At 71.8% G+C, this 115,343-nt stretch carries 87 protein-coding genes and 5 pseudogenes (1 of these 92 only partly in view); 45 read left to right on the forward strand and 47 right to left on the reverse strand.

Annotation, left to right across the window (positions count from 1 at the left end):
* Positions 1-502, reverse strand: the 5' portion of a protein-coding gene (locus tag A6A25_RS37750; protein WP_073898662.1) for a glyoxalase. 128 nt of this gene lie to the left of the window's left edge; only the first 502 of its 630 coding nucleotides appear in the window; its start codon is at positions 500-502; its stop codon lies off the left edge, out of view.
* Between the two features lie 76 nt (positions 503-578).
* On the opposite strand from A6A25_RS37750, the gene A6A25_RS37755 reads away from it, so the two are divergent.
* The 3 genes from A6A25_RS37755 (at position 579) to A6A25_RS37765 (ending at position 6,993) form a co-directional block, all read left to right on the forward strand.
* Positions 579-1,814, forward strand: a complete 1,236-nt coding sequence (locus A6A25_RS37755; RefSeq protein ID WP_158073897.1) for an MFS transporter — start codon at positions 579-581, stop codon at positions 1,812-1,814.
* A 183-nt stretch (positions 1,815-1,997) separates the two neighbouring features.
* Positions 1,998-3,440, forward strand: a complete 1,443-nt coding sequence (locus tag A6A25_RS37760; RefSeq protein WP_073898666.1) for an RICIN domain-containing protein — start codon at positions 1,998-2,000, stop codon at positions 3,438-3,440.
* A gap of 109 nt (positions 3,441-3,549) precedes the next feature.
* Positions 3,550-6,993 (forward strand): hypothetical protein, encoded by a 3,444-nt coding sequence (locus A6A25_RS37765; protein ID WP_143193678.1) that lies wholly within the window; start codon positions 3,550-3,552, stop codon positions 6,991-6,993.
* Between the two features lie 30 nt (positions 6,994-7,023).
* Here A6A25_RS37765 and A6A25_RS37770 read toward each other — a convergent pair whose 3' ends face one another.
* From A6A25_RS37770 to A6A25_RS37780, 3 genes are all read right to left on the reverse strand, one after another.
* Positions 7,024-8,676 (reverse strand): glutamate--tRNA ligase, encoded by a 1,653-nt coding sequence (locus A6A25_RS37770; protein ID WP_073898896.1) that lies wholly within the window; start codon positions 8,674-8,676, stop codon positions 7,024-7,026.
* Between the two features lie 382 nt (positions 8,677-9,058).
* Entirely contained in the window at positions 9,059-9,874 is an 816-nt protein-coding gene (locus A6A25_RS37775) for a hypothetical protein (protein ID WP_073898670.1), read from the reverse strand.
* A complete protein-coding gene (locus tag A6A25_RS37780) occupies positions 9,871-10,263 on the reverse strand; it encodes a hypothetical protein (protein WP_143193679.1) in 393 nt (130 codons plus the stop codon). Before A6A25_RS37780 ends, A6A25_RS37775 begins: the two co-directional genes overlap by 4 nt.
* Before the next feature lie 75 nt (positions 10,264-10,338).
* Here A6A25_RS37780 and A6A25_RS37785 point away from each other — a divergent pair, with 75 nt between their 5' ends.
* Positions 10,339-16,050 (forward strand): CHAT domain-containing protein, encoded by a 5,712-nt coding sequence (locus A6A25_RS37785; protein ID WP_073898674.1) that lies wholly within the window; start codon positions 10,339-10,341, stop codon positions 16,048-16,050.
* Between the two features lie 325 nt (positions 16,051-16,375).
* Here the strand turns inward: A6A25_RS37785 and A6A25_RS37790 are convergent, their stop codons facing one another.
* The 9 genes from A6A25_RS37790 to A6A25_RS37830 all read right to left on the reverse strand — a co-directional run bounded on the left by A6A25_RS37790 (position 16,376) and on the right by A6A25_RS37830 (position 27,813).
* Entirely contained in the window at positions 16,376-16,828 is a 453-nt protein-coding gene (locus tag A6A25_RS37790) for an ATP-binding protein (protein ID WP_083668986.1), read from the reverse strand.
* Between the two features lie 83 nt (positions 16,829-16,911).
* Entirely contained in the window at positions 16,912-17,823 is a 912-nt protein-coding gene (locus A6A25_RS37795) for an endo-beta-N-acetylglucosaminidase H (RefSeq protein ID WP_241829133.1), read from the reverse strand.
* 27 nt (positions 17,824-17,850) lie between these two features.
* Positions 17,851-18,927 (reverse strand): thiopeptide maturation pyridine synthase, encoded by a 1,077-nt coding sequence (locus A6A25_RS37800; protein WP_073898678.1) that lies wholly within the window; start codon positions 18,925-18,927, stop codon positions 17,851-17,853.
* Positions 18,924-19,841 (reverse strand): lantibiotic dehydratase C-terminal domain-containing protein, encoded by a 918-nt coding sequence (locus A6A25_RS37805; RefSeq protein WP_073898680.1) that lies wholly within the window; start codon positions 19,839-19,841, stop codon positions 18,924-18,926. Before A6A25_RS37805 ends, A6A25_RS37800 begins: the two co-directional genes overlap by 4 nt.
* Positions 19,834-22,242, reverse strand: a complete 2,409-nt coding sequence (locus A6A25_RS37810) for a lantibiotic dehydratase (protein ID WP_073898682.1) — start codon at positions 22,240-22,242, stop codon at positions 19,834-19,836. The genes A6A25_RS37805 and A6A25_RS37810 overlap by 8 nt, the downstream gene beginning before the upstream one ends.
* A 98-nt stretch (positions 22,243-22,340) precedes the next feature.
* Positions 22,341-22,526 (reverse strand): hypothetical protein, encoded by a 186-nt coding sequence (locus A6A25_RS37815; protein ID WP_073898684.1) that lies wholly within the window; start codon positions 22,524-22,526, stop codon positions 22,341-22,343.
* Between the two features lie 207 nt (positions 22,527-22,733).
* On the reverse strand, positions 22,734-24,182 hold the full coding sequence (locus A6A25_RS37820; protein WP_083668988.1) for a SagB family peptide dehydrogenase: 1,449 nt from the start codon (positions 24,180-24,182) through the stop codon (positions 22,734-22,736).
* 18 nt (positions 24,183-24,200) lie between these two features.
* Positions 24,201-26,054 (reverse strand): TOMM precursor leader peptide-binding protein, encoded by a 1,854-nt coding sequence (locus tag A6A25_RS37825; RefSeq protein WP_073898688.1) that lies wholly within the window; start codon positions 26,052-26,054, stop codon positions 24,201-24,203.
* Positions 26,047-27,813, reverse strand: a complete 1,767-nt coding sequence (locus A6A25_RS37830) for a hypothetical protein (protein ID WP_143193680.1) — start codon at positions 27,811-27,813, stop codon at positions 26,047-26,049. Before A6A25_RS37830 ends, A6A25_RS37825 begins: the two co-directional genes overlap by 8 nt.
* Before the next feature lie 201 nt (positions 27,814-28,014).
* On the opposite strand from A6A25_RS37830, the gene A6A25_RS37835 reads away from it, so the two are divergent.
* Together A6A25_RS37835 and A6A25_RS37840 are read left to right on the forward strand one after the other, a co-directional pair.
* Positions 28,015-28,950 (forward strand): lysyl oxidase family protein, encoded by a 936-nt coding sequence (locus A6A25_RS37835; protein WP_073898692.1) that lies wholly within the window; start codon positions 28,015-28,017, stop codon positions 28,948-28,950.
* 1 nt (position 28,951) lies between these two features.
* The gene (locus A6A25_RS37840) at positions 28,952-30,586 is read left to right on the forward strand and encodes a PQQ-dependent sugar dehydrogenase (protein ID WP_083668990.1); all 1,635 of its coding nucleotides are present in this window, start codon (positions 28,952-28,954) and stop codon (positions 30,584-30,586) included.
* A gap of 475 nt (positions 30,587-31,061) precedes the next feature.
* Here A6A25_RS37840 and A6A25_RS37845 read toward each other — a convergent pair whose 3' ends face one another.
* From A6A25_RS37845 to A6A25_RS37865, 5 genes are all read right to left on the reverse strand, one after another.
* Entirely contained in the window at positions 31,062-31,961 is a 900-nt protein-coding gene (locus A6A25_RS37845) for a hypothetical protein (RefSeq protein WP_073898694.1), read from the reverse strand.
* Between the two features lie 13 nt (positions 31,962-31,974).
* Entirely contained in the window at positions 31,975-32,463 is a 489-nt protein-coding gene (locus A6A25_RS37850) for a SigE family RNA polymerase sigma factor (RefSeq protein WP_073898697.1), read from the reverse strand.
* A 137-nt stretch (positions 32,464-32,600) separates the two neighbouring features.
* A complete protein-coding gene (locus A6A25_RS37855) occupies positions 32,601-33,326 on the reverse strand; it encodes a hypothetical protein (RefSeq protein ID WP_073898699.1) in 726 nt (241 codons plus the stop codon).
* Positions 33,326-35,455, reverse strand: a complete 2,130-nt coding sequence (locus tag A6A25_RS37860; protein ID WP_073898701.1) for a caspase family protein — start codon at positions 35,453-35,455, stop codon at positions 33,326-33,328. The genes A6A25_RS37855 and A6A25_RS37860 overlap by 1 nt, the downstream gene beginning before the upstream one ends.
* Positions 35,456-35,491: 36 nt before the next feature.
* Positions 35,492-35,857 (reverse strand): effector-associated constant component EACC1, encoded by a 366-nt coding sequence (locus tag A6A25_RS37865; protein ID WP_143193681.1) that lies wholly within the window; start codon positions 35,855-35,857, stop codon positions 35,492-35,494.
* Between the two features lie 212 nt (positions 35,858-36,069).
* On the opposite strand from A6A25_RS37865, the gene A6A25_RS37870 reads away from it, so the two are divergent.
* Positions 36,070-38,910 carry an AfsR/SARP family transcriptional regulator gene (locus tag A6A25_RS37870; protein ID WP_338013253.1) on the forward strand — a complete coding sequence of 947 codons (2,841 nt, stop codon included), beginning with the start codon at positions 36,070-36,072 and terminating at the stop codon, positions 38,908-38,910.
* Positions 38,911-38,917: 7 nt separating this feature from the next.
* On the opposite strand, the gene A6A25_RS37875 is transcribed toward A6A25_RS37870, so the two are convergent.
* Positions 38,918-40,246 (reverse strand): vanadium-dependent haloperoxidase, encoded by a 1,329-nt coding sequence (locus A6A25_RS37875; protein WP_198932998.1) that lies wholly within the window; start codon positions 40,244-40,246, stop codon positions 38,918-38,920.
* Positions 40,247-40,410: 164 nt separating this feature from the next.
* Here A6A25_RS37875 and A6A25_RS37880 point away from each other — a divergent pair, with 164 nt between their 5' ends.
* Both A6A25_RS37880 and A6A25_RS37885 read left to right on the forward strand, forming a co-directional pair.
* Positions 40,411-43,248, forward strand: coding sequence for an AfsR/SARP family transcriptional regulator (locus A6A25_RS37880; RefSeq protein ID WP_241829134.1), 2,838 nt, complete (start codon positions 40,411-40,413; stop codon positions 43,246-43,248).
* Positions 43,220-43,591, forward strand: a pseudogene (locus A6A25_RS37885) (hypothetical protein); the annotation flags it as partial. The gene A6A25_RS37880 and the pseudogene A6A25_RS37885, both read left to right, overlap by 29 nt.
* Here the strand turns inward: A6A25_RS37885 and A6A25_RS46090 are convergent.
* Both A6A25_RS46090 and A6A25_RS37890 read right to left on the reverse strand, forming a co-directional pair.
* Positions 43,504-43,692, reverse strand: a complete 189-nt coding sequence (locus A6A25_RS46090) for a hypothetical protein (protein WP_241829144.1) — start codon at positions 43,690-43,692, stop codon at positions 43,504-43,506. The pseudogene A6A25_RS37885 and the gene A6A25_RS46090 sit on opposite strands and share 88 nt — an antisense overlap.
* A gap of 90 nt (positions 43,693-43,782) precedes the next feature.
* Positions 43,783-44,916, reverse strand: a complete 1,134-nt coding sequence (locus A6A25_RS37890) for an epoxide hydrolase family protein (protein ID WP_073898707.1) — start codon at positions 44,914-44,916, stop codon at positions 43,783-43,785.
* Positions 44,917-44,976: 60 nt separating this feature from the next.
* Here A6A25_RS37890 and A6A25_RS37895 point away from each other — a divergent pair, with 60 nt between their 5' ends.
* Complete coding sequence (locus A6A25_RS37895) at positions 44,977-45,924, forward strand: helix-turn-helix transcriptional regulator (protein WP_073898709.1); 948 nt, start codon at positions 44,977-44,979, stop codon at positions 45,922-45,924.
* 247 nt (positions 45,925-46,171) lie between these two features.
* Positions 46,172-47,710, forward strand: a complete 1,539-nt coding sequence (locus A6A25_RS37900) for an ankyrin repeat domain-containing protein (RefSeq protein WP_073898711.1) — start codon at positions 46,172-46,174, stop codon at positions 47,708-47,710.
* Positions 47,711-47,817: 107 nt separating this feature from the next.
* On the opposite strand, the gene A6A25_RS37905 is transcribed toward A6A25_RS37900, so the two are convergent.
* Both A6A25_RS37905 and A6A25_RS37910 read right to left on the reverse strand, forming a co-directional pair.
* Positions 47,818-48,882, reverse strand: a complete 1,065-nt coding sequence (locus A6A25_RS37905) for an NAD(P)H-dependent flavin oxidoreductase (RefSeq protein WP_073898713.1) — start codon at positions 48,880-48,882, stop codon at positions 47,818-47,820.
* Positions 48,879-49,475 carry a flavodoxin family protein gene (locus A6A25_RS37910; RefSeq protein WP_073898715.1) on the reverse strand — a complete coding sequence of 199 codons (597 nt, stop codon included), beginning with the start codon at positions 49,473-49,475 and terminating at the stop codon, positions 48,879-48,881. Before A6A25_RS37910 ends, A6A25_RS37905 begins: the two co-directional genes overlap by 4 nt.
* 80 nt (positions 49,476-49,555) lie before the next feature.
* On the opposite strand from A6A25_RS37910, the gene A6A25_RS37915 reads away from it, so the two are divergent.
* Positions 49,556-50,164, forward strand: a complete 609-nt coding sequence (locus tag A6A25_RS37915) for a TetR/AcrR family transcriptional regulator (protein ID WP_073898717.1) — start codon at positions 49,556-49,558, stop codon at positions 50,162-50,164.
* 147 nt (positions 50,165-50,311) lie between these two features.
* On the opposite strand, the gene A6A25_RS37920 is transcribed toward A6A25_RS37915, so the two are convergent.
* The gene (locus tag A6A25_RS37920; protein WP_083668991.1) at positions 50,312-51,859 is read right to left on the reverse strand and encodes a carboxylesterase/lipase family protein; all 1,548 of its coding nucleotides are present in this window, start codon (positions 51,857-51,859) and stop codon (positions 50,312-50,314) included.
* Between the two features lie 192 nt (positions 51,860-52,051).
* Positions 52,052-52,573, reverse strand: a complete 522-nt coding sequence (locus tag A6A25_RS37925) for a hypothetical protein (RefSeq protein WP_073898719.1) — start codon at positions 52,571-52,573, stop codon at positions 52,052-52,054.
* 183 nt (positions 52,574-52,756) lie between these two features.
* Between A6A25_RS37925 and A6A25_RS37930 the strand changes: the two genes are divergently transcribed.
* On the forward strand, positions 52,757-53,329 hold the full coding sequence (locus A6A25_RS37930) for an LppU/SCO3897 family protein (RefSeq protein WP_073898721.1): 573 nt from the start codon (positions 52,757-52,759) through the stop codon (positions 53,327-53,329).
* Between the two features lie 12 nt (positions 53,330-53,341).
* On the opposite strand, the gene A6A25_RS37935 is transcribed toward A6A25_RS37930, so the two are convergent.
* Both A6A25_RS37935 and A6A25_RS37940 read right to left on the reverse strand, forming a co-directional pair.
* Positions 53,342-54,379, reverse strand: a complete 1,038-nt coding sequence (locus A6A25_RS37935) for a family 2 encapsulin nanocompartment cargo protein polyprenyl transferase (protein ID WP_073898723.1) — start codon at positions 54,377-54,379, stop codon at positions 53,342-53,344.
* A gap of 53 nt (positions 54,380-54,432) precedes the next feature.
* Positions 54,433-55,608, reverse strand: coding sequence for an ROK family transcriptional regulator (locus A6A25_RS37940; protein WP_073898725.1), 1,176 nt, complete (start codon positions 55,606-55,608; stop codon positions 54,433-54,435).
* Positions 55,609-55,708: 100 nt separating this feature from the next.
* Here A6A25_RS37940 and A6A25_RS37945 point away from each other — a divergent pair, with 100 nt between their 5' ends.
* From A6A25_RS37945 to A6A25_RS38005, 13 genes are all read left to right on the forward strand, one after another.
* Entirely contained in the window at positions 55,709-56,842 is a 1,134-nt protein-coding gene (locus A6A25_RS37945) for a Gfo/Idh/MocA family protein (protein WP_073898727.1), read from the forward strand.
* Positions 56,839-58,341 carry a sugar ABC transporter ATP-binding protein gene (locus tag A6A25_RS37950; RefSeq protein ID WP_073898729.1) on the forward strand — a complete coding sequence of 501 codons (1,503 nt, stop codon included), beginning with the start codon at positions 56,839-56,841 and terminating at the stop codon, positions 58,339-58,341. Before A6A25_RS37945 ends, A6A25_RS37950 begins: the two co-directional genes overlap by 4 nt.
* Entirely contained in the window at positions 58,338-59,351 is a 1,014-nt protein-coding gene (locus A6A25_RS37955) for an ABC transporter permease (protein WP_073898731.1), read from the forward strand. The genes A6A25_RS37950 and A6A25_RS37955 overlap by 4 nt, the downstream gene beginning before the upstream one ends.
* Positions 59,348-60,355, forward strand: coding sequence for an ABC transporter permease (locus A6A25_RS37960; RefSeq protein ID WP_073898733.1), 1,008 nt, complete (start codon positions 59,348-59,350; stop codon positions 60,353-60,355). The genes A6A25_RS37955 and A6A25_RS37960 overlap by 4 nt, the downstream gene beginning before the upstream one ends.
* A 25-nt stretch (positions 60,356-60,380) precedes the next feature.
* Positions 60,381-61,562: a substrate-binding domain-containing protein gene (locus A6A25_RS37965; RefSeq protein WP_073898735.1), complete on the forward strand. Its 1,182-nt coding sequence runs from the start codon at positions 60,381-60,383 to the stop codon at positions 61,560-61,562.
* Positions 61,563-61,592: 30 nt separating this feature from the next.
* Complete coding sequence (locus tag A6A25_RS37970; protein ID WP_073898737.1) at positions 61,593-62,450, forward strand: sugar phosphate isomerase/epimerase family protein; 858 nt, start codon at positions 61,593-61,595, stop codon at positions 62,448-62,450.
* A gap of 85 nt (positions 62,451-62,535) precedes the next feature.
* On the forward strand, positions 62,536-67,335 hold the full coding sequence (locus A6A25_RS37975; RefSeq protein WP_073898739.1) for a ThuA domain-containing protein: 4,800 nt from the start codon (positions 62,536-62,538) through the stop codon (positions 67,333-67,335).
* 148 nt (positions 67,336-67,483) lie between these two features.
* Positions 67,484-68,641, forward strand: coding sequence for an inositol-3-phosphate synthase (locus A6A25_RS37980; RefSeq protein WP_073898741.1), 1,158 nt, complete (start codon positions 67,484-67,486; stop codon positions 68,639-68,641).
* Positions 68,638-69,492 carry an SCO3242 family prenyltransferase gene (locus A6A25_RS37985; protein WP_073898743.1) on the forward strand — a complete coding sequence of 285 codons (855 nt, stop codon included), beginning with the start codon at positions 68,638-68,640 and terminating at the stop codon, positions 69,490-69,492. Before A6A25_RS37980 ends, A6A25_RS37985 begins: the two co-directional genes overlap by 4 nt.
* The gene (locus A6A25_RS37990; protein ID WP_073898745.1) at positions 69,489-70,901 is read left to right on the forward strand and encodes an EboA domain-containing protein; all 1,413 of its coding nucleotides are present in this window, start codon (positions 69,489-69,491) and stop codon (positions 70,899-70,901) included. The genes A6A25_RS37985 and A6A25_RS37990 overlap by 4 nt, the downstream gene beginning before the upstream one ends.
* Positions 70,901-71,752: a TatD family hydrolase gene (locus A6A25_RS37995; protein WP_073898747.1), complete on the forward strand. Its 852-nt coding sequence runs from the start codon at positions 70,901-70,903 to the stop codon at positions 71,750-71,752. The genes A6A25_RS37990 and A6A25_RS37995 overlap by 1 nt, the downstream gene beginning before the upstream one ends.
* Positions 71,749-72,855 carry a metabolite traffic protein EboE gene (gene eboE, locus A6A25_RS38000; RefSeq protein WP_083668994.1) on the forward strand — a complete coding sequence of 369 codons (1,107 nt, stop codon included), beginning with the start codon at positions 71,749-71,751 and terminating at the stop codon, positions 72,853-72,855. The genes A6A25_RS37995 and eboE overlap by 4 nt, the downstream gene beginning before the upstream one ends.
* Complete coding sequence (locus A6A25_RS38005; protein WP_073898749.1) at positions 72,852-74,261, forward strand: alkaline phosphatase family protein; 1,410 nt, start codon at positions 72,852-72,854, stop codon at positions 74,259-74,261. Before eboE ends, A6A25_RS38005 begins: the two co-directional genes overlap by 4 nt.
* Before the next feature lie 22 nt (positions 74,262-74,283).
* On the opposite strand, the gene A6A25_RS38010 is transcribed toward A6A25_RS38005, so the two are convergent.
* From A6A25_RS38010 to A6A25_RS38020, 3 genes are all read right to left on the reverse strand, one after another.
* A complete protein-coding gene (locus tag A6A25_RS38010; protein ID WP_073898908.1) occupies positions 74,284-75,528 on the reverse strand; it encodes an RNA polymerase sigma factor in 1,245 nt (414 codons plus the stop codon).
* 200 nt (positions 75,529-75,728) lie between these two features.
* Positions 75,729-76,067 carry a YciI family protein gene (locus tag A6A25_RS38015; RefSeq protein ID WP_073898752.1) on the reverse strand — a complete coding sequence of 113 codons (339 nt, stop codon included), beginning with the start codon at positions 76,065-76,067 and terminating at the stop codon, positions 75,729-75,731.
* A gap of 112 nt (positions 76,068-76,179) precedes the next feature.
* The gene (locus tag A6A25_RS38020; RefSeq protein ID WP_073898910.1) at positions 76,180-77,331 is read right to left on the reverse strand and encodes an epoxide hydrolase family protein; all 1,152 of its coding nucleotides are present in this window, start codon (positions 77,329-77,331) and stop codon (positions 76,180-76,182) included.
* Between the two features lie 314 nt (positions 77,332-77,645).
* Here A6A25_RS38020 and A6A25_RS38025 point away from each other — a divergent pair, with 314 nt between their 5' ends.
* Positions 77,646-78,863, forward strand: coding sequence for a cytochrome P450 family protein (locus A6A25_RS38025; protein ID WP_143193682.1), 1,218 nt, complete (start codon positions 77,646-77,648; stop codon positions 78,861-78,863).
* 65 nt (positions 78,864-78,928) lie between these two features.
* Here A6A25_RS38025 and A6A25_RS38030 read toward each other — a convergent pair whose 3' ends face one another.
* The 3 genes from A6A25_RS38030 to A6A25_RS38040 are packed head-to-tail and all read right to left on the reverse strand — an operon-like array spanning position 78,929 to position 82,487.
* Entirely contained in the window at positions 78,929-79,921 is a 993-nt protein-coding gene (locus tag A6A25_RS38030) for an MDR family NADP-dependent oxidoreductase (RefSeq protein ID WP_198932999.1), read from the reverse strand.
* Positions 79,918-81,303: an FAD-dependent oxidoreductase gene (locus A6A25_RS38035; RefSeq protein WP_073898758.1), complete on the reverse strand. Its 1,386-nt coding sequence runs from the start codon at positions 81,301-81,303 to the stop codon at positions 79,918-79,920. The genes A6A25_RS38030 and A6A25_RS38035 overlap by 4 nt, the downstream gene beginning before the upstream one ends.
* A complete protein-coding gene (locus A6A25_RS38040; protein ID WP_073898760.1) occupies positions 81,300-82,487 on the reverse strand; it encodes an epoxide hydrolase family protein in 1,188 nt (395 codons plus the stop codon). The genes A6A25_RS38035 and A6A25_RS38040 overlap by 4 nt, the downstream gene beginning before the upstream one ends.
* Positions 82,488-82,898: 411 nt before the next feature.
* Here A6A25_RS38040 and A6A25_RS38045 point away from each other — a divergent pair, with 411 nt between their 5' ends.
* From A6A25_RS38045 to A6A25_RS38070, 6 genes are all read left to right on the forward strand, one after another.
* Positions 82,899-84,152 (forward strand): RNA polymerase sigma factor, encoded by a 1,254-nt coding sequence (locus A6A25_RS38045; protein ID WP_073898762.1) that lies wholly within the window; start codon positions 82,899-82,901, stop codon positions 84,150-84,152.
* Between the two features lie 238 nt (positions 84,153-84,390).
* Positions 84,391-85,569, forward strand: coding sequence for an acyl-CoA dehydrogenase family protein (locus tag A6A25_RS38050; RefSeq protein WP_073898764.1), 1,179 nt, complete (start codon positions 84,391-84,393; stop codon positions 85,567-85,569).
* Between the two features lie 85 nt (positions 85,570-85,654).
* Positions 85,655-87,115, forward strand: coding sequence for an MFS transporter (locus A6A25_RS38055; RefSeq protein WP_198933000.1), 1,461 nt, complete (start codon positions 85,655-85,657; stop codon positions 87,113-87,115).
* A gap of 243 nt (positions 87,116-87,358) precedes the next feature.
* Positions 87,359-88,633 carry a glycosyltransferase gene (locus A6A25_RS38060; protein WP_073898766.1) on the forward strand — a complete coding sequence of 425 codons (1,275 nt, stop codon included), beginning with the start codon at positions 87,359-87,361 and terminating at the stop codon, positions 88,631-88,633.
* On the forward strand, positions 88,630-89,862 hold the full coding sequence (locus A6A25_RS38065; RefSeq protein ID WP_073898768.1) for an MFS transporter: 1,233 nt from the start codon (positions 88,630-88,632) through the stop codon (positions 89,860-89,862). The genes A6A25_RS38060 and A6A25_RS38065 overlap by 4 nt, the downstream gene beginning before the upstream one ends.
* Before the next feature lie 760 nt (positions 89,863-90,622).
* On the forward strand, positions 90,623-90,907 hold the full coding sequence (locus A6A25_RS38070; RefSeq protein ID WP_073898770.1) for a hypothetical protein: 285 nt from the start codon (positions 90,623-90,625) through the stop codon (positions 90,905-90,907).
* Here A6A25_RS38070 and A6A25_RS47025 read toward each other — a convergent pair.
* Positions 90,850-90,996, reverse strand: a pseudogene (locus A6A25_RS47025) (right-handed parallel beta-helix repeat-containing protein); the annotation flags it as partial. The gene A6A25_RS38070 and the pseudogene A6A25_RS47025 overlap by 58 nt on opposite strands.
* 89 nt (positions 90,997-91,085) lie before the next feature.
* On the opposite strand from A6A25_RS47025, the gene A6A25_RS45085 reads away from it, so the two are divergent.
* On the forward strand, positions 91,086-91,772 hold the full coding sequence (locus A6A25_RS45085) for a pectate lyase family protein (protein WP_073898772.1): 687 nt from the start codon (positions 91,086-91,088) through the stop codon (positions 91,770-91,772).
* Positions 91,742-92,137, forward strand: coding sequence for a hypothetical protein (locus tag A6A25_RS45090; RefSeq protein WP_073898774.1), 396 nt, complete (start codon positions 91,742-91,744; stop codon positions 92,135-92,137). Before A6A25_RS45085 ends, A6A25_RS45090 begins: the two co-directional genes overlap by 31 nt.
* A gap of 546 nt (positions 92,138-92,683) precedes the next feature.
* On the opposite strand, the gene A6A25_RS38085 is transcribed toward A6A25_RS45090, so the two are convergent.
* Complete coding sequence (locus A6A25_RS38085; RefSeq protein ID WP_073898776.1) at positions 92,684-93,538, reverse strand: formate/nitrite transporter family protein; 855 nt, start codon at positions 93,536-93,538, stop codon at positions 92,684-92,686.
* Positions 93,539-93,718: 180 nt separating this feature from the next.
* On the opposite strand from A6A25_RS38085, the gene cynS reads away from it, so the two are divergent.
* Positions 93,719-94,168, forward strand: a complete 450-nt coding sequence (cynS, locus tag A6A25_RS38090; RefSeq protein ID WP_073898914.1) for a cyanase — start codon at positions 93,719-93,721, stop codon at positions 94,166-94,168.
* Between the two features lie 24 nt (positions 94,169-94,192).
* On the opposite strand, the gene A6A25_RS38095 is transcribed toward cynS, so the two are convergent.
* The 5 genes from A6A25_RS38095 to A6A25_RS38115 form a co-directional block, all read right to left on the reverse strand.
* Entirely contained in the window at positions 94,193-94,990 is a 798-nt protein-coding gene (locus A6A25_RS38095) for a hypothetical protein (RefSeq protein WP_073898778.1), read from the reverse strand.
* 106 nt (positions 94,991-95,096) lie between these two features.
* Positions 95,097-95,594 (reverse strand): (2Fe-2S)-binding protein, encoded by a 498-nt coding sequence (locus A6A25_RS38100; protein ID WP_073898780.1) that lies wholly within the window; start codon positions 95,592-95,594, stop codon positions 95,097-95,099.
* Complete coding sequence (locus A6A25_RS38105) at positions 95,591-96,436, reverse strand: FAD binding domain-containing protein (RefSeq protein WP_073898782.1); 846 nt, start codon at positions 96,434-96,436, stop codon at positions 95,591-95,593. Before A6A25_RS38105 ends, A6A25_RS38100 begins: the two co-directional genes overlap by 4 nt.
* A complete protein-coding gene (locus tag A6A25_RS38110) occupies positions 96,433-98,754 on the reverse strand; it encodes a xanthine dehydrogenase family protein molybdopterin-binding subunit (protein WP_241829136.1) in 2,322 nt (773 codons plus the stop codon). Before A6A25_RS38110 ends, A6A25_RS38105 begins: the two co-directional genes overlap by 4 nt.
* A gap of 305 nt (positions 98,755-99,059) precedes the next feature.
* On the reverse strand, positions 99,060-99,743 hold the full coding sequence (locus A6A25_RS38115) for a hypothetical protein (protein WP_073898784.1): 684 nt from the start codon (positions 99,741-99,743) through the stop codon (positions 99,060-99,062).
* Positions 99,744-100,088: 345 nt separating this feature from the next.
* On the opposite strand from A6A25_RS38115, the gene A6A25_RS43675 reads away from it, so the two are divergent.
* The 5 genes and pseudogenes from A6A25_RS43675 to A6A25_RS38135 all read left to right on the forward strand — a co-directional run bounded on the left by A6A25_RS43675 (position 100,089) and on the right by A6A25_RS38135 (position 103,674).
* Positions 100,089-100,259 carry a hypothetical protein gene (locus A6A25_RS43675; protein ID WP_241829137.1) on the forward strand — a complete coding sequence of 57 codons (171 nt, stop codon included), beginning with the start codon at positions 100,089-100,091 and terminating at the stop codon, positions 100,257-100,259.
* A gap of 39 nt (positions 100,260-100,298) precedes the next feature.
* A pseudogene (locus A6A25_RS46540) lies at positions 100,299-101,744 on the forward strand (putative bifunctional diguanylate cyclase/phosphodiesterase); the annotation flags it as partial.
* A 228-nt stretch (positions 101,745-101,972) separates the two neighbouring features.
* Complete coding sequence (locus A6A25_RS38125) at positions 101,973-102,317, forward strand: hypothetical protein (RefSeq protein WP_073898786.1); 345 nt, start codon at positions 101,973-101,975, stop codon at positions 102,315-102,317.
* Positions 102,318-102,466: 149 nt separating this feature from the next.
* Positions 102,467-102,802: a PadR family transcriptional regulator gene (locus A6A25_RS38130; protein ID WP_241829138.1), complete on the forward strand. Its 336-nt coding sequence runs from the start codon at positions 102,467-102,469 to the stop codon at positions 102,800-102,802.
* A complete protein-coding gene (locus A6A25_RS38135) occupies positions 102,799-103,674 on the forward strand; it encodes a hypothetical protein (RefSeq protein ID WP_073898788.1) in 876 nt (291 codons plus the stop codon). The genes A6A25_RS38130 and A6A25_RS38135 overlap by 4 nt, the downstream gene beginning before the upstream one ends.
* Positions 103,675-104,107: 433 nt before the next feature.
* Here the strand turns inward: A6A25_RS38135 and A6A25_RS38140 are convergent.
* Positions 104,108-104,539, reverse strand: a pseudogene (locus A6A25_RS38140) (sigma factor); the annotation flags it as partial.
* Positions 104,540-104,578: 39 nt separating this feature from the next.
* On the opposite strand from A6A25_RS38140, the gene A6A25_RS38145 reads away from it, so the two are divergent.
* Positions 104,579-104,764 (forward strand): DoxX family protein, encoded by a 186-nt coding sequence (locus A6A25_RS38145; protein WP_338013254.1) that lies wholly within the window; start codon positions 104,579-104,581, stop codon positions 104,762-104,764.
* Positions 104,765-104,900: 136 nt separating this feature from the next.
* Here A6A25_RS38145 and A6A25_RS42665 read toward each other — a convergent pair whose 3' ends face one another.
* The 5 genes and pseudogenes from A6A25_RS42665 to A6A25_RS47030 form a co-directional block, all read right to left on the reverse strand.
* A complete protein-coding gene (locus A6A25_RS42665; RefSeq protein WP_083668995.1) occupies positions 104,901-106,583 on the reverse strand; it encodes an RICIN domain-containing protein in 1,683 nt (560 codons plus the stop codon).
* A 784-nt stretch (positions 106,584-107,367) separates the two neighbouring features.
* Positions 107,368-109,134 (reverse strand): hydroxysqualene dehydroxylase, encoded by a 1,767-nt coding sequence (locus A6A25_RS38165; protein WP_073898790.1) that lies wholly within the window; start codon positions 109,132-109,134, stop codon positions 107,368-107,370.
* Positions 109,135-109,491: 357 nt separating this feature from the next.
* Positions 109,492-110,673 carry an MFS transporter gene (locus A6A25_RS38170; RefSeq protein WP_073898792.1) on the reverse strand — a complete coding sequence of 394 codons (1,182 nt, stop codon included), beginning with the start codon at positions 110,671-110,673 and terminating at the stop codon, positions 109,492-109,494.
* Complete coding sequence (locus A6A25_RS38175; protein WP_073898794.1) at positions 110,670-111,446, reverse strand: DeoR/GlpR family DNA-binding transcription regulator; 777 nt, start codon at positions 111,444-111,446, stop codon at positions 110,670-110,672. The genes A6A25_RS38170 and A6A25_RS38175 overlap by 4 nt, the downstream gene beginning before the upstream one ends.
* Before the next feature lie 106 nt (positions 111,447-111,552).
* Positions 111,553-111,657 (reverse strand): annotated as a pseudogene (locus tag A6A25_RS47030) (multicopper oxidase domain-containing protein); the annotation flags it as partial.
* Positions 111,658-111,817: 160 nt separating this feature from the next.
* On the opposite strand from A6A25_RS47030, the gene A6A25_RS46545 reads away from it, so the two are divergent.
* Positions 111,818-111,952: an excalibur calcium-binding domain-containing protein gene (locus A6A25_RS46545; protein WP_274534383.1), complete on the forward strand. Its 135-nt coding sequence runs from the start codon at positions 111,818-111,820 to the stop codon at positions 111,950-111,952.
* 3 nt (positions 111,953-111,955) lie between these two features.
* Here the strand turns inward: A6A25_RS46545 and A6A25_RS38190 are convergent, their stop codons facing one another.
* On the reverse strand, positions 111,956-113,413 hold the full coding sequence (locus tag A6A25_RS38190) for a cellulose binding domain-containing protein (RefSeq protein ID WP_241829139.1): 1,458 nt from the start codon (positions 113,411-113,413) through the stop codon (positions 111,956-111,958).
* A gap of 261 nt (positions 113,414-113,674) precedes the next feature.
* On the opposite strand from A6A25_RS38190, the gene A6A25_RS46550 reads away from it, so the two are divergent.
* Complete coding sequence (locus A6A25_RS46550; RefSeq protein ID WP_198933001.1) at positions 113,675-114,511, forward strand: aromatic amino acid ammonia-lyase; 837 nt, start codon at positions 113,675-113,677, stop codon at positions 114,509-114,511.
* A 17-nt stretch (positions 114,512-114,528) separates the two neighbouring features.
* Positions 114,529-115,320, forward strand: coding sequence for an aromatic amino acid lyase (locus tag A6A25_RS46555; RefSeq protein ID WP_198933002.1), 792 nt, complete (start codon positions 114,529-114,531; stop codon positions 115,318-115,320).
* Positions 115,321-115,343: the final 23 nt, after the last annotated feature.

Consider the following 115,343-nt stretch of genomic DNA (forward strand, 5'->3'; position numbering starts at 1 on the left):
TGGCCAGGGCGCGGCGCCGGTACAGGCCGAGCTTGACCGGACCCGTGCCGGCGTCGAACTCGACGTACATGCGGGCGAAGCTCTTGCCCACCACCAGGCCCTGCTCGACGTAGAACTTCTTGCTCGCGGCGACGTCCGCGACGCCCAGCAGGAGCACGATGCCGTCGATCTCGCGGGTGGCGGGCCCGGTGTCCTTCTTGGCCGAGGTCGCGATGGTCCAGATGGCACCGTCCGGCGCCTGCACCGCGCCGCCGTAGCCCCAGAGCGACTTGGCGGCGGGCTTGAGCACCGTGGCGCCGGCGTCGAGGGCGGAGGCGACGAAGCTGTCGACGGTGGCGGGCTGCGCCACGGTGAGCGACAACGTGTAGCCGCGGAAGCCGGTCGAGGGCGCGTCCGAGGTGCGGAAGCCGACCTGGCCGTCGAGGTCGAAGGCGGCGGTGTAGAAGCGATTGGCGGCCGCGGTGTCGGCCACGTCCAGGGTGACGGATTCGATGATTGCCATGGCCGTAACGCTAGGTGCGGGCCCACGACCGGTGCTTCTCGATTCCTGATCGGTCCGCGTGCGTATGTTGGGGTGCGTGGGGGATGCGGGTGGGCTCTTGGCGGACCGGAACTTCCGGCGGTTCTTCCTCGGTTACGCCACGTCGGTGGTCGGGTCGTCGATGGCACCGGTCGCCATGACGTTCGCGGTGCTGGACACCGGGGCGTCGGCGGGCGACCTGGGCCTGGTGCTCGCGTCGGGCGTGGTGTCGACGCTGGTGTTCCTGGTCGCGGGCGGTGTGCTGGCCGACCGGGTGCCGCGCCGGCTGGTGATGGTGGGCGCGGACCTCGGGTGCGCCGCCGCGCAGTTGGTGTTCGCGGCGCTGGTGCTCACCGGCACCGCGCAGCTGTGGTCGATGATGCTGCTGGCGGCCGTGCGGGGCGGTGCGGCGGCGTTCTACCAGCCCGCCTTGGCCGCGATGCCGGCCGAGCTGGTGCCCGAGGACCGGCTCCAGCGGGCGAACTCGGTGCTGGGGCTGGCGAAATCGATCCCGGACGTGGCCGGACCGGCGGTGGCGGGCGTGCTGGTGGCGCTGGGCGGCTCGGGGGTCGTGCTGGTGGTCGACGGCGCGAGCTACCTGCTCAGCGCGGTGTTCCTGGCCGGTGTGCGGGTGCCGCCGCGCACGGGCGTGCCGCGCACCCGGCTGCTCGCCGACCTGCGCGCGGGCTGGGCGGAGATCCGCACCCGCCGCTGGCTGTGGGCGGGCGTGCTGCAACTCGGCCTGTGGAACCTGGTGGTGATCTCGCCGTACCTGGTGCTGGCGCCGGTGGTCGCGCGCAACGACCTGGGCGGTGCGTGGGCGTGGGGGTCGATCGCCGCCGCCCAGGGCGCCGGTGCCGTCCTCGCCGGTGTGGTGCTGTTGCGGCTGCACGTCCGCCGCACGCTGGTGGTGATCGCGGTGGTCCACCTGGCCTGGGTTGGCGTGCTGGTGCTGCTGGCCGCCCGCGCGCCGCTGCCGCTGATCATGGTGGCCGCGTTCGCCGTGGGGTTCAGCCTCAGCACGTTCAACGCGCTGTGGCGCACCACCGAGCAGACCTTGGTGCCACGCGGTGCGCTGTCCCGGGTCGCCGCCTACGAGCTGCTCGGCGCGTACGCCCTCGGCCCGATCGGGCTGGCGCTGGCCGGGCCGGTGTCCGAGGCGGTCGGCATCGGCACGGTGCTCGTGGTCGCCGCCGGGTGGCAGGTGCTCAGCAGCGCGCTGATCCTGCTCCTGCCCGAAGTGCGCTCGCTGCGGTTGGAGCGTCCCGAGGTCAGTCGGTCGACGTCCTCTTGACACCCGCACGAGCCAGCTCCCACACTGGCTCGACCGCGTTGATGTTTGCGCAAACATCTCCTGCGGTCGTCGAGCCGGCCGACCGCCGCGGCCGGGTGCACCACCCGGATGTGCCAGCGCGCCGATCGGGCCCACGCCGGTCGCTGGTTCGTTCCCCGTTGTGGGCCGGACAAAGGAGTCCAGATGTCCCGCTTGTCTCCGAGGCGGTGGCGTGCGGCGGTGACCGCCGCCGTCGTCGGCCTGGCCGCCGTGCTCGTCCCCGGCGGCACGGCACAGGCCGCGCCGGTCACCGTGGACGTGGGCGTGCAGTTCACCGACACCAGCGGTAACCTCGTCCAGGCGCACGGCGGTGGCGTGATCAAGGTCGGGAGCTACTACTACTGGTTCGGCGAGAACCGGCACCCGGACAACCTGTTCCGCGCCGTGTCGGTCTACCGGTCGACCGACCTGAAGACCTGGGAGTTCCGCAACAACGTCCTCACCCAGAACAGCCACGCGGAGCTGCGGACGTCCTGGGTGGAACGCCCGAAGGTCATCTACAACGCGTCCACCGGCCAGTACGTCATGTGGATGCACTGGGAGAACGGCCAGCACTACGGCGAAGCGCGCGCGGCGGTCGCCTACTCGTCCACAGTGGACGGCAACTACACCTACCAGGGTAGTTTCCGGCCGCTCAACCACATGTCACGCGACATCACGCTGTACAAGGACGACGACGGCACCGCGTACATGATCTCCGCCGCGCGGGAGAACTACGACCTGCACATCTACCGCCTCAACGCCGACTACCGCGGCATCGCCCAGCTGGTCGGTAACCCGTGGCCGGGCGGGCACCGCGAGGCACCGGCGGTGTTCAAGCGCAACGGCGTCTACTTCGTGCTCACCTCGGGCGCCACGGGCTGGTCGCCGAACCAGGCCAAGTACGCCACCGCCACCAGCATGTCCGGCCCGTGGAGCGCGATGCGCAACGTCGGCGACTCCACCACCTACCGGTCGCAACCGGCCTACGTGCTGCCGATCCAGGGCACCCAGACGACGTCCTACCTCTACCTGGGCGACCGCTGGGCGGGTGCCTGGGGCGGGCCGGTCAACGACTCGGGCTACGTCTGGCTGCCGATCACGTTCTCCGACAACACCACCATGAACCTGCCGAACGCTGGCCGGATCGTCATCGACACGGCGACCGGCACGATCAACACCGTGGCCCTGACGTACAACCGGATCACCGTGCGGCACTCCGGCAAGTGCCTCGACGTCGCCAACGCCAGCGGTGCCGACGGCGCGGCGCTCATGCAGTACCCGTGCGGCAGCGGCAGCAACCAGCAGGTCCGCCTGCAATCCGCGGGCGGGAACTACTACCAGCTGATCGCCAGGCACTCCGGCAAGTGCCTCGACGTCAGCGACAACAGCACCGCCGACGGCGCGGCCGTGGTGCAGTGGAGCTGCAACTCCGGGCAGAACCAGCAGTGGTCGCTGGTCGACGCCGGGTCCGGCTACTCCAGGCTGGTGGCCCGGCACTCGGGCAAGTGCCTCGACCTGCCCAGCGGCTCACAGGAGAACCTGCAGTTCAAGCAGTACCCGTGCAACGGTGGGCAGAACCAGCAATTCCAACTCACCCGGGTCTGACCCGAGGGGGAACGCCGGCGCGACCGTGCCGGCGTTCCCCGCTCAATGCCGTGACAACGCGCCGAACCTGGGTGATCATGGCGGTTGCCGCTCGCTCGTGGGGGTTCGGATGCCTGAAGACGCGTTAAGGTTGCACGGCCGGGAAGAGGCCATCGCGCTGGTCCGCGAGTTCGCCACCCGGCCCGAGCCGAACGGTTACCCGGTCACCCGCCGTGCGCCGGTGCTGGTCTTCACCGGGCCCAAGGGCTGCGGGAAGACCGCGTTGCTGGACTCTTTGGAGCAGGGCCTGCGCGGCAACCTGCCGTACGCGCGCATCGACTGCGGCGAGTTGAAGGCCACCACGGCGTGGGAGGTGCTGTCGCTGCTGGCGTTCGACCTCAACCGCAACGCCGCCGGCTACCGCTCCATCCCGTTCCCGCGGTTCGTCACCGCCCAGGTCGCCATCGCCGCCCAGATCGACACACCGGGCCAGGCCGCACGACTGCGGATCCGGCAGGAGCTGGAGAACGCCCGCCGCGTCGACCAGCTCCGCACGTTCCTCGACACCCTGGCGGAGGACGTGGTCGGCGCGGTGCCGGTGGTGGGCGGTGTGCCCGGCGTGACCACGGCCGCCCGCTTCGCGCCGAACCTCCTGCTGGACGGCCTGGTGTCCCGGCGGTGGGGACGCCGCGTCGTGCTGGGTGAGGGCCTGGAGTGGTACGGCTCGGGCAACCAGGCCTACGACGAGCTGGTGCGGCTCAACCTGCTCACCCGTGACGACGCGAGCGAAGCCGACCGCAAGGAGGCCACCGAGCTGCTGTGGGCGGCGTTCCTGGCCGACCTGCGGGCCGCGTTCGCCACCGGGCGCGGAGCGCGCACGTGGTCGTTGAACTGCGTGCTGCTGCTCGACGACATCGACTCCAAGCCGGGCAGGCTGCTGTACCGGGCGCTGGCCGACGCCCGCCGCGGCGAGGACGACCCGTTGACCGTGGTCGCCACCAGCGCGGGCGGGGTGGCCCGGCAGCTCGCCGCGGACCAGGAGATCCCGTACGCCGCGGAAGCCGGCTACGACGACTACCTCGAACGGCGGCAGGGCGACTACGAGAGCGACTCCTACCCGGTGGCGTTGCGGGACCTGACGCCCGACGAGGTCAAGGACATGGTCGCCGACGTCGCGGGGCCCCGGCTCAGCGCGCGCCGTGCCGTGGCCGGCGAGGTCTACCGGTTCACCGCCGGCCACCCGGCGGCGACCGCCGTGATCGTCAAGGCCATCGGCGACAACACCGGCGCACCCACGTCGGTGCAGCGACTGCTCTCGTCGCGGTGGCGCGGCCCGGTCGACAAAGACCCCGTCACCGTCGAGGAACGCCTGCTGCGCGAGCTGCTCGGCGCACCGGACGAGGCGACCCTGGAGGCGCTGGAGGCGTGCTCCGCGGCACGGGACGTCGAGCAGGCCGACGAACTCGCGCGCAGCGGCCTGGTGCCCGCGCCGCGCGGGGGAGCGGGACTCGTGCCGGTCGTGCTGCAGGTCCGCGACCAGGAGACGGGTCGGGCCGTCATGCTGCCCGCCCTGCGGCACCTGCTGCTGCGCCGCCTGGCCGCCACGCCCGAGCGGTGGACGGCCGTGCACACGTGGTTGCGCGACCACGGCCGTGAGGCGGACCGGCACTACCACGCGCTGGCACTGCGGGACGTGGACGCGGTCGTGCGTCGACTGGAATCGCTGCTGTCCGACACGCGGGCGTGGTTCGCCGAACTGGACGCCATCACCGCCGCGCCCAACGACCTCGACACCGACGAGTCCGACCCCGGACGGGTGCTCCCCGCCATCGGCCACACCACCACCGAGGAACCGGGCCGCACGCTCGCCCGCGTCGTCGCGGCGCTGTGGCTGGCCACCGACCCGCTGTCCACCGCCGACCGCGCGGACCTCTACGCCAGCGCGGCGTGGGACCTCAAGACCCTCGCCCAGCAACCCGGCGTGGCCCGCAACGACTTCCTCCGGGCCGCCGCGAAACTGGAAGCCAGGGCAGAGGAAGGCGGCACGCCTACGCGGGGCCGTGCCGCCCGGCGGCAGGTGTTGAGCGGCCCGCCGAAACCGCGGGGCTTCGAGCCACCCACCCCGAAGCGGGCGGTGCGCCGCAAACGCCGCAGGCTGGCCGCGCTGGGTGTGGTGGTGGCGCTCGTGCTGGGCTCGGCGACCGTCGTCGGCGTCACGCTGTTCACCCGGTGCGGCGAGGGCGTGTACGAGCACGGCGGCGAGTGCGTCGGCGTCACCGACGGCTCCTACGTGTTCAACGACCAGCTCGCCGACGTGCAGCGGCGCATCCTGGACGAGAACCTGAAGGTCGAGGGACAGCCGCACGTCACGATCGCCGTGCTCACCCCGCTGCTGCCCACCGACGTGGGCAGCGTGACCTGGCAGCGCGTCCGGGCCCAGCTGGAAGGCGCCCACGTGGCCCAGCTCGCCGCGAACGAGGGCAAGCGCGAGCCGAAGGTGCGGCTGCTGCTGGCCAACCCCGGCAGCACGCAGCAGGAGTGGCGGCGGGTGGTCGACCAGCTCGTGGACCTCGCCGACGAGCAGCGGCTGGTCGGCGTGGTCGGCGTCGGTCAGAGCACCACCAACACCCAGCACACCGCCCGCGCGCTCTCGGCCGCCGACCTGCCGATGGTCGCCTCCGTCGTCACCGCCACCGACTTCCACCTCGAACAACCCGCGCGCGACGGCGAGCCCGCCCGTTACCTCAAGGGGTTCACCCGGGTCAGCTCCACGACCGGCAACCAGATCGGGGTGCTGGCGTCCTACCTGGCCGACCAGGGCGTGACCCCGGCGATGCTGGTCTACGACGTCAACGAGGACGACCTGTACACCTCGACGCTGTACGACGAGTTCACGAACGCCGCGGCGGGCGGTGCGCTGTCGATCGTGATGGAGAGCCGGTTCGACACCGAGGCGTCGCTGGCCACCCAGTTCCGGGAGATCCTGCGGGACCTGTGCGTCACCGGGGCCCCGGACACCCTGCTGTACGCGGGGCGTGCCGTGCTGCTGGACGACCTGATCACCAACCTGCGCGACCGCGGCTGCGCGCGTGACCGGAACATCACCCTGGTCACCGGTTCGGACGCCTCGATGCTGCGCACCAGGCCCGACCTGCGGCCCCGGGACGACCAGCCGAACCTGACGATCGTCTACACCCCGCACGTCGACCCCGACGCGGCCCGCGAGATGGAGATCACCGAGTTCGCCGCGTTGACCGAGGAGTTCCAGCGGCTCGGGTTCGACACCGCCGACCTGGCCGACGGGTGGGGCGTGATGATGCACGACGCCCTGCTGGCCGCGTCCGACGCCGTCAGCCGCTCCGCCAACGGGCTGCCGCCGGGCGAGCTGCCCACCCGCCAGGCCGTGCGCGCCGAGCTGGAGCGCTCCGACCGCGAGCGCAACCAGGTCCGGGGCGCGGGCGGTGCGTTCACCATCGATGCCACCACCGGCAACGCGGTCGGCCGCCGACTGCCCGTCATCGAGGTCGGGCCCAACGGGGCGTTCCAGGTGAAAGCGATCATCCCGGTCGGGTGACCACCTCGGTGATCACCCGACCGGGATGGCTCAGCCCGCGACGGCGCGCACCCTGCGCAGCACCTCGTCCACACCCAGCGTGGTGGCGACGGCGTGCAGGTCGGGGCTGCGGGTGGAGCCGGTCAGCGCCAGCCGGATGATCTGCGACGCCTCGCGGATCGACCCACCGGCGGGGTAGGCGTCCGGGTTCTGCTTGAGGTCCTTGGGCTTGGGCGCGAACCCGTGCTTGGCGGCCAGGTCGCGGATCTGGTCGAACCACTCGCCGGAGTCGGCCAGCGGCCGGTAGTCCTCCGCGAAGTCGGCCGCGAACGCGCGCACCAGCTCCGGCGCCACGCCCAGCCCGGCGAACTGCTCGCCCGTCACGGCAGGCGGCGTGAACAGCTCGGGGAAGAAGAACCCGTAGGCCTCCCGGAACCCGGACCACTTGCGCAGGTCCTTGCGCGGGTTGGGCACGTCGGCGCCCCGTTCCACGGCCAGCGCGGCCAGCGCGAGGTCACGGCGGGTGTCGAGGACCGGCACCAGCTCGGGGTCGTGGTCGACGGCCCACGCGCGCACCGCGATGAGGATCTGTTCACCGGACAGCGTGGAGATGTGGTCGGCGGAGATGTCCTCCAGCTTCACCAGGTCGACCAGCGGACCGGCGACACCGCACTCCGACAGCCGGATCGGCGCCTCCAGCGCCTCGGCCAGCGGGGTGTCGGCCAGCCGGCCGTTCGCCAGCCCGCGCAGGTAGTACAGCACCGCCTCGGCCGGGAAGCCCTGCTCGATGTAGAAGTCGACCGACGCCTCGGGGTCCTTGCGCTTGGACAGCTTCCGCTTGCCGCCGGGGATCTGCTTCATCAGCGGCGCGATGTGGGCGTAACGGGGTGCGGTGAAGCCGAGCGCGGCGAACAGCTGCAGGTGCAGCGGCACCGAGGAGATCCACTCCTCGGCCCGGATCACCAGCGTGGTGCGCATCAGGTGGTCGTCCACGGCGTGCGCGAAGTGGTAGGTGGGCAGCCGGACGTCGTTGGCCGAGGACTTGAGGATCACCACGTCGTTGCGGTTGTCCTCGTGCTCCAGCTCGCCCCGGATCACGTCGGTGAACTTCGCCCTGGCCTCGACGCCCGGCGACCGGAACCGGACCACGTACGGCGCGCCCTCGTCCAACTTGGCCTGGACGTCGGCGGGGTCGCGGTCACGCCACAGCGCCCAGCCCGCGTAGTACCCGGGCGGCATCTTCGTGGCGTCCTGGCGGGCGCGGATGTCGGCCAGTTCCTCGGGGGTGGCGAAGCACAGGTACGCCTTGCCCTCGCGCAGCAGCTCGCGGACGTAGGTCAGGTAGATCGCCTCGCGCCGCGACTGGTAGTAGGGGCCGTAGTCGCCCACCTCGTCGTGCTCGTCGGCGGGCAGGCCGAAGTAGGCGAACGCGTTGTTGAACTGCGCCGCCGCCCCCTCGACCTCACGTGCCTGGTCGGTGTCCTCGACCCGCAGCACGTAGGTGCCGCCCGTGCGGTGGGCCACGTCGCGGTCGATCATCGCCGCGTACACGCCGCCGATGTGCACGAAGCCCGTCGGCGAGGGACCGAACCGGGTGACCTCGGCACCCTCGGGCAGCTGCCGGGCCGGGTAGCGCTGTTCCCAGTGCGCCGGCTCCGGCAGGTCGGCGGGGAACAGGGCGTCGATCACGGCGCGGTCAAGCATCGGTTTCACGGTCTCCAACAACGGGTGGGTGGACGGGTCCTGAGGCTACCAATCGGCCGCCGACGCGCCCGACGAGCCGACACCGAGCTCACCGGCAGGCCGCCCAGAACCTGGGGCCGAGCGGCAAGGGGCGGGGGCCGAGGGGCGGGTGGTGCGGCGAGCGAGGTGTGCGGGCGAGGGCGGCTGGCGAGGCGTGCGGGGTGAGGGCGGCCTGGCAAGTGCGGCGTGTGGGGCGGGCGGCCGGGGCGGCCGGTGGTGGGGCGAGCGGTGGGCGGCTACGGCGAGGGCGGTTGGCAAGCGGGCGGCAAGGGGCGGCGAGGGGCGGGCGGAGAGGGCCGGGCGGTGGGTGCCGATTGCCGGGGGCGGGCGGTGGGGTGGGTGGTTACCCGCCCTTGGTGAACCGGTCGTTGATGCGGGCGGCCAGGTCGCGGGTCAGGCCGGTCGGCGGCAGCGGGTGGCCCAGTGACGTGGTGAGCACGTCCAAGTGGGTGTCGACGGTTGCCTCGATCAGGTCGGTCAGCGCCGTGGCCGCCACCCTGGCCCGGCGCCAGCCCACCACCGCCACGCCGAGGCCGACCACGGCGGCCGGGTACCAGCGCCAGCCGAGCGACGCGTAGAGCAGACCCCAGCCGACGAGCGTGGTGGCCGAGCCGAACCTGGTCTCGGCCGCCTGCACCGGCAGCCGCGCCGGTTCGGGCACCAGCAGCCACAGCCGCGGCCACAGCGGGCCCAGCCGAAGGCCTTGGTACTGCGCCGCGACCCGCGAGTCGAGCAACCGGAACCGCTCGCCGATCCACGTGGCCCGTTGCGGCCGGTAGGCGGGCACCGGGTCGATCCCGGCCCTGGCCGCGGCCCGGTCGAACCGCCACCGCCGCACCGCGACCACCGGCCGGGCCGGCCAACCGGCCGGTCCGCGCCACGGCTTCACCCACACCGACTGCACCAGCCCGCCGAGCGCCTGCGCGGCGAAACTGGCGGCCGTCGCGCCCAGCACCAGGCCGATGGCGGCGACCGCGACCGGCAGCCGGGGGAACGCCGCGACGACGTCGTCGCCGAACCGGACGACGTCCAGCGCGTGGCGATGACCGAGCCGGACCGCGCACACGGCCGCGGCGACGAACAGCGCGCCGGGCAGCACCAGCGTGGTGACCCACCGCTCGGCCAGCTTGCCGCCCACCGACTGCAGGAACGGGTTCACCGCGGCGACCCGGTGGGCAGCATCGGCTCGTCGTCGAACAGCGCGCAGACGGGCGGGCGGCCTGCGTCGTCACGGCGGTCGTACCGCCCGCAGACACCGCGCGGGCAGCGGTACTCGCCGCGGCCGGTGCCCGGCGGACGTGCGCCGCGCGGGTCGGGGTAGGCGCCGGCGACGCCGGGCTGCTCGCCGACGCCGCGGGTCCCGCCGTCCGCGTCGTCACCGGGGATCAGGTCGAACCGGCGGCACGCGTCCAGCGCCGACCCGCCGTCCCGCACCAGAGCGGCGGTGCGTTCCAGCCGGTCGGACCAGCGGCCGGCCGCCGCGGCCCGGCGCAGGTCGGGCAGCACCAGGCACCACAGCACCAACGCCTGTCCCTCGTCCATTTCCACCGCCACACCATCCCCCTTGTGTCACGCTGGGTGTCGGTCCGAACCGTAGCGGGTGAACACGTGAGGTCGGTGGGCATGCGGGACGCCATTCCCCTGAGTGACCGCATCGCGCGGTGCGGGCAGGTCGGTGATGCCACCGACGTGCTCGGCCCGGACGCGCTGGCGCAGGCCGCCCGGTTGGTGCTGCCGGCCATCACCGGTGACGTGGACCCCGAGGCCGTGGCCACCGTGGCGTCGCTGCACTGGCTGCGCTACGGCGCCCTGCGGCCGGAGATCGGCGGCCCCGACCTCGACGTGTGCCTGAGCCTCTACGGCCCGATCGCCGCGCTGTTACCCCGGGCGGTGCCCCCGCCGGTGCTGGAGTGGCGTGCGGAGAACCCCGAAGTCCCCGTGATGCCGCTCGACGGGGTCGGCGGCTACTACGCCACCGTGATCGCCCGGGGTGCGATGACGACCGGCTACCCGGAGTTGATCGACCTCGGGGTGGAGGCGTGCCGTGCCGCGTGCCGGACGGTCGAGGGCGACGACCTCACCGTGCACCGGTACAACCTGCTCGTCCTGCTGGCCGCCCGGCACGAGCGCTACGGCGCGGTGGCCGACCTGGACGAGGCCGCGGCGGCGGGCCGGGCCGCCCTGGAGCACCCCGACCACCACCTCGCCACCGCGACGGCGCTCAACCTCGGCCTGGCTCTGCACACCCGCTTCCAGGTGCTGGGGCGCGAAGCCGACCTCGACCAGGCCACGGAACTCCTGCGCGGTGCGAAGGCGCTGCCACCCGACGACACCGACCGCCTCAGGTGCCTGTTCGCGCTCGCCACGGCACTGGCGGTCCGGTGCGAGCGCGGCGCGCCGTCCGACGAGGTGGACGAGTGCGTGGCGGTGGCCAGGGACGTCGTGGCCGCGTGTGCCGAGGGAGATCCCGACCGCCGCGTCGCGCTGGTGATCCTCAGCGAAGCCCTCAAGATCAGGTTCTACCGCGGCGGCGAGCACGCCGACGTCGCCGACATCGAGGAGTGCGTCCGGCACATGTCGGCGGTGTGGTCCGCCGGTGGCGGCACGGTGTCCGACGACGTCGGGGTCACGGCGCTGCTGAAGCTCATCACCGGGCTGGTGTTGCGGTTGTTGCACGGGCGCGCCTACGGCACACCCGACGAGGGCGACCTGGCCGAGGCGACCAGGCTCGCCGCCATCGCCGACGCCGCCGTGCCCGAGGGTCACCCGCTGCGGCACGAGGTGGACGGCGTGCTGGTGGCCATCCGGCGGGCGGCGCGCGACGACCACCCGGCGGCCGAACGGGCGGCCCGTGCGGCGTTGTCGGCCGAGGCCGCGGAGCCCGCCCAGCGCGTCCGCGCGATGTTCGCCCTGGCCGACGTGCTGACCACCCGGTACGGGGAGAGCGGTGACGCCGCCGCGCTCCAAGAGGCGATGGGGCTGCTGCGGGAGGCCGTGGCGGACGGGGACCACCACGTCCTCATGGCGGCCCGGCTCAAGCTGGCGGAGGTCACCCGGGAGTGGTTCCGGCTCTCCGGCTCGGAACGCGACCTGGACGCGGCGGTCGAAGCGGCTCGCGAAGCCGTCCGGACCGGCATCCCCGACCAGGAGCTGCGCACCCAGCACCTGCGCAACCACGCGAACCTGCTGCTGCAGCGGTTCGAGCGCACCGGGCGGCACACCGACCTCGACGAGCGGATCGCGGTGCTGCGCGCGATCGCGCCGCTGGTCACCGACGACGCCGACCGCGCCGGCTGCCTGCACGAACTCGCCTCCACGTGGACCGCGAGGTTCAACACCACCGGGGAGCGGACCGCCCTCGACCGCGCGGTGGACGCGGCGGACCGCGCCGCCGCGCTGCTGCCCGCCGGTCACCGCGACCTGCCCCGGGTCCGCCGCACCGCCGCGCTCGTGCGGCAGCTCCGCTTCACCATCGCGGGTGATCCCGACGACCTCGCCGAAGCCATCCGCCTCGCCCGCGCGGCCGTCGACGGCACCCCGGCCGACGACCCGTACCGGGCCGACGTGCTGAACGCGTTGGCGGGCGCGGTCGGCTGGGCGGCACGCGCGGCACGGGACCCGGAAGGGCTCACCGAGGCGATCGGGACCTGTCGCGAAGCGATGACCTTGAACCCCGTCCCCGGCGTGTTCACCGTCCTCACGCTGAGCGAGCTGCTGGTCGAGCGCTACCTGATCACCGGGTCCACGGCGGACCTGGCGGACGCCACCGCGGTGCTGCGGTCCGCGTTGCCGGGCACCACGGGCAGCGGGCGCGGCCCCCTGCTGAACAACCTCGCCCTGGTCCTGCACCAGCGGGTCCAGCACCAGGGGACGTCCGCCGACCTGGACGACGCGATCGAGGACACGATCCGGCAAGCCGAACAGCTGCTCCCCGAACTGCCGCCCGCGGACGCCGCCACCCTGGCCCTGAGCGCGAAGTGCGCCGCCCTGCGCTCCGGCCGGTACGAGCTGCACCGCGATCCCGCCGACCTCGACCGGGCGATCGCGGTCCTGCGCACCGCCGTGGCGGGCGCCCGAGGCGCGCACCCCGCGCTGGCCGAGTGCCGGGTGCACCTCGGGCTCGCCCTGACCCTGCGCTTCCTGCACCACTCCGAGTTCGCCGACATCGACGAGTCCATCGCCGTGCTGCGCCAGGGCCTCGCCGAGGCCACGCCCGGCAAGCCGCACGACGGGCTGCGCCCCCAGCTGGCGCTCGCGCTGATGATGCGCGCGCAGTGGTCGCGGAACCCGGAGGCGCTGGACGAGGCGGTGGAGCTGCTGCGCGAGGCGGGCACCGGCTTTCCCGCCGGCACGCCCGGTTACCTCGCCGTCCACCTGCACCTGGCCCGCGCGTTGCAACTGCGGTTCAGCGAGACCGGCGACCCCGCCGAGCTCACCGAGGCGATCGAGGTCGCCAGGACCGGTCTGCGGACCACCGCGCCGGACCACGCGCACCACACCACGCTGCTCGTCCTGCTCGGCACGTCCCTGGCCCAGCTGTTCGAGCGGACCGACGACCTCGCCGCCCTGGACGAAGCCGTCGAGGCGCACCGCCGTGCCGCCGAGACCACGACCGCGGGCGACGGTGCCCGTGCCGGTGCCCTGTCGGAGCTGGCGAACTCGCTGCGCACCCGGTACATCCGCCGCACCGACCCGGCCGACCTGGACGAGGCCGTCACCGCCGCCGAACGCGCCCTGGCCCTGCCGGAGTTGCAGCCGCCCGAGCGGGCGTCGGCCGCGATCGCCCTGGCGAACGGCCTGCTGGTCCGCGGCCAGCACAGCGGTTCCCTCGCCGACCTGACCGCGGCGGTCGACCTTGGCCGGGACGCCGTCGCCGAGCTGCCCGGCGGGCACGTCCTCGCCCCGCACCAGCTGATGGGGCTGGGCACCGCGCTGTGGGCCAGGTACGAGAGGACGGGCGCGATCACCGACCTGCACGAGGCGATCGACGTGATGCGCGCGGCGGTGGACACCAGCGGTGGCGCCATGCGCTCGCTCATGCGGACCAACCTCGGCAACGCGCTGTGCGCCAGGGCCAGGCACCTCGGCTCCACGGCGGACCTCGACGCGGCGGTGGACATCTCCCGGTCCGCGATCGACGACGCGTCCGAGGCGACCGCCGTCACCTGCCTGCTCAACCACGCGGTCGCCCTGCACATCCGCTTCATCGAGCGCAAGCACGCACCCGACCTCGACGCCGCGATCGAGGCGGCGGGCGAGGCGGTCGAGCGCGCCGCGCAGGGGCACCCGCACCGGGCGCACCTCCTGTCGAACCTGGCCATGATGCGCTACAGCCGGTACCAGGAGCACCGGAGCGGCGACGACCTCGACCATGCCGTCGCGCTGCTGCGGGACGCGGTCGCGATCACCGACCCGGCGCACGCCAACGGCGCCGTGTACCGGCTCAACCTGGGGTCGGTGCTGCAAGCCAGGTACGACCGCCGCGGTCAGGACGGTGACGCGGAGGAGGCCATCGAGCAGAGCCGCCGGGCGATCGACACCATCCCGGCCGACGACCCGCGTCAGGCGTTGGGCTGGCTGAACCTGGGCCTGGTGCTGCGTCGGCGACACGTCCGCCACGGCGCGGCGGCCGACTACGAGGACGCCGTGGCGGCCTGCCGCACCGCCGCCGGATCACGGTCCGCCACGGCCGCGATGCGGGCATCCGCCGCCACCACGTGGGCGTTCCTGTCGGCCCGGCGCGCGGACTGGCCGTCCGCGGTCGAGGGGTTCAGCAGGGCGGCGGCCCTGCTGCCCCGGTTCGCCTGGCACGGTGTCGCGCGCGGCGACCGCGAACGGCGACTGGACCAGTGGGACGGCTTCGCCTCCGCCGGTGCGGCGGCGGCGTTGGAGGGCGGAAACCCCGAGCTCGCGGTGGAGCTGCTCGAACAGGGGCGCTCGGTGCTGTGGTCCCAGGCGTTGCAGACCCGCGACGACACGTCGGAGCTGCGCGAGCGCGACCCGGCCCTGTACGACCGGCTGCGCAGCGTGGCCGCCCAGCTGGCCGGCGCGGGCGACGTCGAGGCGCCGACCGGCCTCTCACCCGGCCTGCCCACCGTTCCCGCCGTGCCCGCCGTGCTCCCGGCCGACGCCGCCCGGCACGAGCAGGACCGCCGGATCCGGCTGGCCGAGGAGTGGGACCGGCTGCTCGCCCGGGCGCGGGCGTTGCCCGGGTTGGAGCACCTGCTGAGCGTGCCGCCGCTGGCCGCCCTGCGCGACGGCCTGCCCGACGGGCCGGTGGTGCTGATCAACGTCTACGACGTGCGGTGCGACGCGCTGGTCGTGCGCCGCGACGGGCCGGTCGAGCACATCCCGCTGCCGGACCTGTCAGCGGCCGAGACCACCCGGCGGGTGACCGCCTACCTGCGCGCGCTGCGCGTGCTCGGCCGCCCGGCCGCGCCCGGCGACCTCACCCGCACCAGCGCCAAGCAGACCCTGCACGTGACGCTGGAGTGGCTGTGGGACACCGTGGCCGGACCGGTCCTCGACCACCTCGGCCTGGCGGGCGGCGAGCGGGTGTGGTGGTGCCCCACCGGCCTGCTGACCCTGCTGCCGCTGCACGCCGCGGGCTACCACGACCCGGCCGACACCCCGGCCGGCCGGACCGTGCTCGACCGCGTCGTCTCCTCCTACGCCCCGACGCTGCGCGCGCTCGCCAGAGCACGCAAGACCGACCCGCCCGCCACCGCCGACCGGCGACTGCTCGCCGTGAGCCTGCCCGAACCACCGCCCGGCGGCGGCACGCTGAGCCCGTTGCCCGGAGCACGCGCGGAGGCCGAATTCCTCTCACGCGCACTGCCCGGGTCGCACACCCTGCGCGTCGGCGAAGCCGCCACCCACGCCGTCGTCACCGAAGACCTGCGGACCCACGCGTACGCGCACTTCGCCTGCCACGGCGGACAGGACGTGCGCGACCCCTCCACCGGCGCGCTGTACCTGTGGGACGAACCGCTCACCGTGCTCGACGTCGCCGACCTGGACCTGGCCCACGCCGAACTGGCCTACCTGTCCGCGTGCCACACCGCCGTCGGCGGCACCACCCTGCCCGACGAGGCCATCCACCTCGCCGCCGCACTGCAACTGGCCGGCTACCGCCACGTCATCGCCACCCTCTGGACCGTCACCGACCGCACCGCCGTGGACGTGGCGACCTCCGTCTACACGGCACTGATCAACGGCACCGGCCTGAACCTCACCGACACCGCCCACGCCCTGCACCGGACGGTGCGGGCCCTGCGCGACGCCGACCCCCGCGACCCGACCCGCTGGGCGCCCTACATCCACACGGGCGCCTGACCTCCGCCGTCACCAGCACCAACCCGGTCTCCCGCGAACTCCTGCCCACGTGACCGAACGGTGGACCGGCCCGGTCGCGCCGCTGACCTTTCGCGCGTGGTGTGCGGCCGAAGTGGACACTCCGGACCGTTCGTCAACAGCTGGAGCAGCACCAGCAGCCGGGAGCGGTGCAACCGCAACAACTTCTGGGGCGTCGAGGTCTGGAAGGACAAGACCGGCGAGCAGTACGTGCCGGCCGCCGTCGGGATCGGCGCCGACCGGTTCCCGGCGGACAGCGTGAACCCGGTGGAGATCAGGAGCGATCACCAGGTTCAGGCAGCGGGGATCAGCCCGGCAGCAGTGTGTTCGAGCGTCCAGGCCGCCGTTCCAGGACGGCCCACACGGTCTTGCCGACCGCGTGGCGCACGGCTCCCCACTGCCGGCACAGCCGGTCCACGAGCACCATGCCGCGACCACGGGTCACCCGCACCGAGGAATCCCGCACCACCGGCAGTCGCGGCGACAGGTCGGTCACCTCGATGCGGATCGAGTCGCCGGCCCGCCAAAGCCGCGCGCGCAAGGGGTGTTCGCCGTGCTCGTAGGCGTTGGTCACCAGCTCGCACACCACCAACTTCGCGTCGGTGATCTCGTCCTCGCCCAGGTCGGCGAGAACTTCGCCGGTCCACCGCCGCACGTCGGCCAGATCAGGAACGTCACCCACCAGTTCCAGCACCAAGGGTGCCGACGGGGTGGTGAGCCGAGGTCTTGACGGGGTCGGGGCATCCTTGCTCGTGGTCATGGCGGTCCTCCCTGTCGTGGAACGTTCCGCCTGGATACCCCGACCCCTGATCGACAACACCGCAGATTGATCACCCGATGTGGTCAACCAACCCGTTTGTTGCCCCAGTAGATCGCGTCACTGCCGTACAGCTCGCGCGTGAACTCGGAGACGTACGGCCGCACGTTGGAACGCGGCAGGTTGTAGGTCAGGTACGCACCGTACCCTTCACTGACGGTCTGTCGTGCCAGTGCGGCGGCGTCATCCGCGGGGGTTGCGGTGAAGTTCACGGCAGCGGGTGCGAGGCGTTGCTCGGGCAGGGCGATATCAGGCACGTCCCACGTGCCGTACTGCGAGTTCCACGAGTAGTCGAACACCTTGGCGAGGTCGATGTCGCCGTACCGCAACGTGGTCGTCGCCGGGCCGTAGAAGTACAAGGTGATCAGCTTGTCGGGGAGGTGGTCGCGCAAGGCGGAAACCAGGTACGGGAACGAGTACTCGTTGACCGGGTTGCCCTTCTCGTAGTCGGCCCACTCGTCGTCGAAGTCGATGCCGTCGAGCCCGTACTCGGCGACCACGTCGGCCAGCTGCTCGGCGAACGCCGCGGCCTCCTCCTGGGACTGCAGGTTGGCCACGCCGATGCCGTCGTGGTCGCCGATCACGGACAGCAGCACCTTGATGCCCCTGCGCTGGAGTGGTCGGATCTGGGTCTCGGCGTTCTGGAGCACCGACTGCAGGTTCTCGTTGAAGGACAGCCTCGGTTTGTTGTCCGGGTCGGCTTTGATGTTGGCGGCGAAGATGATCGCGATGTCGAACACGTTCGCGCCGGACTTGGCGAGCCGGTACCTGCCGACTTCCCGCACTTCGGGATTGTTGTTCACCTCGACGTAGACCGTGGTGATCGGCCCCTCCTTGGCCGGTCGCGCCACCGCCGAGGTGGGCGCGATCGATCCGACCAGCAGCGTCACCGCGGCCATCACCGCGAGAGCGGTACTGCGCGCGAGCTTCACCATCATTGACCAACCTCCTTCGCGTTGTGGCCGTCAGGCCGGTGTGTTCGGGTGCGCCGTGACGAACCGGTCCACGATGTCGAGTGCCGAGACGCCGTGGACCTCCTCGACCGCGTTCGCCGCCGCGTGGCAGGTGCGCATCCGCTCGTACGGGGACAGGCCCAGCCGGCTGATGTTGACGTAGGTGCAGTTGAGCGTGAACCGGTAGCGCCGGAAGCCGGGGTCGTTGAAGATCCTCTCGCGGAACGCCCGGTTGCCGAACATCTTCGCGTGCATCGGGGTGCGGAGCGGTTTGGCGGGCGGGTCGCCGGGCAGGGTGGGGAAGACGGCGCCTGCCTCGATGAGCGGCTCCACGCGGTGGCTGTAGAAGTGGCAGAGGGTCGCCCACGGGCGGGCGTGCGGGGTGGTGGGCGGCGAGTTCGCCAGGACCGCCCGTACCCGGTCCACATAGGACTGCCGATGGGTCTGGTAGTGGTGCTCGAAGGCTGTGCGGACGGCTTCCGGGTCGTTGCACGCGTGCAGGTAGCCCTCCGCGTGGGAGCGGTAGGACACGAAGCTGCGGGTGATCGGCGGGCGGACGGTCGACGAGGTGGTCAGCATCAGTTCCACGGCGATCAGGTCCTTGCGGTCCCGGCCCTCGCGGACGGACTCGAGCATGTCGAACACCAGCGGTGTGCTGTCGGCGGCGAACCCGGCCATCAGCTCGGCGGTCTCGGGGCTGCGCACCACGTGTGCGCGGGGGTCGTAAGGCTGTTCGTGGATGGTGTTGTCGGGCAGCCACGGCGTCAGCGGCCCCTCTTCGCGTTCGTGGAGGGCGAGCAGTCGGTGCTCGGCCAACTCCCGCGCCACGTCGGGCACGTGCGTGGACGGGTGCTCGGCGAGGTACCCGCCGACGACGGTGTCGATCCGGGGTCGGACCACGCGGGTCCACGTGTCCGGATCGGCCTTCACGAACAGCCGCAGGTGCGGTCCACGACGCCAGTGGCGGGCGAAGTGCAGCCGCTCGACGTGCGGGCGCAACTGCTCGAACAGGGGCCGGACGGCGTCGAGGATCAACGCGTCCTTGTCGGGGGCGTAGTACTGGACGTGCACGCAGTGCCAGGTGTTCACAGCGGGGCCACCTCGTCGTGGAGTTGGGACAGGATCGCGGTGGTCAGGGACACCAGTCGCGCTTCGGTCGCCGCCGGCAGGCCGAGCCGGTTGCACAGCAGGTGCGTGCAGCGCAGGACGACGCACGGGACCACCGGGTCGTCGGGGCACAGGGCGCGGCCGAGTGCGGCGAAGGGGGAGAGGACGTCGGTCGGGGCGAACCCCGGGAGGCCGGTCAACGTCGTGTGCAGGGCACGGATCGAGCGCAGCCAGGCTCCCAGGGCGTCGGTCGGTTCGGGGTCGGAGCTCGCGCACGACCACAGCGACCGCGCCTGGGCGCTGTAGTGCTCGGGCAGTCGCGAGGCGCGGGGGAAGCGCGCCGACGCGCGGGCCAGGTCGGGTTCGCACACGGCGGCGGCCAGGGTCAGCATGGCCAGGGCCGCGGCGGCGCGCCGGTCGTGCGGGGTCGTCAGCAGGGTGGTGGCGATGCGGCTGGAGTCGGTGAAGTGCCATTCGACCGCCCGCAACGCGGCCCCGGTGCCGTAGGCGTGGTGCTCGGGCCGGTACTCGGCGCACTCGACCGTGTCGACCGGCCGCAATCGTCGCTGCCAGCGGGTCATGCGCTCGGCCGACGCGCGGCGACGGGCGACGACCTCGTACCGGTGCTGCGTCCAGCCGTCGGCGGGCGAGGGGTGGGCGGTCACGTGAGCGGCGCAGGTCTCGACCACGGCCGCCCGCACGCGGTCCGCGTGCCCGGTGACGCGCAGCCGCAGCCGCACGTGCGGGCCACCGTCCCAGTAGCGCAGGAAGAACCAGTCGTCGGCCTGGCCCGCGTGGACCAGGTCCTCGCACAGCGGACCCATCGCCTGCGAGATCAACAGGTCCGGGTCGCCGCGGTGGAAGACGTGCACGGCGATCCACGTCGGCTCAACCATGGCGGTCCGAAAGCTCGAAGACGAGTTCGGTGACGCGCTGCCCGTGCACGCCGTGGTGCGGGGCGTCGAGGGGATCGGGCAGCGGCTCCTCGAACACCACGACCCCCTCACGGGGCAGGGCGGACAGCGCGAAGAAGCTCGCGAAGTCCACGTAGACCGGCTTGCGGGCGCGGTCGCGGCGTCCGGCCGTGCGCGCGAAGCACCGTCGGGGCACCCCGTGCCGGTCGCGCCAGTGGGCCAGGGCCGGCAGGTCCGCGGGCAGGTCGGCGGCGTCCACCCGCCACCCGGCGCGGCCCAGCACGACCCGGCCGACCTCCAGCCGGGGGCGGCGGGCCACGCCGTCGACCGGGGGACGCCAGCCCACGTCGTCGGGGAGGGTGAACGCCGTCTGGGGCTCGCCGAACACCGCCACCAGGAACCGCAGCGCCGGCGGCAGCAGGTCGGCCACGAGCCCGCCCAGCGCCAGCGGCAGCACGGGCCGGTCGCCGGGGTCGCACAGGACCAGCCGGCCGCGTGCCGGGTCGTGCCGCACCCACAGGTCGGCGGGGGACAGCGCCGGACCGTCCGGTGGTTCCCCGCCGGGGTGGTCCAGGACGTACGGGACGGCCCGCGCCCGCTGGTTGAGCTGCGAGCCGAAAGCCGCCCGGCACTCGGCGAGCAGGACGTCGGGGTGCGCGGAGGTCCGGTCGGGCACGGCGACACCGGCGGCGCGCAGGAGGTGTTCGGTGCGGGTGACGCCCCAGCCGTAACCGGTGCGCACGGTGTTGAGCACGAACCCCGACCCGGGCAGTTCCTGGCCGTAGCAGCACACCGAGCGCGGCGCGACGACGTGCGCGGGCAGACCGGCGGCCAGTTTCGCGAGCGCCTGCGGGTCCACGGCGACGACGTCCTCGGCGCTGTCGCCGTACAGCGCGGAGAGCACGGCGCGCCGCAGGTCGACCCGGGGCCCGACCGGGCCGGGGTCGGCGCGGAACTCCCGGTACAGCGCCAGGAACGGCACCCGCGCCCGCGAGCCGAACCGGTCGCGGAAGAACGCGGCCAGCCGGAGCTTGAACCCCAGCGACCGGTCCACCGCGCCCAGGACACCGCGCACCGCGTCCAAGTCGTCGAGCACCGGCTGCCACCGGTTTCGCGCGCACGTGACGACCGGCCGGGCCAGCACCGAGTTCTCCAGCAGCACGGGCCGGTGCGCGGGCCACGGCTCACGGCCCAGGTCGGTGAGCAGCCCGTCGAGCGACGCGCGCACCAGCCGCGCCCGCTCGACGCGCTCGGCGGCAGTGCCCGGCTCCCGGTAGCCGGCGACCTGCCCGCGCAGCTCCCGCAGCCGTCGCGGCCACGGCGATCCGGCGTCGTGCGCCTCGACCCACCGGGCGAGGTGGTCGAACGGGTCGGTGGACTGGTCGGGGAACGGCCGCAGCGGTTCCAGCAGTCCCAACTCGATCAGCCCGGTCACGAAGTCGCGCTCGCCCGCGAGGTGGCGCACCAGCGATCCGGCGGTCGGTCGCGTGGTGGCGCGCACGAAGCGCAGCACGTCGAGCACCGCTTCGGCAGCGGCGACGGACACGACCCGCTCGCCGGGTGACGCGGTGAGGAACCACAGCCGGCCGCCGTCCGGGCGGACGGACGGGTTGACGCGCAGCCCCACGTGGTCCCACAGTCGCTCGGCCAGCGCGGACCACACGGCCAGCACCGCCTGCCGCTCCACCTCCGGGACGCTGAGCCAGTCGAGGTCGCCGGACGTGGTCACCGCCGGCCCGCGGTCGCACCACCCGCCCAGCCCGCTGAGGGTGAACGAGGAGTACGGGCTGGGCTTGGCCACCGCCCGCGCCAGGTACTTCGCCAGGCTCGCCACCGCGCCGGCGCCGGGCTGAGGAGCGGCGGGGTCGTCCAGCCAGGCGGCCACCGCCCGGGTCAGGTCCGGGCTGGCGGAGGCCAGGGCGAGCCGGAACGCGTCGCGCCGGGCGGCCACCCGCAGCGCCGCCAGGGCCGCCACGCGGTCCTCGGCCACGGCCCGCGTGACCTCCGCCGCCACGTCACGGCCCGCCCGCGTCGCCCACCGCTCCACCCGGGCGGCGAGGTCCGGGGGCAGTGCCCGGCGGGCCGCCCACACCCGCCCGGTCGGCCGCCTGCCCCGGAACACCGCCCGCCGCAACGCCACCAGCAGCGGCCGGTCCGCGTCGGCGCAGCGCCCGATCACCGGGTGCAGCAGGTCGGACAACGCCGAGCCTTCGGCCCGCAGCCACCGCGTGTGCGCCACGGCCTCGTCCAGCACGGCCTCCGTGCGCGGGCACCGCAGGGCGTCGAGGTCGGACACGGGCACGCCGGCCACCCGGACGCCGATCACGGCGTGCGTGCCGAACCCCGCGGTCGGGGGTTCCGCGGCAAGTGCGCTGGGCTGCAACGGTCCACTCCAGACGAAGGGAAGGGTGGGGACGCCCCTGCGGGCGCCCCCACTTCCTCAGGCGGTCGAGGCGATCCGATTACCGGGGCTCCCGCTTATCACATCCGGCCGTATTCGCATTCGCAACTGGCGCATTCGCCGGCCCTGTCACAGTCGTCGCTGGAGGCGCCGAGTTCGGTGAGCCCGTGACCCTGGGTGAAGTCCTCGGGGCCGACGGCCGGCACGACGCCGATGGTCTCCACGGCGAGGTCGTCGAGGCTGAGGACGGGCTTGGAGGCAGTCATGAGAAATCACTTCCATGTCGGTGGTTTCGTTGTGCCCGAGAGGTTTCCGGACACCGCAGCCAGTGCAGCACGGTCCTCGCCGCGTCCGCAGGTCAGTCACCCGCGCGGGTAGCGGAAGACGATCTCCCTCCGGCACGAGGGGTAATCGGGCTCGCGGTGCGGCACCGCGGGATCACCTGACAGGGCTGGAGATCGGGACACGGGCGGTCACCCCAGCCCTGTGGTCACCGTGTTGCCAGGTCGGGCCGTACCCAGAAGCAGGAATGACAGCGACCGAAGCGGTCCGGTCAGGCCCAGAGCGCCATCGGTGGCGGTGTTGGCGCCGTCGGAGTGGATGCGGGCGGTGAGGCCGGCGGCGGTGGCGGCCAGGGTGGCGCGGTGCACGACCAGGCCCGCTTCGGCTTGCTGGAGCCGGTACCAGCGGTCGCCGAAGGAGGCGTTGCCCGTGTCCTGGTCGCCCACCGGCACCACGACCGCGGCGGCCTCGGGCAGTGCCAGGCGGGTGTTGGGGCGCAGGCGGTGGAGCGGGATGTCGGCGGTGCCGCCGGTCGCGACCAGCCCGCCGGTCCCGTGGTCGTACCGGTAGGCCCCGGCGGGGATGCCGGAGATCCGCCGGACGAGGACGTACGGGGTCAGGGTGACCGGGGCGGCGGCGCTGCCGGGCAGGTCGCCGGGGTATCCGGTGGCGCAGTGGGCCAGGATCGCGGCGAGGGTGCCCGCGGTGATGGGGCGGGGCAGGAAGCCGCTGTCCGGGGACCCTCGCGGCGCCAGCCCGTCGCTCAACCGCACGGCGCGGGGAGCGGGAAGGCGCACGACCGGACCATGCGCGGCCGGTGGCGGTGGTGGCAGGACGCCGGGTTGTGGCCCGGCCGCCGCCGCGTGGAGCGCGGTCAGCAGCGGCAACCGGTCGACCACGCTGGGCGGCGGGTGTTCCCCCGTCCGCACGGACTGACCGGGCGGCTGACCCGAGGTGGTGGCCGTGCCGCAGGTGAACGCGCCCAACACGCCTTCGCGCGCCGGGTCCAGCCCCAGCAGCCACTGGCAGACCGCGTCGTCGAACCGCCAGTGCACGGCCGTGTCCACCCCCAGCCGCTCGCCCAGCACCAACGCCTGCGCGCTGAGCACGCCGACCTCCTGGCACTGCAAGCGGTAGGCGTACTCGCGGTACTTGAACCCGTTGCGCCAGAACACCGCCGAGAGCACGACCACCACCTCGGGCACACCGTCCGGTGGTCGGTCCAGCGCCCCGCGGAGCAGCGGCCGGTGGTCGCCCGGTCGGACGAGGTCGAGGGCGTGGTGGGCGGCGTCGTAGTGGTAGAGCCCTTCGGTCAGCGCGATGTACGCCTCGATCGGGTACAGCGCACCACCCGACGGTGCGGGCCGCTTGAGCCGCACCGCCTTCGGACCGCTGCCGTGCGACCACTCCGCGCGGGTCACGCCGAGCAGGCCGCGCAGCAGGTCGCCCGGCAGCGACGGTTCCCGCCACGGCAGCACCACCCGGCCGTCGGGCGGGTAGCGCTTGTACCCCGGCGGCGCGGCGCTCCAGTCGACGTCCTCGCGTCGGCGTTCGGCCAGCGCTCGCAGGTAGCGCCGGGCCGCGTCACCCGGCACGAAACCCGGTGGGGTTTCCGTGGTGACCACTCGTGATTCGGACACGACTGCTCCCGGGGGTGCTCAGGGGAACGGGTGCGGGTGCGGGTTGAGCGGTCCGGGCGGGTGGCCGAGCAGGCGCGGCACGGTGTGCAGGCGCGGCAGGCCGTGCGTGCGGCGGTAGCGGTGGCCGAAGGTCATCGGCAGCGTGCCCGGCACGATCACCTTGGCCGCGGCGAAACCACCCGCGCGCTGCTCGGGCGCGGTGATGTCGACGGCGATGACGTCCAGGCCGGTGCCGAGGTAGCGCCCGACGAGTTCGGCCAGGTCGTCGCCGAGGTCGTGGTGGACCGGCCAGGCGGTGGCCGCCCGGAGTCCCGACAGCGTCAGCCGGGTCTCCCCGTCCAGGAAGGAGAATCGCTCCGCCGTGCCGGGGTGGCCGTAGAGCAGGGCGTGGTCGGGCATCTCCTCGACCTCGTCGGCGTCGGCGAGCATCCGGGCCGCCTGGTCGACGTCGAAGCCGCTCATGCGGCTGCCGATGCCGGCGGCGGCATCGGTGAGGGCGGTCAGCAGGGCGTGTTCGGGGTCGGGATGAGCGGCGGCGCTGAGCGCGTGCCGGGGGACGTCGGGGCGGTCCAGCACGTCGATGCCGAGCACCATCACCGCCGGCACCCGTTGTTCCAGCGTGGTCGAGTAGGCGGACATCGCGTAACCGCGGCGCTGCCGCACGAACTCGGCGATCACCGGGATGCGCTTGTCCCGCGCCGAGTCCAGGTCGAGGGCGGGCACGGGCAGCCGGGCGTACCAGGTCATCAGGAACGCGTCGCGTTCGGCGATCTCCAGCAGCCCGTGCAGGACCGCCTCCTCCAAGCACCCGCCCAACGCGCACCCGTTGGAGCACTCGTAGACCAGTCGGGTGTCCTGCGATCGTGAGCGTGGGCCGTAGTAGGCGTAGCTCTCCGGAACCAGGATCGGTTCCGAGCGGCCGAACGAGAAACCCCAGACCCAGGCCAGTGGTCGCGCGGGGTGGAAGCGCGCGAACGGGAACCCGGGCCGGTCGTACCAGTCGTCGGGGTACAGGCCCAGCTCGCGCGGGTCCAGCGCCCGGTCCGCGATGTCGTTGTAGGGCGCGGTGACCGCGGTGCGGCGGCCCAGGGGCCGGTGGTTGCCGTACCGCTCCAACGCCTCGGTGATCGCGGTGAGGCGCGCGGTGCGGAAGTCCGACGCGCGGCCGTAGCCGTGCCGGGACTCGCTGCCCGCCCTCGGTGGCCCCAGGCGGGCCGCGGCGGTGGGGATGCCGTGCGGCGCGTCCGCCGACAGGGAAGCGATGACCCCGGTCATCTGGTCCACATAGGACTCGACGAGCTCCGGCCGGCGGTCGCCGAGTCGGGTGGTGCGCAGCGTGCGGGGGTCGGTCTTGGGCAGGGGGCGGCGGCTGATCACGGCGGCGGACGCGTCGTCCGCGGGTCGGGTACCGCAGTCCGGGCACAGCGGATCGGGCAGCAGCACGTGCCGGGTGAGCAGGCCCGTGGTCAGCGACAGCACCAGCACGGCGTCCCGGGTGCGGCCGTCGGACCGGGCCAGCTCGTCCAGCATGACCTCGACCACCGCGTGCGCCGCGACCGTCGTGACCAGCGGGTGCTCCACCGGGTCGGCACCGAACTCGCGGCGCAGCGCGGCCCAGCCCTCCCGATCCGGCCGGTTGGCCTCCCACCGGCGCTCCGCACAGGTGTCGCAACCGGGAACACCCGGCCGAACGAGCGGACCGATGCGGACGTGCGGCCCGTCGACCCGCACGGGCAGCCAGGTCGAACCCGCCACACCACCCGCTCGCACGCACTCCTCGCCCAGTGCGTTGGCCATCGCGAGGCGCAGCGCTTCCGAGCCGAACACGCCCACGCTCGTCCGCGTGGTGGCGTCGGTCAGCAGGTCAGTCACCGTCCACCACCACCCGCACCAGGCAGGGCACGCGTTCGCGCACGGCGTCATCGACCACCAGGGGCACGGCCGCGGGCGAGTGGCCGGCGCGGCGCAGCGCCGCGGCCAGGGCCCGACAGCGCGGGTCGTCGGCCGCGGGGACACCGTCACCCTCGGCCACCCACCGCGTGATCACCGGCTCCACCTCGCACTGGCGGTGCAGCAGCACGCGTTCCAGTCCGTCACGCAGCGCCTCGGCGGTCGTGGCCGCGCAGGTCACGACGCAGTCCCCGGCCACCCGCAACCGGAAGGCGGGCACGCCCAGCACGTCACCCAGGTCCGACACCACCACGGGCTTGCCGCCGGCGCGCAGCAACCGCACCAGCTCGGCCGCCCGCTCGTCACCCGAAGACCGCACGACGGTGTCGGGGTCGCACGGCCGGCCCGGCTCCGGGCGATCGGCCAGCAGCGCCTCGCAGTGCGCCCGCAACCCGGCCGCGACCGCGTCACCCCACGACCGGCCCGCCGCCACCCCGACCGGCGCGCGGTACGGGGCACGGGCCGCGACCGCGGGCAGCGCGCACGGGCGGCCCGTGAGCAGGTCGACGCCGGCACCGCCCCGGCCCATCAGGCTGCCGTACGTCGCCAGCGCCGCCAGCACGGCGTGCGACCGGGACCGCTCGCGGTCGAAGCCCCAGCCCACCACCACCGGCAGCGGTGCCCAGGGCGGCAGCACCGACTCCGGGTCGGACACCGTCGCCCGGCACACCGCCAGCGGCACCTGCGGCAGGTCGTCCTCGTCCAGCCGCCGCAGCACGCCCACGCGCTCGTCGACCAGCCGCTCGTCCGCCCGGTCCTCAGGCGCGACCGCGGGGACGACATCGCTGAACGTGTAGGGGAGGGGCCGGTGCGTGCGGGCCGACAGGGTCCGCAGGTCGATCCGCGTCAACACCGGTTCCGCGGCCTCGTCCGCCGTCCCGGTCAGGTGGTGGAAGCACGACAACACCACGTGCGCCGCGATGATCCCCGGCACCGGCCCGGTCACCAGGTCGTCGTCCCCGCCGCGCAGCGCCCCCAGCCGCCGCAGGCACGACATCGCGACCCGTCCGGGTGGCCCGACCGCCGTCACCCACGCCTCGTCACCAACCACCAGCACCTGTCCGACCGCCCGCGCACCGAGAGGCACCACGTCGTCCGGCCGGTCGGACACGCGCAGCAGCAGATCGGCGTCCGACGGCGATCCCACGTCCACGACGACGTCCTGCGCGGCGTCCCGCACGGCACCGCGCGCCACCGCGCGCAACCCGTCGACCTCGGCGGCGTCCGTCCACACCGCCACCCGCCGCCACCCGGACCGCAACCCCGCTTCGAGCACCGCCGCCAGCACGGGACCGCCGCCTGCCAACGCCACGCGCGCCGACCGCAACCGCTCGAACCGGTGCTCGGCTGAGTCCGCGCCGTACCGCAGGAACGCGATCTCCGGCGCGTACTCCCGCTGCTCGTCCGCGCTGAGCGAGTGCGGCCGGTCCTCCCGCGCGTCCACCAGCAACCGCTGTTCCACCAGCGACCGGACCAGGTGCTCGACCACGTCCCGCTGCTCGTCGCGCAACGGCGCCACCAGGTCGGTCAACGCGTGCTCGCCGGTCAGGAACGGGGCCAGCCGGTCCAGCCACTCGTAGCTCGCCCCACCGGTCAGGGTGCACGCACCGGCGGAGCCGCGCACGTACACCCCGTCCGGGCTCTTGACGTACCGCACGTCGGCACGAAGCCGTGGTCGCATGCCGAGTCCTTTCGCGACAGTGGTGCGCTGCTCCTCGAACGTAACCGACGTCCGCCGGCGCGACCGGTGCTCGAAGCGTGACGAGCAACCACGGTCGAGTGATGACGACACGTCACCGGCGAGCACCCGCGCGAGTTGGCCCCTGCCACCCCAGGATGAACCGGGCTCCCGGTGTCGGGGGGCGGTGTTAGATTCGCCGACGTGTTCAGCAGAATTCCGGCCGTGGTGGCGGTCGTGGTCGCGCTCGGGGCGCCCGCGCCGTCCGAGCCGCTGCTGCCGGATCTGAGGCAGGCACCCGTCGGCTGCCGTGGTGGGACGACCGTCGAACCGGCCGAGTGCCGTGACTGGGACGTGTGCCTGGTGGCCGACGCGTCCAGTCCCACGGGACCGTGCCTGGAGCGCGGGCCGGCCGCCGCGGTGCGGTTGCGGTTCACCAGCGCCGTCGACAACGTCGGCGATGGGCCACTGGTCATCTACGCGCAGCGGTCCGCCGACGAGCCCACCATGCGGGCGCGACAGGCGGTCCAGTCCGGTGTGGACGGTGCGGTTCCGGCCTCCTACGACGAGGCGCAGCGGGACCTGCCGGCCACCGTGTACTACGAACCGGCCGCCACCCACGAACACTGGCACCTGCTGGACTTCGAGCACTTCATGCTGCGCACCCACGACGGAGGCACGGTCGTCACGGACCGCAAGAACGGTTTCTGCCTGGGCGACCGCTACCGGACCGCCGACGACCCGCCCGCGCGCCCGAAGGACCCGGACAGCGTGGCAGGTCAGCTGGCGAAGTTCCTGCGGGTCAACATGTGCAAGCGCCACAAGCCGTCGGTGTTGGCGGTGAAGCAGGGGATCTCCGTGGGATGGGGTGACGACTACCGTCACGACGTCGACTTCCAGTGGCTGGATCTCACCCACGTGCCGTCGGGCGTGTACGACGTGGTCAACGTCGTCAACGCCGACCGCGGCCTGGTGGAGAAGGACTACGCCAACAACGCCTCCTCCATCGCGATCGTGCTGTACTGGCCCGGGGGTGCGCGCAACCCGCCGGAGGTGATCACCGAACCGCCGCTGGTGCGCCTGATCCGCAGCTGTCCGGGCCAGGAGCGTTGCGCCCGGCCGCGGCCACCGGTCCCCTGACATGCCGCGGTACGCGACAGCCCTGGTGGCCGTGCTCCTCGCGGTGACGGCACCGGCCGCGTCGGCGTCGGGGGCCGACGACACCACACCACCCACCGCGCCGGGCGACCCGCGCGTGAGTGACGTGACTTGCGAAAGCGCGATGCTGTCGTGGACGGCGTCGACCGACGACGTGGGTGTGGCGCACTACGACGTGTACCACGACGGCCAGCACCTGACATCCGTTGCCGGCACTGAGCTTTCCGCCCACCTCACCGTGGTACCGGGAGCCGAGTGGGGCCTCTACGTCAACGCCCGCGACGCGGCGGGCAACGTCTCGCAGGCCGGCCCGACCGTCACGGTCCGCGTGCCGCAGTGCGAGACCGACACCGAGCCTCCCGCACCGCCCGCCGCGGTGAGTGCGACCGCGCGGGGCACGGCGGTCAGCGTGACGTGGACGGTGGCCACCGACGACACCGCGGTCACCGGCTACGAGGTCCTGCGCGACGATGTCCGGGTCAGCCGGGTCTCCGGTCGCACCACGACCTACACCGACAGCGGCCTGGCGCCCACCACCCGCTACGAGTACCGCGTGGTCGCGCGTGACGCCCGGGGCAACCGTTCCCAGGCAAGCGCGCCGGCCGCCGTCACGACCGGTCCGGCGTGCCTCACGGCCATCTGCGCGGTCACGCCGGTGGCAGCCGACGACCTGCCCTGGGGCCTGACGACCCTGCCCGACGGCACGGTCCTCTACAGCCGCCGCGACGCCTTCGACATCGTCCACGTCGACCCCGCCACGCGCACCAAGACCACCGTCGGCACGGTGCCGGGCGCGTCCGGAACCGATGGCGAGGGCGGCGTCATGGGCATCGCCGTCGCCGCCGACTTCACCACCGACCCGTGGCTGTACGTCATGCACTCCACCGATACCGACAACCGCGTCGTCCGCCTGCGCTACACCGACGGGGTGCTCACCGGCAGCCCGCAGGTCCTGATCAGCGGCATCCCGCGCAACAAGTACCACAACGGCGGACGGTTGCGCTTCGGCCCGGACGGCAAGCTCTACATCGCCACCGGCGACGCCCAACACCGCGAGTCGGCCCAGGACCGCGACAGCCTCGCCGGCAAGGTCCTGCGGATCGACCCGGACGGGACGATCCCGCCCGACAACCCCTTCGGCAACGCCGTGTGGAGCTACGGCCACCGCAACCCCCAGGGCCTGGCGTTCGACTCCCGAGGACGGTTGTGGGAACAGGAGTTCGGCAACAACGCCATGGACGAGACCAACCTGGTCGTGCGCGGCGGCAACTACGGCTGGCCCCGCTGCGAAGGCACCTCGGGCAACTGCGACGAACCGGGCTTCCTCGCCCCGAAGCACACCTACCCCACCACCGAGGGGTCGTGCAGCGGCATCGCCATCGTCCACGACGCGCTCTACGTGGCCTGCCTGCGCGGCGCCCGCCTGTACCGCCTCCAGATCACCGACGACACCCTGACCGCGCCGGAACCCCACCTCCACGGCACCCACGGCCGCCTGCGCACCGTCGAACCGACCCCCGACGGCCACCTCTGGCTGACCACGAGCGCCAGACGCCACCCGTCCCATGTCGAGGGCAATGACCACCTCCTCCACGTCACCCTCGGCACCGGCTCGTAGTACGTCCGGCACCGGTTGTTCGCGGACCTGTTGCCCGCGGTGCGGGTGGCCGCTCGAACCGGCTGGGCTTGAAAGCCTCGCAGCCTCAAAGCCTCAAAGAGTCCTCGCCGGACGGGCAGATCAGCAGGATGACATCCCCCGGTGCCGTTCGGGGTTTCGTTGCGTCGGGAACTGCTGTTGGGTTGGTGGTACCGGGTTTCGTGTCATCCCACCGACCTCCCTCCGGGCTACCACACGCGTCAAGGGGGCGGTTCCAGCCCGACGCGCCGGTCATGCCGAGAGGTGCCCCCTTGACACGTGCGGTAGGGCTGCGCCAGGTCGGCGGGATGACACGAACCCCTACCGGTGAAAAGCGGAAGCGCATCGCGGCCGCACCGCCCCGGCGCCGTTCAAACCCCCGGCTCGTCGGCGACCCCTGCAAGGCCTGGTAGTGGTGCTCGTCCGGGGTCGGTTCGGGTGGCGCTCGCCCACTGGTCTACGGGAACAGCGTCATGGCCGGGTCGGTGCCGATGGCGATGAGCTGCTCGACGGTGAACGGGGGTTCGGGGACGGTCGGTCCGCCATCGCCGTGTGTCGTGGCGACGTTCTCCGAGTGGATCCGCAGGTAAGTGCCGTCCACGCGGATGATCTGCACCTGGTGCTTGCGGGTGCCGCGCTTGTACTCGAACGTCTCGGTGAGGATCTTCTCCCCGCGTGGTCCGGTCACTTCGGCGCAGTCGACCCGGTCGGGGGTGCCCTCCTCGTCGCACGGCGGGTTCAGCGTGGGGGTGAAGGGGACCCTGGTCTCGAACCCGATGTTGCCGTCACCGAGTGGTGTGCGGGCGGTCGCCCAGGCGTGGAGGGTGGCCCGGATGTCGCAGACGGACACGTCGGGGTAGGCCGGCTCGACCGTCTGGTAGAACTCCAGCGGACCTCGGGGTGTGCCCTGCGGGAACATCGCGTTCGCCACGAGCTGTACGTCCGGACGCTGTTCCCGCACGGCCTCCGTGGCGGCTTGGGTGAGGCGCCCGGCGGCCTCGGCGACGGTGTCCAGGTCGCCCTGCGCGCACCGCGGTGGGGGCACCGGGTCCGGCATCGACGGGAGCGTCGTGACCAGGTCCGCCGGAGTGGGTCCGGACGGTTGTGGCGTCGAGTCCCGTGGTGTCGTGGTAGACGTCGGGGGTGCCGAGCCGACGGTCACGCCACCGTTGTCGCCCCCTGTCATCGAGTACGCGGCCACACCGGTCAGCAGCACCACGGCCACCCCGGCGGCGACCGTCGGGTGCGTGACACGGCGAAGCCGGGCCGCGCGGCGGCCGCGGACGATGACCGCGTCCACGTCGACCGTGGACGGCGGCACCTCCCCGATCGCGTCGTCGAACAGTTGCTTGTCCATCACGCACCTCTCGCTAGTCGGACTGCGCTGCCCTGGCGCGCAACGTGTCGAGCCCTCGCGCGGTCTGGCTCTTCACGGTGCCCACGGAGCAACCGAGGATCTCGGCGGTCTCCTCCACCGAGAGATCGCAGTAGAGGCGCAACACCACCGCGGCCCTGCGCTTGGGCGGCAGCCCGTCGAGCAGGTCGAGCAACTGCGCCCGGCCGACCACGGCGAACTCCTCCGCCGTCGGCAGCTCGGGCAGCTCCTCCACGGCCTGCTCACGACGCCACGGCCTGCGCTTCTCGTCCAGCCAGGTGCGCAGCAGCGCCTTGTGGACGTACGCGTCGATACCAGGTGTCCCGCCGACCCTCGGCCAGTGCCGGTACAGCTTGCTGATGGTGATCGACACGACGTCGTCCGCGGTGTGCCAGTCCCGGCACAGGAGGTACGCGGTGCGCCGCATCGCCTCCATCCGAGCCGTCACGTACTCGCGGTACGTGTTCTCCTCGGCGCGTTTCACCCCGGTGACCTCCTGTGTTGTGCTCTACAACACCAGGAACGCGTTCCGGATGCGGCGAGGTTGCCTCCAGTCGAGAGGAAATATTCCAGCCGAGGTCCACTGAGCCGAGGCGGATCACCGTGGGCGCCGCCCGCCGCCTAGACCCGGAGGATCGCGGCGAGCTTCCTGGCGAAGCGGCCGCCTCGGGCGACGGCGATGGCCGCGAACACCACGACCAGCCACGGCACCAAGGCCGCGCTCCTTCCTCCCGTCGCCACCGCGAGGACCATCACCGACAGGAACACCAGGATGCCCAGCGCGAAGCTGAGCCCTCGCCAGAACCTCGTTTCGGACCTGCTGTTGAAGAAGTAGAGGATGGCGAATCCGACGACCGAGAACGTGAACACGAGAGCCACCTGCAACTCCAGGGACGTGGCCAGCAGTTGCCTCGCTCTCGTGGAGTTCGCCGGAATCTCCGCCTCGGGGTTGAAGAGGTAGTACTTGAACCCGCTCCCCCTGGCCCAGATCGGGGCGGTCAGCGTCGCGGACACCAGGCAGGCGACCCCGCCGAGCGGGTGTTCCCACAGGAAACAGGCCAGCAACCCGCCGGTGAGGACCACCGACGCGATCGCGTGCGGCAGGGTGACCGTGCGCAGCCACCAGGGTGAACCCACCGCGAGGATGAACATGATGAAACTCGCGACCGCCCAGGTCTTCCGGGCGTGCTCGGTGCCTCCCGCGATGCTCAGCAGGTACTCGACCACCCAGTGCCCCAGGCACTTCGCCTCGCCATGCCTGCGTCGGGTGGCGCGGCGGCCGCACGAGGTCCCCGCATCCTCGTCGGCGGACCGCACGTAGGTGCAGGAGAACCCGAGCGTCCTCATCAGGACACCTCGAACGACTGGGTGGACGGCAACTGGCTCGCGCGTGCCGCGACCACTTGCTTGTGCAGCCACCGGATCGCCGCGCGGCGGCTGGACTGCCAGACCTTCCACCACGGGCCGTCGGTCAGCGGCACGGAGAACCACCTCTTGAGTTCGTCCACCGAGACAGCGTGCTTCGCCACTTCCTCGATCACCCTGCGGCGGCGGCGCAGGAGCAACCTGCCGACGATGTTGCCGACCATGCCGAGCCCGAAGACGGCCACCAGGGTGATCGCGAGCCACTGCGGGAGGAAGGACGGGTCCTCTTCCGGCTTCTCGGCCAGGATGTGCATGAGCATGCTGGTGAGACCGGTGGCCAGTACGGCCAGGTAGACGGCCCCGATGAAGTAGGAACGGCGGATCGTGCGACTCAGCGAGTCCCGCATGATCTCCGCCCATCCGGAATTGTTGACGAGCCACAAGGACCACTTGCTGAACCGGTCCCACTCGCTCGGCAGGAACTCCCGGTGCCGGCCGTCGCAGCCGTTGCGGTCGGATGCGACGAGGATCTCGTGCCAGGAGTGGCTCAGGTCGTCGTAGCCGAGCTCGAAGTTCGGGCGTCCTTCTTCCCAGTCCTGGAAGAGCTTGCGGTCGAACGGCAGCCAGTGGAAGCTCTTGCCGTAGCCGGGATCGCCCCAGTGGCGCACCAGCGCTTCCCTGCTGGGCACCCGGTTGACCACGGTCTCGACGCTCATCCGGTTGAAGTCGTCGACGGTCTGGGTGCAGTTGCTCAGGATGGTTTCCCGTGAGTCCTTGGCTCCGGCCCTGGCGGCGGCCACGATGAACGGGTGGTGCGCGGACGTGATGGCGTTGACGACGAGCGGGTCGAACTGGGCGCCGCAGTCGATGACGACGCAGCTGGCGCCCTGCCGGAGGCCCCGGTCGAACGCCGCGTCGAGGATCTGCCGGCACACCGCGTTGGAGCGGCGGTCCTTGATCTCGGCCACGAGGTTGAACACGAACAGCTTGTCGCTGGTGCGTGCGGCGGGCAGCAGGAGGATCTTCCCGCAGTCGAACCGCTTGAGGTATTCCGGTGTGACGTCGAGCAGCTTGTCGTTGAGGTGACGTTGCTGGGTGCGGGTCGGTTCCTTGGAGAACGCCGCCACGTGGTCGGCGAAGGTGCGGATCGACCCGATGTCGACCTTGGCCCGCTGGCACCACTCGCTGGTGCCGCCGTGCTGGGCGATGTCGGCGTCGAGGTAGAGCACGGTGTTGCCGGACTCGGCCAGCAGTTCGGCCGTCATCATCGCCAGCGTCGTCTTGCCGACCCCGCCGGACGTGCCGACGAACGCCCAGCTGGGCAGGGGAGGCTGGTACGGGCCGGGGGTCGGCAACGGGATGCTCCAATCCGAGCCCTGGGCGGCCACGTGCAGCGACGGTGTCTGGTTGTCCCGCGTTTCGCGGCGTACCAGGTCGCGGATCTCGGACATCAGCGCGGTGACGTTGGCCCGGTGGTCGCCGTTGTCGAGACCGCGGTCCAGCACGGTGAGCACCGCCGTGGTGAAGTGGCCGTTCCCCTGTCGGTCGTTCTCCCGGGCCACCTCGTTGGGGCCGCACGCGGAGATCACGACCCGGCCGTGGCCCTCCATGCGCAGGAAGTCGTCCGTCGCGTCGACCGCGCCGCCTTTCGCGCCGATGGAGAAGCCGCGGCTGTCGCCGGCGAAGGCGCCGCTGAAGCAGGTGTCCAGCATGACGAGCAGTCGCCGTGTCTTGATCCTGTGCAGCAGCGCCCACACCTGCTGGACCGGGAACGCCGAGGCCAGTGGCTGGTCGATGTCCGCGTCGTGGGGGAGCAGGAACGTCGACCAGCCGCGGTCGCTGTCCGCGCTTTCACGCAGGTCGGACATGCCGTGCCCGGACCAGTAGATCAGCACGGGCTCGTCGGCGTCCTTGACGCGCTCGTTCAGGCCGACCTCGAGTTCCCAGTGGATGTCCCGGCGCGTGGCGGCCTGGTTGGTGAGCGTGACGACCTCGAAACCCGCGGACTTCAGTCGTTGGGAAACCTCTTCCGCGTCGTTGACGGCGCATTTGAGTGAGGGAATCCGTTTCGCGGCGTATTGGTCGATACCGACCACGAGGGCGTGCGGCACTGTTCCTCCAAGCGGGTCGACAGGGGATCGACGGAGCTAGCGACGTCCGATGGTCATCCCGCCGGGTTCCGGGTCGTCGTGGCGCTCGCGACTCGACTTGGCGAGTCGCGCAGCCAGCCGCTCCGCTTCTTCGGACGAATACCCCTCGATCGATACTGATTCGCCCTCGATTTCGAAGCGGTGCACCTTCCCCCGGTGCCTGCGGAGGAACGCCACGACCGTTCCCCCGACAGCCGTCCACGCGGCGGGGTTCTCGGCCGTCGCCACGATGATCTCGGCCAGTGCCGAACGGGCGACGCCTCGCGGGACGCGAAATCCCTCTGCCGCCAGGTGCTCACGGAGGTCGTCGACGAACTCGCCCGGCAGCGTGATGGCCAGTTCCGCGGAACCGTCGACCGACACCAGCGTGAACGTGGTGACGCCTTCTGCGTCGGTCGCTCGTCCGTCGTCTCGGATGATCAATGATCTCTCCGACTTCTCTCCGTGAGCCGTGCTGAACCGGTCGTGGGTGCTCGACCTCGGCCGGACGGCCGTGCCCCCACTTTCGCGGCTCTGGGTTCAGAACCCGCCCAATCTGCGTTGAACCGCCTGGTCACGTTCGGTACACAGGAGGCGTGACAGCGGAGCGTGAGCAGGTCGCGTCAGTAGGTGTCGTGGTCGGCGTGCTGGGCAACCTGGAAGTCCGCTCGGGTGACATGCCGGTGCCGGTCGGGCACGCCCGGCAGAAGTCGGTGCTCGTGGTGCTGGTCACCGAGGCCGACCGGGTGGTGCCGCCGGATCGGCTGATCGAGCGGATCTGGGGCGAGCACGCGCCTGCCCGGGCGCGGTCGGTGCTGCGGACCTACCTGTCGAACCTGCGCCTGGCGTTGGCGCCAACCGGGATCACGATCACCTGGCGTGACACCGGCTACCAGGTCACGGTTGAGCCGGACCGCGTGGACGTACACCGCTTCCGCGGCCTGCTCACCCGGGCGCGCGACAGCGACGACCCGCGCAGCGCCCTGGCGCTGGTCGAGCAGGCGCTGGCCTTGTGGCGCGGTGAGCCGTTGGCCGAGCTGGACACCCCGTGGGCGCAGTCGGTGCGCGAGCACCTGCACCGGGAACGGAACGCAGCCGAGGCCGACCGGATCGACTGGGCCTTGGACTGCGGCCGGCACGGCGAACTGCTGCCCGAACTGACCACGCGCACCGCCGAAGACCCGTTGGACGAACGCCTGGCCGGGCAGCTGATGCTGGCGCTGTACCGCACCGGCCGCCCCGCCGACGCACTGGAGCTCTACCGGCGCACCCGTCAGCGGCTGGCGGACGAACTCGGCACCGACCCAGGACCGGCATTGCAGCAGCTGCACCAGCGCATCCTCACCGCGGACCACGCCCTCACCCTCCCCGAGATCGATCCCACGCCCGAACAGGACACCAGCCGGGTTCCGCCACCCCGCCAGCTACCGGTGGCACCGGCGCCGTTCGTCGGCCGGCACAACGAGCTGGAACGCCTGGACGCCGCGCAAGGCGACGCCTCCACGGTGGTCATCTCCGCTCTCGCCGGCGCGGGCGGAATCGGTAAGACCTGGCTCGCACTGCACTGGGCTCACCGCCACGCCGACCGGTTCCCCGACGGGCAGCTGTTCGTCGATCTGCGCGGCTTCAGCCCCGAGGGCGAGCCGCTGAAGCCGGCCGTGGCGGTCCGCGGGTTCCTCGACGCCCTCGGGGCCGATCCCGGCCGAATCCCGGTCGACCTCGACGCGCAGGCGGCGCTGTACCGGAGCCTGGTCGCCGGGAAGCGGATGCTCGTGGTGCTGGACAACGCCGCCACCGCCGACCAGGTCGCGCCTCTGCTGCCCGGCACGCCCACGTGCACGGTCCTGATCACCGGCCGCACGACGTTGGCCTTGCTGATCGACCGCCACGGAGCCCACCACCTGCAACTGGGCATCCTCAGCCGCGAAGAGGCACACGCGCTGCTCGCTGGGCGCATCGGCGGAGAACGAGTGGCCGCCGAACCCGACGCCGCCGGGGAACTGGTCGACCTCTGCGGCCGCTACCCGCTGGCACTGTCGATCATGGCCCGCTACGCCTCCACCCGCCCGCACGTCCCACTGGCCGAGTTCACCGCCGAACTGCGCGAGCTGGGCCTGGACATGTTCGACAACGACGACCCGGCCGTGAGCCTGCCCGTCGTGCTGTCCTGGTCCCTGCGCGGCCTGACCGACGAACAACGCACCACGTTCGCCCTGCTCGGCATCGCTCCCGGGCCGGACATCGACCTGCCCGCCGCAGCTTCCCTTACCGGCCTGCCCATAGCACAGACGCGCAAGATCCTGCGCGCACTGGAGGAGCACTCCCTGCTGGAGCGTCGCCCGCATGACCGCTACTCGATGCACGACCTGATCCGCGCCTATGCCACCACGACAGCCCACAACGACCTCCCGCAATCGGTGCGGAGGGCGGCGCTGGACCGGGTGGTGGACTTCTACCTGCACACTGCTTACACCGCCGACCACCACCTGTACCCGCACCGCGGGACCATCCCGATCGGCCCACCGGCTGTCAGCGCCTACCTCCACCCTTTGCCCGACCATCCGACTGCGCTCGCCTGGATGGACACCCATCACGCCCATCTGCTGGCCGCGCAGCACACTGCCGCGGCCCACCGCCGCCACCAAGCCGTCTGGCACTTCGCGTGGTTGCTGGGCGCCTTCCACCAGACGCGAGGTCACCGCGACGACGACTTGGCCGTATGGCAGGCCGCGTTGAATGCCGCCGCCCACTTGCTTGATCCCTCCGCCCGCATCCGCGCCCACCGGTTCCTCGGCCGCACCTACATCGGGCTAGGGCAGCACGACGAGGCCATCGGGCACCTGCACCAGGCCCTCGTCCTGGCGGAACACCACCACCACTCCCTCGAGCTGGCTCTCACCCACCACGTCCTCGCGCGGGCGTGGGGCCAGCGGGGGGACGACCGGCAGGCTCTGAGGCACGCCCGCCATGCCTTGAACGAATGCCGCGGCCTCGACCAGCCGGCATGGGAAGCCGACGCGCTCAACACGGTCGGCTGGTATTCCGCCCGCCTGGGTGACTACGACACCGCACGCGACCATTGCCAGGCCGCCCTCACTCTGCACCGACGCCACCGACACACCCACGGCGAGGCGTACAGCTTGGACAGCCTCGGCTTCATTGACCATCACACCGGCCGGCACCACCAGGCCATCGACCACTACAACCACTCCCTCAGCCTCCGCCGTACCTTCGGCTACACCTACGAGGTTGCGGAAAGCCTTGACGCGCTTGGCCATCCCCACGCCGCCCTCGGCCGACACGACCTGGCCCGCGGGATCTGGCAGGAAGCCCTGGAGCTGTACCGGCAACAGGGGCGCGACGCCGACGCTGAACGCGTCCAGCGGCAGCTCGACGACCTCGACAAGACTGCCGACGCCGGTCAGGCCAACGCCTGAGCCGTCCTCAGGGGCGCAGGAATGTGCTCGCGGCGTGTTGGGCGAGTGCGGTGCCGGCGGTCAAGCCGCTGTCGGCGTCGAACTGGTAGTGGACGCCGAGGTAGACCCGGCTGCGGGCGTTTTCCCGGGCGGCGGCGCTGAAGGTGGTGAACGTTCGGGTGACGCCGACGGCGTGGAGGTCTTCGGTGGTGGCGGTGAATGCGATGTCGTCGGTGCCGAAGTAGGCCTTCATGGCGCCCGCCCAGGCGCCGGCGAAGGTCGCGTGCCCGGAGACGTACGCGGGGAAGGGCGGTGAGAACCGGTTGCCGTCCTCGTCGGGTGACAGCGGTCGCCAGGACGTATCGGCGGTGGTGGCGGGGTTGCCGTCGGTGTCGGCGAGCCGGATGGCGGTCTCCGGTCGCCACAGGTCGATGGCGGTCTGGTACTTGGCGTCCCACGCGACGATGCCCGCGTCGGCCATGGTGAGTGCGACCAGCGCGAACAACCTCGCCTTCTCCGGCGTGCCCAGTCCGCGTTGCTCGGCGACGATCCGGGTGTGCGCGAAGAGTTGGCCCGGCGGCTTGTAGCTGTCGTCGAGGTCGTTCGCCCAGAAGTGCGCGATCCGGGTCTGTTCCGCGGTGCGCGTGGTGGATGTCGCGCTGCCCAAGCTCTCGACCTCGTTCACCTGCGCCGCGTACTCCGGGCTCGCCAGCAGTTCGGGCAGGGTGGCGTACCCGCCGGGCAGGGGCGGCCGGAATTGCGCCGCGGAGGTGGCGGTGAACATCTTCACCTGCCCCCAGTGCGGCGTCGCCGCCTCGGGACGTCCGGTCGGTCGCCATTCACCGGGCTCTGTACCGGCCTGGTAGGCGGTGGTGTCGCCGGAGCCGTCGTCCGCCCGTGCGGCGATCATCGCCGCGGCGGCCGCCTGACCAACGGCCCGGCCGTTCCCGCTGTCCGCGGCCCCGTCCAGGGCGTCGGCGAGGTCGTCGCTGAACTCGACCCCGGGGAAGGCGGCGACCAGGGTGTCGTGCGCGGCATAGGCGATGGCGTGCCGCACGGACGCGTCGGGCGCCGTGGTCCTGTAGAGGTAGGGCTGTCCGATGGGCGTGATGGAGTTGACCGCGTCGTAGATCGCCGCGTACATCATCGCTCCGCCTCTGGCCATCGGCGTGGGAGCTCCGCCTTCGTCTCTGAAGACCTCCAACAGCACGTCGTTCCAGAACAGGACGGGATCACTGACGGGCGCCGCAGCCGCGGGCTGCGCCACACCGGCCAGAGTGCCCCCCAGGGTCAGCGTCGCCAGGGTCGCCAAGCCCAGCCGACGCCGTGCCGTGATCCGGCTCATCTCACTCCTCATGTGCGGTCTCCCCACTTTTCGACCGGGAACACCACCTGCTCGGTGCACGGCCGGGCTGTGTGGTGATCAGTTGGTCTCCTTGCGACGACCACCGTCACGACACCGGGTTCAGCACCCGCCCAATCCGCGTTGAGTCGCCTGGTCACGTTCGGTACACAGGAAAAGTGACGGGGGAGAGTGAGCAGGTCACACCGGCGGGTATCGCGGTCGGTGTGCTGGGCAATCTGGAAGTCCGCGTGGACGACGCTCCGGCGCCGATCGGGCACGCCCGCCAGAAGGCGGTGCTGGTGGTGCTGTCGATGGAGGTCAACCGGGTGCTGCCGGTGGACCGGCTGATCGACTGGGTCTGGGGCGAGCATCCGCCCGTCCGGGCACGGTCGGTGCTGCGGACCTATGTGTCCAACCTGCGGCGGGCGTTGGCTTCGACCGGGATCACGATCACCTGGCGCGACACCGGGTACTCCTTGACCGCCGAGCCGGACCGCGTGGACGCGCACCGTTTCCGCCGCCTGCTCACCCGGGCTCGCGACAGTGACGACCCGCGCCTTGCGCTGGCGCTGGCGGACGAGGCGCTGGCGCTGTGGCGGGGTGAGCCGCTGGCCGAGTTGGACACCCCGTGGGCGCAGTCGGTGCGCGAGCACCTGCACCGGGAACGAGCCGCGGCCCAGGCCGACCGGATCGACTGGGCGCTGGAGTGCGGACGGCACGGCGACCTGGTGCCCGAGCTGACCACACGACTGGCCGAGAACCCGCTGGACGAGCGCTTGGCCGGGCAGGTGGTGCTGGCGCTCTACCGCGCAGGCCGCCCCGCCGAGGCACTGGAGCACTACCGCCGGACCCGACAGCGGCTGGCGGAAGAACTCGGCACCGACCCCGGCCCTGCCCTGCAGCAGCTGCACCAACGCATCCTCACCGCCGACCCCGCCGTGACCCTCCGGTCCGTCGACACACCCCCTCCGGCGGCGACGCCCCGCCAGCTGCCGGCCCCGCCGGCGCCGTTCGTCGGCCGCGACGACGAGTTGAACCACCTGCACAGCGCACTGGACGCCTCAGGAGAGGCGACCACGGTGGTGATCTCCGCCCTCGCCGGCGCGGGCGGCATCGGCAAGACCTGGCTCGCCCTGCACTGGGCCCACCGCCACACCGACCGCTTCCCCGACGGGCAACTGTTCGTCGACCTGCACGGCTTCAGCCCCACCAGCGACCCGGTGGACCCGGCAGTGGCGGTGCGCGGGTTCCTCGACGCCCTCGGCGTCGACCCCGGCCGCATACCCAGCGATCTCGACGCCCAGACCGCGCTGTACCGCAGCCTGGTCGCGGGGAGGCGGATGCTGGTCGTGCTGGACAACGCTGCGACCACCGAGCAGGTCGTCCCCCTACTACCCGGCACATCCACCTGCACCGTGCTGGTCACCGGCCGCACCAGGCTCGCTGCGCTGATCGACCGGCACGGCGCACACCACCTGCCCCTGGGCGTCCTGGACCGCGCCGAGGCACGCGCCCTGTTGACCGCGCGCCTGCCCGCTGACCGCGTCGCCGCCGCGCCCGACGCCGTCGACGAGCTGGTGACGCTGTGCGGGGCCTACCCGCTGGCCCTCGCGATCACCGCCCGCACCGCCGCCACCCGCCCCGCCATCCCGCTGACCGAGATCGCCGCCGAGTTGGGCGCGCTCGGGCTGGAGGCGCTCGACCACGACGACCCCGCTGCCAGCCTGCCCACCGTGCTGTCCTGGTCCCTGCGCCACCCCACCGACACCCAACGCGTCGTGTTCGCGCTGCTCGGGATCGCGCCGGGCCCCGACACCACCTCGCCCGCCACCGCCGCCCTCATCGGCCTGCCGGACGGCCCCGCCCGCAGGGCGCTGGCCGCGCTGGAAGAGGCCTCGCTGGTGGAGCGGCGGCCGGGAGGCCGGTACGCGATGCACGACCTGGTCCGCGCCTACGCCGCCACCACCGCCCACGACCTGCCCGACGACCTGCGGGAGACGGCACTGACCCGGGTGGTGGACTTCTACCTGCACACCGCCCACGCCGCCGACCGCCTCCTGAACCCCCACCGCCCGCTCGCGCCCCTCGACCCGCCGGTACCCAGGGTCCAACCGCACCCGCTGCCCGACGCCGCGGCCGCCCTCGCCTGGTTGCAGGCGGAACACGCCACCCTGCTGGCCACCCAGCGCACCGCCGCCACCCTCGGTCGCCACCACGCCGTTTGGCAACTCGCCTGGAACCTGCACACCTTCCACGACCGGCGAGGGCACCGGCACGACGCGCTCACCGTGTGGCAGGCGGCCCTCGACGTCGCCGAACACCTACCCGACCCCGCCACCCGCAGCCGCGCTCACCGACACCTCGGCTACGCCTGTGCTCAGTTGGGCCTGCACGAGCAGGCCACTGGACACCTGGAGCGGGCCCTCGCCCTGGCCGCGCACCACCACGACCCTGACGAACAGGCACTCACCCACCAGGCACTGGCGCTCGCCTGGGAACGAGCAGGGGACGACCGGCGGGCCCTGGACCACGCTCGACACGCCTTGGACCTCCACCGCACTCTCGACCAGCCGGCGTGGGAAGCCATCGCTCTCAATCTGGTGGGCTGGTACACCGCGCGCCTGGGCGAGTTCGACACTGCCCATGACCACTGCCACGCCGCCCTCACCCTGCACCGACACCACCACAACCCCGAAGGCGAGGCGAACACCCTCGACAGTCTCGGCTACATCGCCCACCACACCGGCGACCATCGCCACGCCCTCGACTACTACCAGCAAGCCCTCACCCTGTACCGCACCCTCGGCCACACCTACCAGGTCGCGGAAACCCTCGACGACATGGGCCACCCCAACGCCGCGCTCGATCACCACGAGCAGGCCCGCGCCGCGTGGCGGGAGGCATTAGAGCTGTACCAGCAACAAGGCCGCAACACCGAAGCTGAACGGGTTCAGCAGCAACTCGACGACCTCGACAAGGCCACCGATGTCGGTCGGGGCACGCACGAGCCGTGATCCGCCGCGAAGGAAGCGTGTTGTGCACAGGTGCGCCGACTGCGGTTTGGCCCGTCGCCGCGTGAAGAGTGCCAAGGGGTGGGTCTTGTCGGGTGCAACGCTTGCCGAGAAGTTGGTCGCGCGCCTGGGTCCTCGGCACCCGGTGGCCGCCGTCGCCGCGGTTTCGCCCGCCGGGACTTCGGTGGCGAGCGTGGGCGCGTCCGCCGACGCCGACTTCGAGATCGGCTCGATCTCCAAGGGGATTACCGGCTTGCTCTACGCCGTCGCGCGGGAACGTGGCGAGGTGGGGTCGTCCACCACGCTGGGCGACCTGCTGCCGCTGGCCGGCACCCCGGTGGCCGGGGTGACGTTGCCCTCGATCACCACGCACCGCTCGGGCCTGCCGAGCCTGCCCGCCGCGGCCTCGCCACCGCGCAGGTCGTTGGCGCTGTCGCTGCACGGCACGAGCCCGTACGGCGAAACGCGCCGGCCGGCGTTCGGCGACCCCCGCTCCGCCTGTCGCGGACCGGGGGTCGGGAGGTCGTTCGGAGGAGGTCACCGCAGTGCGGTGAAGAACGTCCGGATGTCGTCCACCAGGATCTCCGGCACTTCCAGTGCGGCGAAGTGGCCGCCCTTGTCGAAACGGCTCCAGTGGACGATGTTGGAGTTGTCCCGTTCCGCGAAGACCTTGATGGTCTGGAAGTCGTCGGCGAACACGGCCACGCCGGTCGGGGCGGCGTTCACCGGGGTGGGCTCGTCGGCGGGGGCGGCCGCGTTGTCGAAGTAGGCGCGGGACATGCCCGCGGCGGCGTTGGCGAACCAGTTGACGGACACCTCGGTGAGGATGGTCTCCAGCGGCACCAGGGACGTGCCGTTGCCGAAGGAGTTGAACAGCTCGCTGTAGGCGAGCAGCCCGATCGGTGAGTCGCTGAGCCCGGCCGCGACGGTCTGCGGCCTGCTGGCGTTCATGGTGTTGTAGCCGCCGACCTTCTGGAACCACTGCATGTGCTCAAGGCCGGCGTAGTCCCGCGGTTCGAGTCGTTCGAACTCCGCGGGGTCGCCCGACGGGAACGAGAACAGTTGCAGCACGTGCAACCCCAGGAAACCCTCCGGGGCGAGGATGCCGAGTTCACGGGCCACCATCGCGCCGTTGTCGGAGCCGTGAACGCCGTAGCGCTGGTAACCGAGCCTGCGCATGAGGGTGTCGTAGGCGCGGGCCACGCGGGCGGTGGTCCAGCCGGATTCGGTGACCGGGCTGGAGAAGCCGAAGCCGGGTGCGTCCGGCACGACGACGTGGAACGCGTCCTCGGCGCGCCCGCCGTGGGCGACGGGGTCGGTGAGCCTGCCGATCATGTCGAGGTAGTCGACCGACGAACCGGGGTAGGTGTGCGCGAGCAGCAGCGGCGTCGCGCCCTCGTGCGGCGACTCGACGTGGATGAAGTGGATCGGCTGGTTGTCGATCTCGGTGATGAAGTGCGCGTGGGCGTTGATGCGCTCCTCGGCGGCCCGCCAGTCGAACGCGCGCCACGCCGCCACGGCCTCCCGCAGGTAGTGGTTGGGGGTGCCGTGCTCCCAGGTGTCACCCGGCGCCGGCTGCGGCAGGCGGGTGCGGTCGAGGCGGTCGGTCAGGTCGTCCAGCTCGGCCTGCGTGACCTCGATGCGGAAGGGGCGGATCTCCGTGTTCGTCATGACACAGACGTTAGAGTGCATATAGGAAAAGTTCGTTCCTATAAGACGGAGGTCGTCGCAGTGACCGCGGACACATCGGCGCGGCTCCTCGCGCTCCTGGCGCTGTTCCAGTCCCGTCCGTCCTGGAGCGGCACCGAACTCGCCGACCGGCTGGGCGTCACGACCCGCACCATCCGCAACGACGTGGAGCGCCTCCGCACGCTCGACTACCCCGTCGAGGCCACCCGCGGCGCGACGGGCGGCTACCGGCTCGGAGCCGGCGGCAAGCTACCCCCGCTGCTCCTGGACGACGAGGAAGCGGTGGCCGTGGCGATCGGGTTGCGCGCCGGCCGCGGCATCGCCGGCCTGGAGACCTCCAGCGCCCGCGCGCTGGCCAAGCTCGAACAGGTCCTGCCGCCACGCCTGCGCCCGACGGTGGAGGCGCTGGCCTCGGTCATCGACCACGCGCCGGAGAACAACGACACCGACGCCCCGGACCCCGAGGTCGATCCCACCGTGCTGCGCACCATCGCGACCGCGATCCACGACGTCGAGTGGTTCCGCTTCGACTACCGCGACACCTCGCTGCTGGTCGAGCCCTACCGCCTGCTCGCCTGGAAGCGACGCTGGTACCTCGTGGCCCGCGACCCGTCCAGTGGCGAGTGGGACGTCTACCGGGCGGACTGGATCACGCCACGCATGCGCACCCACCGCCGGTTCGCCCCCACCGCCCTCCCCGACGACGACTACACGAGCTTCACCATGCGCCGGGTCGCGACCACCGGCTGGCAGGTGCACGCACGCCTGCGGGTCGACGCGCCGGCCCAGGCCGTCCTCGACCGGATCCACCCGGCCGTCGGTGTGGTCGAGACGGTCACCGACACCACCTCGGTCCTCGTCACCGGCGCCGACTCGCTGGACACGATCGCCGCCTACATCGGCATGCTGGGCATGGACTTCACCGTCGAGTCGCCCAGCGAGCTCAGGCCACTGCTGCGCACCCTCGCGGACCGCTACGCCCGCGCCTGACGACCGGAACCACCCTGGGAGGTCGTGGGCCCGAGGGGGTGCCGAGGAGCCGCGCGGACCGGCTGAACACACGGTCGGCCGCAGGAGAGTGCGTTGGTAGCTGTCTGGGCTAGAGTGGCGGTGGCTGCCAGGAAGCCACCGGTCCGCGGGAATGGGCTCAGCCCACCTGGTGCGTGCACCACGTGTTCACCTTCGCTCTCCTTTCGGCCTGACCGCGCGGACATCAGGCAGACGAAAGGAGATCATCGTGCCGACCCTGGGCCTGCCCGACCGCCCCCACCTCGACGGCTTCCGCCGGCAGGCCCGTGCCTTGCAGCGGGCCGTCCGGGCCGGTGACCCCGACGCCGCCGCGCGGGTGGCCCGTCACCACCCCGGCGTCCTGCCCGACCAGGCCGGCGGGTTCCAGCTCAGCGCCGCGCAGGTGGTCGTCGCTCGTGAACACGGATTCGCCGGCTGGCCCCGGCTGGTGCGATACCTGGACACCGCGGCCGAACACGGCTGGGACACCAGGCTCGGCGCGCAGCCCGCGGCCGACCCGGCGGAGGAGTTCTGCCGCCTCGCCTGCCTGACCTACAGCCGTGAGGACGGGCCGGAACGCTGGGCGCGGGCCCGTCGGCTGCTGGCCGAGCGTCCCGAGCTGACCAGCCGCGACATCTGGGCCGCCGCGGCGGCCGCGCGTCCGGACGACGTCGGCCGGTTGCTCGCGGAGCAGCCTCGGCTGGTGGCCGAGCGCGGTGGCCCGTTCCGGTGGCGGCCGCTGTTCTACCTCGTCTACTCGCGGTTCGACCAAGGTGCGCCGGCCGAACGCGTGCTCACGGTCGCCCGGCAACTGCTCGACGCCGGCGCCGACCCGGACGACGGCTACCTCTTCGACGGCCTGCCGTCGCCGTTCACGGTGCTGACCGGGGTGTTCGGCCACGGCGAGCTCGGCCCACGACGTCAGCCCCGCCACCCGCACTGGCGGGCGTTGGGCCGGCTGCTGCTGGAGGCCGGCGCCGACCCCAACGACGCCCAGACCCTGTACAACAGGATGTTCGAGCCGGACGACTCGCACCTGGAGCTGCTGTTCGACCACGGGCTCGGCACCGGCGACGGCGGTCCGTGGAGGACGCGGATCACCGAGCTGGACACACCCGCGCGGATGCTGCGCGTCCAACTCCGCTGGGCGGTCGAGCACCACCGACCCGCCCGCGTGCGGCTGCTGGTCGAGCACGGCGTGGACTTCCACTCGCCGTTCGAGGACGACGGGCCCGCGTGGAGTCCCGGCGACGGCCGGACACCGGTCGAGCTGGCCCGGCTCAACGGTGACGTGGAGATCGCCGACTACCTCGTCGCCCGGGGCGCCACGCCACCCGACCCCGATCCCGTGCGCGACCTGATCGCCGCGGCGTTCCGCGCCGACCGGTCCACCCTGGACCGAGTCCGCGCCGAGCATCCCGACGCCCTGGCGGAAGCCCGCCGCGGCCGCCCCGGGCTCATCGTGTGGGCGGCGACCCACGCCTCCGTCGAGACGGTCACGTTGCTGGCGGAGCTCGGCTTCGACGTGAACGCCTACGGCCGCGGCGACGCGCCGGTCGAACAGGCGTGGGAGACCGCACTGCACCACAGCGCGATGGCCGGCGACGTCGAGCTCACGCGTCGGCTGCTGGACCTGGGTGCCGACCCCGACCTCCGCGACCGGCGCTTCGACGCGACCCCGCTCGACTGGGCCCGGCACTTCCACCAGCTGCCGACCGCCGACCTGCTCGGACCGGTCACCGCAACCAAGGCGAGCGGCGAACGGTAACGCTGACACGCCGCCGGGCGTTGTCGCTGGTGGAAGGTGTCGTCCTGCGGTGACGCCGCGGGCGTCAGGTGGACGGAAGGTTGTGGCCTTCCGTCCACCGATCGGCCTCAGCTGCTCTTGAACCGGTTGCCGTCGTCGGTCGTCAGCCTGGCCAGGTAGTCCTGCGCGGTGACCGACTGCGACAGCGCCGCCGACTGTCCCGCCCAGAGATTGACGTATCGCGAGTCGTCGCGCGCGGCGGCGGCTCGGCGCAAGGGCTGCATCAACGCGTTCTGCACCGGGTACTCGGGCACAGTGGCCTCCTCCGCCGTGAGTTCCCGGATCAGGGGGTTGATGATCGCCCGTGCGTGGCGGCCGGAGAACAGCCGGGTGAGCACGGTGATCCGGGCGTCGGGGCCGGTGAGGGCAGCCTTGTGGACGAGGCTTGCCCCTGACTGCGTCGTCGCCAGGAAGCCGGTTCCGACCTGCACGCCTGCGGCGCCGAGCGCGTGCGCCGCGCGCACACCGCGGCGGTCGGCGATTCCGCCTGCCGCGACGACAGGGATGCTGACGGCATCGACCACTTGCGGAACGAGCGAGAAGGTACCGACGAGCGACTCGGCGACCGGCCGCAGGAAGGCGCCCCGATGCCCGCCGGCGTCGCTGCCGGAGGCGACCACGATGTCGAGCCCCGCGGCTTCCACGGCCACTGCTTCGTCCACGGTGGTGGCGGTGCCGATCGTCACGATCCCGTGGCGGCGCGCCTCGGTCACCACGTCGACCGACGGCACGCCCATGACGAAACTGATCACCGGTGGCCGCGCTGCCAGCAGGGCGTCGATCTGATCGTCGAAAACCGGCGGGGGTGCGTACGAGGTCGGCGCCGACATGCCGAGCCGCTCGTAGAGCGGCCGGAGCCGTTCGAGGTCCGCCGGTGCCGGGCGCAGGTCTGCCTCCCGCGGGTGTGGCACCCACAGGTTCACGTTGAACGGCCGGCCCCCGGACACCGCCGACTTCAGGTCGGCGACGAGCGCCGTGATCGAGTCGGGATCGAGGTGGTGCGCGCCGAACGAACCGAGGCCACCGGCGTCGCTGACCGCGGCGGTGAGCGCGACGTTGGACAGGCCACCGCCGAACGGACCCTGGATGATCGGGACGTCGACGCCGAGCAGTCCGGTCAGGCGGGCGCTCATGCCGCACCGGCCAGTCGGCCGTGGCTCAGCTCGACCGCGACCCGGGCGACCCGGCGCCCGAGGTGTTCGGCGGTGCGCAGGTCGGCCGGCGCGGGTGCATCGTCCGGGCCGGCGTCGGAGGGCGCTTGCGCCATCGCGCCGAGGAAGCCGCCCAGTCGGTTGAGATCTTCCACATCACCGTCGCTGGTGTAGAGCCAGCCGGGCGGCAGGCCGAGTGAGACCCAGTGCATGCCGTGTTGGGCGGCGAACACCGCCAGCGACGAGAGGGTGTTCAGCTTGTCCCCGTTGACACCAGCGGACGTGGTGAACCCTGCGGCGATCTTGTCACGCCAGCCCTGCTGCGCCCAGACCGGCCCGCTGGCCTCGGCGAAGGCCTGGAAGACGGCGGACTGGCTGCCCATGTAGGTCGGCGTGCCGAAGATGATCGCTTCGGCCTCGGCGAGCGCCTGCCACAGGGGCTCGTCCGGTACGGCGATGTTGTGCAGGGTGGCGGTGACACCGGGGACCGATGCCGCACCGGATGCGACGGCTTGAGCCTGGCGTGCGGTGTGGCCGTAGCCGCTGTGGTACGCGATGACGACACTGATCGACATGTCGCTCTCCTTCCGAGAGATGCCGCCAAGGTAGACGACCGGTCAACTAAAAGATAGTTGACCGCCCGTATACTCACCGCATGGGCCGAACCAGCACCGCTCGTGACCGGCTACGCGACAGCGCCTGTGAGCTCCTGCACACCCGCGGCTACGCGGCCATCGGCGTAGCCGAGATCTGCACCAGGGCCGATGTCCGCAAGGGCAGCTTCTACCACTTCTTCGAGTCCAAGCAGGCACTCACCATCGAAGTGATCGACACCCATTGGCAAGCGCAGCGGACCGCCTGGCGTCAGCTGCTCAGCGGACCTGAACCGGCTGTCGAACGCCTTGAGCGGCTCGTCGCCTGGCTCGTCGGGACACAGCAGGAGACGTGGCAGGAAACCGGCCGGGTCGACGGGTGCCTGCTGGGCAACCTCGCAGTCGAACTGAGCAATCAGGAGGTCGCCGTTCAGCAGCACCTCACCGCCGCCTTCGACGAACAGGCCGAACTGGTCCACGCGGCACTCGCCGAGGGCGCGCAGGACGGCAGCGTCGCCCCCGGATACGCCGACCGGACCACCGCGCGGGCCGTGGTCGCGCAGATCGAAGGCGCCGTGCTGCTGGCCAAACTCGCCGGCGACGTGGGACCGCTCGACGGTCTGTGGCCGCACGTACGACGACTGGTGACGGTCGACCCGGCAGCCGGGTAGTCAATCGGTCACCTGGTCGGCTCGGTGACCGGCGGTCAGCCGTGCCGCCTGGGGCGCGATCGACTACACCGAGACGGTCGATGAGCACCTGGCCCCGGCACGGGCGCGGTGCCCGGTCGGAACGGCCCAGCCGCTGGTCCGGTCTGATCACTGGCGTGCGAGCGCGTCCCAGAAGGCCAGGTTGTGCTCCGCCGCCCGGTCGAACGGGCCGATCCGGCGGAGGTCGAGGCCTTGCACGTACGGCGTGGCGTCCGCCGGGTCGACGCGGGGCCACGCCGGCAGGCCGGGCCGGTTGGGATCGCCGGTGGTCGCGAAGCGGGCCCAATAGTCGATCATCCGGTCGCCGAGGCGGCGTTGTGCGGTGGTCAGGACCGCGTCGTCGGAGCGCAGGTCGAACAGGTACCGCAGCTCGGAGCCGTGTGCGGCGAGCGGCTCGTGACCGGACGGGAACTCGGGGATCGCCGGAGCCGTGCGGTCGAGGAACTCGTAGGCGTACACCGGCATCTCGGCCGCGAACCGGTGATCCGCGGCGCGTTGCAGCCACGCCCAGTCGAGGTCGGTCATGATCGCGGCCAGTGCCCGCACCGCGGAGCCGGCGTGTTCCTCGAGCGGGTACTGCTGTGCGACCGCCGCGGCGTCCGGACCGAAGTGCCCGGTCAACGCGGTCAGGTAGCCGTCGGGGCCGAGATCGGGGAACAGCAGCGGCGCGAAGAACGTGCCCTCGTCACGGGTGATGCCGGTCAGCAGCGGCACGTGGTTGAACCGCCCGGCCGGCACCGCCACCGCGGGGTCCTCCGGCAGGACCGTGTTCCCGAAGGCGGGCAAGGGAAACGCCGGCGCGGCGAGCAGGTCCGACACGGGCTTGCCACGCAGGCACTCGAGCGTCGTGCAGCCCAGACCGGCGGCGACGTTCCGGCCATGCCCCTGCTGCCACTCGTGCGGCACGAACAGCGGCACGTCCAGTAGCGGCCGCAAGCCCACGCCGGCGGAGGAACCCGGTACACAGGGCGTGCTCTGGGCGATCGCCCGCTGGAACAACCCGGCCGCGCCCGGCGACACGAGTTGCGCGCACACCGAGTGCGCCCCGGCGGACTCCCCGGCCAGGGTGACGTTGTCCGGGTCGCCACCGAACCCCGCGATGTTCCGCCGCACCCAGCGCAGCGCCGCCTGCTGGTCCTCGATACCGAACGCGCCGCCGTTCGCGAGCCCGGGGAAGCCGAAGAAGCCGAGGTTGCCCAGCCGGTAGTTGACGGTCACCACGACCAGACCGCCTCGCCTGACCAGCCGGGTCGGCAGGTAGTCGCTACCGGCGCCGTTCATGAGCCCGCCACCGTGCAGCCACACCAGCACCGGCGCCTTCCTGGCCCCACGCGGTGCGGTGACGTCGAGGTAGAGGCAATCCTCGCTGGCACTGGCCGGTCGGCCGCCGACACTGGCTTGTGGACAGCGATCGCCCGGCCGGGTCGCGTCCAGGACACCGGACCACGGCACCGGCGGCACGGGTGAGTGCCAGCGCAGGTCACCCACCGGCGGCGCGGCGTAGGGAATCCCCTCGTAGGAACGGACATTCGCGTTCGTGGTGCCCCGCACCAGACCGGCGTCGGTACGCACCGCGGCGTGGTCGCTCGCCACGGCCGGCGCGGCACCCAGCACCAACGCACCGACCGCGACCACCACACCCAGGAGTTGTTTCATGATCCAGACAGTGGCAGTCGGACCGACCGGACACATCAACCGATCGATTGAAGCTCAAGCTCCGGTCGGTCATCGGCCGATGGCAGCCGGGCCGCACCGACGGCCGGCACGAACCTCCCTCCACATGAGCACCGCTCGCGGCGATCGAACGCGCGGCCGCCGGACGAGGGCTCCGGGTACGTGGACGGTCGGTCAGCCGATGTGGTGGCGGCGGTGCCACGGGGTCGGCGGGCCGGTGCGCAGCCGGGTGTCGTCGGCTTCGTCGTAGATCACGAGCTCGGTGTTGCCGATGGTGAGGGCGACCGCGATGTCGCGGACCTCGTCGTCCTCGATGTCGTCGTGGACGAACCACTCGAGCAGGTCGACAGCGCGTACGGTCTGGCCGCGCAAGAGCACCAGTTCGGACGCGATGTCATCGCGCCAGATCCATCGGAGGTTGCGCGAGACCACCGGTCGGGTCGGATCGACGGTGTTCCAGGTGATGGACACGTCGAAGGCCGCTTTGTGGTTGATCTCGACCTGCTCGCCCTCGAAGTCCAGCAGCACCGGGCACTGGGTGAACCACCTGTCCGTTTCCGGGTCCACCGTCAGCCAACCGCGGGTGAGCACCCGGCCGACCAGGCCACGCAGCCGCTCACCGTGCTCGGCTCGCACGACCCGCCACCCGCGCAGCCATCGCGGCTCGTACCCGTCGATGCCGTAGTCGAACTCCACACCGCTGCTGTCGCTTCGGTCTCATCGTCTGTTAGCCGCACTTGCCGCAGGCCGTCGCGACGTCGACCTGCGACACCGGCGCCTTCCCGACGACGTCGGGTACGCGGCTTAGGATGCGCTCGTACTCGGTTGGGGGGAACCATGTCGGATCCGTTTGAGAGATTCGCGCCGCAGGAACACGGCTTGGCACCGGAGAGGCCGTCGACCGGCGTCCTGCGGACGCTGCTCGTGGTCGGCGTGGTGCTGATCTTCGTCGTGGGCCTGGCGGTCTACTACGTGACCATGTTGCCGGAGCCCGACCACACCGCCGACACACGACCGGTTCCCCTCTCCGGCAGCCGGGCGCCGGACCCGAACGAACCCGTCGTCGGTGCGTGCGTGCGGCTGACGGGTTCGGTCCCGGACGCGGAGTACAGCGCGGTGGACTGTGCCGCGGGCACGCACAACTACGTCGTCGGCAGCCTCCAGCGCAAGGGCGAGGACTGCGGGTCGGCCTCCGGCACGAACAAGGACCAGTACGCGCGGTACATGTGGAGCGGCGCGCTCGGGCTGTGTCTGGTACCCGTGTTCGCAGACGGCCAGTGCTACCGGCTGGGCCTGTTCCAGGCGGAGATGCCGAAGAGCGAGTGCACCGGGTTGAGCGCGCGGGTACAGGTCCTCACGAACTCGCTCGACAAGACGGCCTGCCGCCCCGGCACGTTCGAATCGTTCGCGTACCCGGAGGTGACGACCACCTACTGCTTCTCGATACCGTGACGCGATCGCGTTTCAGCGGTCGCGGTGGACGATGGTTCGGGCGAGGTCGGTCAGTTCCGCCGCCGCGCGGGGTCGGGGGTTGACCGAGTCGAGCTTGTGCAGGGCCTGGGTGAGGAGCAGTTCCGCCTGTTGCTCGCTCCAGGACCGGCCGCCGGCGGCCTCGATCAGTCGAGCCGCGCGGGCCGGTTCGGCGGCGATGCGATGGCCGTCGCCCTCGTACAGCGCGGCGAGTTCCCGGCCCGCGGCCGTGTCGGAGTTCAGCGCGGCGACCACGGGTAAGGACTTCTTGCGGGCGCGCAGGTCGCCGTGCACCGGTTTGCCGGTCACCGCCGGGTCGCCCCAGATCCCCAGGAGGTCGTCGACGTGTTGGAACGCCACCCCGAGGTGGAGGCCGAAGTCACGCAGCCCCGCGACCGCGGCGGGCTCGGCGCCGGCGAACGAGGCACCCAGGGCGCAGGCGCAGGCCAGCAGACCGGCCGTCTTGCGCTCCGCCATCGCCACGCACTCCGCCACGCTGATGTCGTGCCGGTCCTCGAAGGCGAGATCGGCGTGTTCGCCGTCGACCAGGCCGAGCACCGTGGCGTTGAGCGTGCGCACACCGTCCAGGGCGGCCGGGTGGCCGCCGGCGGCGAGCACGTCGAAGGCCAGCGCCAGCAGGGCGTCCCCGGTCAGGATGGCGTCGCGCACGCCGAAGACGTGCCACGCCGCCGGTCGGTGCCGCCGGGTCCGGTCGCCGTCGAGCACGTCGTCGTGCAGCAGGGTGAAGTTGTGCACCAGTTCCACCGCTGTGGCGGCCGGTACGGCGGCGGTCGCCGCACCGCCGACCGCCTCGGCCGCCAGCAGGGCCAGGACCGGGCGGATGGCCTTGCCGCCGGCCGCGTCGGTCGGCTCGCCGTGCTCGTCCCACCACCCCAGGTGGTAGCCGGCGACCCGGCGCACGGCAGCGGGCAACCCGTCGACCGCGGCACGCAGGGCCGGCTGCACCATGCCGAGACCCCACGACAGGACCTCGCTCACCTTCCGGGCCCGGGCGATGGCTTCGTGCGGCACAACGAACCTCCGGTCGGTCGGACGGGAAGCCGCCGTGGGGTCGCGCCCGCCGGTCAGGCGAGTTGACGGTCCACGACGGACGGTGAGAGCACGTGCTGGACCACCATCGCGGCCGCGCCGAGGACGCCCGCGTCGTCACCCACCTGGGACGGGACGATGCGCAGGTTCTCGGTGGCGAGCGGCAGTGAACGCCGGTAGATCGCCTCGCGCACCCCGGCGAGCAGCATCTCGCCGGCCAGCGCGAGGGTGCCGCCGACGACGATCAGCGACGGGTTGAACATGCTCACGCAGGCGGCGAGGACGTCGCCGATGGTGCGGCCCGCCTGCCGGACGAGCTGGCCGGCTTCGAGGTTTCCCGCCCGCACCAGCGTGACGACGTCGGCGCTGGTGTGGGCGTCGATGCCCTTGGCGCGCAACGCGGCGGCGATGGCCGAGCCGCTGGCGACGGCTTCGAGGCAGCCGGTGTTGCCGCAGCGGCACGGCACGTCGCCCGCGTACGGGGCGGCGATGTGGCCGAGGTCGCCTGCCGCGCCCACGGCGCCGCGGTGCAGCTCGCCGTTGCTGATGAAACCGGAACCTATACCGGTGGCCACCTTCACCACGATGACGTGGTCGGCGTCCGGGAAGCACTTCGTGTGCTCGCCCAACGCCATCAGGTTCACCTCGTTGTCCACCAGGACCGGGACGCCGAGCTCGGCGGTGACGCGACCGGGGACGTCGTAGTTGTCCCACCCGGGCATGATCGGCGGGTTGTTCGGTCGACCGGTCGAGTGCTCGACCGGTCCGGGCAGACCGATGCCGACCCCGGCGAGCTGCACCGAGTCGAGCCCGGCTTCGCCGAGCAACGCCCTCCAGGTCTTGATCAGCACCGGCAGGACGACGGCGGGACCGTCGGCGACGTCCAGCTCGATGCGGCGCACGGCGAGCGGCGAGCTGGTCAGGTCCGTCACCGCCACGGTGGCGTGCGTGGCTCCCACTTCGGCGGCGAGGACGACCCTCGCCCGTGCGTTGAACACGAAGCGGCCCGCCGGTCGACCGCCGGTCGACGCCTCGCTGCCCCCTTCACTGACCAAGCCGGCGTCGAGCAGGGCATCCAACCTGGCCCGCACGGTCGACCGGGCCAGGCCGGTCACCGAAGTCAGCTCGGTGCGGGTACGTGGCACGCCGTCGCGGAGCAGGCGCAACAGCTCGCCGGCTGAGGCGGCTCCGGGGAAGGGGTCTTCTTTCACGCCCCGATTGAACCAGAGACCCGGGACATATGCCGTACTTCGCCGAAACCTACGCGACTTTTGATTGACATCCGCCATTAGCCTCCCTACGGTTCGCCACATGACTGTGACCCAGCTAACTCACCCGGCAGAGAGCGGTCGTACCGGGCCTCGGACCCTGCGGATCGCCGTGGTGGGTGCCGGGTTCATGGGCCGGGTGCACGCCGAAGCGGCGAGGCGTGCGGGTGCCGAGGTCGTCGCCGCGGTGGCCGGCACCGCGACCGGTGCGGCCGACGCCGCGAAGGCCGTCGGCGCGGAACGCGGCTACGCCGACCTGGACGCACTGCTGGCCGAGGCAGGCGCCGACGTGGTGCACGTGTGCACGCCCAACGTCCGGCACGCCGAGGCGGTCGACGCCGCGCTGGCCGCGGGTGCGCACGTCATCTGCGAGAAGCCGCTGGCCACCGGTGTCGAGGACGCCACCGCGCTGGCCGGCGCCGCGCAGGCCGCCGGTCGGGTGGCGGCGGTGCCGTTCGTCTACCGGCTCCACCCGATGGTCCGCGAGCTGCGGGCGAGGCTGGCGGCCGGTCAGGCCGGTGTGGTGTCCACGGTCAGCGGCGGGTACCTGCAGGACTGGTTGTCCCGGCCGACCGACGACGACTGGCGGGTCGACCCGGCGGTCGGCGGCCCCTCGCGGGCGTTCGCCGACATCGGCTCGCACTGGTGCGACCTGGTCGAGTTCGTGACCGGTGACCGGATCCACCGGCTGTCCGCGCAGACGGTGGCCGTCCAGCCGCGACCGCGTTCGTGGGCCACGCCGACCGAGGACGCGGCGGTCGTGCAGTTCACCACCGGGTCCGGGGTGCTGGGCACGATGGTGGTCTCGCAGGTCGCGGCCGGCCGGAAGAACCGACTGCACCTGGAGGTCTCCGGCACCGAGGCCAGCTTCGCGTTCGACCAGGAGGACCCGGAGCGGTTGTGGGTGGGCGGGCGCGGCGGCAACCAGGTGCTGTTGCGCGACCCCGAAGCCCTGTCGCCGTCGGCGGCCCGGTACGCGCGCCTGCCGGCCGGGCACGCGCAGGGTTACCAGGACTGCTTCGACGCCTTCGTCGCCGACACCTACCGCGCCGTGCTGGGCGAGGACCTGCCGGACGGGCTGCCGACCTTCGCCGACGGCCTGCGGGCGGTCCGCGTCACCGACGCGGTCCTGACCTCCGCCGCGTCCGCCGGGGCGTGGATCGAGGTGGATCGATGACCGCCGACGGGGACGTCGTCGTCCGGCTCACCGGGATCACCAAGAGCTTCCTCGGGGTGCCCGTGCTGCGCGGTGTCGACCTGGAGCTGCGCGCGGGCGAGGTGCACGCGCTGATGGGGGAGAACGGGGCGGGCAAGTCCACGTTGCTCAAAGTTCTCGCGGGCGTGCACCGGCCCGACTCGGGCCGGATCGAGGTCGACGGTGAGCCGGTCGTGTTCGCCACGCCCCGCGACGCCCAGCGGGCGGGCATCGCGATCATCCACCAGGAGTTCAACCTGCTGGAGCACCGCACCGTCGCGGAGAACGTCTACCTCGGCCGCGAGCCGGTCCGCCGGGGACAGGTGGACCGCCGGAAGATGGAGGCCGACACCCGGCGCCTGCTGGACTGGCTCGGCGAGGAGGGGATCGACCCGGCCGAGACCGTCACCCGGCTGTCGGTGGCGCGCAAGCAGGTCGTGGAGATCGTCAAGGCGCTGTCCACCGACGCCAGGGTGCTGGCGATGGACGAGCCGACCGCCGCGTTGGCCGACCACGAGGTGGAGCTGCTGTACGACCTGGTCGACCGGTTGCGCGCCAGGGGCATCGCGATCCTCTACGTCTCGCACCGGATGCGCGAGGTGTTCGACCTGAGCAAGCGGATCACGGTGCTCAAGGACGGCGCGTTCGTCACCTGCGCCCTCACCCGCGAGTTCACCTCGGACCAGCTCGTGCGCCACATGGTCGGGCGCTCGCTCGACGCCCTCTACCCCGATCGCGCGACACCCGAGGATCTCGGCGAGGTGCGGCTGGCGTTGCGCGGCGCGGGCAACGACCGGGTCCGCGGCATCACGTTCGAGCTGCGCGCGGGCGAGATCGTCGGCATCGCCGGGTTGCAGGGTTCCGGGCGGTCCGCGATCGCGCGGGCGATCTGGGGTGTCGAGCCGTTCACCACCGGCACGCTCGAAGTCGACGGCGTCGAGCGGCGGATCACCGACCCGCGTGCGGCCGTGCGGCTGGGCATCGGTTATGTCACCGAGGACCGCAAGGGCGAAGGGCTGGCGTTGCGGCAGTCCATCCGGGACAACGCCCTGCTGGTCCGCCGCGCGGCGCTGACCGGCGGCCCGGGGCGGCGCAAGTCCGACCTCGGCGAGCTGTTGAAGTCGGTCGCGGTCGTGGCGCGGGGTGAGCACCAGGAGGTGCGCTACCTGTCCGGCGGCAACCAGCAGAAGGTCGTGCTGGCCAAGTGGCTGGCCGTCGGACCGCGCGTGCTGGTCGTGGACGAGCCGACGCGCGGCATCGACGTCGGCGCGAAGCAGGCGGTGCACCGGTTGCTGCGCGACCTGGCGCGCAACGGGGTCGCGATCCTGATGATCTCCTCCGAACTGCCCGAGCTGATCGGCCTGAGCGATCGGGTCCTGGTCGTCCACGAGGGCGTGATCGCGGGCGAACTGCCCGCGGGCGCCGGTGAGGAAGCCGTCATGGGCCTGGCCACCGGGCACACCACGGGAGAAGTGGCATGAGCGTCGTGCAGGAGAAGGCCAAGCTCGCGAACCTCGTCCGGCGCGACGGCGGTCGCCGGTTCGGCTTCACCCCGACCGTCACGGTCTACCTGGCGCTGGTGGCCCTGCTGGTGGTCGGCAGCGTCCTGGTCGCCCTCGACGGCGGCGTGCTGCTCGACCAGGGCGGCATCCTCAACATCCTGACCCGCAGCACCGTGCTGGGGCTGGTCGCGGTCGGCCAGACCATCGTGATCATCACCGGGTCGCTGGACCTGTCCGTCGCCTACCTGGTCGGGCTGTGCTCGCTCGTCGCGGCCGAGACCATGGCGGGCAGCGAGGGGATGATGGTGCCCGGTGTGCTGCTGGCGCTCGGCGTCGCCGCGGTCGTCGGCCTGGTCAACGGCCTGGTCGTCACCGTGCTCAAGGTCAACGCGTTCATCGCGACCCTCGGCGTGGCGCTGATCCTGCGCGGCTACCTGGAGGACAACTACACCGGCCCGGCGGGCAGCGTGCCGCGCGCCTTCCAGCACCTCGGGTTCGACCGCATCGGCCCCGTCCCGATCGGCGTGCTGCTCATGCTGCTCGTCGCGGCGGCGGCGTGGTGGTACCTCAAGCGCACCCGCGCCGGCTACCACACCTACGCGGTCGGCGGCGACATCGACGTGGCGCGTCTGTCGGGCGTGCGCACCGGCCGCACGATCGTCACCGCCCACGTGCTGTGCGCGGTCGCCGCCGGGCTGGCCGGGGTGTTCCTGGCCAGCCGGCTCGGGTCCGGCGCGCCGTACGTCGGCACGGACGCCGGTTACGACCTGGAGTCCATCGCGGCCGTCGTGCTCGGCGGCGCGGCGCTGGCGGGCGGTCGGGGCGGTGTCGTCGGCACGATCGGCGGCGTCCTCATCCTGGCCACCCTCGACACCGTCTTCGACGACCTCGCGGTCGACCCGTTCTTCAAGGACGTGGTGCGCGGCGTCGTCCTCATCGTCGCGGTGGCGCTCTACGCCCGCCGCAAGCTGACCAGGAGGTCCGCGTGACCGCGCCGACCACGTGGCGTCCCCGCCTGGCCGAGGGCACCGCACCCGTGCTGGCGGTGCTGGCCGTGCTGCTGGTGGCGCTGGCCTTCACCGGTCCCGCCTACGCCGAACCCACCGGCTACCTGGCGCTGCTCAAGCGCGCCGCGCCGCTGGTGCTGCTGGCCATCGGCCAGTACTTCGTCATCGTCTCCGGCGGGTTCGACCTGTCGGTGGGCTCGCTGGTCACCGCCGAGGTGGTGATCGCCGCCCGGCTGATCGAAGGCGACGACGCGAACACGGCGTGGGTGATCGCGCTGCTGCTGGGCTTCGGCCTGCTGGTCGGCCTGGTCAACGGGCTGGTCACGACCAAGCTGCTGGTGCCGTCGTTCATCGTGACCCTCGGGATGCTGCTCATCCTCGACGGAGCGGTGTTCCTGTGGACCGGCGGCGCGCCGCGCGGCGCGCTGTCACCGTCGTTCCGCGTGTTCGGCCGCGGCGGTGTCGACCTGCCGGTCCTGGGCCACCTGCCGTGGTCGGTGGTCATCCTGCTGGCCGTCCTCGTCGCCGCGGTGCTGTTCATGCGCAGCGGCACCGGTCGCACGCTCGTCGCGGTGGGGGACAACGCGAACTCGGTCCGCCTCGCGGGCGGGCGGGTGGACCGGCTCAAGGTGCTGGCGTTCGCGCTGTCCGGTCTGCTCGCGGCGCTGGCCGCGATCCTGCTCGGCGGGTTCGCCGGCGTGTCGGCGCAGGTCGGCGAGGGACTGGAGTTCCGCGCCATCACCGCCGTCGTCCTCGGCGGCGTCCTGCTCGGCGGCGGTAAGGGTTCCGTCGTCGCCGCGGCCGCCGGCGCGCTGACCCTCGAAGCCCTGTTCTCGCTGCTCAACCTGCTCGGCGTCGCCGGCGCGCTGGAGTCCGCCGTCCAGGGCGTGATCATCATCGCCGCCGTCGCCTACGCCGCCCTCGGCGTCAACCAGAAGCTCGGGTTCCGGCGCCGCGCCGGCACACCCGAGCCCGCTGCCCGCTAGTACCGGCCGCACAAGGAGAGAACCGATGAACAGGAAGTGGTCCGTCGTGGCCGTCGCGGGCCTGCTGGCCGTGGCCGGCTGCAGCAGCGACCTGCCCGCCGACACCGGAGCGACCGGCACGACGGGCGCGTCGAAGGCCGCCGGCGCGAGGTCGGAGTTCTTCGACCAGGCAGAGTACGAGCGCCAGTTGAAGTTCCGGTCGACCACCGCCGAAGGCCCGGCCGACAAGCCGTGGGAGCAGATGCTCGCGCCGGAGCTGGTCGACACGGCGAAGTTCGCCAAGCCGGGCGGCGACTACCACCTGTGCTTCTCCAACGCGGCGGTCAACAACCCGTGGCGGCAGGTCGGGTTCACCACGATGAAGGAGGAGGTGAAGCTGCACCCGGAGATCACCAAGTTCACCGTGCTCGACGCGGAGGGCAAGGACGACAAGCAGATCAGCGACATCCAGTCGTTCGCCTCCCAGGGGTGCAGCGCGCTGGTCGTGTCGCCGAACACCACCGCCACGCTGACCCCCGCCATCGAGGCGGCGTGCCAGACGAACGTGCCGGTGATCGTGTTCGACCGGGGCGTCAACACGTCCTGCCCGGTCACGTTCATCCACCCGATCGGCGGGTTCGCGTTCGGCGCGGACGGCGCGGAGTTCCTGAAGGAGAAGGTCAAGGCGGGTGGCAAGGTCTTGGCCCTGCGGATCCTGCCCGGTGTCGACGTGCTGGAGCAGCGGTGGGCGGCGGCCAACGAGATCTTCTCCGGCAGCGGGTTGGAGGTCGTCGGCGTCGAGTTCACCGACGGTGACGCGGCCAAGACCAAGAGCATCGTCAACGACTACATCCAGCGCGAGGGACAGATCGACGGCGTGTGGATGGACGCGGGCGCGACCGCCGTAGCCGCCGTGGAGGCGTTCCAGGACGCGGGCGTGCCGATCCCGGCGTTCGTCGGCGAGGACCAGCAGGACTTCCTGCGCACCTGGGCGGCCGAGAAGATGACCGCCGTCGCCCCGACCTACCCGACCTACCAGTGGCGCACCCCGGTCATCGCCGCGCTGAAGATCCTCAACGGTCAGCAGGTGCCCAAGGAGTGGGTGCTGCCGCAGCCGAAGATCACCGAGGACAGGCTCACGGACTTCGTCCAGCAGGACATGCCGCCGCTGCACTACGCCATGTGCGGCTGCGAGTCGATGGCCGGCTACCCCGCGCCCTGGAAGTAGGACCCGCTACCCGGCCCGGAGGGAGGAACTGTGCACGCGATCGGTGTGAGCACGTGGGTCTGGACGTCACCCCTGCGCGACGCGACGCTCGCCGAACTGGCCACGCGGGTGGCCGGGTGGGGGTTCGACGTGCTCGAACTCCCGGTGGAGGAAGTCGACGACTGGGACCCGGCGCACGCCACGCGCGTGCTGGCCGACCACGGGCTCGCCGCGACCGTGTGCCTGGTGATGCCGCCGGGCCGGGAACTGGTCACGGCCGACCCCGCGACCGTCACCGCCACCCAGGACTACCTGCGGCGGGTCGTGGACATCGCGGCGGAGGTGGGCTCGCCGGTCATCGCGGGTCCGGCCTACGCGTCGGTCGGCCGCACGTGGCGCATGACGGGCCAGGAGCGGCACGACCGGATCGCCGAACTGCGCGACAACCTCGCGCCGGTGGTCGAGCACGCCCGTGCGGCGGGCGTGCGGGTCGCCGTCGAACCCCTCAACCGCTACGAGACCAGCCTGCTCAACACCATCGGGCAGACCCTCGCGGCCCTGGACGGCCTGCCCGAGGACGGCTGCGGCGTCGCGGTCGACACCTACCACCAGAACATCGAGGAGAAGCACGTCGGTGACGCGATCCGGTCGGCCGCCGGTCGGATCGCGCACGTGCAGGTGTGCGGCAACGACCGGGGCGCACCCGGCGACGACCACCTCGACTGGCCCGACATCGTCACCGCGCTCGCCCAGGCCGACTACACCGGGCCGCTGTGCATCGAGTCCTTCACCGGCGAGAACGCGAGCATCGCCACCGCCGCGTCCATCTGGCGCCCGCTCGCGCCGACCCAGGACGCGCTCGCCGTGGACGGGCTGAAGTTCCTCAGGGAGGTGATCGGCACCGGCTGACCGGCGTCACCCACAACTCACCGGCGCCGGCACGCCGGACGGAACAGAAAGCGTGTGGAGGATCGTGAGAACCCCTGTATTCCGCTTGCGCACTGTCTTCGGTCTCGTGTCGGCGCTGCTCGTCCTGGCCGGGTCGGTGACGGCGACCGCGGCGGCGCACCCCGGCCACGACGCACCGGCCGAGTTCCGAGCCCTGCTGTTCACCAAGACCGCCGCCGGCGCCTACCGGCACGACTCGATCCCGGCCGGCGTGGCGATGGTCGAGAAGCTCGCCGCCGACCACCACTTCGACGTGGTGCACAGCGAGGACGCCAACCAGTTCACCGACGCGAACCTGGCCGGGTTCGACGTCGTCATCATGCTTCAGAACGGCGGCATGGTCTGGGACACCGACGCGCAGCGCGCGGCCGTGAAGAAGTTCGTCAACGACGGCGGCGGCATCGTCGCCATCCACAACGCGACCGACATGAACATCGAGTCGTCCTTCCCCTGGTGGGACGACTTCGTCAACGGCGGCGCGCACATGACCGCGCACTCCGCCAACGGCCTCACCGCCACCGCCTACCAGGTCGACGAGGTGCACGAGTCGACCAGGCACCTGCCGGACCGCTGGCGCAAGGCCGAGGAGTGGTACAACTTCAAGCCGAGCATGCGCGGCAAGGTGCACCCGCTGGTCGAGGTGGACGAGAAGACCTACGACCCGGGTTCCGAGGCCATGGGCCACGACCACCCGATCTCGTGGTGCCGTGACGCCGAGGGCGGCCGGGTCTGGGCGACCGGCATGGGCCACAACGCCGCCGACTACACCGAGCCGAACTTCGTCGCGCACGTGCTGGGCGGCATCCGCACCGCCGCGGGCGTCGTGCCGTCCGACTGCGGCGCCACGGTCGACACCAGCTTCGAGAAGGTGACGCTGGACGACGCCACCCGCGCGCCGACCTCACTGGACATCGCGCCGGACGGGCGGGTGTTCCACACCGAGCTGCTCGGCGAGGTCCGGGTGCACGACCCCGCCACCGACACCACCTCGACGGCGTTGTCCCTGCCCGTCTACAGCGGCGGCGAGGACGGCCTGGTGTCGCTGGCGCTGGCACCGGACTTCGCCACCAGCAACCACGTCTACGTGTACTACTCCCCGGCGGGCACCGCCGAGATCAACCGGCTGTCCCGGTTCACCGCGCAGGGCAACGTGATCAGCCCCGACAGCGAGAAGGTCCTGCTGGAGGTGCCCGCGTCGCGCCGGGAGGAGCCCGGCCACACCGGCGGCTACCTGGAGTTCGGGCCGAACGGCAACCTCTACGTCGGTGTCGGTGACGACACCAACCCGTTCCAGTCCAGCGGGTACGCGCCGATCGACGAACGCCCGGGTCGCGACCTGTTCGACGCGCAGAAGACCTCGGCGAACACCAACGACCTGCGGGGCAAGGTCCTGCGCATCCACCCGGAGCCGGACGGCACCTACACCATCCCCGCGGGCAACATGTTCCCGCCGGGCACGGAGAAGACGCGGTCCGAGATCTACGCGATGGGCTTCCGCAACCCGTTCCGCTTCAACGTCGCCTCCGACGGAACGCTCTACCTGGCCGACTACGGTCCGGACGCGGGCGGGGACAACCCGGCGCGCGGCCCCGGCGGCTTGGTCGAGTGGAACGTCATCAAGGAGCCCGGCAACTACGGCTGGCCGTACTGCGTCGGCAACAACACCCCGTTCAACGACTTCGACTTCGCCACGAACACCTCCAAGGCGAAGTTCGACTGCGCGAACCCGGTGAACGACTCGCCGAACAACACCGGCCTGACGAATCTGCCCGCCGTCAAGGCCGCGACCGTCTGGTACGGCAACGGCGCCGAAGGTGACGAGTTCCCCGAGATGGGCACCGGCGGCGAGGCGCCGATGGCGGGCCCGCGCTACGAGTTCGACCCGAACCTGGCCTCGGACGTCAAGTTCCCGCAGTACTACGACGGCAAGCCGTTCTTCTACGACTGGGCGCGCAACAAGTTCTGGACGTTCTCGCAGGACGACCAGGGCGGCCTGCTCAAGATCAACGAGTGGTTCAAGGGCGCCGCGCCGCTGGCCCCGATGGACATGAAGTTCGGCCCGGACGGCGCCCTGTACGTCGTGGAGTGGGGCGGCGGCTACGGCCGTGACAACCCCGACTCCGGCATCTACCGGATCGACTACACGCAGGGCAACCGGCGGCCGACCGCGAAGGCGACGGCGACACCGTCCTCGGGCCAGGCGCCGCTGCCGGTCAAGTTCTCCGCCACGCAGTCGTCCGACCCCGAGGGCACCCCGCTGACCTACGCGTGGACCTTCGGCGACGGCGGCATGTCCACCGAGGCCGAGCCGACGCACACCTACCAGTCCAACGGCGTCCACAACGCCCAGCTCACCGTGACCGACGCGTCCGGCAAGACCGGCGTGACCAACGTCCAGGTGACGGTCGGCAACACCGCGCCCTCGGTGCGGATGACCTCACCGGTCGACGGCGGGTTCTTCGACTTCGGCGACGAGGTGGCGTTCGACCTCGACATCACCGACCCCGAAGACGGCGAACCGGACTGCTCGAAGGCGGTCCTCCAGCCCGCGCTCGGCCACGAGGCGCACGCGCACCCGATCGACCCGATCCACGCGTGTGAGGGCGAGTTCGCCACCCTGGTCGACGAGGGCCACGCCGACGCGGACATCTTCTACTCCGTCGACGCGTCCTACACCGACAGTGGTTCGGGCGCCCTGCCGCCGCTGGTCGGCCGCGACCTCGCGGTGATCCAGCCCAAGCACAAGCAGGCCGAGTTCCACCAGGAGTCCTCGGGCATCATCGTCACGCCCGATGTCGCCGCCGAGTCGGGCAAGAGGGTCGGCGACCTCGGCGACGGCGACTGGATCGCCTTCACCCCGGTGAACTTCCACCAGATCGACCGCGTCACCGCGCGAGTGGCATCCGCGAGCGCGGGCGGCTCGATCGAACTGCGCAAGGACTCGCCGACCGGTGACCTGCTGGCCACCATCGCGGTGCCCGAGACCGGCGGCCTCGACCGGTACGCGACCGCGCCGGACGTGGCGGTCACCGACCCCGGTGGCACGGTCAAGCTGGTCGCGGTGTTCCGCGGCCCGGACAACCAGGTCACGCTCGACTCGTTCACGTTCATCGGCAAGGGCGTGTCCGTCAACGCCGCGCCGCACGTGGTCGTCACCGCCGACCCGGCGACCGGCGCCGCGCCGTTCACCACCGAGCTCACCGCCACGGCGAGCGACCCGGAGAACGACGCGCCGTTCACCTACGCGTGGGACCTCGGCGACGGCACCACCGCGTCCGGCGCCACGGTGCAGCACACCTACGCCCGCAACGGCACCTACCACGCGTCGGTGACGGTCACCGACGCCGCGGGCCGGTCCAAGAAGGTGTCCACCCCGGTCGTCGTGCGCACCCCGCCGATGCCACCGATCACCTGCGACACCCCGAACCCGGACACCCCGGTCAACGACGAGTTCGACGGTGACCGGCTCGACGGTTGCCGCTGGGACGCCGTCGTCCGACCGGACCTCGCGTCCATGAGCATGGCCGACGGCCTGCTCAGCGTCCGGACGCTGCCCGGCGACATCAACGGCGGCAACAACGACGACCCGCGCAACTTCATCCTCCAGAACGCGCCCGAGGGCGACTGGACGCTGGAGACGAGGATGGCCGCACCGCTGGTCGAGCAGTGGCAGCTGGCCGGGTTCATGGTGTACGGCAACGACGACGACTACGTGAAGTTCGACGTCGTCGCGCGCAACGCCCCGGGCCAGGCCGTGACGCTGGGCGCGGAACTCGTCGCCGAGAACAACGGCCAGTTCGGCAACGGCGGCAACCGGGGCATCACCATCGGCACACCGGAGAGCGGGTGGTGGCACCTGCGGCTGAAGAAGACCGGCAACACCTACAGCGGCGAGATCAGCGACGGCGGCACCAACTGGACCTCGCTCGGCGACCCGGTCACCAACGACGTGCCGAACGCCAAGTTCGGCCTGATGGCGATCGGCCCGAGCCAAACCACGGGCCCGGTGACGGTCGACTTCGACTACTTCCGGGTGTCCGGCCTCGACACGACCGCGCCGGAGGTCACCGCGACGGTGAACCCGGCCGAGCCCGACGGCACGGACGGCTGGTGGACCACGCCGCCGACGGTGACCCTCACCGCGGCGGACGCCGGATCGGGCGTGGCCCGCACCGAGTACCGCATCGGCGACGGTGAGTGGGCGCAGTACAGCGCGCCGTTCCCGGTCACCGGCGACGGCACGCACACGGTGCACTACCGGGCCACGGACCTGCGCGGCAACACCTCGCAGGCCGGTGAGGTGACGGTCAAGGTGGACGCGACCTCACCGACCGTGAAGGTCACCGGCCTGCACGACGGCGTGAGCTACGGCCACGCCGAGGACAAGGCGGTCTCCTGGCAGGCCGACGACACCACCGCCGGGATCGCGACGGTCACCGCCACGCTCGACGGCAGACCCATCACCTCGGGCACGACCATCGCCCTGCACACCCTCGCGCTCGGCGCGCACACCCTGGCGCTGACCGCGACCGACAAGGCGGGCAACAAGCGTGACGTGACGGTGTCGTTCACCGTCACCACCTCGCTGCCCGACCTCCAGGCGCTGGTCGACCGGTTCGCCGCGGAACGACGGATCCCGTCGTCCACCGCACGGGGCCTCGACCGCGACCTGGACGACGCCCGCCGGCTGCTGTTCGAGGGCAGGACCGGCAAGGCGATCGAGGAGCTGGAGAGCTTCCGCCACACGGTCTCCCGCAGGGTGGGCGACCTCGCCGTGCGCGACCTACTCGTCGCCGACACCGACGTGGTGATCGCGGCGCTGCGGAGCCAGGCGGGCGGTAGCTGACCGCGGTGGCCGGAGCCGCCGCGCTCCGGTCGACCCGCACGTGGGAGCGGTTGCCGGACCGCGTCCCCGCCCGATCGGTGCCGGGACCTCCGCGTCCCGGCACCGGTCGGTGACCGGTTTCAGTGGAGCTGGCTAAGGAGGGGTGCCAATGACGGACGAACCCACCGGGCTGTGGCTGATCGGGGCACGCGGATCGGTCGCGACGACGGCGATCAGCGGACTGCTCGCACTGCGGGCGGGCCTGACGCCGCCGACGGGCTGCGTCACCGAACGGCCGGAGTTCGCCGGTCTCCCGCTGCCGGGCTGGGCCGACCTGGTCGTCGGCGGGCACGACATCACCGACACACCGCTGGTCAAACGCGCCGAACAGCTGGCGGACAGCGGGGTGCTGCCACACCGCCTGCTCAGCGCCGTCACCGACCGACTGCACGCGGCCGACGCGGAGATCCGACCCGGCTACCACCCCGTCACGCACCGGGGTAGCCAGGCGGAGGCCGCCCGCCGGCTCGCCGCCGACATCACCGGCTTCCGCGACCGGCACGGTCTGGCGCGGGTGGTCGTGGTCAACGTGTCCTCGACCGAACCACCCGTACCGGCCGCGCCCGAGCACGACGACCTGGCGGCGTTGGAGGAGGCGCTGGACGACCCGACTCGTGCGGTGTTGCCGCCCAGTTCGGTAGCGGCGTACGCGGCGCTCACGGCGGGTTGCCCGTTCGTGGACTTCACCCCGTCCACCGGTATCGCGTTGGCGGCGCTGGACCAACTCGCCCACCGCGAACGGCTGCCGTACGCGGGGCGGGACGGCAAGACGGGGGAGACGCTGCTGAGGACTGTGCTCGCGCCGATGTTCACCGCGCGGGCGTTGCGGGTGCGGTCCTGGGCGGGGACGAACCTGCTGGGCGGGGGTGACGGCGCGACGCTGGAGGACCCGGCGCACGCGGACAGCAAGCTGGAGTCGAAGGCACGCGGCCTCGCGGCGTTGCTCGGCGACGGCGTCACCGCGCCGCTGCACATCGACAACGTGCCGGACCTGGGTGAGCAGAAGACGGCGTGGGACCACGTGTCGTTCGAGGGGTTCCTCGGCGCGCGCATGTCGTTGCAGCTGACGTGGACCGGGTTGGACTCCTCGCTGGCCGCGCCGCTCGTGCTGGACCTGGCCCGGCTGGTCGCGGCGGCGCACGCCGCCGGGCAAGCGGGTGCGCTGGGTGCGCTGGCGTTCTTCTTCAAGGACCCGCTGGGCAGCGACGAGCACCGGTTCGCCGAGCAGACCCGCGAGCTGTACCGGTGGGCGGGGGAGCTGACGTGAGGGCGTACGCGGAACTGGTGCGGGCGCCCGCCGCGTTGACGGTACTGGGTGACACGCTCGCCGGCGCCGCGGCGGCAGGTGTGCCGTTACGGGGTAGGCGGTTGCTGCTGCCGTTGGCGTCGGTGGCGTTGTACTGGTCGGGGATGGCGCTCAACGACTGGGCCGACCGCAACTTGGACGCGACCGAACGCCCCGAGCGCCCGATCCCGTCCGGCCGGGTCAGCCCCCGTGCCGCGCTCGCCACCGCTACGGCGCTCACCGCGACCGGACTCGGCCTCGCCGCGGTGGCCGGTGGTCGGGACGCGGTGGCGGTCGCGGTGCCATTGGCGGCGGCGGTGTGGTCCTACGACACGGTGCTGAAGGACACGGCGGCCGGACCGCTCGCGATGGCCGTGTGCCGGGGGTTGGACGTCCTGCTGGGCGCGGGTCGGCACCGGGTGGTGGACGCGCTGCCCGCCGCCGCCGTCCTGGCCGGCCACACCCTCGGCGTCACGGTGTTGTCCCGTGGCGAGGTCCACGGCACCTCGCCGGCCACCGCGAAGGCGGTGCTCGGCGGCACCACCGCGACCACGGCGGCGGTCCTCGCCCGACCAGGGAGGACGTGGCAGCACCGGTTGGGCGCGGTCGCGGGTGCCGCGACGTACGCGACCACGGTCGGACGTGCCCAACTGGCCGCCCTGCGCGATCCCGGTGCGCGGGCGGTCCGCTCGGCCACGAAGACCGGCATCCACGGCATGGTCCCGTTGCAGAGCGCGCTCGTGGCACGGGCCGGTTCACCGCTCGTCGCCGCCGCGCTCGCGCTCGTCCTGCCCCTCGCCCGTCGACTGAGCCGGAAGGTAGGGCCGACATGACGTTCCGCCTCGGGTACGGCACCAACGGGTTGGCCAACCACCGGCTGGACGACGCGCTCGCGGTGATCGCCGACCTCGGCTACACCGGCGTCGCGCTCACCCTCGACCACCACCACCTCGACCCGTTCGCCCCGGACCTGGCGCAGCAGGTGAAGAAGGTGGCTGCGCGGCTAAACCGCCTCGGCCTCGGCGTCGTGGTGGAGACCGGCGCGCGGTTCCTGCTCGACCCGTGGCGCAAGCACCACCCGACACTCGTCAGCGACGATCAGCACGTCCGGGTCGACTTCCTGCTGCGCGCGGTGGACGTCGCGGCCGACCTCGGCGCCGACTGCGTGTCCTTCTGGTCCGGCGTGGTGCCCGCGGACGTGGACGACGACGAGGCGTGGCAACGGATGCGGTCCGGTGTCGCGGCGGTCCTGGACGGTGCGGCCAGGCGCGGCGTGCCGATCGCGCTGGAACCCGAACCCGGCATGCTGGTCGAACGCCTCGACCAGGCCCTGCGCCTGCGCGAGGAACTCGGCTCGCCCGATCTGCTCGGCATCACGTTGGACGTCGGCCACTGCGTCGCGGTCGAGCCGCGGGACGCCGCCGACTGCATCCGCCGTGCCGGTGACCTGCTGCTCAACGTGCAGCTGGACGACATGCTGCCCGGCGTGCACGAGCACCTGGAGTTCGGCGAGGGCGAGCTGGACCTGGCCGCCACGCTCGCCGCGCTGGAGGAGATCGGCTACACCGGCCTCGCCGCCGTCGAACTGCCCCGGCACAGCCACGGCGGACCCGACGTGGCCCGCCGAGCCCTGAACGCGCTGCGGACGGCGTTACCCGACCCGTGGCTGGCCCAGGCGGTGCGCACCGTGCGTTCCGATCCGGCGGCCATCCGCACCCTGTTCCCCGCGGTCGGGCGGTCGGTCGGCCGGGCACCGGTGCGAGCGGAGTCCGACCCGCTCGGTGTGGTCCACGGCACCGTGGACGACCGGGCTCGCGTCCGGTTGCTGGTGGCGTTCGCCGCGGCCGTCGAGCCGGACGCGGTGGCCGAGGAGCTGACCGCGCTCTACCGCCACGGCGACGACGCCGAACGGCGCGGTGTCCTGCGCGCACTCGCCTCCGTCGGCGACAAGGCGCCCGCGGCCGGGGTCGACCTCGTCAAGGACGCGTTGCGCAGCAACGACACCAGGCTCGTCGCGGCGGCACTCGGACCGTTCGCCGCACGTCACCTCGACGTCCACGCCTGGCGCCACGGGGTGCTCAAGTGCCTGTTCCTGGGCATTCCTCTCGCCGCCGTCGCCGAACTGGACCGACGTGGGGACGCGGAGCTGGAACGCATGGTCACCGCGTTCGCCGACGAACGCCGTGCCGCCGGACGTGCGGTACCCGCCGACGCGCTCGACCTGCTGAGGAGCGAAACCTGATGCGCATCTTCGACCCGCACATCCACATGACCTCCCGCACCACCGACGACTACGAGGCGATGCACGCCGCCGGGGTGCGGGCGGTGGTCGAGCCCGCGTTCTGGTTGGGACAGCCGCGCACGAACGTGGGGTCGTTCACCGACTACTTCGACTCGTTGATCGGCTGGGAGCGGTTCCGCGCGGCGCAGTTCGGCATCGCGCACCACTGCACGATCGCGCTCAACCCCAAGGAGGCCAACGACCCCCGCTGCACACCGGTCCTGGACGTGCTGCCGCGCTACCTGGCCAAGGACGGCGTGGTGGCGGTCGGCGAGGTCGGCTACGACTCGATGACCCCGGAGGAGGACGAGGCGTTCGCCCGGCAACTGGAGATGGCTGTGCGTTACGAGCTGCCCGCCCTGGTGCACACACCGCACCGGGACAAGGCCGCCGGCACCGCCCGCACGCTCGACCTCGTCCGCGAATCAGGACTGCCACCCGAACGCGTGCTCGTGGACCACCTGAACGAGACGACGGTGCGCGCCGTGGCCGATTCCGGTTGCTGGATGGGCTTCTCCATCTACCCCGACACCAAGATGGACGAGGACCGCATGGTCGCCATCCTGCGCGAGTACGGCACCGATCGGGTGCTGGTGAACTCCGCCGCCGACTGGGGTCGGTCCGATCCGCTCAAAACGCACAAGACCGGCCTGGCGATGCTGGCGGCCGGCTTCGGAGAGTCCGAAGTGGACAAGGTGCTGTGGCACAACCCGGTCGAGTTCTACGGCCGGAGCGGACGGCTGATGCTGGACGACGCCGCGCCCGCGGACACGTTCGCCGGGAACTCCGTGCTGCGGGGCGAACGCCCGTGACGTCCATCGCGTACTGCACCAACGTCCACCCGGCCGAGGACCTGGCCGGGGTGGTCGCGCAGCTCGACCGCTACGCCGTCCCGGTCCGGGAGGAGCTGGGCGTCGACACGCTCGCGCTCGGGCTGTGGCTGGCCGAACCGGTCGCCCGCGGCCTCGCCGACGACGGGACGGCCCGACGCCGCCTGGCGGCGGACCTGCGGGCCAGGGGACTGGAGGTGAGCACCCTCAACGCCTTCCCGTACGGGGGCTTCCACCACGACGTGGTCAAGCACTCCGTCTACGAGCCGACGTGGACCGACCACCGACGCACCGGGTACACCATGGCCTGCGCGACCGTGCTCACGGACCTGCTGCCCGACTCCGCCGACTACGGCAGCATCTCGACGTTGCCGCTGGCCTGGCGCGAGCCGTGGACCACCGCCGACGACGTGCGCGCCCAAGCCTCCCTCGACATCGTCAGCCGCTTCCTGCGCGACGAGGCGGCACGGCACGGCAGGCCGATCAGGCTGGCGGTCGAACCGGAACCGGGGTGCGTGCTGGACACCGTCGCCGACGCCGTCTCCTGGCTGGCCGACCGGGTGGACCACGACCACATCGGGCTCTGCCTGGACACCTGTCACCTCGCGGTGTCGTTCGCCGACCCGGCCGAGACGGTGCAGGCGATCCGCCGCAGCGGGCTCTCCGTGGTCAAGGTGCAGGCGTCGGCCGCGCTGGAAGTCGCCGAACCCGGCACGGAGGAGGGCAGGCGGGCCATCGCCGCGTTCGCCGAACCGCGCTACCTGCACCAGGTCCGGGAGAACACGCCCACCGGTGTGCTCGCCGCCGACGACCTGCCCGAAGCGCTCGACACCCTGCCCGCCGAACACCCGTGGCGGGTCCACTTCCACGTCCCCCTGCACGCCCGGCCCGCCGCCCCGCTCGCGTCGACCACCGACGTGCTGCTGACGGCGGTCGACGCGGTCCGGTCCACCGCGGAGGTCATGCCGCACGTGGAGGTCGAGACCTACACCTGGACCGTCCTGCCGGACGCGGTCGACGACCTGGCCGCCGGCATCGCCGCCGAACTGCGCTGGGCGGCCGACCACCTCGGAGGTGCCGCGTGAACCCGTTGGTCGTGATCGACGTCGTAGGCCTGACACCGGGCCTGCTGCCGCACATGCCGAACCTCACCCGCCTCGGCCGCCGGGGCTGGCAGGCCGAGCTGGGCACCGTGCTGCCCGCTGTGACGTGCAGCGCCCAGTCCACCCTGCTCACCGGGCTCACCCCGGCCGAGCACGGCATCGTCGGCAACGGCTGGTACTTCCGCGACCTCGGCGAGGTCCACCTGTGGCGCCAGCACAACCGACTCGTGCAGGGCGAGAAGCTGTGGGAGACCGCCCGCCGCGCCCACCCCGGCTACACCGCCGCGAACATCTGCTGGTGGTACGCCATGGGCGCCTCCACCGACATCACCGTCACCCCGCGCCCGATCTACCACGCCGACGGCCGCAAGTCGCCCGACGCCTACGTCCGCCCACCCGCCCTGCACGATAAACTGGTCGCCGAGCTGGGCGACTTCCCGCTGTTCCAGTACTGGGGACCCACCGCGGCGCTGAAGTCCAGCGAGTGGATCGTCGGCGCCGCCCGGCACGTGCTCGCCGCCCAACGCCCGGACCTGCTGCTGGTCTACGTCCCGCACCTGGACTACGACCTGCAACGGTTCGGACCCTCCGGGCCGGAAGCCGCACGGGCCGCCGCAGAGGTCGACGCCGCGCTGGCCCCGCTGCTCACCGACGCCGAAGCGGCCGGCGCCACGGTCGTGGCGCTGTCCGAGTACGGCATCACCGCGGCCCGCAGGCCGGTCGACGTCAACCGGGCACTGCGCCGAGCCGGGCTGCTGGAGGTCTACACCCAGGCGGGCAGGGAACTGCTCGACCCGTGGACCTCCCGCGCCTTCGCCGTGGCCGACCACCAGATCGCCCACGTCTACGTCGCCGACCCGGCCGACATCCCCCGCACCAGAGCGGTCCTGTCCGAACTGCCCGGCGTGGACGTGGTGCTCGACCGCGAAGAGCAAGCCACCGTCCATCTCGACCACGAACGTTCCGGCGAACTCGTCGCCGTCGCCGAACCCGACGCGTGGTTCACCTACTACTACTGGACCGACGACAACCGCGCACCCGACTTCGCCCGCGGCGTCGACATCCACCGCAAACCCGGCTACGACCCCGCCGAGCTGTTCTTCGACCCCGCCGACCGACTCGCCAAGGCCAAGGCGGGACTGAACCTGGCACGCAAGAAACTCGGCCTGCGCTACGCCATGAACGTCGTGCCGCTCGACCCGACCTGCGTGCGCGGCACCCATGGCCGACTGCCCGACCGCGCCGAGGACGGCCCGGTGCTGCTGTGCTCCGACCCCGCCGTACCGGCCGCGGTCGAGCGCACCGGCCGGATCGCCGCCACCGACGTCCGCGACCTGCTGCTCGACCTGCAAGGCCTGCCCGCACCCGGGAAGGGAACCAACCGCTGAGCCGACCGGCACGCGACTGCCGTCACTGGGCGGCGTGCGCCACCTCCGCCAGCCGTTTGGCCAGGTAGTTGCGCTCCGGTTCGGTGGTGGCCAGTTCGTGTGCCCGCCGGTAGGCCCGTGCCGCCTCGGGCCAGTCGCCCAGTCGCCGCAGCAGGTCCGCACGCACGGCGGGCAGCAGGTGGTAGCCCGCGAGGGCGCGGTTCCGGTCCAGCTCGTCCACCAGGGCCAGCCCCGCGGCCGGGCCTTCGGACATCGCGACGGCGACCGCGCGGTTCAGCGTGACCACCGGCGACGGGGTCGTGGCTTCCAACCTCGCGTAGAGCCGGGCGATCGCGGCCCAGTCGGTCTCCGCCTCGGACGGCGCCTCCGCGTGGTAGGCGGCGATCAGCGCCTGGAGCTGGTACGGCCCGACGTCGCCGACGTCCAGCACGGACTCCAGCAGCGCGATGCCCTCCTCGATCTCGTCGCGCCGCCACCGCGACCGGTCCTGGTCGGCCAACGCGATCACGTCGCCCGCCTCGTCCACGCGGGTGTCGCGCCGGGCGTGGTGCAGCAGCATCAGCGCGTTGAGGCCCAGCACCTCCGGCTGGCGAGGCATCAGCTCGGCGAGCAGCCGCGTCAACCGGATCGCCTCGACGCACAGGTCCGGCCGCACCAGGTCGACGCCCGTCGTCGCGGTGTACCCCTCGTTGAACAGCAGGTAGAGCACCGCCAGCACGCCGGGCAGCCGCTCGGGCAGCCGCTGCGCCGACGGCACCTGGTAGGGGATCCCGGCCTGCCGGATCTTCTCCTTGCCCCGCACCAGCCGCTTCGCCATGGTCTGCTCGGACACCAGGCACGCCCGCGCGATCTCGGCGGTGGTGAGACCGGTCAGGGTGCGCAGCGTCAACGCCACCCGCGACCCCAGCGGCAGGGCCGGGTGGCAGCACGTGAAGATCAGGCGCAGCCGGTCGTCCTCGATCCCGCCGGGTTCGGCGTGCTCGTCGTCGTGCGCCTCGTCGAGGTCCAGGGCGATCTCGCGCAGTTTCGCCGACTCGACGCTGCGCCGCCGCAACCGGTCGACGGCGCGGTTGCGCGCGGTGGTGATCACCCACGCGGCCGGTGTGGCGGGCACGCCGTCCTTCGGCCACGTCGTCAGGGCCTGGGCGAACGCGTCCTGCGCGCACTCCTCGGCCAGGTCCCAGTCGCCGGTGGTGCGGATCAACGTCGCGACGACCAGGCCCCACGCCGTTCGGAAGGTGTCCGCGACGGCTGCCTCGACGCTCACCCTCGGCGCCACCGGGTCTCGCGGCGGTTCACGGCGGCATCCCTCCAGGTGTCGCGTCCGGTGGACGATACGAGCCCACAGTAAACCCGGCGGACGTGCCAAGGCCGCGACACCCGCCGCCGGGTCACCCGAGCGGGCATCCGGCAAGAGCCCGGCCGTGGCCGGCTGCGGCGGCCCGGACCGCCGCAGCCGCCGGTCGGTCAGTTGGACCGGTCGGGCAGCTCGCCGAACGGCCGCAGTTCGAGCCTGCCGATCCGCGCCATCGGGTGGGCGCGGGCCACCTCGATCGCCTCGTCCAGGTGGGCGCACTCGAGGATGTCGAAACCGACGATGACCTCCTTGGTCTCGACGAACGGGCCGTCGGAGAGCAGCAACTCCCCGTCGCGGACCCGCACCGTGGTGGCCGCGGACGGCGGGGCGAGCGGGCTGCCCTGCAGCCGGCGGCCGGTGCTGTCGACGCTCTCCACCCAAGTGTCGATGTCGTCGGTCTGGTCCGCGTCCGGCTCGGTGTCGGTGCAGACGAACATCATGTACTTCATCGTGGCTCCTCGCTGGTCGGCCTCTCACCACAATGACGAACGGGACGAGGCCGGCAGGACAACACGCCACCGGAAATTTCGGGTGAGTTCGCGGCGTACCCGGAAGGCCTGGTCAGCGGCCCAGCGCGCGGGCGAAGGACCGCACGTCGGCCACGAACAGGTCGGGCACCTCCAGCGCCGGGAAGTGCCCGCCGCGGTCGAACTCGCTCCACTGGACGATGTTCGGGAAGCGCGGCTCGGCGATGCGGCGGATGGGCAGGGCCGAGTCGTGCGGGTGGACCGCCACGGCCAGCGGCAACGGCAGCGGCGGCGGGACCACCGGCGGCTTCGTCGGGTCGGGCAGCTGGTCCGCCATCTCGAAGTAGAGCTGGGCCGAGGAGCCCGCGGTCGCGGTGAGCCAGTAGAGGGAGATGTTGGTGAGCAGCTTGTCCCGGTCCACCGAGCCGCCGGGCACCTCGGGGTCGGTCCACTCCCGGAACTTCTCGGCGATCCAGGCAAGCTGCCCGACCGGTGAGTCGGTCAGGCCGTAGGCCAACGTCTGCGGCCGGGTGCCCTGGATCTTCATGTAGGCGCCGTTGCGGTCCAGCTCGGCCATCAGCCGCACGCGGGCCAGGTCCCGCTCGTCCAGCCCGGCGACCTCGGACGGGTCCCCTGGCGCGGTGATCAGGAAGTTCACGTGCGCGCCGATCAGGTTCCCCGGCGCGAGCCCGGCGAGCGTGAGCGAGATCCACACGCCGAGGTCGGTGCCGTGCGCGGCGTACCGGTCGTAGCCGAGGCGGTGCATCAGCTCCGCCCACGCCGCCGCGATGCGGCCCACCGTCCAGCCCGCCGTCCGGGTGGGCCCGGAGAAGCCGAAGCCCGGCGGGGTCGGCGCGATCACGTGGAAGGCGTCGGCGGGGTCGCCGCCGTGCGCGCGGGGGTCGGTGAGCGGGCCGATCACGTCCAGGAACTCGGCGACCGAGCCCGGCCAGCCGTGGGTCATCAGCAGCGGCAACGCGTCCGGCTCGGGTGAGCGGACGTGCAGGAAGTGGATGTTCGCGCCGTCGATCTCGGTGGTGAACTGCGGGAAGCCGTTGAGCTTGCGCTCGGCCGCCCGCCAGTCGTAGCCGGTGCGCCAGTAGTCAGCGAGCTCCTTGAGGTAGTCCACCGGGACACCGCGTTCCCAGCCCGCGCCGTCGGGCAGGCGCGGCCAGCGGGTGCGCTCCAGCCGGTCGCGCAGGTCGTCCAGGGCCTCCTGCGGGATGTCCACGACAAAAGGACGCATGCCCATTGCTCCTTTACCCGGGTGCTTTGTGGCACATCTCCGCGGGCGGCGGGCGGTCAAGTCGACGGTACCAGGAATACCGCGCCGGACGGGGAATTGAGCAATCAGGAAGAAATGGGGTGCAATCGCGCCGGGTGAGCAATCTGGAAGTGGTCGGTTCGTCGTCCGCGCGGTTAGCGTCAAATGCTGAGCTCCCGGCACGCGCCGGCTCATGTGCTCGGTTCACCGGCCGGGTCGCCTTCCGCGAGAAGGACCGGCCGCTCTCCCTGCTCCATTCGCCCAGCCCTCAGCGGCTCGCATTGTCGGAGGTATGCGTGGAACCGATCGTCCTCGACCCCACGGGACGCGACGTGCACGCCGAAGCGGCCCTGCTGCTCGAACAGGGCCCGATCGCGCAGGTCGAACTGCCGGGCAGGGTGCGCGCCTGGTCGGTGGTCGGCTACGACATGGTCAAGGAGGTGCTCGCCGACGAGCGGTTCGCCAAGGACGCCCGCAAGCACTGGCCCGCGTTCATCAACGGGGAGATCGGTGACGACTTCCCGTTGATCGGGTGGGTCCTCATGGACAACATGACCACCAACGACGGCGCGGCGCACGACCGGCTGCGCAGGCTCACCGCGAACGCGTTCACCCTGCGCCGGTCCGAGGCCATGCGGCCGCAGGTCGAGCGCATCACCCGGGAACTGCTGGACGACCTGGAGAAGGCCGAGCCGGACGAGGTAGTCGACCTGAAAGGCCGGTTCGCCTACCCATTGCCGACCAGGGTGATCTGCGAGCTGTTCGGCGTGCCGGAGGACCGGCGCCGGGCCGTGATGCGCGGCGGCGAAATCAACGTCGACACGACGATCACGCACGAGGAGGCGGTCGCCAACGTCGAGGAGTGGCACCAGGCGATGTTCGACCTGGTGGAGTTCAAGAAGCACAACCTCGCCGACGACCTGCTGAGCAGGCTCATCGAGCAACAGCAGCAGGACGGCTCCCGGCTGAGCGATTCCGAGGTCGCGGGCACGCTGCACCTGATGCTGGGCGCGGGCTCGGAGACCACCACGAACCTGATCAGCCGGGCGGTCGTGGCGCTGCTGCGCCACCCCGACCAGCTGGAGATGGCGGTCTCCGGTGAGGTCCCGTGGTCGGAGGTGGTCGAAGAGGCGCTGCGCGTGGAGTCGCCGATCGCCCAGCTGCCGTTCCGGTTCACCACCGAGGAGGTGCGCATCGGCGGCGTGACGATCCCGAAGGGTGACCCGGTGCTGATCGGGTTCGCCGCGTCGGGGCGTGACGTGTCCAAGCACGGTGCGGACGCGGACAGGTTCGACATCACCCGCAAGGACAAGAAGCACCTGTCCTTCGGCTGGGGCGCCCACCACTGCCTCGGCGCACCGCTGGCCCGCATCGAGGCCCTGGTCGCGCTTCCCTCGCTGTTCGAGCGCTTCCCGAACATCTCGACGGCCGTGCCGGCGGACGAGGTGAAGCCCGCGCCGACGTTCCTGCTCAACGGTGTCGACACGCTGCCGGTCCGGCTCAACCACCGCTGACCGTCCCCGCACGGCGAAAGGGGTCCGATCCGACACCGGATCGGACCCCTTTCCCGTGTCGTCGGTCAGAAGCGCAGGATCACCTTGCCGGTGTAACGGCCCTGGAGCTGGCCCACCGCGGCGTCGATGCCGTTCTCCAGACCGTCCACGACGGTCTCCGCCACGACGACCTCACCGCCGCGGACCCACTCGGTGAACTCGGCCTCGAACTTCGGCAGCAGGTCGGGGTGGTCGAACGTGTAGAACGCCTGGATGCCGATCCGCTTGCCCACGACCTTGAGCATGTTGCGCGGCCCGGTGGGCACGCCCGAGCGGACCTGCTCGGTCTGGCCGCACATGACGATGCGCCCGCGCGGCCTCATCACGTCGATGGCCGCCTCCAGCAGACCGCCGCCCACGCTGTCGAAGTAGACGTCCAGCCGGTCGTTCAGGCCGAGCGCGACGAGCTGGTCGTACATCCCGTCGTGGTAGTCGAACGCGGCGTCGTAGCGCAGGGTCCCGGTGACGTACTCGACCTTCTCCGGCGAGCCGACCGACCCCACCACCGTGGTGGCGCCGCGCAGCCGGGCGATCTGGCCCGCGATGCTGCCCACCCCGCCCGCCGCGCTGGCCACGAGCACGGTGTCGCCCGGTTTGACACCCGCGACCGCGATGCCGATGTAGGCGACGATGCCGAAGCACAGGTGGTGCGACAGCGAGGGGTAGGCGTCCGGGTCGACCTTGCGGAACTCCGCCCCGTCCGCCACCGCGTAGTCGCGCCAGCCGAGTCGGTGCCACACGATGTCGCCGGCCCGGAGGTCGGGGTGGTCGGACTCGACCACCTCGCCGATCGCGTCGCTCCACATGGCCTCGCCGACCTCGAAGTGCGGGATGTCCAGTTTGGACAGATCGCTCATCCGGAGCAGGCCGCCGGGGTCGATCGACATGTAGAGGTTGCGCACGAGCACCTGCCGGGGTCCGGGATCCGGCACCGGCACCTCCACCAGCTCCACGTCGCCGGGAGCGGGGATCCGCTGCGCCGGCCGGGAGATCAGGCGCATTTCACGACCGACTCTCACGATGTCTCCTCCCAGTCACGTGTCCCGCGATCCGCCGTGGACGTCGATGCTCCGCTGGTCTCGCGACCGCCGAAGAACACCCGCCGCACGACACCCGGCCGCAGGACGGACTCCAGGGGGGCGACGAGACCGGCGACGCGCAGGAACGCCTCGGTGAGTGCGGCGTCGTTCGCGGCCGCCGCACGCAGCTTGAGCACGTAGGCGTTGGCCACTCGCAGCGGGAGCGTCCGCTTGCCCTCCGTGCCGGGGAAACCGAGGTCGCCGCCCGCCGACATCGCCCACGGCGCCTCGTTGGCCTTGGCCAGGTCCTTGAAGAACCGGCGCGGGTCCGGCGCACGGCCCGGCGCCACGTGCCGGGACAGCACTTCGGCACCCAGCGCGGCCGCCGTCATGCCCTGCGCGTAGATGGGGTTGAACACGCACGCCGCGTCTCCCACCACCAGAAGACCCGCGGGCGGGTTCTTCAGCGCCTCGTACCGCCGCCGGACACTGGCCGGGAAGTGGAACGACACCGGGGTCGTGATCGGTGTCGCGCCCCGGACCGCCTCGTGGATGGCCGGCACGGACAGGGACTCGGCGAACGCCATGAAGCCCTCCAGGTCCGTCGGCGGCCGGTCGCCCAGGATCCCGTACAGCGACAACGAGTAGCGGTCGGCCAGCCGCGCCAGGGTCGCGCCGCGCGGGTTCGCGGGCGTCGCCACGCACACCTCGGCGACACCGTCGCCGATCGGGTCGGGGTCGAGGGGGCCGAGGAAGTCGCACGTGGTGTAGGTCAGGTCGACCTTGACGCGCTCCTCCGGCACGCGCGGCAAGCCGAGCCCGGTGAGCCAGGCGGGTGTGCGCGAACCGCGTCCCGTGGCGTCGACCACCAGGTCCGCCGCCAGCTCGCGCGGCGTCGAGTCCGCGCCCCGGGACTGGAGGCGCACACCGACGACCCGGGTGCGGTCCGGGGACGTGAGCAGCCCCGCGATGTCCGTGGCCTCCACGAACGTCACGTTGGCCCGTGCGCGCACCCGGCGCCTCAGCCGCTGCTCCAGCATGGGCCGTGACGGCGACACGCACACGAGGCCGGTCTCGGTGCGCCGCATCGGGCGGCCGTTGAAGTACCACCCGAGGCTGGTGCCGAAATCGCCGACCGGCACCCCGTCCGCCGCCAGCTCCTCGGTGATCCCCGGGAACAGGCCCTCGATGATCCGGTGCCCGCGCGCGAGCAGGCCGTGGATGTGGTGGCCCTGCGGTGCCGCCCGCCGCGGCGAGTCGACGTCGTCGAGTTCGTCGCGGTCGACCACGTGCACTTCGCGGTAGGTCCCGGCGAGGACCCGGGCCGACAGCAGGCCCGCGATGCCCGCTCCGAGCACCACCGCCCGGTCGGTGGCCGTCATGACCGCTCGCCCGCGAGTGCGGCGACCCCGGTGCCGGCCAGCAGGGCCGCGAAGTCGCGCAGGTCCGCCACGTACCGCTCGGGCTGTTCCAGCGGTGCGAAGTGGCCGCCCTCGGCGTGGTCGCGCCACTGGACGATCCGCGGGAACGCCCGCTCGGCCAGCGCACGCACCGGGGGTGCCGGGTCCGCCGGGTACACCGACACCGCGAGCGGCGCGGCCAGGGGCGGTGGCGGGGACGCGGTCGGCGCACCGGGCATCATCGGCGCGATCTCGTAGTAGAACTGCGCCGACGAGCCCGCCGTTCCGGTGAGCCACGCCAGCGTGACGTTGGCCAGGATGTCGTCGCGGTCGATCACCTCCTCCGGGCGGTCGACGCACGCCGACCACTCCCGGTACTTCTCGACGGCCCACGCCAGCTGGCCGACGGGGGAGTCGGTGAGCGGGTAGGCGATGGTGTTCGGTCGGGTGGCCTGCAGCTTCAGGTAGCCCGACCCGTGCTCGGACCAGCGCTGGAGCCGGTCCAGGCGGGCCAGGTCGTCCGGGCCGAGCCCGTCCAGGTCCTCCGGGCCGTTCGGGGCGGTCACCAGGAAGTTCAGGTGCACGCCCGCGACGTGCCCGGGGTCGACGGCGGCCGTGGCGAGGCTGATCCACGAGCCGAGGTCGCCGCCTTGGAGCAGGTAGCGGTCGTAGCCCAGGCGGCGCATGACCTCCGCCCACGCCCGGCCGACGCGGACCGGTCCCCAGCCGGTGTCCCGGGTGGGTCCGGACAGGCCGTAGCCCGGCACCGACGGCAGCACGACGTGGAAGGCCCGCGCCGGGTCGCCGCCGTGCGCGCGCGGATCGGTCAGCGGGCCGATCACGTCCAGGAACTCCAGCACCGAACCGGGCCAGCCGTGCGTGATCAGCAGCGGCACGGCGTCCGGCTCCGGCGAGCGGACGTGCACCAGGTGGAGGTCGGCACCGTCCACGACGGTCGTGGCCTGCGGGAACGAGTTGATCTTCGCTTCCACCGCGCGCCAGTCGAACTCGTCGCGCCAGTACTCGACCAGTTCGCGCAGGTACCCGACGGGGAAGCCGCGGCTCCAGCCCGCGTCCACCACTTCGTCGGGCCATCGCGTCGCCGTGAGCCTGCGGCGCAAGTCGTCCAGCTCGGATCGGGGAAAGTCGACGCGGTACGGGTGCATGGTTCCCTCCTCGACCGGTGGTCGGGTGTCAGTCACGCGGGAAACCGAGTCGGGTTGAGATCGACCTGGGCGCGTGCGCACGGCCCGGTCGGGCGGCGGTTCTCGTCGGACCACTCGGTGTTCGGGGGATCGCCGGTCACACCGGACCCCGATCCCTGGGAGGTGAGCGCGATCGCGGATATCCGTGTGTGCCTCGCATTCGGGACACACCGATCCACCCTGGGGCATCGGGTGTGCCGACGCTTCTCCGATCTTGCCGTCCCGGGCGCGGGGACAGCGCAATCGGGAAGAAGCCGGCCCCGGCACCTCCGGGCACACTGGCGGCATCCGCTCGCCACCGCGCACCCGCGACCGCTGATCGACCGCGCCACCGTCGCGTGGTCGTCGGGTGAGCTGTTGCATGATGGTCGGGTGACGGACCGCCTGTTGGACGACCTGCTGCGCAGGCTCGCGCCACAGGTGCTCGGCACGCTGATGCGCAGGCACGGTGACTTCGACGCCGGCGAGGACGCGGTGCAGGAGGCACTGGCGGCGGCCGCGGCGCAGTGGCGGGCGGAGGCGCTGCCGGACAACCCCAGGGCCTGGCTGCTGACCGTGGCGTCACGCAGGCTGACCGACCAGTACCGCAGCGACCTCGCCCGCCGCAGGCGCGAGCTGGCGGTCGTCGCGGCGCAGCCGTCGGACCAGCACCTGGTCCCCGGTCCGGAGGTCGGGCCCCAGTCGGACCAGGACGACACGCTCCTGCTGCTGATGCTGTGCTGCCACCCGTCGCTGTCGCCGCTGTCCCAGGTCGCGCTGACGCTGCGCGCGGTCGGCGGCCTCACCACGGAGGAGATCGCCCGCGCGTTCCTCACCCCGCAGACCACCATGAAACAGCGCATCAGCCGGGCCAAGCAGCGCATCAAGGCCAGCGGCGTGCCGTTCCGCCTGCCGCCCGAGCACGAGCGGCGCGACCGGCTGGGCGTCGTCCTGCACGTGCTGTACCTGATCTTCAACGAGGGCTACGCGACCACGACGGGGCCGGAGTTGCACCGCGCGGACCTGACCGGGGAAGCGATCCGGCTGACGCGCGAGGTGCACCGACTGCTGCGGGAGGACGGCGAGGTCGCCGGTCTGCTCGCGTTGATGCTCCTCACCGAGGCACGCCGGGCCGCGCGCACCGACGCGGACGGCGTGCCGATCCCGCTGGACGAGCAGGACCGCGGGTTGTGGGACCGGGCGGCCATCGACGAGGGCGTGGCCCTGCTGACGCGTGCGCGATCGGCCGGTGCCGCGGGCCCGTACCGGCTCCAAGCGGAGATCGCGGCGGTGCACGCGAGGTCGCGGCGGGCCGAGGACACCGATTGGCGACGGATCCTCGGGTTCTACGACTCGCTGCAACGGATCTCGCCGGGTCCGGTGGTGGCGCTCAACCGCGCGGTCGCGGTCGCGATGGTGCACGGCCCGGACACCGCGCTCGGGCTGCTGGGCGCCTTGGCGCAGGACGAGCGCCTGGCCGGGTACCACCGCCTGGACGCCACCAGGGGCCACCTGCTGGAGATGGCGGGCGATCTGGACGCGGCGCGGGCGTGCTACCAGCGTGCGGCCGACCGCACCGCGAGCCCGGTGGAGCGGCGCTACCTGGAGTCCCGGGCCGCCTGGATCGCCGGCGGCGGACCCGCCTGACCGACCGCGCCACCTACCGGGCGGCACTCGCCCGGGGATCCATTGATCGGTGAAGAGCGCATTTTCGAAGATGCACCCTCTTGTCACGCACTGTGAGGATCTGGTTACGGGCCGAGTCGCGCCTGGGCTCTCCGGCGTCCTCGGCTGCCGCAACCAGTTGGTCCACCGCCACGGCACCACCAACACCGCCACTGCCGCCACTGCACGACCAGTCAGCCGCAGAACGCGAAGGGGCGCAATGACATCGACAACCGAGAACCGACCCACGGCGGACCTCCTCGCCCGGGCATCGGCGATCGCACGTGAGCACGCACTGTGGGCGGACGAGAACCGGCGCCTGCACGACGAGTTGATCACCGCGTTGCGCGAGGCGGGGGTCTTCACGATGAGGATCCCGACGCAGCACGGTGGCGCCGAGGCCGACGCCGCCACCCTGCTGCGGACGCTCGTGGAGATCGGCCGCGGCGACGGCTCCGCCTCGTGGCTCACCGCCGTGTGGTCCACCTGCGCGTGGATCACCGGCCTGTACCCGGACCACGTGCAGGAGGAGGTGTTCTCCACACCGGACGTGCGCGTGTGCGGCGTCCTGAGCCCGACCGCGACGGCCGTCCCGAGCAACGGCGGGATCGTGGTCGACGGCGCCTGGAACTTCATCAGCGGGGCGCACCACAGCCAGTGGCAGCTCGTGCTGGCGATGGCGCCGACGCCGGACGGTGCCGCGCAGTGGCCGGTCATGGCGCTGGTGCCGATGTCGGACCTGCAGATCGTGGACGACTGGCACACCGCCGGCCTGCGCGGCACCGGGAGCGTCACGACCGTCGCGACCGGGGTGTTCGTGCCGGCCGACCGCGTCCTGCCGATGGTGGCCCTGTTGCAGGGCCAGTTCGCCTCCGAGCTCAACGCCGACAAGCCGATGTTCCGGGCTCCGCTGATCGCCACCGGCTGCGTGTCCTTCGCGGGCGCCGCGCTCGGGCTGGCGAAGATGGCGATGGAGACGTTCCTGGAGCGGCTGCCGGAACGCAAGATCACCTACACCGACTACGCCGGCCAGCGGGAGGCGCCGCTGACCCACCTGCAGCTGGCCGAGGCCACGTTCAAGATCGACGAGGCGGAGTTCCACGCCACCCGGCTGGCCGCCATGCTCGACGACAAGGGCGCGCTCGGGGAACCGTGGACGGTGCACGAGCGGGTCGCCGCGCGCGCCGCGCTCGGCCGGGTCCTGGGCCTGGCCAAGGATTCCGCGGACATCCTCTACACCGCCAGCGGCGGCTCGGCCGTCTACTCGGGGGTGGCCATCCAGCGCATCGTCCGCGACGTCCAGACGCTGAACCTGCACGCGCTGATGCACCCGAACACGAACCAGGAGCTCTACGGCCGGGTGCTCGCCGGGCTCGAGCCCAACACCACGTACCTGTGAGCGCCGGGGTGGCAGAGCAGCCAGACCCGCCTTCGTCCGCCGGAGGACGAACGCTCGCACAACCGACACCGTGGAGGAGTTGGGCATGGAGATGAAACCGGTCGCCGCCGTCACCGCCGACCCCGACCTCAGACGCGACCCACGTCGGTGGTGGGCGCTCGTGCTGCTGTGCGTGGCGAGCTTCATGATGATCCTCGACTCGCAGGTCGTCGCCCTGGCGATGCCGTCCATCCAAGGGGGGTTGGACCTGCCGACCGAGCAGGCGCAGTGGATCCTCACCGCCAACGCGATCACCTTCGGCGGCTTGCTGCTGCTCGGTGGCCGGGCGGCGGACCTGCTCGGCCGCCGGGTGGTGTTCATGGCGGGGTTGATCGGCTTCCTGGTCACCTCGCTGGTGTCGGGGCTGGCCTGGAACGGCGAGGTGCTGATCGCGGCCCGCGCCCTGCACGGCCTGTCCTCGGCGCTGATGGTCCCCAGCGCGTTGTCCATCCTGATGAACACGTTCCCCGAGGGCTCAGAGCGCAACCGGGCCATCGCGTCGTGGGCGGCGGTCGGCGGGGTGGGCGCGGTGGCCGGGCTGCTGGTCGGTGGTGGGCTCACCACCGGGCTCGGCTGGGAGTGGGTCTTCCTGATCAACGTCCCGGTGGTGCTGGCCGTGCTCGTGCTGTCCCCGTTCGTGCTGCGGGAAAGCCGGGACCACGGCCGCGGGCGGACCTTCGACGTCGCCGGGGCGGTGACCATCACGGTCGCGCTCGTCGCCCTGATCTACGCGACCGTCGACGGACCGGCCGCGGGGTGGGCGAGTACGCAGACCATCGGGCTGTACTCGCTCGCCGTCGCGCTCATCGCGCTGTTCCTGGTGATCGAGGCCCGCTCCTCGGCGCCGCTGGTGCCGTTGGCGCTGCTGCGCAAGCGCACGGTGCTGATCGGCAACCTGCTGATGGCGCTGGTCGCGATGCTCGCCTGGGGTGAGAGCCTGCTGATCTCGCTGCACACCCAGCAGGTGCTCGGGTACTCGGCGTTCGAAGCGGGCCTGGCGGGCGCCGCCATGCCGATCATGTCCGTCGCGGGCGCGTACACCGGGCAGGCGATCGTCACGCGGCGCGGCTTCCGGCTGCCCATGGTGTTCGCCGCGCTCGCCCTGGCGTCGGCCTGCCTGCTGCTGGCCCGGCTGCCGGTCGACGTCGACTACGCGACCGACATGCTCCTGGCGCTGCTGGTCTTCGGGGTCGGGCTCGGTGCCGGTCACACGACGTCACAGATCGTGGCGCTGACCGACGTGGACGAGCCGGAGTCGGGCCTGGCCTCCGGCCTGATCTCGGCGGGGTTCCAGGTCGGTGGCGCGATCGGCACGGCGATCGTCGCGACCGTCGCCGTGTCGGTCACGGCGGGTTCGACGGAGCCGGTCGACCTCGCGGCGGGCTACCACGCCGGTTTCCTGGCGCTGGTCGTCGTCGCCGCGCTGATCTGCGCGCTGTCGGTCTTCCTGCCCGCGTACGTCCGCCGTGCCCGCACCGGTCAGGCGAAGACGCCCGCGGTGAGCTGAGGCCCGGGTCATCGCTGCCGGCGGCCACCCGGCCGTCGGCAGCGATGACCTCGTCCGGGTGAACCGGGCGGAAACCGGTCCGCCGTGATGTCGCCCGGGACGAGTCCGCACCGACCTCTCTGCGGGAGGACTCCCGGTCCGCAGTGGAGCACCCCCGCCGGAAGGAGCCGATGAGATGAGTCCACCGCAGGTCACGAAGGGCGTCCGGAAGCGCCACCACGACGAGTGCCCGCAGGAGCGGACATGGTGATCGACGCGGAGCCCCCGCGCGTCTCGGTGGTCATCCCCACCTACAACCGCGCCGGGATGCTGCGGACCACGCTGGAACACCTGACCCGCCAGCACCTGCCGGTCGAGGAGTTCGAGGTGGTCGTCGCCGACGACGGCTCGTCGGACGACACCCGGGCCGTGGTCGAATCGTTCGCCGAACGGCTGCGGCTGAAGTACTACCACCAGCCCGACCTCGGGTTCCGGGCAGGCGCGGCCCGCAACGGCGGCGCGCGGCTGGCCACCGCGCCCGTGCTGGTCTTCCTGGACACCGGGCCGCTGTTCGGCCCGGACTACCTGGCCAACCACCTCGCGGCGCACCAGCACCCCGAGCACCGCGCCGTCATCGGGTACGCCTACGGCTACAACCCCGAGAAGGACATGTCGTGGCTGAACCCGGAGCTGGCCCGGCTCGGCCCGGAGGCGACGGTGGCCCGCTACGCCGACGACCCGGCGTTCCGGGACATCCGCCACCCGCGGATGGACGAGGTCGGGTTCGACCTGTCCCGCGGGCTCGCGCCGTGGCAGCTGTTCTTCACCATCAACTGCTCGGTGCGCGCCGAGGACTTCCACGCGGTGGGCGGCTTCGACGGCGGGTTCACCGAGTGGGGCGCGGAGGACCTGGAGTTCGCGTTCAAGCTGTTCGGGCGGGGCGTGAAGTTCCACTTCGCGCCCGACGCCTGGGTCGTCGACGTGCCGCACCCGCGTGACATGTACGAACTGCGCGAGCAGCTGGCCCGGCAGGTCGCGTACCTGCTCACCCTGCACCGCGAGCCGGTGATGGAGATCGGGTACGCGTTGACGGTCAAGCACCTGCAGTGGAGCTGGGAGGCCGACTACGCCGACCTGCTGGCCTGGCAGCGCGAGGTGGGGGACCGCAGCGTGGCGGACGAGCTGGTCGAGGCGACGAGCGACCTGCCACCGGCCGCGCGGGTCGCCGTGTTCGGCTCCGGCGGGGACATCCCACCGCGGCTGTCGTCGGCGGTCGTGCTGGACTTCGACTCCGCGCTGGTGCGGAAGGCCGCGGCCGGTGCCCGCCACCACGCGCTCGGCCTGCGCACACCGCTGGAGGACGGGTCCGTCGACGTCGTCGTGATCACCTCGCGCCTGGCCGGGTTGTGGGACCGCTGGTCCGACGACCTGCTCGCCGAGGCGCGGCGCATCGGCCGTGAGGTGCGCGTGTTCCCCGGCGCGACAGCCGCGCGAGGATCCGGTGGGACGGTCTCGGACGGCAGTGGGGAGCGGGCATGACCGACCAGACCGGAACGGCCGCCGTGGACGCGGTCGACGACGCCGTCGTGGCCAGGGCGCGGTGGGCCGTCACCACGGTCTTCTTCGTCAACGGCCTGCTCATCGCCACCTACCTGGTGCGCATCCCGTCGCTGAAGACGGGGCTCGGCCTCACCGAGTCGCAACTGGCCGTCGTGCTGACCTGCTTCGGGGTGGCGGCGATCCTGACGATGCAGCTCGTCGGCGGCCTGGTGGCGCGCTTCGGCAGCGTCAAGGTCATCCGGATCACGCTCGTGCTGCTGCCGTTCGGACTGGCGGGCATCGGCGCCGCGGACGACATCGTGCAACTGGCGGTGGCGGTGACCGTGACGGGAGCGGTGCACGGCACGCTCGACGTGGCGATGAACGCCCACGCCGTCGTGGTGGAGCGCCTGCGCGGGCGGCCCATGATGAACGGCTGCCACGCGGCGTGGAGCATCAGCGCGATCATCGCGTCGCTGGTCGGCGCCCCGGTCATCCGCGCGGGGATCCCGGTGGAGCAGCACACCCTGTGGACGGGTGCCGTGCTGCTGGTCGTCGGCCTGCCGATCACGCTAGGCCTGCTGCCCGCCTCGGCCGACCAGCGGGAGAAGGCCGATGACGGGGCGGAGGCCGTGAAGGCGGGCTGGCGCAGCGGATGGACGGGGCCGGTGCTGGTGTTCGGCTCCATCGGCCTGGTGCTGATGCTCTGCGAGGCGGCCGTGATCAGCTGGAGCGGCGTCTTCCTGCACGAGGTCCGCGGCGCGACGCTGGCCGTCGCGGCGTTCGGGTACGGCGCCTTCACCGCGTTCCAGACGCTGGGGAGACTGGTCGGCGACCGGCTGACCGAGCGCTTCGGCCGCGCACCGGTCTTCCGCATCCACGCCGCACTGGCCGTGGTCGGCTTCGTCGTCGTGGTGCTCGGCCAGTCGCAGTTCGTGTCGTTGGCGGGGTTCGGGCTCCTGGGCTACGGAATGTCGGTCCTGGTGCCGCTGATCTTCAGCGCGGTCGGCCACGTCGGCGGCGACGGCCCCGGCGCGGCGACGTTCGTCTCACGCGTCGCCACGTTCACCTACGCGGGTGCCCTGGCCGGCCCGGCACTCGTCGGCTGGCTGGCCCAAGCCCTCGGCCTGACCTTGACCTTCGCCACCCTCATCCCGTTCATGCTGGCCGTCGTCCTGGCGGCGGGCGTGATGAAGGTGCGCGAGCCCACCCCGGCTCCCGCCGCCTGACTCCCTTCGCGCGCGCACGACCACAGCCGAGGGGCGGTTCCCGACCGGGGCCGCCCTTCGCCGGCCGACCGGCACTCGCGGCGGCGGGTTTGCCGCCGGGTTCGGCTCGCCGTTGATCGCGGCCGGTCGGTCGTGACCGCCCCGGTCTCCTCGAACACCGCGTCCGACTGCCGCGCACCGACGCCTGCTGCCGCTGACCCGGCTGCGACCCCGGCCCTTGCGCGCGATCCCGCACACCGCCCGCCGCGCCGCCCGACCCGCCACCGCGCCCTTCGGGGCGCCGCCGCACCAGACCGGCTGAGCCGACTCAGATCCAGGGACCGCAACGGTGACGGTGGTTGACGAGGCCGGCCCGGCCCGCGACCGGTTCCGGACCCGATCGGCCTCGGCTCGGACTTCTCGGCCGGGGCGCCGGACCGGTTCCCGCGGTCGGAGATCACGCCCGCGGACCGGACCGGACGACCCGGGCAGTCGCCATGACGGGGCGGCAGCCGGCGGCCGAGTCCACCGACGCACCCCGGCCGGTCTGACCGGCGAAACGCGAGGTGGCCGTCGTGTCAGCGCGTGGCCATGGGGGCGCCCACCGCGGGGTCCTTGGTGTTGACCAGGAAGTCGGTGGCCGGCAGGGAGGCCATCCGGTGCGCGTGGCCCTTCGGCGGTGGCCGGGTCGAGGTCGCGCAGCACGTGGGTGCCCCAGCCGGGGCCGTCCCAGGTGTTGCCCTCCTCGGGGACGCGTCGGGCCGGCACGACCTGTTCCCGGTTGCCGAACGAGAAGTTGCGGCGCACGGCGGAGCCGGACGTGCCCAGCGCGAAACCGTCGCCCGCGTTGCGCAGGGCGCTGTTCCGCGTGAACTGCTTGGCGTCGCGTCCGCCTGCGGTGAAGCCGTGGCCGTTGTTCTTCCACGCGGCGCTGCGGGTGATCACGTGCGCGCCGGTGTCGCCGAGGTCGAAGCCGTGGCCCGAGCCGCTGACCGCGGGCAGGGACCAGCGGTTGACGCCGTTGCCCCACGACCAGGTCGAGTCCACGGTGACCGGGTCGGTGTGACCCTCGACCACCAGGCCGTCGTCCACGTTGTCGAACGTCCGGCAGCCGCGCACGACGTTGCCCGTGCCGGAACCCGGCCCGAACGCCAGGCCGTCGGCGTCCCGGCCCGCGGCGTCGCGGTTAGAAGAAGTACGGCTTCCTGTTCTACCGGTCGACCATCACCGGCACGGCGACCAACGTGACGCAGCTCGGCCGCCCGTGGCGCCCCGACGCCCAGGTGCTGTACCGGGAGTCGACCCTGAACGCCACGGTCAAGACGGCGCAGCCGTGGACCGACATGTCCGGCAACACGTGGCGGAACGCGCGTTTCCAACCCCGTCAGTTGAGCACGGCCCGGTCGACCCTCATCCGATCTCACGCCGCGGACGGTTTCGCGGCCGGCACCACCGGCGGTGCGGGCGGTCAGACCGTCACCGCGACGACGTACGCCGACCTGGTGCGCTACGCCTCGTCCAGCACGGCCTACACGATCAAGGTGGACCGGGCGATCACCGTGACGCCGTACGGCACCGAGATCAAGGTCGCCTCCAACAAGACGATCATCGGCGTGGGCACCGCCGGGCAGATCGTCAACGGCGGGTTCAACCTGACCGACGTGTCGAACGTGATCATCCGGAACCTGACCATCCGCGACACCAGGATGGCCGACGACGACCCGGGCGACGACGGCTACGACTACGACGGCATCCAGGTCGACGCCTCCCGCAACGTCTGGATCGACCACAACACCATCCTGCGCATGAACGACGGCCTGATCGACCTGCGCAAGGACAGCACGAACATCACCGTGTCATGGAACCGGCTCGGCGAGAACAACAAGGCGTTCGGCATCGGGTGGACGACCAACGTCACCGCGCGCACCTGACCATCCACCACAACTGGCTGTACAGGAACAACTCGCGCAACCCCAGCACCGGCAACGTGGCCAACGCCCACCTTTACAACAACTACCTGCAGAGCATCACGGGCTACGGCAACTACGCCCGGGGCGCCACGAAGATGGTGCTGGAGAACAGCTACTTCGACGGCGTGAAGGACCCGTACTACCGGGACGACGCCGCCCAGCTGCGCGAGTCCGGCAGCATCGTGGTGAACTCGACCGGACAGCGGGAGACCGGCGGCAGCGCGTTCGACCCGCGGTCGTTCTACGCCTACACCCTCGACCCCGCCGCGGACGTGCCGAACCTGGTCCGCACCTATTCCGGACCGCAGGCGAACATCGGCCGGTGACCCCGCCGGACGCGGAATGACCCACCCGCCGGTCCGATCGGCCCACCGACCGGACCGGCGGGGTTCCCGCCGCGGACGAACCGGCCACGAGCGGCTGCCGCACGTCGGATCCAGGAGCGGGGGCAGTCGTCGAGGCGCGCCAAGCGATCAACGGACGTAGGCACTCGCGCCGAACACGCCCGTCACCGCCACCACCGCTGTCGCCATGCCCACCGCCATGACCAGTCGCCGTGTCCTCATCACAACCACGTCCTCTCGACCCGACTACCACCGCCTCGGCGTCGGGCTCGAGCACGCCACTCGCCGGCGGTCCACCGCCGGCTCCTTCCACAGGGCCGCAATCTCGTCCGCGCCGGTCAACGGATACCGATAGCGGTAACGCCGGGTGATGTGGGGGGCACCTGCGACCGCTCGGGTCGACCGAGCCCTCTGAACCCGGCCGCCCGCCCCATCGTCACCCGGTGGCGGCTGTTCACCACCGAGCCCGTCACCGTCCGCGAACACATCGGATGGCACGGGCGGGTCGCCGGGCACACCCGGGCGTCATCACCTGACCTTCGTCTTGACCGGCACCTCCACGTCCGGGGACACACCGTTGCGGCGGGACGGGCCGGTCCGCGCGTGGGTCGCGTACATCGTCAGCCCCACGAACGACAGACCGCCGACCAGGTTGCCGATCACGGTGGGGATCTCGTTCCAGAAAAGGTAGTCGCCGAGCGAGAAGTCGCCACCGAGCAGCAGGCCGGACGGGAACAGGAACATGTTGACGATCGAGTGCTCGAAACCCATGTAGAAGAAGACGAGGATCGGCATCCACATCGCGATGACCTTGCCGGACACGGAAGTCGAGATCATCGCGGCGACGACGCCGGTGGACACCATCCAGTTGCACAGCACACCGCGGATGAACAGCGTCAGCATCCCGGCCGCGCCGTGCTCCGCGTAGCCGACGGTCCTGCTCTCGCCGATCTCGCCGAGCCGCTGACCGACCTCGTTCGGTTCCACCGAGAACCCGAAGGTGACGATCACCCCCATCATGAGCGCGACGACGAGCGCGCCCGCGAAGTTGCCGACGAACACCAGCGACCAGTTCCGCAGGACCGTGCTCAGCCGGACACCGGGCCGCTTGTCGATCCACGCGAGCGGAACGAGCGTGAAGACGCCGGTGAGGAGGTCGAAGCCCAGCAGGTACAGCAGGCAGAACCCGACCGGGAAGAGCAGCGCACCGACGAGCGCGTTGCCGGTCTGCACGGTGACCGTGACCGCGAACGCGGCGGCGAGCGCGAGGATCGCACCGGCCATGAACGCCCGGATCACGGTGTCACGGGTGGACATGAACGCCTTGGCCTCACCGGCGTCGATCATCTTTCGGACGAGTTCCGCCGGGTTGACGTAGGTCATGGAAACGTCGCTCCTTCGGTTGGAATCGTGATGGAGTTTGCGCACGGGAGGTGTCCTCCGCGTGACCGCCGGATCACGTCAGCCTCACTTCCGAGGTCGGTGATTTTGGCGTGATCGTTTACACCGCCGCAACGAACCTGCGGAAGTCTGTGCGCACGCCGCGACCTAGGAGTGATCGCCATGACCCCGATCATGAGCAAGTCCGACGCCGCCGACCTGGTGGTCGCCGCCTGGGTGCGCAAGGGCCTGACCTGGTCGGAGATCGCCGACGAGCTCGGCGCCCCGGTCGTGTGGGTCACCGCCGCCCTGCTCGGGCAGCACCCGATGACCCCGGAACAGGCCACTACGGTCTGCGCTCTGCTCGACCTGGACGACGCGGTCGCGGAGAGCCTGCGGTCCCAGCCCACCCGCGGCACGGACCCGGCCGTGATGAACGACCCGACGATCTACCGCTTTGTCGAGGCGTTGTCGGTTTACGGGCCCGCGCTGAAGGAGTTGATCCACGAGGAGTTCGGCGACGGCATCATGAGCGCGATCAACTTCAAGGTCGACATCGCGCGTCGCCCGGACCCCGACGGCGACCGGGTGGTGGTCACCTTCGACGGCAAGTTCCTCGACTACCGCTGGTGACCCGGGTCTGCGCCACCTGGCCGGTCAACTCCGGCCGGCGGGCCGCGATTCGTCGCGGGCACGGGCCAGGTGCGCTCGCACCCGGTCGGCCTCCGCGGCGCCCAGCTCGGTGAACAGCTCGTCCATCCGCTGGAACTGCGCCAACGCGATACCCAGGTTGAACAACATCACGAACTTCGCCTCGGGATCACCCAGCGTCATGGCCGCCTCCAACACGGCCTCCGTCGTGCGCAGCCACGTCGTCCGGTCCGCCCGCAACCACAGGTACCGCGACAACGTGTACGGCAACTGCCAAGCGTGCACCAGCCACGCCGGATCCGAACCCGGCGCAGCCGCCAACTCCGCCGCGGCGATGATGTTGCCCTGCTCGGCGTCGAACCACGCATTTGCCTCCACCGAACCGTTCAGCTTCGGCACCTCCACCGGCACGTGCTCGGGCGCGACCCGCACGCTGCCGCTGCGCATCATCGGGAGCAGGCTGTCGGCCAGGTCCGCGCAGTGCAGGTAGTAGTCGAGCAGCCGGCGCAGCGACGGTGTTCTCACGGGCTCGGCCAGATCGCGGTGGGCGACGGCGGCGGCGTGGCTGCGGACGAGGTCGTGCATGCCCAGGCGGCCCCCGACGTTCCCGTTGATCAACGAGTCCGCGACACGGCCGGTGAACAACTCCCGCGCGGCGGGCAGCTGGCGCGGTACCACCGACACCGGTGGTGGTGGCAGGAAGCCGAGGTGCACATCGCCGTGCACGACGCCGGCCTGCACCACACCGCCAACAGGCCCGGACACCGTGTTGTGCACCCATGAGGTGCCGTCGTCCTCGTTCACAGTCCCACTTTCGGGCGGGGGTGTAGGCAATAGGGTAGTCCCGGTCGAGCGGAAGTGGTCGCCCTCCGCGGTCGGCGCCGAGCGAGCCGGGGCGGGAGGGCCGTGGTCAGGCTCCGGGCGGCTGCGGTGGGCTGTCGGCGTTCGCGGAGCCGCCCTGGTCGCTGACGGCGGCGATGGCGGTGACGATGTTGTGGTAGCCCGTGCAGCGGCAGAGGTTGCCGGAGATCGCGGTGCGGATCTCGGCCTCGGTGGGGGAGGGGTTGTCGCGCAGCAGTTCCGTTGCCACGGCCAGCATCCCCGGTGTGCAGAAACCGCACTGCAGGGCGTGGTGGCGGCGGAATGATTCCTGCAGCGGGGTCAGGGACGTGGTCGCCAGGCCCTCGACCGTGGTGATCTCGCTGCCGTCCGCCTGAACGGCCAGGACGCAGCACGAGCGGGCCGTCGCGCCGTCCAGCAGGACCGTGCACGAGCCGCACGCGCCGTGCTCGCAGCCGACGTGCACACCGGTGAGGCCCAGGTCCTGGCGCAGGAAGTCGGCGAGCGTGCGGCGGGGTTCGCAGTCGGCGGTGCGGGTGTGGCCGTTGACCGTGACGGTGATCTTCACTCGGTCACCGCCTGCCGCAGCGCCCTGCGGGTGAGCACGGCCGTCATGTCGCGGCGGTACGCGGCCGGGGCGTGCACGTCGTCCACGGGGTCGGTCGCGTCCGCCGCCGCGTCCGCCGCCGCGGCCAGCACCTCCGGTGTGAGGACTTGACCTCGCAGCAGCTCTTCCGCCGCCTGAGCACGGATCGGGGTCGGCGCCGCACCGGCCACGGCGATGCGGGCCTCGGTGACGACGCGGTCGGTGAGCGCGACCGAGGTGAACACCGCCGTGATCGCCAGGTCGTTGGGGCGCCGGCTCAGTTCGGCGATGCCGTGCCGGGCGGTCGGCGGTGGCGGTGGCACGCGGATGCCGGTGAGCAGTTCGTCCGAGCCCAACGCCGTGCGGTGCGGGCCGCGGAAGAAGTCACGGGCCTCGATCTCCCTTGTGCCACCGGGCCCCTGGGCCGTGAAGACCGCGTCCAGCGCCAGGAACACCGCGGGCAGCTCCGCCGCCGGATCGGCGTGCGCGACGCTGCCACCAACGGTGCCGCGGTTGCGCACCGACACGTGACCGACGTGCGTCAGAGCCTCGGCCAGCAGCGGCACGGCCCGGCGCACGACCGGGGACGTCTCGGCGGCGCGCAGCCGGGTCAGCGCCCCGAGCACGAGCGTCGATCCGTCCCGCTCGACCCCGGTCAACGGCAACCGGGACACGTCGACCACGACCTCCGGCCGCCGCGACCGCGTGTGCAGCAGCGGGATGAGGCTCTGCCCGCCCGCCAACGCGACGGCACCCCGCGCGAGCGCGGCCACCGCCACTTCCGCGGTGGCCGCCCGGACGTAGTCGAACCGCGCCGCCTTCACCGCCGCGCCCCCGCCCGGATCGCGGCCAGCAGGTCCGGCGGGGTGATCGGCAGCGACGTGATCCGCACGCCGAACTCCGCCAGCGCGTCCTCCACGGCGTGCGCGATCGCCGCCCCGCCACCGATCACCCCGGCCTCCCCGGCTCCCTTGAAGCCGCCGGGGATGTGGTCGGCGGGCGTCTCCATGTGGCTGATGCCGAACGGCGGCACCACGCCGGCCGTCGGCAGCAGGTACTCGGCGAACGACCGGGTCAGCGCTTCCCCCGACGCGCCGTAGGCCAGCCGCTCGTACAGCGCGCCGCCGATGGCCTGCGCCGCGCCGCCCTGGAGCTGCCCCTCCACGATCATCGGGTTGATCACCGTGCCGCAGTCGTGGGCGATGAGGTAGCCGAGGAGTTCCACGACCCCGGTCTCCACGTCGACGGAAGCGAGCACGGCCGTGCAGCCGAACGCCGTGGCGACGTTGACCGGGTCGTACACCTCGCGCTCGTGCAGCGTCGGCTCCTCGTCGTCGGGTAGCACGCCGCGTGGTCGCCGGTAGGCCGCGTCACCGATGGCCGCCAACGTCACGCCGCGCCCCGGCACGCCCTTGACCGACACCACGCCCTCGCTGATTTCCAGGTCGTCCGGCGAGGCCTCGAAGACGTGAGCGGCGATGCGCAGCACCTTGGCCCGCAGCCGGGTGGCGGCGTTGAGCACAGCCGCGCCACCGACCGCGGCGGCACGGCTGGCCGCGGTGCCGTACCCGGTGTACGGGGCGGAGTCGGTGTCACCCGAGACCACCGTGACGTGGTCCAGCGGCACGTCCAGCGCGTGCGCCGCGACCTGCGCGAGCGCCGTGTGGATGCCCTGACCCATCGAGGTCTGTCCGGTGTGGACGGTCACGCACCCGGTCGAGTCGATGCGCACCGCGGCCTCGTCGAACCCGGAGTGGTCCAGCCCCGCCATGTTGACGATCCGGGACGGCGCGAACGCGGACACCTCGTTGTGGAAGGCGTAACCGATGCCCAGGTACGCGCCCTCGGCACGCGCACGGGCCACCCGGTCGGCCCACCCGGCCCGGCGCACGGCGTCGCGGCACAGGTCCAGGCACTCGGCGTACCGGCCGCTGTCGTAGACGAACACCGGGCTCTGGTAGGGGAAATCGGTCACGAAGTTGCGCCGCCGCACGTCGTGCGGGTCGAGGCCGAGGTGCCGGGCCAGCGCCTCCACCACGTGCTCGTGCACGAAGTTCGCCTTGGGCAGCCCGTACCCCCGGTACGCGCCGTAGGGCGGCTTGTTCGTGACGACGCCGACGACGTTCAGCTCGACCGCCGGGATGGCGTACGGCCCGGTCATGATGGCGGCGGTCGTCCAGCACGGGCTGAGGCCGACGGTGCTGAAGTTGGCGCCGAGCACGCCGTGCACGGTGCCGCGCAGACCGGTGATCGTGCCGTCAGCCCGTGCCGCCACCTCGACGTCGATGCGCTGCTCCCGCGCGTGCACGGTGGCGACGAAGCTCTCCCTCCGGTCCTCCAGGAACTTCACCGGCCGCCCCGACACCCGCGACAGGACCGCGGCCACCACCTGGTCGCCGTAGAAGCCGGACTTGTTGCCGAACCCGCCGCCGATGTCGGGCACGCGCACCCGCACCTTGTCCACCGACAGGCCCAGGACCTCGGCGAACAGCTCGCGGATCAGGTGCGGGCTCTGGGTGTTGACCCACGCGTCCAGGTGCGAGGTGAACGGGTCCCACGTCGCGACGACACCCCGCGTCTCCAGGGACGCGCCCCACTGCCGGGCGAAGCGGAACGTCTCCCGCAGCACCACGTCGGCCCGCGCGAACGCCTCCGCCACGTCGCCCTGCGCCACCACGGCGCGGCCCGCCACGTTGTCCGGCCAGTCCTCGTGCAGCAGGGGCGCGTCCGGCGCCAGCGCCTGCTCCAGCGTCGTGACGGCGGGCAACGGCTCGTACTCGACCTCGATCAGCTCCAGCGCGTCCTCGGCCGTGGCCCGGTCGACCGCGGCGACGGCGGCCAGACCGTGCCCGGTGTAGAGCACCTTGTCGACCGCCAGCGGGTACGCGACCGTCTCAGGTCCGTCGGGCGCCGGCCGCCAGATCAACGGCTGCGGTCGCCGCACCGCCGCCTTCACGTCCGCGCCCGTGACGACGGCGAACACACCGGGGTGCGCGGCGGCCGCGGTCGTGTCGATGCGCACGATCCGGGCATGAGGGTGCGGGCTGCGCAGGATCGCCGCCTCCAGCACACCGGCCGGTCGCACGTCGTCGATGAACACCGCCCGCCCCGTGAGCAGCCGCACGTCCTCCGCACGACTCACGCGCGCACCGATCACCCCACCGCCCACGGTCACCCCCGGTCGTCCACCTCCACCCTGGCACCGGCCGGAAGGGTGGGGAAGCGCTCAGTCGGGTTACGCGTTGCGGCGGGAGGGGGATCACGCGGTTCCGGACACGCGGGTCGTGCGGTGGGACTGCCCCGACGTGGGGAACCAGCACCGGCGGCTGCGCTGACGTGACACCGGACCGGGTGTGCCCGCGCGGGCACACCCGGTCCTCGGCCTCGCCCCGGTGCTCAGGACGGGGCCGCGGTCGTGACACGTGCGCGCCCGGATCGTCCGGGCCGTCAGAACAGGGTGGCGAAGAAGTGGCCGACCGAGTCGGCCGCGGTCGAGAAGAAGTTCTTGACCTTGTCCACCGCCTGGCTCACCCATTGCACGATGTTGTTGATCAGGTTGGTGAAGAAGTTGACGATCGTGGTCACGACCCGGTTGACGAAGTCCGAGACCTTCATCGCGACGTTCAGGATGAAGTCCTGCGATTGGGGGAACTTCGTGCCGACTTCCTCCGCGGTCTTGAACGTCTTGTCGATGTTGTCGTTCACGCTCTCCTTCATCTGCTTCTTCATTGCCTCCATCTTCTGGATGAAGGCATTCCGGTCGTTGTTCTGCTTGAACTCGTCGACCAAGGCGGTCGCCTGGTTCTGGCTGTCCTGCTGGATCGCCTGGATCTTGTTCTGGAGCTCGGTCGTCGCGTCCTTCATCTCTTGCGTCGGGTCGCCGTCCGCCCGCCCGCCCGTGAGCTGGGTCGGGATCTCCTGCTCGAAGCTCCGTGGGAACTGCAGGTGGAAGCCGGGCGGGTGGTGGATGTAGTCACCCTGGAGGTTCTCGCCGTACGCCCGGCTGAAGGCGACCGCGTACTGGTTGACCGCCCGGTGGTGGGACCGCATGGCCAGGATGATCGACTTGAACGCCTCGTCGATCTCCTGCTGCGGTTCGGTGGCCTGCTGCTGGGAAAGTGTCTGGGACATCTCGCGCAACCTTTTCCGGTGAATGGCTCTGCCGTTGGCAGTTCCCTTCCTACGTCACCACGCGGGAGGTCGTGGGAAACCATCGGGGCGATCCTTCCTTCGAGGCGGGAAACCGCACGTTGGAGCTACCGGCGTGCGCCGGCCGGTAATCCGCGAGGATCGTTCGGGTGAGTCCCCGCGGAGTCCGCGTCGCGGTCGGGTCGGTCGTCGTCGTCGAACATGAACAACGAGATCTGGTGACCCGAGGGTGACGACGCACCGGCTACGACACCCCCGCGCGTTCGACTTCAACCGATGATCGGGACATCGTGTACTCGACCCGGACGAGCCGGACAGGGGTCTGCGGTGGCCAGGACGGCCTCGGGCGACTACTGGTCGGCACCGTCGAGGCCCACCGCGATCTTCCGCGAGCTCGAAGACGCCCTGCGCCCGCCCCCATCCGCCGTTCCCGGTGTCGAGTTGGCCGTGCACTACCAACCCGCCGGCGAGGACACCCCGACCGGCGGCGACCTGTAGGCCACCGGGACATCAAAATCCCGGCGCCCGTACGAGATCCCGCAGCAGATCCTGGTCCGTCGTGACGGCGTGCTGGTGTACTGCGAGCTGCGCATCGCGTTGTCGGTGCAGGACGACGGCCGCCGGTTCTGGCTGGTCGTGTTCCAGGACATCACCGAGCGCCGTCGCACGGCCGAGGCGTTGCGGCACCAGGCCAGGTACGACGAGCTGACCGGGTTGCCGAACCGGGCGCTGGTCAAGGAGATGCTGGGCGAGCTGCTGGAGTCGCCGGACCGGTCGAAGGTCGCGGTGCTGTTCTGCGACATCGACAACTTCAAGCGGGTCAACGACTCGCTCGGTCACGACGCCGGTGACGAGTTGCTGGTGGCGTTGGCGCGGCGGTTGGAGGGTGGACTGCCCGACGGCTGCACGGCGGCTCGCCTGTCCGGTGACGAGTACGTGATCATCTGCGAGAACCTCGACCGGGTCGGCGGGGTGGACGCGCTGGCCACGCGGGTGGCCGGGCTGTTGCGCACGGCGGTGCCGGTGCACGGGCAGCTGGTGCGGGTGTCGGCGTCGATCGGCGCGGCGGTGCCGAACGGGTCCCGGGCCACGGGCAACGACCTGTTGCGCTTCGCCGACGCGGCGATGTTCGAGGCCAAGCGGTCGGGCGCGGGCCGGGTGTCGCTGGCCAGCGCGGCGTTGATCGCGTCGGCCGACCGGCAGGTGCACTTGGAGGGCCAGCTGCGGGAGGCGTTGCAGCACGACGGGTTGGCGCTGCACTTCCAGCCGGTGGTCGGGGTGGACGGCGTGGTGCAGACGGCGGAGGCGCTGGTGCGCTGGCCGCACCCGGACCGCGGGCTGCTGCCGCCGGACATCTTCCTGCCCGTGGCCGAGCAGGGCGACCTGATGCGCGAGCTGGACCGCTGGGTGCTGCGGACCGCGTTGAAGGAGGCGTCGAGCTGGCCCGAGCCGGGCGGCAAGCCGGTGTCGGTGGCGGTGAACCTGGCCGGTCTGGTGCCGGGCGACCCGGAGTTCGCCGACATCGTGGCCGACGCGATCGCCGAGGCGGGCATCCCGTGGGACCGGGTGGTGCTGGAACTGGTGGAAACCGCTCTGCTGCACCTCCCCTCGTGGGTGCGGCGGTCGATGGACGAACTGGTCGGCCGGGGCATCCGGTTCGCCGTGGACGACTTCGGCACCGGCTACTCGTCGTTGGCGCGGCTGAAGGACCTGCCCGCGCAGATCATCAAGGTGGACCGCCGGTTCGTCTCCGGTCTCGGTACCGACCCGTCGGACTACGCGGTGGTGAAGGCCGTGGTGGACATGGCGCGGGCGATGGACCGCCAGTGCGTGGCCGAGCACGTGGAGACGGCGACGCAGTTCCAGGTGCTGCGAGATCTGGGCGTGGAGGCCTACCAGGGCTGGCTGTTCTCCCGCCCGGTGCCCCCTGTGGAGCTCCGCGCGCTGCTGGCCTTCGGCAAGCTCGCCGTGTCGGATTCCTGACGGGCGCACGGACGGGGTCGACGCGTCGCGGTTATCGGCCTGGGTGGGACGCTCGCAGTTCTCCCTTGATCATCGCTCGTCCTCTCGCGTCCGTGCGATCCGGAGCGTGAGTTCGGGCGTCCCCACAGCCGGGTAGTCGAACCACGTGTCGAGCGGGAGGTCGGCGTTTGTCTCGGGGATGCCGGCTTCCAGCGCGCCGTCGCCGAAGTCGGTGGGACGATCGTCGTCGTGCGAACACGACCGTTGACCCCGCGGGAGCGCGCGGTCCTCGATGCGCTGCTGGGTGTCGACTTCCGGGGTGTCGAGGAGTTGAGGCGCGAGGCGGCGGAGGTGGTCGTCGTCGGTATGTGCGGTTGCGGGTGCCCGTCCGTCGACTTCCGGCGTGGCCCTGGTTCGGGGATGACGGTCCGCGTCAACGCGACCGTCTCGGGCTCCGACGACGGCCTGTTCCTCTACACGGTCGGCACCCCGGAGGAGGGCGAGTTCCTCGGCGGCATCGAGTGGGTGAGCGTCGCCGAGACCGATCCGGCCGAGTTCCCCGCGCCGGATCTGCTCGACATCCGAACCGCGTGACACACCAGGACACCGGCTCGTCGCCAGGCGTGGGCGCGCGGTCCATTGGTGGCGGTGGCGAGGTGGTGTCGGTCGCCGGGGTGGTGGCGCGGTGCGACTCGCGAAGTGGCGGCTTGCCCATAGTCTTATGATCGGTATATACCGTTCCTGTGACCGACGCACTGCGGGAACCCACGTTCCTGATACTCACCGCGCTTGCCGAGGAGCCCCGGCACGGCTACGGGATCCTGCGCGATGTCGAGCACATCTCCGGGGGGCGGGTGCGGCTGCGGGCGGGCACCCTCTACACCGCGCTCGACCGGCTGACCTCGGACGAGTGGGTGGCGGTCGACCGGGAAGAGGTGGTCGACGGCAGGCTCCGGCGGTACTACCGCCTGACCGACCGGGGGGCGGCCCGGCTGGCGGAGGAGATCGAACGGGTGCGTGCCACTACCCGTGTCGCGGAAACACGTCTGCGTGCACGACTCATCGGAGGGACGGCGTGAGCGAACTCGAGAAGGGGTACCGGCGGCTGCTGAACCTCTACCCGCGGGACCACCGCGAACGGCATGGCGAGGAGATGCTCGGCGTGCTGATCGCCGACGCGGGTGACCGGAAGACGCCAGGCTGGCGCGACACCGCCGACGTGCTGTGGGGTGCGTTCCGGTTGCACGTGCGGCGTCTGCTCGCGGCCGACGTGCTGGCGATCGTCAGTCTGCTCGGCCCGATCGCGGTCCTGGCGGGTGCGGCCACGAGCCTGCACGAGCTGGCCTGGTGGGTTCGGGCGGGCTCGGTGCCGCCGTTCGGGCAGCTCCCCGACGCACCGGTGTGGTTCGTCTGGCTCGGGGTCGCGATCCTTGCCGTGGCGGGGAAACGCAGGGCGGCCGCGATCGGCGCCTGGGTGGCCACCGCCGGGCTGATCGTGGTCCTCCAGTTGCCGTTCGCGGGCTGGCAGTGGTTCACGGACAAGGCGGGCTGGGTGCTGCTCAGCGCGATCACGGCCTTCGCGCTCTCCACGGCGGACGGGCGCAAGGCCCGGGGCGGGGCCGCGATCGTCACCATGGCCGCGACGGTCCTGGTGATCGTGGGGCTCGGGGTGTTCGGCCACCGGCACGAGATCGCCGAGTACGCGGCGCTCGCCGTCCTGTTCGCCGGCGCGGTGCTGGCCGCCGGCATCAGGTCCGCCACCGGATGGCGGGCCGCGCTGGTGCTCTCGGCGCCGGTCGCGACCGCGTTGCTCGCGCGGCTCGTGCACGCCGTGCACGACGGGCCGATCAACGACACGGTCTCCACACTGATCTTCTTCGGCGCACCGCTGGTGTTCCTGGTCGCCATCGGCGGGCTGGTGCGCCTGCCTCGGCGAGCCGGCGCCGACTAGCACCTGCGCCCGTCACCGAGCGGACCTCCAGCTCGTCGGACCGCTCGGTGTCGGCGCGGCCGCTTGGCCGCCGGCCCCGGGGCGCGTCAGGTCGCGCGGCGAGGACCGGTGGGCGGCACCGCCGGTGATGGGGCCTGGCCGCCCATGGCGGGTGGTGTTGCTACGTCGTCGACGAGCCATCGACCCGGGGGTCGGTTCGGTGTGTCGACCACCGGTGACACCCGTCCGCGTCGCCGAGGCGGAGACGGGCTTATCGGGCGAGTTCGGTCGGTTCGTCCAGCCGCACCAGTTTGCGCGGGTTGGCCATCGCGTAGATCCGCGTGATTCGCCCGCCCCGCACGACGAGGCTCAGCGCGGCCGGTTCGCCGTCGACCTCGATCCGACCCGCGGGCGCGCCGTTGAGCCACACGATTGTCGTCTCGAACGTGGCTGCCACCCGGCGCAGCACGAACACCGCCCGCTCGGTGGGTGTGAGCGTCTCCAGCACCAGCATCATCGCCGTCGAGATGTTGTCGGCCAACTCGACGTCCTCGGCCACGTCGGGCGCGGTCAGCAGCGGATCGGGCAACCAGGAGCCGATGTAGGACTCCCTGCGCCGGGTGAGCACGCGCAGCCGGTCGAGCGCCTGCCGGGTGACGATCCCGACCAGGTAGGCACGCTGGTTCCGCACCGTGTCGAGATCGACGTCCACCCACCGCAGCCAACTCTCCTGCAGGACGTCCTCGGCGTCGGCGACCGAGCCCAGCATCTCGTAGGCGACCGTGAAGAGCAGGTTGCGGTGGGCGACGAAGACCTCGGTGCTGGGCGGCTGTGCACGTTCATGCCCCGCGACAACCTCCGGCGCCATCCGCGACGTGCCGGCCATGGGCGGCTCCTGGCCGCGGCCGGTCTGATCCTGCCCGCCGTGCTCGACATCGCACCGGTGATGGTGCCGGTCACCGCCGTCTGCTGGGTCCTGTTGATGATCGGCGCGATGATCACCCACGCCCGCCACGCCCAGTACAAGTACGTCGCGTTGAACTTCGTCTACCTCGCCGCGGCCGCTTTCCTTGCCTGGGGCCGCTTCGGCCCCGAGTCCTTCACCGGCTGAAGTCGGGTAAGGCGCCACGTCGACCACCTCGCGACGTGGACTCACCGTGTCGATGGTGGCCGGCTGAACAGCGCTCAAACGAAACGGCGGCTACCGAGCCGGTGTGGCTCGGTAGCCGCCGTACGGTGTTCTGCGGCTAGCAGGTGCCGTTCGACACCGGCATGCCCTTGTTGGCGCCGGCCGTGCGGCTCACGATGTTGGGCACGCAGGCGGTCTGGTCGAGCGTGTAGCTGTAGGGGATGCTGACCGTGGTGGTGGACTTGACGTCCGGTCCGGCGGGCTTGTGCTCGCTGTCGGGCGTGGACCAGGTGACGTTGTCGAAGATGTTGCCGCTGACCTGCCAGTAGCCGGCCATGTCGGTGTAGAAGGTCCCGAGGACGTCCTTGGAGTTCTTGAAGTAGTTGTTGTCCACCTTGGCCTTGGCGCCGGCCCGGGAGTTGATGCCGGACTCGTTGAGGCTCACGTAGTGGTTGTTGTACATGTGGCCCACGCCGCCGCGCAGCAGGGGCGTCCGGGAGTCGATGTTCTCGTAGAGGTTGTGGTGGAAGGTGACGAACCCGTTCGACACGTCGCTCTCGCTGGACCCGACCAGCCCGCCGCGACCGGAGTTGCGCAGGGTGCTGTAGGACAGCGTCACGTACTGGGTGTTGTTCTTCATGTCGAACAGGCCGTCGAAGCCCTCCGCCTCACCGCCCGACGCCAGCAGGTCGACGTGGTCGACCCAGACGTTGCGGACGTTGCTCTCCATCCCGATCGCGTCACCGCCGTTGGACGTGGGAGAACCCGACTTCTTCACGTTCTGGATCGTCACGTTCCGGATGATGATGTTGCGCGACTCCCGGATGTGGATGCCCAGCTGGTCGAACACCGCACCGCTGCCCACACCGATGATCGTGACGTTGCTGATCTGCTTGAGCTCGATCACCCCGGCGGCCGTCGAGCAGCTGTCGCCCGAGACCTTGGCGGTGTTGCCGTGGTTGATCGTGCCCTCGACCTCGATGATGATCGGTGTCGAGCTGCTGGCCCGGCCGCACAGGGCCGCGTGGATCTGCGTTCCCGTGGTGGCCCGGACCTTCGCCCCGCCCTGACCGCCGGTGGTCCCGCCGTTCTGGGACGCGAAGCCGGTCGCGACGCCCGCGGGCGGGTTCGTCGTCGTGGTCGTCGTGGTGGTCGAGGTCGTCGTGCTGGTGGACGTCGAGGTGGACGTGGAAGTGGAGGTCGACGTCGAGGTCGACGTCGAGGTCGAGGTCGTCACACCGTTCGCCGGGGTCAACGTCCACTGCTTGGTGGCCACGCTGTCGCAGGAGTTGGTCTGCACCCCGGCGCCGACGGCGGTGGAGCTGTCCTTGATGTTCATGCACTTGGTGCTGTTGGTGTCGACCAGGCGGTAGTTGCTGCCGCTCGCGGTCGCCGTCCAGGTCTGGCCGGGGCCGCCGGTGCACGCGACCTGCTGGATCGCCTTGCCCGCAGACGTGGACGCGTCCTTTACGCCGACGCACAGGCCCGTGGCGACCGAGCTGATCCGGTACCCGCCGCTGACCGCCGTGAACTTCCACTGCTGGCTGCTGTCGCTGCCGCACGACGCCTGCTGGAGCTGAACACCCGCGGTCGTGGTCCCGTTGGGGACGTTGAGGCAGTGTCCGGTGCCCGCGTTCTTCACCGTGTACGTGCCCGCGCCGATCGCCGCCGAAGCGGTCGTGACCGGCCAGGCGACGAGCGTGGCGGCCAGCGCCGTGACACCCGCCGCTGCTGCCAGACCCGCGCGCCATCGCGCGCCGCGCGGCCGTGCGGCACGCGTGGTGGGAGGTTGCACATTCATCGACTACTCCGCTTCTGACTTACCCGGACGCCGGAACTGGTGGGGGTGACTATTCAACCCGCTGGCGAAGAATTCACCGGCACGCGATGGCCAATACCGCGCGTCCAAGGTGCTTCCTCACATCGTTGTGGGAAATCGCTTGCCGTCGAATGCTAGATGGTCCGGAAGTGGCCGGTCAATAACGGCTTCGGCGGCTGGCGTCGGATAAGTATCGAATACTGTCGAATGCTCAGGTGGGAGGTGGTGCAACTGATCATCGACCAGCTGGGGGTTCGATGCGGGCGGTCATACTTGTGAACAGAATCGACGGGCGCTGATCACACTTGTGAACAATTGAGGCGCCGGCGGTCGCATTCAACCCCGGCAGTGGCCGCCGCGAGCCAGTCCGGACCATGCCCGCGAAACTGGAAGTTCGCCCGCGGCGCGTCGGCACGCAATCCGGCACCTGGTGGGCGACGAAGCGCTCGCGGCGCTCATGTGCCGGGTAGACGTGCTGTCCGGATGGATCGGGCGATCCACGGCGACCGGCTGCCCGTCGGCCAGAGAACCAGCGTCCGGTACGGCGCCGCGTCGGGCACCGGGCGGTACGTCACGTCGGGTCGGACGTCATCGCGGCCGGCGCGGCGGGCACCGGTGCCACGGCCTGGCCGAAGACCACCACGTCCAGCGGTTGGGCGCTGTCCCGCACGACCGGGCCGTCGGCCGGGCGATCCGGGTTTCCCAGCCGGCAGTCGCGGTCGACAACCCTCGGGTCGCTCCACCGGAGGGCCGTTCACCGTCCGTGTCAGAGCGCGGACGGCAGGATGTCGAAGGTGTTGGGTAGCCCGAGTCGGTAGTTCACCTGGTCCTGGGCCTTGAGCAGCTCGAACTCCGGCGCTCGGTAGAGGTCGCGCACTACCGCGCGGGGAGCGCTGGACCCGTTCTCGTCCAACAGCGCGTTCACCGCCAGGCGGGCGGAGCTGTTCGCGCCCTCCATGCTGGCTCCGTTGATCGGCACCTGGAGGTAGTCGCCCGCGAGGAAGAGGTTGGGCACGGCGGTGCGCGCGGTGGGGCGTCGATGCCAGGAACCGACCGGGTGCACGACGAGCTCGTCGGCGTTGGCCGGGTTCGGACCGCCCAACCCGCTCACACCCGGATCCAGGAACCAGGTCACCAGGGACGACTCGTCGAGCACGGTGCGGCCGGAGTCGTTGAGGTGCTGCTTGAGCTGGGTCAAGACCTCTTGGACGAGCTGCTCCTCGGTCAACTGCTTCGCGGGACGGCCGAACAGCACACCAGGGGTGTCCCAGTCGGAGATGATGACGGACACGCAGTCGGCAACGGTGCCGTCGCCGTAGTCGGCGCGGAAGTCGCGCTCCGGCCAGAACGCGGCCTGGCTGATCGAGGTCAACGCCCAGGGCGCGTGGAGGTAGTAGACGTGCCCGTGGACCAGGGGGGTCGGCCGGTCGAAGTAGAGCATCAACCCGACCATCCACCGCGTCTCCAACGTCGCCGCGGCGCGCAATCGCGGATCAGCCGCCAGCAGGTCCTCGTTCCACACCCGTCGGGCGTGCTCCACGGGCAACGCGCAGACGTAGAAGTCGGCGGCGGCCTCCTCCGTGCGGCCGTCGGGATCGCGGACGCGCGCGGTGGAGATCCGGCCGCGGTCCACGACCAGGTCCTCGACCGCCCACCCGATGCGGAACTCGACCCCGAGCGCGCGCAGGTGCCGCTCCCACGGATCGATCCACGCCTCGTTCGTCGGCGCGTTCAGCACCCGGTCCAGCGGTCCTTCGGTGCCCCGGCCGAGAAGGGCGAACACCAGTCGTTCCAGGACCAGGCCGGCGGTGTGCGTGCTGGCGTTGTCGGTCCTGGTTGCCGCCAGCACGCGCGTGGGGCCGTCGACGAAGAACCGCTTGTAGTCCTCCGACTTCCCGTGCGCCCGCAGGAATTCCGGCCAGGGCGTGTGCTCCCACTGGTCGAGGCGGCGCTCCTCGCAACTGGTGAGATAGACCAGCATGCGCTGCGCGAACACCGCCGCCTCGTGCGGCGGCAGGTGCAACACCGTCTCGACCGCGGCGCGCACCTGCCGCAGCAGCGCATCCGGTGCGAGTTGCTCGACCAGCCCGGGCAGCGCCAGCGGGATGCGCAGGTCCTCCCGGCCTCCGGCGAACGACGCCAGGAACTCGGTCGCCGACACGAGGTTGTCGTGCACACCGTTGGCGTTGCCCGGGAACGGGATCCTCCGCAACGTGTCGGGGAGGTCCTGGTAGAACCCGAAGAAGATCCGGAAACCGTGCTCGCCCGGCAGGTCCGGTCGACCGTCCTGCCCTGTGCCGGGTACGGGCATGCTGCGGCACTTGCCGCCCAGGGCGCGCCGTTCGTAGACCGTGACCGCGAACCCGCGTTCGGCCAGCTCGTGCGCCGCCGTCATCCCCGCGACCCCACCACCCAGGACGGCCACCGTCGCGCCGGATCCACGCGCCCCGGCCACGCCCGGGAGGGCCAGTCCGGCCAAGCCGGCGCCGGCGCCGGTCAGGAGAGCACGACGACTGAACTCGAATCCGTCCATGGTCAACGCCCAACCCTCGACCCGATACCGGTGAGGCAGGACCGTAGCGCACCGGGCGATCGTCGGCCGACCCGCTTCCAGCGTTGCGATCGACAACGGAAACCTCGCGACGCCAACGACTTCGCGGAAGGTCGACGAGCTGAACCGGCGGTGTGCTGAGCCGCACGGCGGTGGCCGAAGTGCCCGAGAACCACCCGATCGTGTGAGCGTGCGGCGGGACAGCTGGCAGGACTCCTGGTCCCACCACCAGGAGGAGCCGGGTGGCGGTAGCGGGGCGAGGTCGGTCACGGAGGGCTGTTCGCCCCAGCTCGCGTGCACGGGCACCGGGGGTCGGGCGTGGCGTCGCCGCACGGCGGGTCACCGCGCTGTGACGGGTTCCCCGGTCGGTGCGGGGCGTGGGGCGAGGACGTTGGCGAAGCCCACGGCGAGCAGGCACAGCACGACCGGCACGAGGAAGGCGATGTTCAGGGGGATCCAGTGGGCCAGGCCGCCGATCAGGGCCGGACCCGCCAGCAGGCCCACGTAGCCGAGGCCGACGACGCGGGCCATCAGGGCGCCCGAGGACCGCTGGTCCAGGTTGCCGGCGGCGGAGAAGAGTTGGGGGACGCTGCCGGACAGGCCCAGGCCGAACAGCGCCCAGCCGGTGAACGCGAGCCACACCCACGGCGAGAACACCACGAGTGTGAGGCCGAACGCCGCCAGTGCCGCCCCGTAACGCACGATCGCGACGGGGCCGACGAGTGCGGCGACGCGGTCGGTGGCGAATCGGCCCACGGTCATGGCGACGGCGAACGAGCCGTAGGCGAAGGCGGCGGTGCTGGTGGACGTGCCCAGGACGTCCTCGGCGTGCAGCGCGGCCCAGTCGTTGGCGACGCCCTCGGCCAGCATCATCGCGAACGCGATGGCGCCCAGCAGCCACACCAGCTTGGTGGACGGCTTCGCGGAGGGGGCGTGCGCCGTGGTCTCCTCCGGTTCGGGACGGCCGTCGACCAGGAAACGGCCGGTGACCAGCGACACCACGATGGTGAACACGCCGCACGCGCCCAACGTGACGGCGGTGGGGAGTTCGGCGCCCAGCGTGACCGCGCCGACCACGGCCGCGATCGCGCCGCCGATCGACCACATGGCGTGGAACGCGGCCATGATCGGCCGTGGGTAGGCGCGCTCCACGATCACGGCGTGGGAGTTCATCGCCACGTCGATGGTGCCGTTGCCGAAGCCGAAGAACAGCAGTGCGAGACCCAACGTCCACCACGAGTCGGCCAGGCCGGGGAAGAACAGCGCGATGCCGAGCAGCACGCCGGCCGCCGGCAGGAGCTTGCGCTGGCCCCACCGGTCGGCGAGCGGGCCGGCGACCTGCATGCCGATGAACGCCGCACCGCCGAGCACCAGCAGCAGGCCGCCCAGGGCGCTGTGCGAGATGCCGGTCGCGCGTTCCACGTTCGGGATGTGCACCACCCACAGACCGACGGCGAAGCCGTTGAGGGTGAAGTAGACCCAGGTGGCGACGCGGGCCGCGCGGGGCAGGGGGGCGGTCACGGGCTCTCCAGTCGTTCGGCTACGTGCACGAGTACCCCGCGCGCGACCAGTTCAGCGCGCACGTCGGCAGGGGTGTCGGTATCGGTGACGAGCACGTCCGGCCGGTCGGCCGGGCAGACGTGGGCCAGCGCGGTGCGGTCGAACTTCGTGCTGTCGGCGAGCACGACCGTGCGCCCGGACACGGCCATCGCCTGCTGCTTGACCTCGGCATCGGCCAGGTTGTGCGAGGTGAGCCCGGCGTCCAGGTCGAACGCGCACGGGCTCAGCAGGGCGACGTCGAACCGCAGCGCGCGCAGGGACGCCAGCGCCAGCGGGCCGACCATGGCCAGTTCGCCGGGTCGTGGCTCGCCGCCGGGCAGCAGCAGCCGCACCTCGGGGGCGTCGAGCAGTTCACGCACCGCGTGCAGGGACAGCGGCATGACGGTGACCGGGCGGCCGCGCAGGAGCCTGGCGACCTCGACCGCCGTCGTGCCGCTGTCCAGCACGAGCGTCTCGCCGTCCCGGACCAGCTCGACGGCCGCTGCGGCGATGGCGCGTTTCGCGGCGTTCGCGGTGGCGGTGCGCGCGGTGAACGGTGGCTCCACGCCCGCCGGGCTGAGCGGCACCGCCCCGCCGTGCACCCGGCGCAGCACACCGCCGGCCGCGAGCAGGTCGAGGTCGCGGCGGATGGTCATCTCCGACGCGCCGGTGACGGCCGCCAGCTCCGCTACGGCGACCTGTGCGCCGGAGCGGAGCCGTTCGACGATCACGCGGTGTCGGTCGGCGCTCTTCACGTGAGCAACCGTCGCAAATTATGTGCGTTCGAACAAGTGGTTTGTGCTTACGATCGCATTCGGGCGCAGCCGCCACCCGCCCGGCGCGCAGGGGTTCCGGAGCGTCGCGGGACAAGACTTGGAACGAGTAGCTGTGCAGGTGGAACGGGTGGTCGGTGGTGTGCTCGTTGACCACAACCACAACCACAACCACGACCACGACCACGACCACCGAACCGGTACCGCAGCCACAACCAGAGCCTCAACCACGACCAGAGCCGCAACCGCAACCGCAACCACAGCCACAGTCACAGCCGGCGACCGAGGAACCGCCGCCTGCGGCGCAGCAGCCCCCGCCGGACCAGGGCTGCCACCCCAGCTACACGCCGTGCGTGCCGATCGCTGACGACATCGACTGCAAGCCCGGCAGCGGCAACGGGCCGGCGTACGTGACCGGGCCGATCACCGTCATCGGCCCGGACGAGTACGACTTGGACCGCGACAACGACGGCGTCGGTTGCGAGTAGCGGTCACCAATCGAGCGGGAGGGTGGTGATGTAGTCGGTCAGCAGGCCGGCGATGAGGCGGTGGTCGTTGGCGGAGAAGTGCCAGTCGCAGCCGAGGCGGTCGAGGGCCGGGTTGTCGTAGTTCCAGAAGCGGACCCGGTTGTCGCCGCGGGCGTTGCGGTCCTGGACGACCTGTTCGGCGGTCGTGGCGAACAGGTCGGTGGCGCTGACCACGATGACGGTGTCGGGGCCGTACTGGGTGCGCAGCTTGTCCAGGAAACCTTGGTAGGCGGTCCGGTACGCGGCGGTGAGGCTGTCGGGGGTCCAGGGTTCGCCGGGGTTGATGGCGGTGGAGAAGTCGTTGGTGCCCAAGCCGACCACGACGAGCTGCGGGCGCCAGGTGGCCGGGTTGCGCCACACGTCACCATCGACGTTCTGCAGGCCGCGGTCGTAGTAGGTGCGGAAGCTGGTGCCGGGCTCGCCGCCGTTGTAGTTGCGCACCATGCCGCGGCCGGAGTGGGCGTTGACCTGGTAGTCGGCGCCCAGGCCGCGGGCGGCGAGCGGGCCGAAGGCGAGGTCGGTGTTGGTGTTGCGGTCGACGCCGCCGGTGGCCGAGCAGTCGCGGGTGGTGGAGAGGTTGCCGTAGCCGGCGGTCAGCGAGTCGCCGATGAACTCGACCTGCCGGGTGCGGGCGGCGGGCTTGGCGAGGATCTCGCCGCCGGCGGCGGGCAGGAAACCGCCGAACTCCCCGGCGGCCCAAGGGCTTTCGCTGCGCTTGACCAGGCGGACGGTGTGCTCGGCGTCGGTCAGGCCGGTGATCCACCGGGTGACCCGGCCGGGCGTGATCAGGCCGGCGACGGTGGTGCCGTCGACCTGGACGTCGTAGTCGTTGTTGGGGTCGTTGAGCACGATCCCGACGCCGGTGCCGCGGAACCGGCTCTCGAAGTAGATGCCCGGCCACGTGTACCGCGCGGTGTCCGCGGTGGCGCGGACCCGGCCCACGGTGTGCGTCCGGTCGAGGATGCCGGACACCGGGGGAGTGGTCGTGGTGGTGGTGACGGTGGTTCCGGTGCACGGCGTGCCGTTGAGCGCGAAGTCGGTGGGCACCGGGTTCGAGCCGGTCCACGAGCCGGTGAAGCCGAAGCCCGCGCTCGCACCGGTGGCCAGGCGTCCGTTCCAGGAGACGCTGTCGACCTCGACCAGCGCACCGGACTGGCGCACGGTGCCGTTCCACAGTTGCCCGATCCGCTGGCCGGCGGCGAACGACCACGTCAGCCGCCAACTCGGGATCGGGTCGCCGAGGTTGGTGACGGTGACGTTCGCGCCGAAACCGCCCGCCCACTGGCTCGCCACCTGGTAGGTGACCCGGCACCCGGCGGCCGCCTGCGCGGGCGCGGTGGTGACGGCGACGGTGGTCAGGGACGCGGCCACCGCGGCCACGACCGCACCGGCCACCGCCGGGCGTTGACGGGTGGTCCGCACCTTTGCCTCCACGGGTCGACGTCTGGGAGCGCTCCCAAAGCGACCGTAGCGAACAACCCGCGCAACGAGAAGGGTTGCCGCCGGGCGTATCGATTGGCGGACGGCGTCACCCGATCGCTCGGTTCGCCCGCGCACGTCCGGCCTCCCGGAAAGAGCGGTGCCAAGATCGGCCGGCGATACCCCGATCCGTGCCCGACGGAGGAGAACGAATGCTGGTCCCGTGGCGTTTTCCTGGTCGTCCTCGCCGTCGGTGCCGTCACGGTGTCGAGCACGGCCGCCGCACCGGCCGAGCTCGTGACCCGGCAGCACCAAGGCCACTCGCTCGAACTGGACGGCGATTCGTTGACCTGGGACCGGATGGTGGAGGTGCTCGAAGCCGACCGGGTGACCGTGCGCCTCGGCCTCAAGTCGCGCCAGGCGATGATCGCCACCAGGCAGGGTGCCGAGGAGGCGCTGGCCGCCGGGCAACGGGTGTACGGGTGGAACCAGGCGCTGGGCCCGTTGAAGGACCAGCCGCTGCCCGAGGCGGACCGGGTGGAGTTCCAGCGCAGGGTGCTGCGCTCGCACGCCGCCGGCGTCGGCCCCGCGCTGTCCGACCGGGTGGCGCGGTTGGCGTTGGTGTTGCGGGCCAACACGATGGCACGCGGTGCGATGGGCGTGCGGCCGGAGATCGTGGACCGGATGCTGGAGTTGGTCAACGCGGGCGTGACGCCGCGGATGCCGGAGATCGGGTCGTTGGGCACCGGTGACCTGCAACCGATGGCGGCGGCGGGACTGGTGCTCACCGGCGAACCCGCGCCCGCCCGCTTCGAGGGCCGCGAAGGGCCCGCGCCCGAGGTCCTCGCCGCGGCCGGGCTCGAGCCCGCGTTCCAGCTGAAGCAGGGCGAAGCGCTGCCGTTGATCAGCGGCAGCAGCGTGGTGGCCGCCCGGTACGTCGACGCGGTGGTGCGCGCCGAACGGCTGCTCGACACCTACGACGGCGCGTTCGCGTTGTTCCTGGAGGCGACCCGGGCCGAGCAGGGCGCGTTCGACGCCCGCACCCACGACGAGCGCCGCATCCCCGCCGAGGTGGAGGCGGCCCGCGTCACCAGGCGTTGATCTGCGGCACGGGGTGGATGACCGACGAGGGGCGCAAGGCGAGCGGTGACGAGAGCCCGCGCATCCAGGACGCCGTGTCGATCCGCGCCACCCCGCACATCGTCGGCGCGCTGCGGCAGCGGCTGGCGGACGCCCGGGGCCACATCGAGCGCGAGGCCAACGCCTCGACGTCCAATCCGCTGGTGTTCCCCAAGGCGGGCGGCGGGTACGAGTTCGTCATGGGCGGCAACTGGGACGCCGCGCTGCTCGGCCACGAGATCGACTCGCTCAACGCCCAGATCGCCGACCTCGGCGTGCTGTCGCAGGAACTGTCCGCGCGGCTGCTGGCCGACAAGTGGAGCTACCACCTGCCCGCCAACCTCGCCGGGGGAGAGGTCGGGCTGAACTCCGGCCTGGTGCAGGTGCAGACCGTCGCGGTGGCGCTGGTGCCGGAGATGCAGCAACTCGCCACGCCCGCCGGCACGCTGTCCCGTCCGGCGAAGTTCGGGCAGGAGGACCACAACACGATGGCGATGGCCTCGGTGCGCGCCCTGCACGCCAACCTGGACCGGTTGGAGACCGTGCTGGCGGTGCACGTGCTCATGGCCGCCCAGGGCATCGACCTGATCAAGGACAAGATGACCGGTTTCCCGTTGGGCGCGGGCACCGAGCGGCTGCACCAGGCGGTCCGCCGGCACATCGCGCCGCTGGGCGACGACTGCTACCAGACGCCGGACCTGGAGAGGGCGACCGACCTCGTCCGCGGCGGCGAACTGAGCCGTCAGGTGCGCGCCGCGCTCTCTCCGGACCAGAACAAGTGCGCGGCTTAGTCACTATTGATTATGAAGTGATC

Origin of the sequence: Saccharothrix sp. CB00851, from assembly GCF_001905065.1 — a bacterium.
In the GTDB taxonomy this organism is placed as follows: Bacteria; Actinomycetota; Actinomycetes; order Mycobacteriales; family Pseudonocardiaceae; genus Actinosynnema.

What these genes read in the sequence shown, in the direction of transcription:
- A6A25_RS37760 (WP_073898666.1), top strand. Translation starts at nt 1,998, where the DNA reads ATGTCCCGCTTGTCTCCGAGGCGGTGGCGTGCGGCGGTGACCGCCGCC.
- A6A25_RS37765 (WP_143193678.1), top strand. Translation starts at nt 3,550, where the DNA reads ATGCCTGAAGACGCGTTAAGGTTGCACGGCCGGGAAGAGGCCATCGCG.
- A6A25_RS37770 (WP_073898896.1), bottom strand. Translation starts at nt 8,676, where the DNA reads ATGCTTGACCGCGCCGTGATCGACGCCCTGTTCCCCGCCGACCTGCCG.
- A6A25_RS37785 (WP_073898674.1), top strand. Translation starts at nt 10,339, where the DNA reads ATGCGGGACGCCATTCCCCTGAGTGACCGCATCGCGCGGTGCGGGCAG.
- A6A25_RS37790 (WP_083668986.1), bottom strand. Translation starts at nt 16,828, where the DNA reads ATGACCACGAGCAAGGATGCCCCGACCCCGTCAAGACCTCGGCTCACC.
- A6A25_RS37795 (WP_241829133.1), bottom strand. Translation starts at nt 17,823, where the DNA reads ATGATGGTGAAGCTCGCGCGCAGTACCGCTCTCGCGGTGATGGCCGCG.
- A6A25_RS37805 (WP_073898680.1), bottom strand. Translation starts at nt 19,841, where the DNA reads ATGGTTGAGCCGACGTGGATCGCCGTGCACGTCTTCCACCGCGGCGAC.
- A6A25_RS37815 (WP_073898684.1), bottom strand. Translation starts at nt 22,526, where the DNA reads ATGACTGCCTCCAAGCCCGTCCTCAGCCTCGACGACCTCGCCGTGGAG.
- A6A25_RS37830 (WP_143193680.1), bottom strand. Translation starts at nt 27,813, where the DNA reads ATGCGACCACGGCTTCGTGCCGACGTGCGGTACGTCAAGAGCCCGGAC.
- A6A25_RS37840 (WP_083668990.1), top strand. Translation starts at nt 28,952, where the DNA reads ATGCCGCGGTACGCGACAGCCCTGGTGGCCGTGCTCCTCGCGGTGACG.
- A6A25_RS37845 (WP_073898694.1), bottom strand. Translation starts at nt 31,961, where the DNA reads ATGGACAAGCAACTGTTCGACGACGCGATCGGGGAGGTGCCGCCGTCC.
- A6A25_RS37855 (WP_073898699.1), bottom strand. Translation starts at nt 33,326, where the DNA reads ATGAGGACGCTCGGGTTCTCCTGCACCTACGTGCGGTCCGCCGACGAG.
- A6A25_RS37875 (WP_198932998.1), bottom strand. Translation starts at nt 40,246, where the DNA reads ATGAGGAGTGAGATGAGCCGGATCACGGCACGGCGTCGGCTGGGCTTG.
- A6A25_RS37890 (WP_073898707.1), bottom strand. Translation starts at nt 44,916, where the DNA reads ATGACGAACACGGAGATCCGCCCCTTCCGCATCGAGGTCACGCAGGCC.
- A6A25_RS37905 (WP_073898713.1), bottom strand. Translation starts at nt 48,882, where the DNA reads ATGAGCGCCCGCCTGACCGGACTGCTCGGCGTCGACGTCCCGATCATC.
- A6A25_RS37910 (WP_073898715.1), bottom strand. Translation starts at nt 49,475, where the DNA reads ATGTCGATCAGTGTCGTCATCGCGTACCACAGCGGCTACGGCCACACC.
- A6A25_RS37915 (WP_073898717.1), top strand. Translation starts at nt 49,556, where the DNA reads ATGGGCCGAACCAGCACCGCTCGTGACCGGCTACGCGACAGCGCCTGT.
- A6A25_RS37920 (WP_083668991.1), bottom strand. Translation starts at nt 51,859, where the DNA reads ATGAAACAACTCCTGGGTGTGGTGGTCGCGGTCGGTGCGTTGGTGCTG.
- A6A25_RS37945 (WP_073898727.1), top strand. Translation starts at nt 55,709, where the DNA reads ATGACTGTGACCCAGCTAACTCACCCGGCAGAGAGCGGTCGTACCGGG.
- A6A25_RS37950 (WP_073898729.1), top strand. Translation starts at nt 56,839, where the DNA reads ATGACCGCCGACGGGGACGTCGTCGTCCGGCTCACCGGGATCACCAAG.
- A6A25_RS37955 (WP_073898731.1), top strand. Translation starts at nt 58,338, where the DNA reads ATGAGCGTCGTGCAGGAGAAGGCCAAGCTCGCGAACCTCGTCCGGCGC.
- A6A25_RS37965 (WP_073898735.1), top strand. Translation starts at nt 60,381, where the DNA reads ATGAACAGGAAGTGGTCCGTCGTGGCCGTCGCGGGCCTGCTGGCCGTG.
- A6A25_RS37980 (WP_073898741.1), top strand. Translation starts at nt 67,484, where the DNA reads ATGACGGACGAACCCACCGGGCTGTGGCTGATCGGGGCACGCGGATCG.
- A6A25_RS37990 (WP_073898745.1), top strand. Translation starts at nt 69,489, where the DNA reads ATGACGTTCCGCCTCGGGTACGGCACCAACGGGTTGGCCAACCACCGG.
- A6A25_RS37995 (WP_073898747.1), top strand. Translation starts at nt 70,901, where the DNA reads ATGCGCATCTTCGACCCGCACATCCACATGACCTCCCGCACCACCGAC.
- A6A25_RS38015 (WP_073898752.1), bottom strand. Translation starts at nt 76,067, where the DNA reads ATGAAGTACATGATGTTCGTCTGCACCGACACCGAGCCGGACGCGGAC.
- A6A25_RS38020 (WP_073898910.1), bottom strand. Translation starts at nt 77,331, where the DNA reads ATGCGTCCTTTTGTCGTGGACATCCCGCAGGAGGCCCTGGACGACCTG.
- A6A25_RS38035 (WP_073898758.1), bottom strand. Translation starts at nt 81,303, where the DNA reads ATGACGGCCACCGACCGGGCGGTGGTGCTCGGAGCGGGCATCGCGGGC.
- A6A25_RS38040 (WP_073898760.1), bottom strand. Translation starts at nt 82,487, where the DNA reads ATGCACCCGTACCGCGTCGACTTTCCCCGATCCGAGCTGGACGACTTG.
- A6A25_RS38050 (WP_073898764.1), top strand. Translation starts at nt 84,391, where the DNA reads ATGACATCGACAACCGAGAACCGACCCACGGCGGACCTCCTCGCCCGG.
- A6A25_RS38055 (WP_198933000.1), top strand. Translation starts at nt 85,655, where the DNA reads ATGGAGATGAAACCGGTCGCCGCCGTCACCGCCGACCCCGACCTCAGA.
- A6A25_RS38060 (WP_073898766.1), top strand. Translation starts at nt 87,359, where the DNA reads ATGGTGATCGACGCGGAGCCCCCGCGCGTCTCGGTGGTCATCCCCACC.
- A6A25_RS38065 (WP_073898768.1), top strand. Translation starts at nt 88,630, where the DNA reads ATGACCGACCAGACCGGAACGGCCGCCGTGGACGCGGTCGACGACGCC.
- A6A25_RS38085 (WP_073898776.1), bottom strand. Translation starts at nt 93,538, where the DNA reads ATGACCTACGTCAACCCGGCGGAACTCGTCCGAAAGATGATCGACGCC.
- cynS (WP_073898914.1), top strand. Translation starts at nt 93,719, where the DNA reads ATGACCCCGATCATGAGCAAGTCCGACGCCGCCGACCTGGTGGTCGCC.
- A6A25_RS38115 (WP_073898784.1), bottom strand. Translation starts at nt 99,743, where the DNA reads ATGTCCCAGACACTTTCCCAGCAGCAGGCCACCGAACCGCAGCAGGAG.
- A6A25_RS42665 (WP_083668995.1), bottom strand. Translation starts at nt 106,583, where the DNA reads ATGAATGTGCAACCTCCCACCACGCGTGCCGCACGGCCGCGCGGCGCG.
- A6A25_RS38165 (WP_073898790.1), bottom strand. Translation starts at nt 109,134, where the DNA reads ATGGACGGATTCGAGTTCAGTCGTCGTGCTCTCCTGACCGGCGCCGGC.
- A6A25_RS46555 (WP_198933002.1), top strand. Translation starts at nt 114,529, where the DNA reads ATGACCGACGAGGGGCGCAAGGCGAGCGGTGACGAGAGCCCGCGCATC.